Genomic DNA, 112645 nt, shown 5'->3' with positions numbered 1-112645 from the left:
CTCACGGCCGAGCTGGCGGTCGATGACTGGCCGCCAAGGGACAAGGGTGAACTCGTGCGATTTCTCGACGATGGCGAACTTGCCGCTGGTCAGTTGCACGGTGCCGGTGAACTTGCCGCTGACGGTTTCGCCATCGGCGGCGGCACGGAACGGCAGCACCTTGCTCGCTGCCATCTCCGCGCCGAAGTTGGCAACCTCGCGCTCGCGTAGCGTGGCGAGAAGATTGCGCCGGTAGAAGATTCGGCCGTCCCGGCTGCGCGTGGCGTCGCCATGCTCGACGTGATGCTCGCGGCGCTGGTCCATCGCCTCGCGCACCTGCTGGCCGAAGCCGGCCGATGCAAGGTCGGTTGCGTCGGGCGTAACCAAGCGCCGGTCGAGCCAGGTCGCGCCGTCCGCGCCGATCTGCTTTTCAAGGTCGAGCACCGAAAGGACGCGAACGCTGGCCTGCCGATTGCGGCCGGCGTCGTAGGCGGTGGCGCGGCTCTCGAAATCTTCAGGGATGCGCCATTGGTCGGCGTCGATCCGCTCGACGATCCCGGCGCGGCGCAATGCCTCCAGCCGGCGCACATGAGCATCGACATATCCCTCATAGTCGCCGCCCGGAACGCGCCCCTCGAACTTTGCCTGCTCCAGATGCCGGCTCGGCCGGTAGATGCCGTCCTCGGCGATGGCGGCAATGCTTCGGTCGGACGGACGGCTTGCCGTTTCGGCCGGGCCGATCTCGACGACGCTGCCTATCCGCGCATCCTCGACGCGGGTCGGTTCGATACCGGCGACGTGATGGGTCCGGCCGTCAATGCCGTCCACCACGACGGTCAGGTTCTCGCCCAGCTCGTCGGACAGATACTTATCGACGACGCGCCCGATGACGGGCGCCTCCGGCGGCCCGTCGTGGATATGGAAGGTCATGGGATCGCGCTCCAGACCATCGGCCTTTAGCGCCTTGTGCATGTTGCGGATGATGTCGCAGCGCTCGCCCAGCTCGCGCAAGGTCGACTCCATGTCCTTGCTCAATTCCCACACGCCTGGCGCATGTGGGGTCGCCAGTCCCATCTTTTCCAGCTTGGCGAGACGGCGCAGGCGCAGCGTTCGATTGAATTGCCGCCTCGGCTCGGCCGGTTCATGGCGAAGGTCTAGGAACCGCTCGTCGGCTTCCTCCGTCATGGCGCGGTCGATCCGGGTGAAACGGTCCTGGTCGATCTCGGCCGACAGCTTGCGAGCCTGCTCGATCTCGGTCACGGGACCAAGCTCCAGCGTCGTTAGCTCGCTGGCGCGCTCGCGGATTCCGTTGGCGAGATAGTCGCCATTGATGACAAGATTCTCGCCCAGGTGGTCCTTGCCCCGGACGATGACATGCACATGGGGATGGCCGGTGTTGTAGTGGTTGACGGCAACCCAATCGAGTTTCGTGCCAAGGTCGGCCTCGATCTGCTGCATGAGGTCGCGAGTGTGTGCGGTCAGGTCGGTCAAGTCCGCACCGTCTTCCGGCGAGACGATGAACCGGAACTGATGCCGATCCTCCTTGCCGCGCTCAACGAAGGCGTCGCCATCGGCACGGTCCTCGGTCGCGGAATAGAGCTGGCCGCGCTCGCCGTCGCGCGATGTGCCGTCGCGCTGGATATAGCGCAGATGGGCGGCGGCCCTTCCGTTCCTGCCCGCCTCCTTGACGTAGCGGGTCTTGACGACGACGCGGCGCATTCCGGGCGCGCTGTGACGCCAGCCGCCCGACAAGGTGCGAGCGCGCACGAAGGCCGCGCCGCGTCCGCGCCGGACGCCCGGTCCTCCAGTCGAGCGCGCTCCCTTGCCGCCCTTGGCGGTCGAGGTCTTGCCTGGGCGCGGCGACGATCTGGATGACGTGGTGCTGTGCTGCCGCGCGATCTTCTTCGCCTGCGTGAGAAAGCTCTTGGTCTTGCCGCCCTTCGGCGCGTCGGATCGGATGCGGCCGGGCTTCGGGCGGAAGCGGTTTTCGTCGTCGGCGCTCACGTCCGCGCCTCCGGCCAAAACCCAAGAAAATCGGGCGTTCGGCGGTCATGGTGCCGGTCGAAATCCAGCAAAGCCAAGGCTTTGCGCAATATCGCGGCACGCGGGATCAAAAAGCATGGTGCCGCTCGCGGCTCCCCTAACCAGTGTGCAGACAACAACAATTTCAGAAATCCGGCCGACCTAGTGCCGGTTTCCTTTATCTTGCCCTCCGCTCTATCGTCCTTCTCTGCCTCTCCGGCCCGGTATGCAGCCAGACGCGAACCCGCCTGACTGCACACCGGATCGTGCGCCGCCGAGCGCGGGAATGCCACCTTCATGGCGTATCTCCGACGCTCGCGCGGGCTACAAAAATGCTGCCGTCTTGCGGTTCCATAGCGGCGGGATCGCGCACCGGAACGGTCGCGCGAGCGTCGCCGGATTGCGTGTCGGACGGCTGCGCGGCGATTGCCTGGCTGTCGTTCGGCCGCACGATAAAGAGCGGTGCGTCGCGCCAGTCGGGCGGCGGTGGCGGTGCCGATGACGGCGCTTCGGATGCAGCCGCACCGCCAAGGATCGGCGCGAGCGCGGCGACATAGGCGCGTGTCTCGGCCGGCAGCGGACGGCCGGTCGAACGGTGCTCGTCGTAGCGGCCGGGGCCGGCATTGTAGGCCGCGAGCATCGCGCCGACATTGCCGTAGCGATCCCACATCTCGCGCAGATAAGCCGTGCCTGCGAGGATGTTGTCGCGGGGCTGATAGGGATCGCGGCCGAGCCGGTGACGGGCACGGAGGCCCGCCCAGGTGTCGGGCATAACCTGCATCAATCCCATCGCGCCGGCCGACGAAATCGCGCGCACGTCGCCCGCGCTCTCGGCGCGCAAGACGGCGCGAATCCAGTGCTCGGGGATGCCGAACCGCTGCGACGCCTCGGTGATGTGCGCGGCATAGGGATCGACGGCAACCGGGCGCACGACCGACGCGGATTGCGCGACCGCGACGCCCGATCCGGCGCAGACTGATAGTGCGCCGGCCAGCAACAGGACGGCATAGCGCCATGGCTTCCTGTCGCCGCTATGACGCCAGCCTGCCAGCGTGCTCGCTACGGTAAAGGGTGCGCGCAAAGCGCCGGCCGGTGGCCGCCCTTGACCTTCGCTGCGCGCGCCGGCCGTCTTGTCGCCGAGCGGGACGAAGGGATGCGAGTGCGTTCCCGCGAACAAAGGGATGATCGGAACGCGCACCAATTAGCTCCGATCCTCGCGCGCCTTCGGCCGCTTCCACGCGAGCCGAAAGGTGCGTGCCTCGTCGTCGGTCTGGAACAGCGCCGGGCGAAACAGCGCAGGGAAAAGCGGGCTGTCGATCTCCAGGGCGATGTAGTCCCCCGCGCGTTCGCCGACACGTTTCCACGCCCCGCCGATCTCGGGGCCGTCCTCGTCGTCGAGGTGGATGCGATAGGCCGGCGTGTTCTCGCCGTCGCCCGGCTCGATGGCGACGAGCGCGATTGCCTCGTCAATGCCGAACAGCCGGACGCGGCCGGCGTAACCGTTGGCGGTGGGTTCAAAGATATTGGCGGGCATTGTCAGTCTCCTTGTGATTGGTTGGGTAAGCGCGAAGTCAGTGCGTCGGCGCGCGCCACTCGAAGCGGCCGACGCCTTCCTCATCGGTCCAGAGCGGGACGGCTCGGCCGATGACGGAGCTTGCGGGGATGGGTCCGAAGTAACGGCCGTCCAGGCTGTCGCGGACATCCCAATTCATGAGGAAGATTTCGCCGGGCGCGATAACGCGGCAGCCCTGCCAGGCGGGCAGTTCACGGCCGATCCGGTCGCGCTCCAGCGCCTCGCCCATCTCGATCCCGTCAACCGTGATCGTGCGGCCGGCGCGGCAAACCCGCTGCCCTGGAAGGCCGACGACGCGCTTCAACAACGGCACGCCGCGTCCGACATAGCCGCGCTGCACCATGAAGGCGGCGAGCGGTTCGGGCGACATGACCGCGACCAGCTCGGGCACCTCGATCCGGTCGGCCGGCTCGACGGTGTAGAAGCCTACCGGCGCGCTGGCCGTGGCGTTCCAAATGAGTTTCGTCGGCGTCTCGATGGCGCTTGCGACGGCAACGCCCATCGCGGCCAGCGCCGTGACGGCGAGATAGCGGCGGCGCGTCACGGGTCGATCCTCCGACGCCCAATCCACGCCGCATGTCGTTCCGGCGTGTAGTCGCTCGGCTCCAGATTGGCGGCTAGGCGGTTGTGCGCGTGTCGCCAGTAGTCCGGCGACCCGTCGGCCGGGTCGAGGCCCAGCGCCTCCACGGCGTCGATGACGGCAAGTGCGCGCTGCACTTTCGGCCAGCCGTCCAGGCGTAACAGGATGTCGGCCCCAGGCCGGACGAAGGGCAATGTCTGGAACGGCTCGCCCCGACCGATGGCCCGCGCGATGTCGATGCGTGAAATGATCGTGCCGTGCTCGCCGGCCGCCCAGCGGACGAAGGCGAAGATGTTGTTCGGCGCGAAGCCGACGACGCTTCGGCGACGGTCGATGATCTGTTCGTAGCTCTTGCGGCCGAAGCGTATCCAGTGCTCGACCTTGCGTTTCTCGAAAGTCAATTCGACAAGCGTGGTGAAGGGCGCGGGTCCGTCCGGCAGCGGACGGCCGTGCGCGCTGCGATGGGCGCGACGGGTCATTGTTCGTCTCCGGTGATGGCTTGGGGGTTGCGCGGGCGCACCGCGTCGAGCGCGGGCGTCATGGTTCGCCTCGCTCGGCGGCACCGGCACCACGCCTCGCGTGTGCGCGCGTCAAAGAAGAAAAGTTAGATTCTCTGTTAGACTCTAAGTTAGCGGTCGGATTGCGCGTTTCAGGCCAAAGCGTTAGCTGGGGTTCGTGCGCCTGATCTGCCGATAGGGTTGCGCCTGATGTGCCGATACCCCGTGCGCCTGATGTGCCGATGGCGTTCACACCGTTATCAACAGGCACTGTGGACAGGTTTACCGGGCGGATGCGAAGCAGCTCACGGCCGTCTTCCCGCTCGATCTGGAGTCGATAGCCAGGAAGCGGCTGGCGGGCCGCGATGCGGCGCAAGTCGAGCGCGAAATCGGACGGCCGTGCGAGGCTGCCGGATTTCTGATGAAGGTGCGCAAACTCGAACAGCCAGCCATGGCGCTGGCGGCCGGCGTGCTTACGGGCGACGCGGTAAAGCCAACGCTCGATGCCGCCTGTCAGCCGGAAATAGGCCGGGTCGATGGTCAGGACCAACGAGCGGTCGATGACGCTGTTGTAGAACCATTCGGGCAGGACAAATTCCATGCCCTCGACGCGGCCGGCGCGCGTCGTCATTTCCTCCCACTCGTTGATCCATGAAAATTGCCGGCGACGCCAATGCGGGCCGTTGCGGATGGTAGTGGCGATGACGGTCGATTGCAGTCGCGCGAGCGCGGCTTTCAGGAGCAGGTATTGATGGTTGCCGGTCGGCCGCCCGATGGCGCGCAGTAGATGGTAAGGCGTGAAGCGGACGAAGCGTGACGTGGTGAGGCCGTTGTTTTCGGCCGCGACGATCTGCGAGGCCGCCCATATCAGCACGTCGGCGTCCCATATGGTCGCCATGCCGTGCTCGGGCATCCCGAACACCTGCACCTCGACATCGGCGGCTTTGTAGAAAATCGGCTTGGTGCGCGGCGTCTTCGCCAGGGAGAAGAACGGCCGCTCCATCAAATCGCGCTGGTCGCGCGGTGCGGCGTCGCCGGTCGCGACCACGAAGGGGTCGAGTCGGCTGCGTTCGCTGGCGTCGGCCGGCTGCGCGGGGCTATGGTCGTCCTCGCGCAGCATTCAGCAATCGCCCAGCTCTTTGGGCGTGAGCGGACGCGCGGGAAAAACCGTGCCGGCGTTCTTGTCGCGGGTGGATTTGCGCGTGCCGACCGCGCTCCAGGCTTCAAGGTCGCGGACGGTGTAGAGGACACGGCCGCCGATCTTGCGATAGGTCGGGCCGGTGCCGTAGGTGCGGTGCTTCTCAAGGGTGCGGACGGACAAGCCGAGAAAGCGCGCGGCTTCCTGTGTGCGAAGTAGGCGCGGCGGCAGGTCCGCATTGCGGCGGATGGCCATAAGATCACCTCTGGTTCGGTTGACGTGGCCGCCGAAAACTTCGGCGGGCTGTGGCGAACCATGGCGAGGGATCGGCGGCGCGTAGCGTGCCGCATTTGCGCCTACGCGCTGGCGGCACCCCTTGGGGAGCGGCGGCAAGCCGAAAAGACGAAGACTTTCGCGGGCGGGTCGGTTAAGACTGAACGCGGAGCAGGACGCGCTGCTTCGGGGCTTAGTAACCCCTCATGACTAGGTAGGTGTCGCCGAACTGGCACCACTCTTCGACCTATGGTCGGGGAGCCTGCGGCGTATGCAACAGGTTCTCCGAACTAAAGGCCGTGGGGCCGTGTCATGCGGTTACTAACTCCCCGATCACCAGAGTCAGAGAGCACCGTTTGCGGGGGCGCACCGCAAACAAACCCTCTCGGATACGGGGAAACGGCCATGCGAGTGCCCGTCGAACTTGATCCCGATGTGGACGACGAAGCGCCAGCGGGAAACGACATAACGCCTTATGACGAACAGCATTACGTCACCTATCTGCGCCTTCTCGACGCGAAGGCCGAAGGTGCGGACTGGAAGGAAGTCGCGCGAATCGTGCTGCATCGCGATCCGGTCGGCGATGAAGCGCGGACGCGGCGATGCTGGGAAAGCCACCTTGCCCGCGCCCAATGGCTTTCACGCGAAGGCTATCGTCGCATCTTGGAACAGGCTGTCGCGGCCGGGCGCTGATCGTTGCCGGTTTTTCACTCGACAGGCGATTTGATCGGATAGTGCAGCAATAGGCGGTAGCCGCCCCTCATCATTTTCAGGCCGTGCGCGACCAATCGGCGGGCCTGGTTCTTGCGGGGGTCGGCTTCCCAATCCTCCTTGGTCCCGCGAAAGCCAAGCAGGACTTCCGCGATGGTGCGATAGCTTTCGCCTCGCAAGCGGGCGTCGAGCGCGCGCAGGGACAGGATATGAAACTTGCGGAGCTGCGCCGGCATGGTGCGGAAGTCCGCGCCGGGCGCTCGCCCATTGAGGGACCGCCAAAGTCGGCGGGCGGCATGGGCGCGAAGCTCCATGAAAGAATCCATCGGAAGGGATACGGCATAGAAGGCCGCTGCGTCGGGCACGGCCTGGGGCAGCCAGAATTGATGCGCGACGCCATCCACATTCCAGATGCCATGCCACCCATCCGCCGCGTGCCGTAGGTCGAGGTCGGACAGGTGCGCCAGCGTCACTATAGGTTCCGTCGCCCCGTCACGGTGCTGCACCGGGGACAAGAGAACCGCTTGCGGCTGGAGACTTGGAATCCAGAACAGGGATTGCCGATCAGGCGGCGTTTCGGGATCGCACGGGAAATCGCAAACCCCAACGCTGCGAGAATCCATCAAGCTGGTCGCCGGCTGGCTCCTTCACCTGGGATATTGTTTGGAAGTCGCGATGATAGTCCTCATGGCGACGAAGATACTCCCAGGCGAAACCGGCGGGGGGAATAGCTTTCGCGTGCCCGTAAGCCGCCGGCGCACGCCAATCAATGCTAAGCATGGCGTCACCTCCCTATGCCGGGCGGCGCAGGGCAACGCCCGGATAGAGAGTTTCCGAAATCGCCAACACTGGATATAGCTGGAGTTATACGGAATGTTGTTCGTGCAGGCCGCACATTTATAGTTATTTTCTTCTTAACAACATTTCTGTGATTTTACTAGTCTGCGAGGTCGTGCGTGTTGCCCGCTGGCGCAGGCAAGGCAACCCAAGTCTCACCTGTTGGAAAAAATATGCACCTCGTCACGAGCGGTTTCTATCGTGAAGAACTCGCCGCCCATTTCGGCGTCGCGGGCCATTGCCTCCCAATCGACATAGTAGCGTAGGGCTTCGGGGATCGTGACGCTCTCGGCGGTCAGCTCCTCCATATAGTCCGCAAGGCTGGTGAACTGGCCGTGATAGCAGTCCTGCAAGGTGCTCTCGGCCTGGTCGATGTCGCCTATGAACTGCTCCAGCAATCCAGCGCCTAGCGCGCCATGCTCGGCGATGAAAGCACCCATCCGCGCCACGCTCTCGATGCCGGCATATTCCTTGATAGTGACGCCCTCAAAACCTTCATAGTCGTGGATGGCATAATCCTCCGCGCCCTTGATCGGCGAGCGCGCAAGCATCGCGGCAATCTCGTCCCTAATCTCGTCGGCGTCCTGATCCGCGTCGATCCAGGCACCATGCAGATAGCCGTTGTTGTAGGCTGCGAGGCAGGCGACATAGATGCGGGGATTGCTGTCGGTTGCGCTGGTCATGTCTCTGTTCCTTCGGGTGTTGGGTTCAGAGCAGCGAAGCGCCGCTCCTGAACCCTTGCCCGGCGGCGAGCCACGGGTAGCAAGGCGCAGGAGAAGTCTTTGGCACCGTGGAATAAATGGAGGGGACCCGCTTGCGGGGAGCGGGCCGTTTATGCCGCGAAAGGGCAAAGAGTTTTCTTGCGCCGCGCGAGGGCAACGCCCTTAGCAATCTCTCGAAAAAGAAAATCAGCAGGCCGGACTACCATGCGTCCGGTTCTCCATATTTCCAGGCGGTAGGTGTCGAACGACGCGGCGACAGCCGCGCCGACCCGGAGGCGAACGCGCTTCCAAATTGCGCCGTAGTGAGCCGGAGGGTCGCCAGTGACAAAGCCCCGGCGCTTTAGCGCCGGGTCAATTTGATATTACGCCGTTGGATTAGCGAACGGGCGTGGGTCCGCTGGCGGAAGGTGCTGCCAGTCGCAGCAAGGCCGAAATCCCGACAAAGCCGCCGCCGATGATGCAGAAGATTTGCCGCCAGATTTCGGACGGGACCGATTCCTTGGTGACGCCGTGGACCAGCGCATAACCGGCCACGGCAGCGGGTGCAGCGAAGATCAGCGCCACGGCGAGGCGCAGGATCGGGGAGCGTAGCGAGTCAAAGAGAAGCGCCAGGACGCCGAAGGCTGCGCCGGCCGCGACCAACCCGACCAAGCCCGCGCCGATCAAGCCGGAGCCGGTCTGATAGGCGAACTGCGCGGCCGTCAATCCGAGCATGAAGGGCAGCGCATAGACCGCGAGCGTATAGGCTGCGACGCAAAGCATTGCGATCAATACAACGCTCATTATCATTACGACGGCCATGGCTCTGCTCCTTTACGACTGGCGCGGTTCGCTCTTTCTTGCTCCTTCGCGTGGCGATGCGCCTATGATGACGGTCCTCGTTTATTCTGTCGACCGCGAACATGGCTTTCTCGCGCAAGCCTGCGAAACAAGCGTGATTAAACAGAAGCGGCCGGAAACCTGCTGAGATTTCAGCAGATTCCGGCCAATTTTCATGGTTCATTTTGGAGGGCTATGGAGTAAACGTAGTGCTCATCGGTATCCCGCACGTCCCGCCACCCCCTTCAAAACCGCCGGAGCGCGCGGCTTTCGCTCAGGTGGTGCGGAAGTTGCGGCCGAGCAGGGATTGCGCGGCTGTGGCGGGGTTTGGGAGCGCAAGGGACTCCTCGGCCTCCTCCAGAACGGCGGCGAGCGCGGGATCCTGTTGTGAACTGTCGCGCGATAGGCTGATCCCCTTCAGCCCGAGCGACCAGGCCAGCGTCTGGAGGTCGAGGCAGTTGGAGGCAGCAGCCTTGGCGGGCAGGCGGAGCGCACCGCCGATACCGCCGGAAACAAAGGGCTGTGCCGCGGCCATCATGTGGATCTGGCAGGTTGCATCCACTTCGCCTTCGCCAGTGGAACCTTGACCGTGGAACACGTGCAGATCCGCCGCCTTCAGGAAGGGCGCGCCCTGCAAAGTCCCCGTGCCGAAGACATAGGCATTCGCCGCAGCGATCTGGGCGGGAGCGAAGCCGAGGTGGGCCAGCAGGTCGAAAGCCGGATCCGCCAGTTGTGCCGCCGGCAGCCCCAGCACTTCCCGACAGAAGCCGAGCCCCAGCGTCCAGGGCGTCAGGGCGAAACGGATATGCGTGGCGGAAACGAGCGCCGCCTCCACCCGCGCCAGTTCCCCGGCACCCAAACCCTGCCCCAGAAGGCTGGTGTGGTTGATCCAGGGCGCGTTTTCCAGACTGCCGTGGCCGATGACATGTGCGGTGATCGCGGCGATCTCCACACGGGGATGGCCAAGCGCTGCAAGCCCGTCCTCCACCGCCGAGGCGAGCACGCGGCGCGACTGGCCGTCGGGGGAAGGCTCCCAGTGGATCAGCGCGGTTGCCGGAGCGATGCCGGTCGTCTCGCAATCCAGCAAGCGGTCCGTGACGGGATCCTGCCGGAGCGCCGTCAGCTGCGCATGGCGGAACCCGTGCCCCGCTGCGGCTGCGACCGCATCGTCCCAGCAGAGGCGGGCGCGCGCGACGATGTCCGGCTGGGGGCAACGGTCTGCATCCAGAGGGCGCGGCAGGATACCGAGCCCTTCGAAAGCGCCCACTCCCCCCGCGGCGCGGCGATGGTTCTTCACCACGCGGAGCATCGAACAGGCATTCCGCGGCCAGGCCGGGAACGCGCCCTTCTCCGCCGCAATCTCGGCAGAGGCGGCATAGGCGGCCCCTGTCATCAACGCAGTGATCGCGGCGACCATGGCGCGGCCCTCCGCCGTGGCGTAGCCGATACCCATGGCCATCAGAAGACCGCCCGCATTGACGTGCCCCAGCGCCAGCGGCCGGTAGTTCTGTGACCGGGCGGCAAGCAGCGCATCGCCCCGCCGCATCATGGAGAGCGAGAGATCGAGCGTCAGCACCCAGAGCCGCGCCGCGTGGGAAAAGGCTGCGGTCCTGAACCCGTCCTGCACCAGAAAGCCGCGGAGGTTCAGCGTCGCGGGCATCGCGGCAGTGTCGGAAAGGAACATGAAGTCCCCGTCGGGGGAGGTGCCGTCGATCCCCCCCTCCTGCGCGCAGGTGTTCCAGCCGTTGATCGTATCCCCGAACAGAGCCCCCGGCTCGGACGTGGCCCAGACGGCGCGGGCAAGGCGGTCCTGCAACCGGCGCTCCCGGCCGGCACGGGCGGCGGGCTTGGTCGCCGCGCGCATGAAGGCGTCCGACAGCCGGATGGCGGTCGCGGTGCGCGTGCCGGAGACGGTTGCGGCCGCTTTGCCGTCCCAGTCAGCCTCGAACGTGGCGATGCGCGGCGCGCGGCCCTCGACCGCCTCGGCCAACGTCCGTTGAATCACGCCCTCGGGCACCATCGCGCGTTTCGCAGCCCGTATGGCCGCCTGCAACGCGGGATTGCCGGCGATGTCCGGTCCCGCCCGGCGGAGAGCGAGGCGGATATCGCCTGTCAGCGCCGCGATCAGATGGGATCCCGCCGTCAGACTGGCGAGCTTATGCGCCTCCGCCGATTTCCATTCGATGAACTCTGCGGCCTCCGGGTGATCCGCGTCGCACAGGGCGAGCCGCGCCGGGCGGCGGACGTTCCCCTGCCCCTGCGCAAGCCCGACCAGCCGGTCACCGGCCTCAAGCTGCGCCATCATCCCTGCCGGACCGGCGGGCAGCGTCGCGACGTTCACCCCGTACCGCACGCCCGCGCGGACAAGACGTGCCTCCCGCGACCACATGTCGGGGGCATCCTCCGGCTCCGGCATGGAGAGGATGGCCAGACCCGCGGCCTCGGGCCGTGCGAGGGAATCCGTCCTGCGCAACTCGCCCGCGGCAAGGTCCACCGCGATGCCATCGCGACCCGCTTCCTCGATGCCATAGGCCCAGTGCAGGCCGGTCTGCCGACACTGGGCGGCGTCGGGTGCCGCCATCTGCCGCGCAAGCATGTGCCGCATCTCGTCGTGATAGGCCCGCGCGTCGGCCTCGGCAGTGAAATACCCGGCCTTCCATCCCCAGTAGGCCCACGCTCCCGCGAGGCGGTCGAACATCTGCCGGGCGGAGGTTTCTGCCGTGAAACGGCGGGATTCGGTCAGGTGGGACAGGGCCGCCTCATCCGCGACGGAGCGCCACAGGAACTCCGGCACACCCTCTTCCGGCACGCGGCGAAGCCGGGCGGGGACACCGCTCCGGCGGAGACAGTGCTGCGCGAGGATGTCCGCCGCGATCTGGCTCCAACCCTCCGGCACCTCCAGCTTGCGGCAGCGGAACACCACTTCGCCCGACGGATTTCGCTGCTCGGACCGGGTCACGCGAAAGGCGATGCGATCATAGACGTCGCGCCCCTCGACCGTGAACTGCCTCTCGATCCTCATGCTTGCGTCTCCGTCGCCGACCGGTTATCCCCCGCCTCCCGCGCCGCAGATATGGCTCCGCCATCTGCCCCTGCGGCAAGCCGGGGGCAGTCTCATCGCGGATCGGGGCTAGTGGAGCCTTCCATGACCACCACAAGATGTAGTGGTCCGATTCTTCTTGCCTACAAACTGCCCAAGCGGCGTCAGCCGGTCAACGGATTTCGCAGGTTTTCCACGGGTTTATGGCCTTGACCGGCTTCCGGCAAATTGCGGCCGAGTCGTCTCCGCCTTCCCCACAGAGTTATCCACAAGCGGAGTGGAGAACCGGCGGCCGTGGAGAGAGAATCAACCGCGCCGATCGAGCATCGCTTCTACCTTCCCGGCGTCCATTCCCTGGGCCGACGCCTGTGCCACGACCTTCGCCCGAAGGCCGGGCTCCCCCCTGACGAGATGGAGGAAGTGCTGCTCGCTGAGCATCATCAGCGCGCAATGCGTGATCGCCTGAACCTGCGCCGTACGGCGCGGGCGGCGGGCGAAAATCGCCAGCTCTCCGAACATGTCTCCCCTGCCCAGCCGGATCTGCTGCGGCGCCGCCCCGTCAAGCTCCACGGCTCCCGAAGCGATGAAATAGACCGCATTCGCCGGATCGCCGCGATGAACGATGACTTCCCCCGGCTCGACATAGATGTTGACCAGCGCCCGGGCGAGCCGCGCGCGTGTCTGCGGCTCCAGCCCCTGAAACATCGGGATCTGGCTGACGAATTCCTGTCGCTGAAGCAGGAGGTCGAGCTTGGGGCGCGCCTGATTGGCCTCCCGCCGGTCGGCAAGACCGCGCGTGAGCGAGCCGTAAAGCTCCGCCCCGATCAGCCCGTCGGCATAGGCGGTTTCGTATTCGCTCTCCTCGAACCGCAAGGCGGCGCGCCGGATGAAGCGGCGCTCAAACTCCTCCGAAAAGCCGGGATACTGCAGCCGCAGCCCTTCGATGTCCCGCTCCAGATCCTCCTCGCGCCGCGAAAGGACCTCGTGGAGGATATCCGTCACCCGCTGGCCGTGGATGCGCAGGATCTTGGTGTTCACGAAATCATGAAGGTCGCGCAGGAACATGCGGGTGCTGAGCAGCACCTCGAACCGGCTGCCCATCAGTCGCTCCAGAGGAAACGAAATGCCGAGCTGCCGGTGGAGCCTAAAGGCCAGAAGATAGGCCCGGCCGGGGGCGAGGTTGGCCCGCGCCTGCGTGCGGTAGGCCCCCCTGCCCCCGGCGCGGGTCGCCTCGATCAGCCGGTCCGCATCCAGCAACAGCCGCTCCACAAGGGCCGACGACACCTCCCTGTCGCGAAACGCCTCCAGAATGATCTCCTTCTCGCGGCTGGCAAGCGTGACGAGGCTCAGCGTCAGCCGGTCACGGTCGAGGATCTCATCGGCGGCCTCCGCCGTCTTGACCGCGCCGTCGATCCGCGCGCCGAAGCTCTTGGCCTCCGAGCGGACGATCTCCCGCGTCAGATGCTGCCGCTGGGTCAGGTCGGCAACCTCCTCCCGCACCGTCTGCAACGCGACCGCCACCACCTGGTCGCGGAGCGCCTCGTCTATCGGCGTCAGACGGTCCAGCCCCAGACGCCCGATCAGCCAGCGGAGCGTCGTCCCCTGAACGAGCAGGGTGAACAGCACGAACCCGGTGGCAAGCACGGCAACGGTATGCTTGGCCTCCGCCGCGACAAGCTCATGCTCCGTCACCGCGAGCGCTAGTGCAAGGGTGACCGCCCCGCGCAGCCCGCCCCAGAGCATCACCGTGCGATAGGCCGGGGCGACGGGGGGCGACAGATGCAGCCGTGTCATCAGCGGGAGCAGCCCGAACAGCACCAGCGCCCGTGCGACCGTCGCCGCAACGATCAGCACCAGAAGCAGCAGCCCATCGTGCCAGCTCACATCATGCAGAAGCCGCGGCACGAAGATCGCGGCCAGAATGAAGATCAGCGAGCCGGACCAGTGCGAGAGCAGCTCCCACGTATCGGTGAGATACCGCCACTGCCCCGGCGGCATCCGCGAGGGACCGAGAAGGTTCACCGTCATCCCGGCAGCCGCGACCGCGATCACCCCCGAAACATGCAGGGCATGTTCGGCGAGGATGTAGGTCAGATAGGGCAGCGCGAGCGAGACGGAGATCATCGCCATCGGAGTGGACCGCAGATGCTCCATCGCGACGACGGCAATCACCGCCAGCGCATAGCCCGTCAGCGCCCCCGCGACCAGAAGCACGACGAAATGGACCACCTGATGGCCCACGGTGACCTGCGGCGCCCAGGGCAGGATCTGCGTGATGAACACGCTGAACAGCGCGATGGCGGCGGCATCGTTCATTAGGCTTTCGCCTTCCGCGAGCCGCGAAAGGCGCGCCGGCGCGCCGATGTCGCGGAAGATTCCGACCACCGCCGAGGGATCGGTCGTGGCCACGATGGCGCCGATCAACAGACAGACGACCAGCGGCTGCGAGGTGAACGGGTCCAGCGACAGGCCGATCACGAACGTGGCGACGACCACGGCCACGATGGCCATGACCGTGATCGGCACCCAATCCTCCACCATCCGCCGCAGGTCGAGCGTCAGTGACACCTGAAAGATGAGCGTCGGCAGGAAGATGTACAGAAACGCCTCGGAGGTGATCGGCAGGCTCAACACGGAAAGGGCGAGCGGGTTCAGCGCGTCTGTGATGTCGGTGGACAGCAGGAAGCTCGCCCCCGCGCCGATGGCGATGCCGAGCATCGCCAGAACCACGGTATAGGAAATGCGCAGACGCGCCGCCAGCGGCTCCCCCAGCGCGATGATGACGAACAGACCCGCGAGCACGGAGAGAAAGGCGATCAGGTTCATTCGCTCGATCCGCGCGTGGGAGGGGCTGCGAACCGCCATTCGCCCGACCGGTAGGGGGGGTGTCAGGTCAGCCCGTTCAAGGCGCGATTATCACTGAGCCCGGAATAAAGACAAGCGGCGATCACGCCTGCATATCAGATGGTTGTGAGGTGCTCCGCGACGAACTGTCCCTGCGGCAAAGGAACGCCGCCCCCGCGTCGCGTTGCGCCGTGCATGTCTTGTCCTGAATTCAGGGTATTACCCTGTGTGCAGAGACCGGGCAGTCCGCCGCAAGGGATACCGCGAGGATCCCAGGGGGGATAGGTGCCAGCGGGGGCACGCCCGTTGCGCTTCATTCGCCTTTGCGGAGCCAGACAGCTTTCCCGGCCGTAAGGGGGCTGCCTGTCCCTCCGCCTTGCCGGCGCGATAAGGAGTGGCCGCTCAACGTGACATTCGCCGAAATGGGAAGCGGGCCGGGCCGGTGCCGAACGCACATGTGCCGCAACCTTTCGGCCCGCTCAGACGCGAGCGCAGGCGCCGGAGCTTGTGAAAATCAGCCTACTGCTCTGCGCCGGAAGTATCGAATGGGTTTGCCCGGCGGCACGTCCAAGCCACCTGTGGTCGGGGCGAGAGGATTCGAACCTCCGGCCTCTGGTACCCAAAACCAGCGCGCTACCAGACTGCGCCACGCCCCGCTCGCACGGTTCCTACAGAGGCGCGCGAAATTTGGAAAGGGGCGTTTTGGTAAAAAGCGGGTTCAGCTTCCGCAGGGCCAGGCGCCGCCCGGCCCGAAGGCGGGATGACGCAGCACACCGCCTTGGACAAGGCCGAGCCGTCGGGCAAGGCCGCCGTTGATCTCCAGCACCGCCAGCACGCCGGAACCGCCGTCAATGGCCGTTTCGTCATGCGGGCGGGCGTTTTCGTGGATCCGCGTGATGACCCCGCGTGCATCGAGAAAGATCATGTCCAGCGGGATCAGCGTATTGCGCATCCAGAAGGAGACATGTTGTGGATATTCATAGACGAAAAGCATCCCGCTCGACTTCGGCAGGCTTGCACGGTTCATCAACCCGTAGGCGCGGCTGTCGGGCGTGTCCGCGAGTTCAACGGAAAAGCGGGTCTCTCCCCGCGGGCCGCGAATTTCCACTGTATCGGGGCGGCAGACCGTCTCAGCTCCGGCGGAGCCGGCGGCTGCGCTCAGCGCCAGCGCGAACAGGAGTGATCTCACAGCGTGACGACCTTCTGGTGCACCGCAGCCTCCCACGAGGCGATGCGGACCGCCATGCGCCCGCGCCGACCTTCGACCACACCAAGGCAGACCGCTTCCCCTGCCTGAAGATCGGACAGCCCGGAATGGCGCAGCACCTCTATGTGAACGAACACATCCTCGGAGCGGCCGAAGACATTCGCAAAGCCGAACCCCTTTGCCTTGTCGAACCATTTGACCCGCGCAGGCTCCAATGGCCTGCTCAGCAACTCCTCCATCGGAGCGGAGGCCAGATCCTCCAGCACCGGCAGCGGCACCGGGGGGGGAGGCGACACCTCCATCACTTGCGCGGCATGCATTCCACGGGGGGTGGCGTGGCAGAGGATCTCGATCCCTGCTCCATCCGCCACGGAAGACTGACCGAAGTTTCGCAGAACATTGGCGTGCAGCAGGATATCCGGCCCGCCCTCATCAGACACGACGAAGCCGAACCCCTTGTCGGGATCGAACCACTTGACCCAGCCGCGAACGACGCGGGTGTCTTTGTCCGTTTCGGTCATGTCAGAAGTCGTCCCAAGGTCTTCTGTTTTTTGCGCAAGTTGGACGGTATTGCCTCGCAAGTTCAAGAGAATTATCGTGCGCATCGACACAATGACCGTGAAACCCTGCGTTCCAGTGCTTTCGCGGTCTGGATGTCGGGCATTTCATGGATACAACCGCTGTATTTCCCACTCGCCTTCCATCCCGGCGCGACTCCAGCGGTAGCGATCATGCAGGCGGAAGGCCCCATCGGCCCAGAATTCCATCTGTGAGGGGAATATGTCGTAACCGCCCCAGAATTCCGGGCGGGGCGGGCGCGGTCCCAGCCGTGCGGTGATCTTCGCGACCTCCGCCATCAGCGTGCCCCGGCTGTCCAGCGGACGCGACTGCTGCGACGCCCATGCGCCAAGCCGCGACTGAAGGGAGCGGGAGGCGAAGTAGGTGTCTGCCGCCGCACCGTCATTGCGGACCACACGGCCCCGCACGCGCACCTGCCGGCGCAGGCTTTTCCAGTGCAGGACGAAGGCGGCCCTGCCCGTCGCCTCGATCTCCTGTGCCTTGGCAGAGCCGTAGTTGGTATAGAAGGTGAAGCGGTCCGCACCGATTTCCTTCAGCAAAACCATGCGGACATCCGGCAGCCCCTCCGCATCCACGGTAGCGAGCGCGATGGCGTTGGGGTCGTTCGGCTCTGTCGCTTCGGCCTCCGCCAGCCACCGGCGGGCAATGGCAAAGGGGTCTTCGCCGGCGAAGATACCGTTTCTGTCTGTCATGTCCGCTTGAATCCTCGCCCTTCATCGAAGCTGCCCGCGCCGCTTCCCGATCCCGCCGAACTCGGGGGATCGTCGGGCTGCGCATCCTGCCACCCTTGATGACCAAAAGGCAATCGCCTAAAGGTCCGGGAATATCGGGCCCGGTGCCCGCTAACCTCCGGTATCGAAGCAACGCAGGGAGTATTGGGCGATGACGGGTCTTATGGCGGGCAAACGCGGGTTGATCATGGGCCTGGCCAATGACAAATCCATCGCCTGGGGTATTGCCAAGGCGCTGGCAGATCAGGGGGCGGAGATCGCGCTTTCCTATCAGGGCGAACAGCTTCTGAAGCGGGTGCAGCCGCTGGCCCAGCAGATCGGCGTGACCGAGATCATCGAATGCGACGTGGCGGACGAATCCTCCATGGATGCGCTCTTTGCCCGGCTGGAAAAGGTCTGGGGCAAGATCGACTTCCTCGTTCATGCCATCAGCTTTTCTGACAAGAACGAACTGCGCGGCCGCTACGTGGATACGAGTGCTGAGAATTTCCGCATGACGATGGACATCTCGGTGTTCTCCTTCACCTCCGCGGTCAAGCGCGCCTCCGCTCTGATGACGGAGGGCGGGAGCTGCCTGACGCTGACCTACTACGGCGCGGAAAAGGTCATGCCGCATTACAACGTCATGGGCATCGCCAAGGCCGCGCTGGAGGCGTCCGTGCTCTACATGGCGGAGGATCTGGGCAAGGACGCGATCCGCGTGAACGCGATTTCCGCCGGACCGATCAAGACGCTGGCCGCCTCCGGCATCGGCGATTTCCGCTATATCCTGAAATGGAACGAGCTGAACTCCCCCCTCCGCCGCAACGTCACGCAGGAGGAGGTGGGCAAGGCTGCGCTCTATCTTCTTTCCGACCTCGGAACCGGCACAACGGGCGAGACGCTGCACGTGGATGCAGGCTATCATGCCGTCGGCATGAAAGCGGTGGACGCGCCGGATATCGACGCGACCGCCGGTCGCAAGGAGAGCTGACATGACGCTCGCCGCGTTCCTCGCGGTCTGGTTCGTCCATCTGCTGGCCGCGATCTCTCCCGGTCCGGCGGTGCTGATGGCCGCGCGGGTCGGGCTGACGGAGGGCGCGCGGCGGGGCGCATGGCTCGCGGTCGGGCTGGGGCTGGGCGCGGTGTTCTGGGCGACTGCGGCGCTCTTCGGGCTGGCGGTGCTGTTCCGGCTGGCGCCGAGCCTGCTCTGGGCGCTGAAGATCGGGGGCGCGGCCTATCTCATCTGGCTCGCCATCAAGATGTGGCGGCATGCAGGTGATCCGGCCGACATGACGATTGCGCCGGCGACCGCAGCGGAAGGGAATGCACCCCGCTCGCCGCTGTCTGCGGTGTGGCTGGGCATCGCGACCCAGCTTGCCAATCCGAAACCCGCCGTTTTCTTCGGTGCTGTCTTTGTGAGCACGATCCCGCGCGGGGCCTCGGCCCTTTCGCTGGCTCTCGTGCTCATCGCCGTTTTCCTGAACGAGGCCCTGTGGAATGCCTTCGTCGCCCGCATCTTCTCGCTGGACCGCGTGCAACGCGGCTATGCCGGACTGAAACCCGTGATCGACCGCACCTTCGGCGCCTTCCTTGTCGCCCTCGGTATCAAGATCGCCGCCACCTGATTGGGAGCCGCCATGAACGACCGTCTGCCGCATGAAAAGGGATTTCACGTCAGCTGGGATCAGTTGCACCGCGATGCGCGCGCGCTGGCATGGCGGCTCGACGGCAAGGGGCCGGAGTCGGAGGCAGGCGGCTGGCGCGCCATCGTCGCGATCACCCGCGGCGGCATGGCGCCTGCCATGATCATCGCGCGCGAACTGAACGTGCGGGTGATCGATACCGTCTCCGTCAAATCCTACAGCGACCAGTCGCAAGGGGATGCCCATGTCATCAAGGCTCCGCAGCCCGAACTGATGGGGGACGGCACCGGCATTCTCGTCATCGACGATCTGGTGGACAGCGGCAAGACGCTGGAACTCGTCCGCAGGCTTTACCCCAAAGCGCATTTCGCCACCGTCTATGCCAAGCCGAAAGGGCGCGCGATGGTGGACAGCTACATCACCGAAGTCAGCCAGGACACCTGGATCTTCTTCCCCTGGGACATGGCCCTGCAATACGTTCAGCCCTATCGCGGCGTGGACTGACGGAAACCGCGGCCGGCCACTGGCCGGGGGCATCGCCCGCCCTACATCCTCCTCCGCCGGGGCGCGTCGGTGCGCGAAGCGTCTCGGCATCCGCACCTATCGGGCTGGAGGCCAGAATGGCGAAGCAACGCAAAACCGTCGAAGACATGTCGAGCCAGCCGTGGCTCCATCAGGAAGGCCGGATCATTCAGGAGTTCGGCACGGCACGGCAGTTTCCGCTGGGCCTGTCGCACAATGCACGGCTCTACTCCTGCGAGCGGCTGAACCAGGTTCTGGCCGACACGCAAATCCTGCACGCCTTCTACAAGAAATCCCACTGGCTGATGCGGGGCGCGACCTTTTACCAGCTCCACCTCCTGCTGGACAAGCATGCGGGTGAGCAGCTCGAACTGATCGACATGGTCGCGGAGCGGATCCAGACGCTGGGCGGCATCGCCGTCGGCGACCCGCGCCATGTGGCGGAGATCACCCGTGTTCCCCGGGCTCCCAATGGTGCGGAGGAAGTGCCCGCCATGCTGTCCCGCCTGCTCGAAGCCCATGAGATGATCCTGATCGACGCCCATGACGCGGCGGAGAAGGTGCAGGAGCAGGGCGACGACGGCTCCAACGACGTGCTCGTCTCCAACGTGATACGGACGAACGAGCTTCAGTGCTGGTTCCTTGCCGAGCATCTGGTGGACACCCCGCTCGTCCGCGTCTGACAGGGTGGCAAGGCGCGGTATCGCGGCGCGCGTTCTTGGCCGTTGGCGTATCACATGGCTCGACGCGCTGGAAAGCGCGGCGGGCGCAACGCTGGCGTGGGTCATAGCACACGGGGTCTTCGGTCACGACCGGCCTGTCTTTGCGGCGGTAAGCGCGATCGTCTGCCTGTCCCCCGCCCTGCCCAGCCACGCGCGGCAGGCCATCGGCCTGATGTCGGGCGTGGTCACGGGGACGGTGGTGGGGGAACTGGGCCTGCTGCTGGTGCCGGACACCTATCCGGTTCTCCGTCTGGCCATCGTCAGCTTTGTCGCGATGATGGTTGCGACAAGTTATGGCCAGCCCGCCGTCGTGCCTATTCAGGCCGGGGTCTCGGCGCTTCTGGTGCTGGCCATGGGGCCGCAGACCGCGGGCCTGTCGCGCCTGATCGACGTGGCGACCGGCACCGGCGTGGGCCTTCTGTTCAGTCAGGTGCTGTTCACGCGCGACCCGGTCCGCCTCGTCCAACGATCCGCCGCCGCGATGACGGCACAACTGGCGGCCGGTCTGCGGCAACTGGGCGATGCCATCGGCAAGGGCGACGTGCCCGGGGCGGAGGCCGCGCTGAAAGTCATTTCCCAAACCCACGGCCCGGTGGTCGCGCTGGGAGAAAGCACCGCCGCCGCCCGGCAGGAGGCCCGGTGGTCGCTCCGCGGCCGATTGTCCGCCGAACGGGTGAGCCATGTGACGGAGATCTACGATTCCCAGTCGATACGGCTCTACGCCTGCGCCCTCCTCATGGCGGAGGCAGGCGTTGACCTTCTGCGAAAGGAAGGCGCCGCGCCCGGTGTGGCAGACATGCTCTCCAACCTTGCCAGTGGGCTGAAAACGGGCATTTCGCCTCGGCTCCCGCAGGGCGTCGATCCGGGATGGGAGCCGATGCTGATCCATCTTCTGCGCGTCCGGTCCGCAATGCTGGCCTTTCGCGCCAGCGACCCGACCGAGGGGGTCATCCCAGCGGGCCCGGACGATGCTCCTCCGACAGCATGACATTCGCCTCCACCTGCCCCACCCCCGGCAATGTCATGATGCGCCGCCGCAGGATGCGCTCGAAATCGACGATGTCACGGGCCACGACGCGCAGGCGATAATCGAAGACGCCCAGCACATGCTGCACCGTCAGCACCTCCGGGATGGCTGTCACGGCACGCTCGAAATCGTCGAGGCTAACCCGCCCGCGCGTGGCGAGCTTGATGCCCAGAAACACCGTCACGCCGAAGCCGAGCGCCTGATGGTCCAGCAGCACCCGACGCCCCCGGATCGCACCCGCCTCCGTCAACCGCTTCAACCGCCGCCAGGCCGCGGGCTGGCTCAGGCCCAGCCTCCGGCCCGCCTCTCCCGCCGACAGCCGCGCATCTTCCGCCAGAACGCGCAGCAGGCGCCGGTCCATATCGTCAAGCTCGATCACAGCGGCAGCGTCTCCGCATCCTTTATGACGGAGACGAGCATCAGCGCCTCGATATCCGCGATATGCGGCAGCGTCAGGATGCGGTTGCGATAAATCTCCTGATAATGCGCCATGTCGCGGGCGATGACCGACAGCCGCACATCGACACGGCCCAGGAAGGTCTGGATCGCCACGACCTCCGGCACCTCGCGCGCGGCGGCGAGGAACTGGTCGAACGCGCGGGGATCGGTCTTGTCGAGCGTGAACCGCAGGCTCACCTCCACCTCCCAGCCGAGCGCGCGCCAGTCGATGATCGCCTGCTCCCCCTGCACGACCCCCTCCTCCCGCATCCGCTCCAGCCGGCGGGAAAAGGTGGCGGCCGTGACGCCGGCCCGCTCCGCCAGCCGAAGCGCGGGCGCGTCGGGATCGGCGAGGTAGTGGCGAAGAATGCGTCTGTCGGTATCGTTGAGCATGAATATATCCATATTCCTCAACATGAAGAATTGAAACATCGCTTATTTGCGAATGTTTCGCGAGTTTGCATTCGCCATGCAGCCGGCATGTCTATGATCTGCCCCATAAATCAGCAGAAGGAGGCGCCCGATGCGCGTCTATTACGATCGTGATTGCGACATCAATCTCATCAAGGACAAGAAGGTCGCCATTCTCGGCTATGGCAGCCAGGGCCACGCCCATGCGCTGAACCTGCGGGATTCCGGCGCAAAGAACGTCGTCGTCGCGCTGCGCCCCGGTTCGGCTTCCGCCAAGAAGGCCGAAGCCGAAGGGCTGAAGGTCATGGAGATCGCGGAAGCAGCGGCCTGGGCCGACCTCGTGATGTTCACCATGCCCGACGAGCTTCAGGCCGAGACCTACAAGAAATACGTTCATGACAATCTGAAGGAAGGCTCCGCCATCGCCTTCGCTCACGGCCTCAACATCCACTTCGGCCTGATCGAGCCGAAGCCGGGCGTCGATGTCATCATGATGGCGCCGAAGGGGCCGGGACATACCGTGCGCGGTGAGTTCGTGAAGGGCGGCGGCGTGCCCTGCCTTGTTGCCGTGGCGAACGATGCGTCCGGCAAGGCACTGGAGATCGGCCTGTCCTATTGCTCCGCCATCGGCGGCGGCCGCTCGGGCATCATCGAGACGACCTTCAAGGAAGAATGCGAGACCGACCTGTTCGGCGAGCAGGCCGTGCTCTGCGGCGGCCTGGTCGAGCTGATCCGCATGGGCTTCGAGACGCTGGTCGAAGCGGGTTACGAACCGGAGATGGCCTATTTCGAGTGCCTCCATGAGGTGAAGCTGATCGTGGACCTGATCTACGAAGGCGGCATCGCCAACATGAACTACTCGATCTCCAACACCGCAGAATACGGGGAATACGTCTCCGGCCCGCGCGTCCTTCCGTACGAGGAAACCAAGGCCCGCATGAAAGAAGTGCTGACCGACATCCAGAACGGCAAGTTCGTGCGCAACTTCATGCAGGAGAATGCCGTCGGCCAGCCCTACTTCAAGGCGACCCGCCGCATCAACGACGCGCACCAGATCGAGCAGGTCGGTGAGAAGCTCCGCGCCATGATGCCCTGGATCTCCAAGGGCAAGATGGTGGACAAGAGCCGCAACTGATCGCGGCCAGAGTTCGGATATGGAAGGGGCGCCATCCGGCGCCCCTTTCGCATGTAGGAAGCCGCCTCGTGAAGCCGCATGGGGCGGACACAGCGCCGTCCCGGTGGGGGCATCGCGAAATCCTGCTGGCCTTCGTAGCGGCCAGATGAAATCCTGCCGCCGAGCAGACGCCACAAGGCGTGATTCGGGTCCAACGAGACCAGCGGGCAGCATATATCATGAAACAGGCCGTCTTCTGCGTCATCGCCGCAGTCATCGCGATCCTTCTGGCGGGCATGGTCCGCGCGCAGGATGAGGAGCGCGGCGCGGTCACCAATCTGCCGGTCCCCCGCTTCGTTTCGCTCAAGACTTCCGAGGGGAACGTGCGGCGCGGGCCCTCGCTTACGCATCGGATCGACTGGGTGTTCACCCGGCGGGACATGCCGCTCCGGGTCGTGGCGGAGCACGGCAACTGGCGGCGGGTCGAGGACCGGGACGGAGTTGGCGGCTGGATCCACTTCGCGCTGTTGTCGGGGGTGCGTACCGTGCTGGTGGAGACCGATATGGTCCCGCTTCGCGCCCGACCGGAGGAAGATGGCCGCGTCGTCGCAGAAGCGCAGGCGGGCGTCATCGCACGGCTCGGCAAGTGCCTGCCCGACTGGTGCGAGATCACCGCCTCCGGCTCCGACGGCTGGGTTCCCAAGGCGACGATCTGGGGGGTCGATGCGCAGGAAACCCGCGACTGACCCTGCACCGGCCCCTGTAACTTCGGCGGTTTTGCCCTTATACATGACCTCCCACTCAGGAGTGCAGCATGGACAGACCGGCGACGCGCGAAAATATTTCCGCGGGGGTGGCCTCCGTCTCCGTCGCGCTCATCCTCGTCGCGCTGAAGCTGTGGGCGGTGGTGGAAACGCGGTCGCTTTCCATCGCGGCGAGCCTTGCTGACAGTTCGCTCGACCTGCTGGTGTCGCTCGGCGGGCTGGCCGCGATCCTCTATGCCGCGCGCCCGCCGGACGAGGATCACGCCTTCGGCCATACGTCGGTCGAGGATCTGACCGCGCTCGGCCAGTCCACCTTCATCCTGATGTCCGCCGCCCTCATCGCATGGAACGGGTTCGCGCGGCTGTTCGGCCCGAAGTCGCACGACCTGTCGGCGCAGGAGGGCGGCATCGCCGTGATGGTCCTCTCCATCGGGCTCACCATCGGCCTCGTGCTCTGGCAGCGACGCGTGGTGCGGCGGACGGGAAGCAAGGTCGTCGCGGCGGATTCGGTGCATTACATCGGCGACCTCATTCCCAACATAGGCGCCATCGTGTCGCTGTGGGTCTCCGCCCGCTATGGGCTTGGTCAGGTGGACAGCATCGTGGCCATTGCGGCGGCCGCTGTCATGGCGTTCGGGGCGATCAGGATCGGGCGGGATGCGTGGAACGCCCTGATGGACCGCCGCGCGGACCCGGCGCTGATCGAAGGCATCGCCGCGATCACGCGCGACTGGCCCGGCGTGCGCGGTTTCCACGACCTGAAAACCCGAACAAGCGGCAGCCGCGTCTTCGTGAACCTGCACATCGAGCTGGACGGCGATCAGCCGCTCCGCGATGCCCATGCCATCAGCGCGGCGCTCAAGCGGCGCATTCTCGAAGCCTATCCGCAAACAGATGTCATCATCCACAAGGACGTCGCGGACTGAGCGGAACAGCCGCGGCGACGCCCGCGTTGTTCCCCGCCCTGACACAGGAGGCGCACCATGTCCCTCACCCCCGAACGTCTGGAAGCCATGATCGTTGCGCACCGCAAGGTGCTCCGCGATCTGATGGCCAACCTGCCGCGCGACAGGCTCGACGATCTGCGCCATCGGCTGACGCGTGGAGAGACCGTTCAGGACGGCGCGGAGGACCCCGGCGTTATTCCGCAGGAGGCGTTCTCCTTCGAGGCCGCCGTGGCGGAGGAGACGCGCCTCCTCCTCCGCATGGTCAGTGATATCGTCGATCAGCCGACCCGTCGGCGGCCCAGCGACCGCTAGGCCGCGTCGTCCAGCCCTCGTCCGCGGAGCAATGCCTCCACACCGGGCATCCTGCCCCGGAAGGCCGTGTATTCCTCCGCCGGATCACGGCTTCCCCCGGCAGACAGGATGTTCTGCTCCAGCCGCCGCGCGATTTCCGGGTCGAATGGATCGCCAGCCTCGCGGAAGGCATCGAACGCATCCGCATCCATCACTTCGGACCACATGTAGCTGTAGTAGCCCGAAGCATATCCCTCCCCCGCAAAGACATGGCCGAAATGCGGTGTGGCGTGGCGCATGCGGATCGCATGGGGCATGCCGACCTCCGCCAGAACCTCGGCTTGCTTCGCCATCGGATCGGCAGGGGGCGGACCCTCGTGAAACGCCAGATCGACCAACGCAGAGGCAAGATACTCCACGGTTGCGAAGCCCTGATCGAAGTTCTGCGCGGCCAGCAGACGTTCCAGCATCTCCCGGGGCATCGGCTCGCCCGTGCGGTAGTGGCGGGCGTGGCGCTCCAGCACCTCCGGAACCTCAAGCCAGTGCTCGTAGAGCTGGCTCGGCAGTTCGACGAAATCCCGCGCGACGGAGGTGCCGGAGACGAAGCCGTAGGTCACATCAGACAGCATCTGATGCAGCGCGTGGCCGAATTCATGGAACAGCGTGCGCGCGTCATCATAGGACAGCAGCGCGGGCTGCCCCTTCGCGGGCTTGGCGAAGTTGCAGACATTGACCACGATGGGCCGCACCTCACCGCCCAGCTTGCGCTGACTGCGGAAGGCGGAACACCATGCGCCCGAGCGTTTGGAGGGCCGGGCAAAATAGTCGCCGATGAACACGGCCATATGCCTCCCGTCGCGCGTCACGTCCCACGCGCGGGCGTCGGGGTGGTAGAGCGGCACGTCGAGCGGCTCGAACTTCAGGCCGAAAAGCCGCCCGGCCGTCTCGAAGGCCGCCTCCACCATGCGGTCGAGTTGCAGGTAGGGCTTCAGCGCGGCCTCATCCAGATCGTGCTCCGCCTTGCGCCGGCGGGCCGCATAGAACCGCCAGTCCCAGGGTTCGAGCCGGCCGTTCACCCCATCCTCATGCAGCAGGTGCGTCAGGGCTTCGGCGTCTGCCTCCGCCTTGGCGCGCGCGGGTGTCCATACGCGGGAAAGCAACTCCTGCACCCGCTCCGGCGTATGGGCCATCTCGGGTTCCAGCTTGTAGGCGGCGTAAGAGGGGTAGCCCAGCAGTTCCGCACGCTCATGACGGAGCTTCAGGGTTTCGGCGACAAGCGCGCGTGTATCGTTGGCATTGCCGTTCGACCCGCGCGCGGTCCAGGCCTCGTAGGCGCGCTGACGGAGTTCTCTGCGGGGAGAGAGTTCGAGGAACGGCACGATGAGCGAGCGGTTGAGCGTGAGCGTCCAGCCCTCCCGGCCCCGCTCGGCGGCAGCGGCGGCCAGCCCCTCGACCAGAAACTCCGGCAGGCCCTCCAGATCGCCCTCCGCCAGATCCATGGACCAGTCGCGCTCCTCCGCCAGAACCTTCTGACCGAAGTCGGTGCCCAGAGAGGCCAGATGCTCCTTGATGGCGCGGAAACGGTCGGCGGGCGCGCCTTCCAGCTCGGCGCCTGCACGGACGAACATCTGATGGTAGAGGTCCAGAACACGCAGCTGCTCCGGCGTGAGAGTGAGCTGCTCGCGCTGTTCCCAGACGGTGCGCACCCTGTCATAGAGCGTGCGGTTCATCAGGACTTCGGAGGAGAACTTGGCCATCTTCGGCGCGAGATCCCGCTGCAAGGCCTCTCGCGCAGGATTGGCGTCGGAGCCAGAGAGATTGTAGAACACCCCCGCCACCCGGTCGAGCCGCTGCTCCGCCAGTTCCAGTGCCTCGATCGTATTGTCAAAGGTGGGCGCTGCGGGGTCGGCGGCAATGGCCGAGATATTGGCGCGCGCCTCCGCCAGAGCGGCGTCGAAGGCCGCGGCGAAATCGTCATCCGTGATCCGGTCGAAGGGCGGCAGGCCGAAGGGCGCGGTCCAGGATTCAAGCAGGGGATTGGTCATCTGGGCTCTCCTTAACAACGGGAAGCTAAGCCGGGTCGGAGAGGCTTTCCAGCCCCGTCGAACGGAAACGCAGGAACACGATCTCCCCGACCTTGAAACGCGGCGTTCCGGCCTTTGCAGAAACGTTCAGATGCCGCCGCAGACCGGACAGCCCGGCCGGCGATGGACCGCAATCATGCGCGTCTCGCCGTAAAGCCCGTCGTACAGCAGAAGCCGCCCGCGCAGCCCCATGCCCGCGCCCGTCAGTTCCTTCAGCGTCTCCAGCGCCATCATCGTGCCCAGAACGCCCGGCAGCGGCCCCGCGACCCCGCCCTCCGCACAGGTCGGGGCAAGACCGGCCGCTGGTTCCACCGGAAAGAGACAGGCCAGACAGGGTGCCCCCCGCGCAGGATCGAAAAGGGAGATCTGCCCCTCCCACTGACCGACCGACGCGGAGAGGAGCGGCACCCCCGCTTCCACCGCCGCACGGTTGACCAGCGCCCGCGTGGCAAAACCGTCACTGCCGTCGAGCACAAGGTCCACGCCCGGGATCAGCTCCGCGGCCAGAGTGTCGTCCAGACGCCGGTCTACCGGCGTCACCGCGACGCCCGCATTGAGCGCATGGATCGCGCGGGCGGCGGAGGCGACCTTGGACATGCCGATATCTTCCGTTCGGTGGATCACCTGCCGCTGAAGATTGGAGAGGTCCACCCTGTCGTCGTCCACAAGCGTGATCCGCCCGACTCCCGCCGCCGCCAGATAAAGAAGCGCGGGGGAGCCGATACCGCCCGCCCCCACCACGAGCACATGCGCATTCCGCAAGCGCCTTTGCCCCTGGCCGCCGACTTCCCGCAGAATGAGATGCCGGGAATAACGCTCCACCTCCGCTTCGCTCAGCGCGGCCGTTCCCGGGGCGGCGGTTCCCATCTGTGCAGGCGCCCCGGCCCCCTGCACTGCGGACCGCGCCCGCATGCGGAGCCGGCCCAGCAACTGCGCGTAACCCCAGACCGCAAGACCCGCCCCGCCCAGCACGAGCCAGGCACCGACGGACCATCCGAGCCAGCCCCGGAGCGCCGCCCCCTCCGGCAGCACCACCAGCAACGCGAGAACCGCAACGTAAAGCAGGCCGATGGCCAGCCAGCGTATCTCCCGCCGGATACCGAAGGCCGCGGCAAGACCCCAGATCGCCGCCGCGAGGAGAAGGACGACCAGCACCGCTCAACCGCGACCGGTAGAGCCGAAGCCTCCCTCTCCCCGCGCGGTGGCGGAGAGTGTCTCGGCAGGCTCGAACCGGGCCTGAACGACCGGCGCGATGACAAGCTGGGCGATCCGATCGCCATGATGCACGGTGTAGGGATCATGGCCGAGATTGACCAGCAGCACACCAAGCGGACCACGATAATCGGAATCGATCGTGCCCGGCGTATTCGGCAGGGTGATCCCGTGCTTCAGAGCAAGCCCCGAGCGCGGACGGATCTGCATCTCAAACCCCTCCGGGATCTCCACGCGAAATCCGGTCGGCATCACGACACGCCGCATGGGATCGATGATGAACCCGGTCTCCCTGTCCTCCGGTTGCAGGTTGGCGCGGACATCAGCACCTGCCGCCCCGGCGGTCTCATAGGAGGGCAGCAGGATGGAGCGGTCTGCCCAATCCTCCCACAGAATACGCAGCACGGGGGTCATCTTCATCCTTCCTGTCACTTGAGCGCTTCGGCGATCCGCCGGGCGAGACGGGCCGCGACCTCCTCCTTGGGGAGACGCGGCCAGGGTTCCTGCCCATCGGCACTGATGAGCGTTACGGCATTCTCCGTCCCGCCCATGATGCCGGTCGCCGGACTGACATCATTGGCCACGATCCAGTCGGCCCCCTTCCGGGCAAGCTTCGCCGTCGCATGGGCGATCACGTCGTTCGTCTCCGCCGCGAAACCCACAACCAGCCGGGGACGGCCCACGCCCATGCGGCCCACGGTCGCCAGAATGTCCGGGTTCTCCCGGAAGGAGAGCGCGGGAAGGCTGCCATCCGCCTGCTTCTTGATCTTCGCCTCGCCCCGGTTGGCCACCTGCCAATCCGCCACGGCTGCGGCAAAGACTGCAGCGTCGGCGGGCAGAGCACCCTGAACCGCGGCCAGCATCTCCTCTGCGGTCTCCACACGGATGACAGCGACGCCGGAGGGCGGCGGCACGCTGGCCGGACCGGTCACGAAGGTCACCCGCGCGCCCATGTCGCGGAGCGCGGCGGCAATGGCCGTCCCCTGCGCACCGGAGGAGCGGTTGGCGATATAGCGCACCGGGTCGATCGGTTCATGGGTCGGCCCGGAGGTGACAAGCACATGCCGGCCCGAGAGCGGCCCGCTGTCGAACACCGAAGCGACGGTCGCCACGATCTGCGGCACTTCCACCATCCTGCCGGGACCGTATTCGCCGCAGGCCATGGGTCCGTCCACCGGGCCTGCGAACAGGATGCCATCCGCACGGAGCTGCTCCACATTGCGGCGGGTCGCGGGGTGTTCCCACATCCGCACGTTCATCGCGGGAACGACGAGCACCTGCTTGTCCGTCGCGAGCAGCAGCGTGGAGGCCAGATCATTGGCGAGTCCGGCTGCCATCTTGGCCAGCAGATCCGCGGTCGCGGGACAGACGACGACCAGATCGGCAGCACGGGAAAGCTGGATATGTCCCATCTCCGCCTCATCCGTGAGGTCAAAGAGGTCTCGGTAGCACTTCCGTGCGGCAAGCGCGGAGGCCGAGAGCGGCGTCACGAAATGCTCCGCGGCGGGTGTGAGAACCGGTGTCACCTCCGCCCCCCGGTCCCGCAACCGCCGGATGAGGTCGAGCGCCTTGGTCGCGGCCACGCCGCCACCGATGATCATCAGGATATGTTTGCCGTCCAGCACGTCCCGCCTCCGCCGTCCCGTTTCATCTATCCCCGTTCGATGCGGCGGGAGCAAGCCGCGATCACGGTTTGCGGAGCGAAGCACAGGGATCGTCGCGCGGTTCCGGCGGCGTGACGATCCACAGGTCGTAGGGTTGCTGCGCTGCCGCGCCCTCCTCCACCTGACCGACGGAGATCACGCGCAGATCAGGGGCCGCGGTCTTCAGCATTGCCGGAACGGCCCCCGCCCGCACATGTCCCGATCCGGCGATCACCACTACGGGCGGACCATGCTCCGCCAGCGCCCTCAGCGTCGCGCGTGCCAGAGCTGCATCCCTCAGCCGCTGGGCATCCACCATCATGGGGAGCAGGTCACCCGGCAGCATGTCGCAATGTGCGAGCCGCTGCTCCTCCTCCGCCGCCTGCTGCGCCTCCGCGGGGAGCGGCCGATCAAGCGCGAAGCGGTGCGCCTCCGGCCCGAACAGCGCTGCGGCACCCTTCTCCCTCAGCCCCGCCATATCCTCCCGCGTCACGCCTGCGCCGAGGATCGCCGCCTCCGGGGCAGCCGCGAAAATGGGCCAGTAGAGCGAGAAATCCGGCCAGCCGCTTGTCGCCCAACCCGTGGCAAGCGCCAGCGCGTCTGACGACTGGCGGGCCTGCGGGGTGACGAGATCCGCCTGCGCCGGGGTCAGCATTTCAAAGACAAGCGCCTTTGGCTTCAACGCGGCGACGGCACGGGCCTGATTTTCATGATGGCGCGGATTGTCATGCACCTCGCCCAGCAGGATCACGTCTGCCGGGGGCAGGTCATCCAGCCGCGCGGGCGGAACGGCATCCGCCGCGACCGGAGCCGCGGCGATGAAAAGCACGGGGGCAAGCCACTTCATGAGAAGAAGTGGTGCACCTCCCGGTTGCGGGTTTCAAGGCTCTTGCGAAGCCGGGCGAAGGCCGCCGTCTCGATCTGCCGCACACGCTCCTTGGAAAGCCCGAGTTCCGTGCCGAGGCTGTCGAGCGTGCGAGGCTGCGGGCGCAGGCGGCGCTCCCGCACGATATACCGCTCGCGTTCCGAAAGATCGCCCATGGCCGTCATCAGCCAGTTGCGCAGGCGCAGCGTATCGTGGCGGGATTCGTAAACCTCCTCCGCGCGCGGCGTGTCATCCTCCAGCGCGTCGATCCACTCCCGGCCTTCTTCCGCGCCCTGAACCGCGTTCAGCGACTGATCCTGCCCGGACATGCGGCGCTCCATCTCCGTCACGTCCCGCAGCGAAACGCCAAGCTCGTCGGCGACGGCCTGCAGAAGTTCGTCCCCCGCAAGGTCCTCACCCCGCTGCCGGGCTTCCCGCTCCAGCCGGGCGCGGACGCGGTGGAGGTTGAAGAAAAGCGACTTCTGCACCGTCGTGGATCCGGTCCGGACCAGCGACCAGTTCCGCATCACGTGATCCTGAATGGAGGCCTTGATCCACCACACGGCGTAGGTGGAGAAGCGCACGCCGCGATCAGGGTCGAACTTCTCCGCCGCTTTCATGAGACCGACGATGGATTCCTGCAAAAGGTCTCCCATCGGCACGCCATAACGACGGAATTTCATTGCCATGGAGATCGCGAGCCGCAGATAGGCGGTGACCAAGCGATGCAGAGCCGCTTCATCGCCCCGGTCTCGCCAGGCTTCGGCGAGCGAGCGTTCTGTATCGGCGTCAAGCATCTCTGCGGTCATCGCGCGGCGCATAAGGCCGCTTTCTCTGATTTCCAGCATGGTTCACCTGTCCTTCCGGGTGGCCCCTCAGGGCTCTTGCCTTGCGGCGTTTCCGTGCTACGCAGGCTGAAAACTCGTCAGATCGGAAAAAGTTCACGACATATGCAAAAAAAACTTTTTCTGATTTTGGGCGGCGCGGATTCCGGGAAGTCGGTTTTTGCAGAGAACTTGGTCAAGCAACTGGCCGCATCGAACGCGCGCCTTTGCTATATCGCGACCGCCGCTATTGAGGATGAGGAGATGGCGGAGCGGGTGGAGCGCCACAAGGCGCGCCGAGGCCCGGAGTGGCGCATTGTGGAGGGGAGAACCGAGGCCACGCTCGCCGCATTGGCCAAGGACGAAGTTGCCCTGCTCGACTGCGCGACGCTCTGGCTCTCCGGTCAGATGTTGGCGGAGACGGCAGGAGAGGCGGACCTTCCCACGGCGTTTTCCGGGCTGGAAACCGCGCTCGCAGCGGCACGGGGAACGGTGGTGATCGTCTCCAATGAAACCGGGCTGGGCATCGTGCCCATGCACCCCCTTTCCCGTGCCTTCCGTGCGGCGCAGGGGCAATTGAACCAACGGCTCGCGGCGCTTGCGGATGTGGCGGTGCTTGTTGTCGCGGGCCTCCCGCTGGTGCTGAAGGGAGAGCTTCCGTGAGCCGCTGGTGGTGGATACGCCACGGGCCGACCCATGCCAAAGGGATGGTCGGCTGGACCGACCTACCCGCCGATCTCAGCGACAGCGGAACCATCGAGCGTCTGCTCGCCGAGCTGCCGGAGCAGGCCCTCGTAGTCTCCTCCGATCTGAAACGGGCCGTGGCGACGGCGGACCTGATCCCGGGAACCCGCCTTCCGCACGAGGCCGGCCTGCGGGAAATCGGCTTCGGAGACTGGGAGCAACTCACGGCGGACGAGATATCCGCGCGCGATGGCACGCTCGCCCGCCGCTTCTGGGAACAGCCGGGCGACATCGCACCCCCCGGCGGGGAGAGCTGGAACATGCTGTGCCGTCGCACGGCGGAGGCGGTGGACAGGCTTACCCTGCTGCATCCGGGCCGCGACATCATCTGCGTCGCGCATTTCGGGGTGATCCTCTCTGAACTTCAGCGCGCGAACGGCAAGTCAGCGGCCGAGGCATTCAGCCAACCGGTCGCGCCGCTATCCCTCTCCCGCATCGATATCGTTGACGGTCAGCGCCGCTGCCTGTTCGCCAACCGCAGATTCGATCACAAATCTTGATGAACTAGCCGACAAATATGCATTTCCATGATTGAACGCCGCCCTGCTATCTGAAGCGGCACGAAGGGAGATTGCGATGTATGAGCTGTTGATCGGAGACCGGGCCTATTCGAGCTGGTCGATGCGGGGCTGGCTGCTGTTCGACGCGTTCGGCATTCCGGTGAAGGTCAAGGCGGTGCGGATGTACAGCCCGGATTTCGCCGCCGCCATTGCCGCCTTCCCCCCTGCACGCACGGTTCCGGTGATCCGCACGGCAGAGGGCACCGTCATCTCCGACACCATCGCCATTGCCGAGGAACTGGCCTCGCGGGAGCCGGGTGTCGGCATCTGGCCCGCCGGGCCGGCCGCTCGCGCCGTCGCCCGGCGGCTGGTGGCGGAGATGCACTCGGGCTTCGCGCCCCTCCGCGATCATTCCACCATGAACCTCCGGGCCTCCTATACGAACAGCAACCCGCCGGAGGCCGTGCTGGCCGACCTCGCCCGGATCGAAACCATCTGGTCGGACGCGCGCGCGGAAACGGAAAGCAAGGGCTCGTGGCTCTGCGGTGCCTATTCGGCAGCGGATGCCTTCTATGCGCCGATTGCGGCACGTATCGCCACGTACAACCTTCCCGTGGGACCGGAGGCGCTGGCCTATATGCAGGCGCATCTCTCCCACCCCTCCTTCCGCCGCTGGCGCGCGATGTCGCTGGTCGATTTCTCCGATCAGGAGGTCTATCGCCGCGACTATCCCCGCCGGCCATGGCCCGGCCCCGCGCCGATCCCTGCCGAGGCGGTCGGTCAGGGTCCGGCAGAGAACGAGACCTGCCCCTATTCCGGTCGTCCGGTCACGCATTTCCTGAAGGCCGAGGGACGCGTCTTCGGCTTCTGCAACGCCTTCTGCCGCGACAAGACGGTGGCGGACCCGGAAGCATGGCCCGCCTTCATGGCCCTGCTTCGCGGCTGACTAGCGGCGGCGAGGCCAGGCCCAGAGGCAGATCAGCTCCGTCGCGACATGCGCTCCGGCCACCGCCGTGATTCCCGCCGTGTCATAGGGCGGCGACACTTCGACCACGTCGCCGCCAACCATGTTGATGCCCGCAAGCCGCCGCAGGATGATCGCCGCCTGCGCCGAAGACAGACCGCCCCAGACCGGCGTCCCCGTCCCCGGAGCAAAGGCGGGGTCGAGGCAGTCGATATCGAAGCTGACATAGACCGGCCGATCGTCCACGATGCTGCGGACCTTCTCCGCCACGGCGCGGGGGCTGGTCTCATGCACGTCGAACGCGTCGATGACGTGCAGGCCGAGAGTATCGGTATTTGTCGTGCGAATGCCGACCTGCACGGAATGCGCGACGTCGATCACCCCCTCCTTCACCGCCTTGTAGAACATCGTGCCGTGATCGACGCGGCCCGTATCGTCATCAGGCCATGTATCGGAATGCGCGTCGAAGTGGACAAGCGCGAGCGGCCCGAACCGCTCCGCATGGGCACGCAGAATCGGGTGGCTGATCGAATGATCGCCGCCGAGCGCGATCACCGCCGCCCCCTGATCGTGGATACCGCGGATATGCGCGGCCAGCGTCTCGGGAAAGTCCGCAGGCCGGGCATAGTCGAAGGCCAGATCGCCATAATCGGCGATGGAGAAATCCGACAGCGGATCGAACCCCCAGCCATAGGGCGGGTCGAAGGCCTGGAGCGTGGACGCCTCCCGGATCGCACGCGGGCCGAAGCGGGTGCCGGGGCGATGGGTCACGGCCTGATCGAAGGGCACGCCGGTAACGGCCAGATCGTATCCCGCCAGATCCTTCGTGTAGCGCCGCCGCAGGAAGGAGGTCGCGCCGCCGAAGGCATTTTCATACGAAAGACCCCGCGCATCCCTGCGTGTGATCGCCGTGTCCACTTCGGTCTTCGCGTCTTCGAGCGCCATCGCCGCCTCCGTCATGCTGCCGGAGTGCAGGGTAGCCTTGCCGCTGGCGAAAGCCAGGCCCGCAACGGATGCGCAACTTGTGAAAAGCCCACCCCACCCCACCGACAGATCGTTGCGCTTTTGGGTTGACGATGCCGTCCACCCATGCGATGAGAACGCCATCCGAGGGGGCGAGACATGAACGGTCTTATCGTAATCGTAGGAAGTTGGCGCATGGTCCGTTAAGGAAGCCATATTTCCGTCCCATGCGCCCCCCGAGTATCACTCCGGGGGCTTTTTCATTTGCCGAGACGAACGGCGGAGGAGCTAAGATGACAGCGGAGAAACCCGGCCAGATGGAGGGCGCACGTTACGCCCGAGGCCCCGCGAACGGTGAGGCGCTGACCGGCGCGAAGATCATCGTGCAGGCATTGCGCGATCAGGGGGTCGAGGTGATCTTCGGCTATCCCGGCGGCGCGGTGCTGCCGATCTATGACGAACTGTTCCAGCAGAACCAGATCCGCCATGTCCTCGTCCGGCACGAGCAGGCGGCGGTGCATGCCGCCGAAGGTTATGCGCGGTCCACCGGCAAGCCGGGCGTGGTGCTGGTCACTTCCGGCCCCGGCGCCACCAATGCCGTTACCGGGCTGACGGATGCGCTGCTCGATTCCATTCCGATCGTGGTGATGTCCGGTCAGGTGCCGACCTTCATGATCGGGACCGATGGCTTCCAGGAGGCCGATACCGTCGGCATCACCCGCCCCTGCACCAAGCACAACTGGCTGGTCAAGGATACCGACAAGCTGGCGGAGACGCTGCACCGCGCCTTTCACGTCGCCACCACCGGCCGCCCCGGCCCGGTGCTGATCGACATCCCGAAGGACGTGCAGTTCGCCACCGGCGCCTATCGCCGGCCGAAGCCCAAGGACAGCGACCCCTACAAGCCGCAGGTCCGGGGCGACGCCACGCAGATCCTGCGGCTGGTCGAACTGATCGAGACGGCGGAACGTCCGGTTCTCTATACCGGAGGCGGGGTCATCAACTCCGGCCGGGAGGCGAGCCGCCTGCTGCGCGAATTCGCCGATGCGACCGGCTTCCCCGTGACTTCCACCCTGATGGGGCTCGGGGCCTATCCCGCGTCCGGCAAGGGCTGGCTCGGGATGCTCGGCATGCACGGCCTCTACGAGGCCAACCTCGCCATGCATGGCTGCGACCTGATGATCAATCTGGGCGCGCGCTTCGACGACCGGATCACGGGGCGGCTGGCCGATTTCTCTCCCGGTTCGATCAAGGCGCATGTCGATATCGACCCGTCCTCGATCAACAAGACCGTCCGGGTGGATCTGCCCATCGTGGGCGACGTGGGCGCGGTGCTGTTCGATATTCTCCGCATCTGGAAGGAACGGGGATCGAAGGTGAACCGTGAGGGTCTGGCCGGCTGGTGGCGTCAGATCGCGGAGTGGAAGTCGGTCAACTGCCTCGCCTATCGCGGGTCGGAGACGACGATCAAGCCGCAGTATGCGCTCGAACGGCTGGAAGCGCTGACCCGCGGAATGGACCGCTACATCACCACCGAGGTCGGCCAGCACCAAATGTGGGCGGCGCAGTTCCTGCATTTCGACGAGCCGAACCGCTGGATGACATCCGGGGGGCTGGGCACGATGGGCTACGGTTTCCCTGCCTCCATCGGCGTGCAGATGGCCCATCCCGATGCGCTGGTCGTCAATGTCGCGGGCGAGGCGTCCTGGCTGATGAACATGCAGGAGATGGGCACGGCCATGCAGTTCCGCCTGCCGGTCAAGCAGTTCATCCTGAACAACGAGCGGCTGGGCATGGTGCGGCAGTGGCAGCAGCTTCTGCATGGCGAGCGGTATTCGCACTCCTGGTCCGAATCGCTGCCGGATTTCGTCAAGCTGGCGGAAGCCTTCGGCGCGAAGGGCATTCTGTGCACCGATCCCGCCGATCTGGACGATGCGATCCGCGAGATGATCGCCCATGACGGGCCGGTGATCTTCGACTGCATGGTCGAGAAGCATGAGAACTGCTTCCCGATGATCCCGTCGGGCAAGCCGCACAACGAAATGCTGCTCGGCGATGCCGACCCGGCGAATGCGATCGGCGCCCAGGGCGCGGTTCTGGTCTGAGGAGAACGATCATGGCGCTGAACCTTATGCAGGGCTCCTCCGGGCATTCTGCCTACGATCTTCGCGATCCCAATGCGGATGTGAGCGAGCGGCACACGCTGACCGTGCTGGTGGACAACGAATCCGGCGTTCTGGCGCGGGTCGTGGGGCTGTTTTCCGGGCGGGGATACAACATCGACAGCCTGACCGTGGCAGAGACGGACCACACCGGCCACCTGAGCCGGATCACTATCGTCACCACCGGTACGCCGCAGGTCATCGAGCAGATCAAGGCGCAGCTCGGCCGCATCGTCCCGGTGCACGAGGTGCACGACCTGACCGTGGAAGGGGCCGCGGTGGAGCGGGAACTTGCGCTCATCAAGGTGAAGAACACCGGGGAGAAGCGGGTGGAGGCGCTGCGGCTGGCCGACATCTTCCGCGCGAAGGTGGTGGATTCGACGCTGGAGAGCTTTGTCTTCGAGATCACCGGCACGCCGGAGAAGGTCGATGCCTTTGCAGACCTGATGCGTCCGCTGGGGCTGATCGAACTCGCCCGGACCGGTGTCGCTGCGCTGCGCCGCGGCAGTTGACGGAGAAAGCGGGGGAGCACGCTCCCCCGCACCCCCTGTCCGGTGGGCAGCGCCCCCCGGATCCCCCGATCCGCTGCCGGGGAGAGCTGGCAGGTTGCGGAACGGTAACGTCGGGGGTCGCGGGGGGCGTCCCCCGCGCCCGGGTTTCAGCTTTCGGCACCCTCGGACAGGCGCGCGCGGATTGCCGCATCGTCCGCGCCCAGAAGCGGTGACGCCCGGTCGAGCGCCAGATCGCTCGACGAAAAGCTGATCGGCGTCCGAAGGCCGGGAATACCCTCCGCCTCGATCCTCATGCCACGCGCCGCGACCTGCGGATCGGCGAAGACATCCGCCAGCGTGTTGATCGGTCCCGCGGGCACTGTCGCGGTTTCCAGCGCGGCCAGCAGGTCGTCCCGCAACCATTTCCGCGTCGCTGCGGAAATCGCCTCCGTCAGCTCCGCCCGCCGCTCCAGCCGGAGAGCATTCGTCGCATAGGCCGGGTCCGCGCCCAGGTCGGAGCGCCCGATCACATCGCAGAAACGCCGGAACTGTCCGTCATTGCCGACGGCAAGAATGAACCAGCCATCCGCCACGGGATAGGTCGCATAGGGCGTGATGTTCGGATGCGCATTGCCCATCCGGTGCGGCGCGACACCCGAAACGAAGTAGTTCATCGCCTGGTTGGCCAGCACCCCGGTAAGACAGTCGAAGAGCGCGAGGTCCACGTGCTGCCCCCGCCCCGTCTTCTCCCGCTCCGTCAGCGCGGCCTGAATGCCGATCACCGCATAAAGCCCGGTGAAGATGTCGGCAAAGGCCACGCCGATCTTTTGCGGCTCGCCCGCCGGATCGCCGGTCAGGTCCATGATCCCGGCCATGCCCTGGATCATGAAGTCGTAGCCCGCGCGATTGCGGTAGGGCCCGGTCTGTCCGAAACCGGTGATGGAGGCGTAGATCAGCCGCGGATTGAGCGTGGCGAGGCTTGCGTAATCCAGCCCGTATTTCGCAAGGCCGCCCACCTTGAAGTTCTCGATGACCACATCCGCCTCTGCGATCAGCCGGCGGACGAAATCCAGATCCGCAGGATTGCGGAAATCCGCGATCACGGAGTGCTTGCCCCGGTTGCAGGCGTGGAAATAGGCGGCGGACTGTTCCGACCCGCCGTCGGGCGTCTCCCGGTCGAGGAAGGGCGGGCCCCAGCGGCGCGTGTCGTCACCTTCCGGCGCTTCCACCTTCACCACCTCGGCCCCGAGATCGGCCAGCACCTGACCAGCCCAGGGGCCGGCCAGGATGCGTGCAAGCTCGACGACCTTCAGTCCTTCGAGCGGCGCCCCCATCAGAAGAACGCCTGAAGGCCCGTCTGCGCCCGGCCGAGGATCAGCGCGTGCACGTCATGCGTGCCCTCATAGGTGTTCACCGTCTCGAGGTTCACCATGTGACGGATGACGTGGAACTCCTCGGAGATGCCGTTGCCGCCGTGCATGTCGCGGGCCATCCGGGCGATGTCCAGCGCCTTGCCGCAGTTGTTGCGCTTGATGATGGAGATCATCTCCGGCGCGGCCTGCGCCTCATCCATCAGGCGGCCGACGCGGAGCGACCCTTGAAGGCCCAGCGAAATCTCGGTCATCATGTTGGCGAGCTTCAGCTGGAAGAGCTGCGTCTGCGCCAGCGGCTTGCCGAACTGCTTGCGGTCGAGGCCATATTGCCGTGCCGCGTGCCAGCAGAATTCCGCGGCCCCGAGAGCACCCCAGGAAATGCCGTAACGCGCGCGGTTGAGGCAACCGAACGGGCCCTTCAGCCCTTCGACATTGGGCAGCAGCGCATCTTCACCGACTTCCACATTGTCCATCACGATCTCGCCGGTGATGGAGGCGCGGAGCGACAGCTTGCCCTGAATTTTCGGAGCCGACAGGCCCTTCATGCCCTTTTCCAGCACGAAGCCGCGGATCTTGCCGCCATGGGCCTCCGACTTCGCCCAGACGATGAACACATCGGCGATGGGGGAGTTGGAAATCCACATCTTCGACCCGATCAGACGATAGCCGCTCTCGGTCTTGATCGCCCGCGTCTTCATGCCGCCGGGGTCGGAACCCGCATCCGGCTCCGTCAGGCCGAAGCAGCCGATCCACTCGCCGGAGGAGAGCTTCGGCAGGTATTTCTTGCGCTGTTCCTCCGACCCGTAGGCATAGATCGGATACATCACCAGCGACGACTGCACCGACATCATGGAGCGGTAGCCCGAATCCACGCGCTCCACCTCACGCGCGACCAGCCCGTAGGAGACATAGCCCGCGCCAAGCCCGCCGTATTCCTCGGGGATCGTCACGCCGAGCAGGCCCGCCTCTCCCATCTCGCGGAAGATCGCCGGGTCGGTATGCTCCTCGGCGAAGGCTTTCTGCACGCGCGGCATCAGCCGGTCCTGCGCGAAGGCATGGGCCGCATCGCGCAGCATCCGCTCCTCCTCCGTCAGCTGCGTCTCCAGCCGGAAGGGGTCATCCCAGGTGAAGGCGGTCAGGTCCGGCGCGTCCTTGGCCTTGAGCTTGGGCTTTTGCATGTCGTTCATGGCGGGTCTCCTCTGCTTGCCGCAGGATCTACTCCTCCCGCGCGAAGGATGCTAACGATGTTTTCTGGCATCCCGATGAGTTTTCCTCATACCATGCGACAATCCTACCTGCCCTCCATCCAGGAGCTCGCCACCTTCGCCGCCTGTGCGCGCACCGGCGCCACGACCCGCGCGGCGGAGGAGCTGAACCTGACGCAGAGCGCCATCAGCCGCTCTCTCAACACGCTGGAAGATCGGTTGGGCGTGCGGCTGTTTCACCGGGTGAAGGGTCGGCTCGTGCTGGCCGATGCGGGGCGGGTGTTTCTGCCGGATGCCGAGCGGCTGCTGGCGGAACTCAATCAGGCGGCCGTTACGGTGATGGCGTTCGGCGGTCATGGCGACGTGATCCGGCTGGCGGTGCTGCCCTCCTTCGGCTCGGCCTGGCTGGTGCCCCGGCTTGCGGCATTCCGGGCGCTCCGGCCGGATGTGACCTTCGACATCACCTCGCGCCTGACGCCGGTCGATTTCACCGACGATCCGTTCGATGCGGCGATCCAGCGGGCGGAGCATCGCCCGCCGGATGCCCATGTGGCGGAGCTGATGGAGGAGCAGCTCGTCGTCGTTGCCAGCCCTGCCGTCGTCGCGGGGCCGCTGCCGGATCTGGCCCTCGCCCGCTTGCCGCTTCTTCAGCAGTCCACGCGGCCGACCCTCTGGCTCGACTGGTTCCGCGATGCCGGGCTGGATGTGCGGCCGATCCTGCGGGGCGCGCGGTTCGAGCATTTCGGCATGCTGGTCACGGCGGCAGTTGCCGGCCTTGGCGTCGCGCTGGTGCCCGAGGTGGTGGCGGAGGAGGAGCTGCGCCGCGGCAGGCTGCTCCTCGCCTCGGAACGCAGGCTGCGGGTGGCAAGCCCCTACGCCATCCTCTACCCCGACAGAAGCGCCGCCAACCCGGTGTTCGCGGCGTTCCGCGACTGGCTTCTGGGTGAGGCGCGGTCCTGACAGGTTGCTGACGAGTGGAGCATTGACCCGGGCTTACGTTGAAAGCCAGGAAATGGGTCCGGTCGAGAGCTGGTCTTTCAGGCGATCTCCCGAAAAGATCTCCGCCTCAGGGTAATCCCGGAACGCTTTTTCAGCGCCTGCTAGAACAGCGCGCCGCCGATCCCCGTGCCGGGGGTGGCCTCGGCCCCGAGATCCGATACCTGCTTAGGCGCGGTGGCGGAGTTCTCATCAGGGGTCGCGCTGGTATCCACGCTGACCACGACGGAAAGGCCGGGCACGAGGTTCTGCACCAGCGGCTGACCCGGATCGAGTTCGATCCTCACGGGGAGACGCTGGGCCACCTTGGTGAAGTTGCCTGTGGCGTTATCGGTCTTGAGAAGACTGAACTCATTGCCCGTTGCCGGCGCAAAACCCGTGACACGGCCGGTCAGTTCGGCATGGTTCATCGCATCCACCGTGATCCGCGCGGGCTGCCCCACGCGCATTTCGGCAAGCTGCGTCTCCTTCATGTTCGCGACGACCCAAAGCGCCTCCGGCACCAGCGGCATGAGCTGCGTTCCCGCCGACACATACTGCCCCGGCCGCGCGCCCACCTCGCCCACACGGCCATCCTGCGGCGCGCGAATTTCGGTATTGTCGAGGTCGATACGGGCGAGTTCCACGGCAGCCTCCGATCCTGTGACAGCGGCCTCCAGCGCCTGACGCGCGACAATCGTGGACTGCACCTTCTGTTTGGCGGTCTCCAGGGCGGCCTCCGCCTGATGCTGGTTGGCGATCGCCTGATCCAGAGCAGCGCGGGTGGTGTCGCCGTCCGCCTGCGTGGCGACGCCCTTGCCCAGCAGCGGGGTGATACGCTCCCAGTTCGCAGTGGCGACCTTCACCGAGGCTTTCGCCCCCTCCAGCGTGGCCTCCGCCGCGTGGACGCTCGCCTCCGCCACGACGCGGTCCTGCGCGTTGGAGGCAAGGCTCGCGCGGGAGGACGCAAGCGCCGCCTCCGCCTGCGCAACCTTCTGGCGGAAGATGCGGTCGTCGATCTTCACCAGCGGCTGGCCGGCCTTCACGGTGTCGAAGTCATGCACGAACACCTCGGCCACATGGCCTGCGATCTGCGGCGCAAGGAACGTCACCTTGGCGCGGGTATAGGCGTTCTCCGTCGTTTCTATGGCGGTGGTGAAGGGCGGCAACTGCCACGCATAGAGCACCAGCCCAATGGCAGCGATGCCGGTGACGAGGGCAATATGCGTGGCGCGGGAACGGATGATTTCATGTGGCATGATAAGATACTCGGATAACTGGGTCAGCGGGGGGCGGCGTCAGTTCGGCAGCGCCCCGCCCGGGGGCGCCGTCGCAGCCGCACGCCGCCGAAGCCAGGCGTTCAACGCCATGTGCCCCAGCAGAAGCCCCAGTGCGATCAGCGCGATGATCCCCACGATGAGAAACACGTCGTTATAGGCCAGCACCGTCGCCTCCCGCTTGATGACGGAGGAGAGGAGCCGCGTCCCCTCCACCTGCCGTTGGAGGCTGTCGGGAATGACATTGGCGTAGCTGGCGCCGTACTGCTGGATCCGCTGGGCGACCAGAGGGTCCGAAGGCGACATCAGCTCGGACAGGCGGAGCGTGTGCAGGTTCGTCCTGATCGTCACCAGCGTGCCGAAGATGGCGGAACCGAGCAGACCGCCGATGCTCTGGGTCATGAGAAAGACGATGATGAAGCTCAGGATATAGTTCGGCCCCTTCTTCAGCGCGGACATCAGGCCGCTCGCCATCGCGGGGGGCAGGAACAGCGCCGTGGCATAGGCGATCATCGCCTGGCTCAGGATCAACTGTTCGGGCCGGGTCAGGCTCGTCGCGTGACTGTCCATCAGCGCACCGGTGGCGATCAGGATGAGGGCCACAACGTGCATCATCTCCTCCCGCCCGGGCTTCAGGATAGCCGCTGAAGTCAGCCCGCCAAGCAGCGAGCCCAGAAGAATGATGCCGTACATCACCTGCATCTGCGTATTGGACAGGCCGAGCGCGATGAAGAACTGAGGCACGCCGGAGCTTTGTTCGGCCAGCACGATGCGGAACAGAAACAGCGCACAGGCGAAATGGACGATGGCGGGGCTGGTCAGCCAGCGGATATCCAGCAGCGGCGACTTGCGGTTCAGCTCGATCACCGCGGCGGTGGTCAGGCACAGGGCGGAGAGGACCAGAACCCAGCCGATCCATGGCGCCTCCAACCACCAGTAGAGCCGGCCGGTGACCAGCACGACAGCCACGCAGCCGAAGCCGACGGCGATCAGCAGATAACTGACCACATCGCCGCGGCTGATCACATTTGCCCGCGGCATGGGGCCAAGGGGCAGCTTGTACACCAGACCCAGCGCCGCGATGGCGAGCGCCAGTTCCAGCACGGTCAGCGCATGCCACCCGCCCCAGAGTTCGATGAGATAGGGTGACACGATCCGCGCAATGGGTGCGCCGAGCGTGATGTTGGTGAGCGCAAGCGAGAGACCGACGCTCATCTTCTTCTCCGGCGGCATCGGTTCCAGCATGTAGAGGAAGGCGAGGCTCGACATCGGAGAGGCGGCCATCCCACTCATGAAGCGGACGACAAGCGCCGAATGCAGGTCGGAGATCAGGAAATTCAGCAGCGCGGCGATGACGAAACCCAGAATGGAGATCTCGGCAAAGTTCCTCAGCCCGAACTGGTTCCTGATCTTGATGAGCGCCACGGCGAGAGAGACGTTCGGCGCCATATAGGCGGCCATCAGCCATGTGGCTTCCGTCTGCGTGGCCGACAGGTCGCCCGCGATCTGGGGAATGTTGGCCGACACGAGGTTCATGCCGAAGCTCTGGGTGAGAGACAGAAGCGTCGAGGCGACCATATAGGCCGCGACGAGATGCGGCGGCTTCGGAACGAAAGGGGGCCGCGCCGGTTGCTGCGGCACATCGGAGGCGGTTTGCGGAACCACCTCGGCAGGCTGTGCCCCGGACTGGGCACTTGCGCCGCCTGTGACCGGCTCCCGTGGGGCGGCCTCCGGTTCTGCCGTTCCCTCCGCCTCATCGGGCAGGGCGCGTTTGATGATGGCGAGATCGTTCATGATCAGCCGTCCAGCTTGCCAGAGTCGATGTTCTGCATGATGACACGCAGCACGCGCGTCGCCGTTTCCAGATCGGCAGGAGAAATGCCTTCAAGCATATCTTCCCGCAGACGACGGGAGAAATCGGTCAGCCCGCGCGCCTTCATCCGCGCAGTATCGGTGAGATAGACGTTCTTGACGCGCCGGTCGCTCTCCTGCGCCTCGCGGCGGATGTAGCCCAACTTTTCCAGACCGTCGAGAATGCCCACCATGGAGGGCTGTTCCACCTCCAGCTTGCAGGCAAGCTGGCTCTGGGTCTGGCCGTCCCCCTCGCTCAGCCGCAAAAGGACGCGCGCGCGGGACAGGGTCAGATCCTGCGCCCGCACGCGGGCATCGAACAGCGTGCGGATCTTGCGACTCACCTTGGTGAGTTCGTCGATGAACCAGGCGTTGCGCTGATCGGCGGGGGTGGGTTTCGTGAGGCTCTGGGGCATGGCCATAAAGACATAGGTGGATAACGATTAGCCACCTATGTATAGGCACCTATGCTTTCCGGCAAGGCCCAGCGCAATATTTTCCGCAGCGCGGCATTCGGCAGGGAATGGTCAGCAGAAGCCTACCCGCAACTAGGCACGAACGAAGCGGCGAGCCGGGCGACCTGCTCCCGGATATCGGGAATCGCCGTGATCTCCCAAAGGGCCGCGCGGCTTGGCGGGCCGACCGCATGGATCGTCTGGGACACTGTCCCGTCCCGCGCGATGACGGCCCCCTGTGGCGTCACGTCCAGCCCCAGCCGCAGCGGGTCGATCCGCGCCAGCCCGGAGCCGAGCAGCCCCGCGACCAGCGGCGAGGCGGAACGCTCCGGGTCGCGCCTGATCCCCCGGCAGTCTATGACGGCGGCGGTCGCGATCTCCTCTACCCCGCCGCCCGGCAGGCTCAGCCGCGCTGTCCCCTCCACGAGACTCCGCAGCCGCGCGCGCTGCAGCCGCAGCAACCCTTCCGCCATCGCGGCGTCAAGGCGGGCGCGTGAACCGGGCGGCATCCGGTGGCGATGGACATCCCACCAGACCGCCCCATGGCGCAGAAAGACCCGCCGGCCAGCCTCCGGCATGGCCCGCCACAACGTCTGCACCTCCGGCCGCACCGCATCCACAACGCCCCGCCAGTCGCCCCCCGCGGCGACCTCCCGCGCGACGGTGCGGCGGAGCCAACGCGCGATGGTCGCGGGCCCCTCTCCGACAGGAACGTCATCGGGAAGTGTCGCCGCGCGCGGCGGCTCCTCAAGATGGTGCCTCGGCAAAAGACCGCGTCGCGAAATGGCCAGCATTCCGCCGCGATGGCCCGCTTCCAGCAGGCTCAACACCTCATCCACCATGGTCAGCCCCGTGCCGACCAGAAGCACCAGCCCCTCCGGCGTCCCCCCCTCCCGCCACGGCTGGCGCATCCCGGGTTCGGCCTCCGGCACCGCATGACCCGTGGCCAGCACCAGCCGATCCCCGGCCAGCACCTCACCCCCGGCGCAGTGCAGGGTGACGCCCACGCCCTCGCTCTGCACCGCCACAGCCTCCTCCCGCAGAATGCGGAGACGCGGATCGTGCTGCCAAGGCGCGAGCAGATGCTTGAGATAGCGCGCGTAATCCGCTCTCCTCTCGAAAGCCGCAGGGTCCGCCGCGCCTCGTTCGCGCAGCAGCCAGTCCACGAAATCGCCCGGCATGTCTGGGAAAGCGGACATCGCGGCACTTCGGGTGTTCAGCAGATGCGCGGGATCGCGGGTGGAATAGGCAACCCCCTCGCCCACCGTATTCCGCTCCACCAGACTCACCCGGGCGCCCCGGCGCAGAAGCTGCGCGGCGAGGATCGTACCCGTCGCACCGCCGCCTGCGATGAGGATATGCGGGATTTCCGTCATTCGGCCACGAGCTGCCCGAACCGGTCGGGCGTGCGGATGAGGTCGGCAAGCGTCAGGCTTTCCAGCAGGATGAGATAGGACCAGAACAGTTCCCCGAAGACCCGGCGAAGACGGCATGTTTCCTCATCCGTGCAATCCTCGCAGCGCTGATAGGCCTTGCGGGACAAACAGGGGAGCGGCGCAATCGGCCCGTCGATGGCGCGGAGCAATTCGCTCAACGCCACGGTTTCGGGTGGTTTGACGAGCATGTAGCCGCCCCGACGCCCGCGCAGGCTCACCACGGTGCCGGTCTTGCGCAGATCAAGCAGGATGTGTTCGAGAAACCGCTTGGGCGTGCCCGCCCGGCGGGCGATCTCCTCGATGGACAGCGGATTATGTCCTCCCTGCCATTCATCGGCGAGCACCATCAGCGCCTTGAGCGCATATTTCATCCGCTGCGTGATCATGCCCCTTGGTAGGCTGGCGCGCGCCGCCGATCAAGCGCGGCACGCGCAATACGGGAGCGGGATCAGCGTTGATCCGGTTCCTCGCGGTCAAATGCCTTCAGCCTGCGCAGGAGGGAGGAAGTGTCCCACCGTCCGCCGCCCATCGCCTGCACATCCTTGTAGAACTGATCGACCAGAGCGGTCAGGGGCAGAGGGGCGCCGATCTCGTCGCCGGTCGCGAGACAGATGCCCAGATCCTTGCGCATCCAGTCCACGGCGAAACCGAAATTGAAACGGTCGTCCAGCATCGTGTCATGCCGGTTGACCATCTGCCATGATCCCGCGGCGCCCTGACTGATGACCTCCACCACCGCGCGCCCGTCAAGGCCCGCCTTCTCCCCGAAGGACAACGCTTCGGAAAGGCCCTGCACCACACCCGCGATGCAGATCTGGTTCATCATCTTGGCAAGCTGGCCCGAGCCGGTCGGCCCGATCAGGCGGCAGATGCGGGAATAGGCGGCGATCACCGGCTCCGCCCGCGCGAAATCCTCCGGTGCACCGCCGCACATGACGGACAGGATACCGTTTTCGGCCCCCGCCTGCCCGCCTGAGACCGGTGCATCGACGAAAGCGATGGACTGCTCCGCCGCCGCCGCCGCAAGCTCCCGCGTCACCCGCGCAGAGACCGTCGTGTGATCCACAAGCACGCTGCCCGCCGCCATCCCGGCGAAGGCGCCCTCCGGCCCGAGACAGACAGACCGCAGGTCATCGTCATTGCCGACGCAGACCATCACGAATTCGGCACCTTCCGCCGCCGCGGCGGGCGTGCGCGCGGCCTGCCCGCCATTGGTTGCGACCCAGGCGGCCGCCTTGGAATACGTGCGATTATAGACGGTGACCGTATGGCCCGCCTTTGCCAGATGCCGCGCCATCGGCGCCCCCATCACACCCAGACCCAGAAATGCGACCTTCATGTCCCCTCCTCACGATTGCGCGTCTCACCGCTTTGACTTAACTACGGGCTCCATCGCCCGCGTCAACTGAAGGCCCCCATGCTCATCGCATTCCGCTGGCTTGTGCGGATTCTCACAGCGCTGATCCTGGTGACGGCTGCGACGCTCGCGGGCCTTTACTATGTCACGTCCCGCTCCCTGCCCGATTACAGCGCGTCCTACCGGCTTTCGGGCGTGCATCAGCCCATGGAAATCGTGCGCGACACCGCAAGCGTGCCGCATATCTTCGCCAAGACGGATGAGGACGCCTTCTTCGGGCTGGGCTTCGTCCACGCCCAGGACCGGTTGTGGCAGATGACGATTCTGCGCCGCACCGCACAGGGGCGGCTGTCTGAAGTCTTCGGGGCGCGCACGGTGCGGACCGACGAGTTCATCCGCCGTCTCGACCTTTACGGCCTGGCGCAAGCGTCGTTCGAGGAGCAGGACGAGCCCACGAAACGCGCGCTGGAGGCCTATTCCCGCGGCGTGAACGCCTGGATCGAAACGGTGAACGCGCAGGCTCTGGGACGCGGCGCACCGGAGTTCTTCCTGTTCCCGCCCGAGATCGCCCATTGGCAACCGGCGGATTCGCTGGCGATTCTGAAGCTCATGGCGCTGCAGCTGACCGGCCAGATGGAGCGGGAGGTGCTGCGCGCCCGCACATCGCTGCTGATGCCCGCGAACCGGGTGCAGGACATCCTGCCGGACGTTCCCGGCCCCGGCATCGCCGCCCTGCCGGACTATGCCAGCATCGTGCCGAACGTGACGCCTTCCTATGCCGCGCTGTCGGGGCCGGAGAGCGCCTTCGATCCCGTGCATCCGCAGGTTTTCGCCGGGGCCTCCAATGCCTGGGCGGCGGCGCCCTCCCGCTCCGCGTCGGGGGGCACGCTGCTGGCCAACGATCCGCACCTCAACTTTTCGGCCCCGACGGTGTGGTATCTCGCGCGGCTGGACCTTGCAGGCGGCGGGGTGATCGGCGGGACGATCCCCGGCATCCCGCTGGTGATCGTCGGGCGGAACGCCGATCTGGGCTGGGCGCTGACCTCCTCCTACCTCGACGATCAGGATCTGCATATCGAGCGGCTGAACCCCGAGAACCCGGAGGAATACCTGACGCCCTCGGGCTACAAGAGCTTCGAGACGCGCCGCGCGATCCTGTCGATCAAGGACGCGCCCCCCGTCACGCTCACCCTGCGCTGGACTGAGAACGGCCCTGTCCTGCCGGGCTCCCATTACGATCTGGGGACGGTCACGCCGCCCGGCCACGTGATGTCGCTGACCTGGACGGCGCTCACCCCGCATGACCGGACGATGACCGCGGGCCTCCGGCTGATGACCGCGCGTTCCGTTACGGAGGGGCTGGCGGCAGGGGAGTTTTACACCGCGCCTTCGCAGAACCTGATGCTGGCCGATGCCCGTGGCATCGCCATGCAGCTCGTCGGTGCCATGCCCCTGCGCGATGCGGCCCACCAGACGCAGGGCCGGATGCCCAGCCCCGGCTGGATCGCGCAGAACCGCTGGCAGGGGATATTCCCCTATGCGGAGAACCCCCGGTTCGTGGAGCCGGAGGGAGGCATCCTCGGCAATACCAACAACAAGATCATCGACGCCCCCTTCCCCCGGCACGTGAGCTTCGACTGGGGCGACAGCCAGCGCATCGAGCGGTGGAAGCGTCTGATGCAGACACGGGAGGTCCATACGCGGGAGAGCTTCATCGAAGCGCAGCTCGACACGGTGAGCCAAGGCGCGCGCACGCTTCTGCCGCTCATTGGCAAGGATCTGTGGTTCACCGGCGAGCCCGCCGCCGAAGGCACCACAGAACGGCTCCGCCAGAAGGCGCTGAACCTGCTGGCCGAGTGGAACGGGGAGATGAACGAGCATCTGCCCGAGCCGCTGATCTATGCCGCCTGGATGCGGAGCCTGCAGGAAAAGCTCATCCGGGATGAGCTCGGCCCGCTGGCGGACAGCTTCACTCATGCCGATCCGCTGTTCATGGAGCGGGTATTCCGCAACATCGACGGCGCCGGGAAATGGTGCGACATCATCCAGTCCTCCCCGGTGGAGACCTGCACGGACATCGCGCGGATGGCACTGGACGATGCGCTGCTGCGGCTCTCCGAACGCTATGGCCGCAATCTGGAAAGCTGGCGCTGGGGCGACATCCATCAGGCGGCGCATGACCATCCGGTGCTGGGGAACGTGCCGCTGCTGCGCTATCTCGTGAACATCCGGCAGTCCACTTCGGGCGGGGACGATACGCTGATGCGCGGGTTGACCAGCGGCACGGGCAGCAATCCCTATCTCAACGTCCATGGCGCGGGCTATCGCGGGGTCTATGATTTCGCCGACCCTGACAGTTCGGTCTTCATCACGGCGACCGGGCAGTCAGGGCACCCGCTGTCGCGCCACTATGACGATATGGGGGAACTGTGGCGGCGGGGAGAGTATATCCCGATGTCGCTGGACCCGGCCCTTGCCCGCGCTGCCGCCGTGGGGATTACCCGGATAACGCCCACCCCCTGAGCGGGCAACTGGCGTGGGCACATGGCCTGCCGCCGATACCCGCCTGCGCGGAGGGGTATCATCCGCCCTGCGGGCATACCGACCGCCGGCCTGAAGGAAACCTGCACGGGGAGCAGCCGCCATGCGCGCTTGCATATCCACGCGGTAGAAGACCTGGCTGTGCCCGTCGTCTCGACATCGCGATACGTGCGCGCATACCCGCGCCTCAGCCGGCTCCCGACATTCCCGCACAATCGCCGTCTACGCGCCCATACCCACACGCAGGGCCGCAAGGGCAGCCGTCGACAACAGGCCCAATGAAACACAGGATGGTTCGGAGGTTTGGTTCGGGAGCGTCCGGTCAGGCCCCTCAAGGCGAGTTCTTTCAGCGGTCGATCTGGCTCGCCAGCCTGCGGGTCCAAGGCCTGCATGGTCGTGCATAGTAACATGCCCACCAATCCGCCGCGCAGCGCGCCAGCCTTGCCCGATCGCCGCGCTCCCGGAGGCGGACTGCCGCCCGCCCGGCACCTCCGCAGTCCTTATCCCAGCGCGTAGCCCGCGCCGCGCACGGTGCGCAGGACGTCCTCTCCGCCGTGGATGCCAAGCGCCTTGCGGAGCCTGCCGATATGGACATCCACCGTCCGGGTATCGACATAGATGTCCCGCCCCCAGACCCGGTCCAGCAGCTGCTCCCGGCTCCAGACCCGCCCCGGCTTCTCCATCAGCGTCGAGAGCAGACGGAACTCCGTCGGGCCAAGTTTCAGCAGCTTTTCTTCCCGCCAGACACGGTGGCTCTCCGGGTCGAGCCGGATGCCGCCGAACTCCAGCACCTCGCCCACCGAAGCGGGACGCGTGCGGCGGAGGAGCGCGCGGGCGCGCGCCATGAGCTCCACGATGGAATACGGTTTGACGACATAGTCGTCTGCGCCGGTTTCGAGCCCGCGCACCCGGTCCACCTCCTCCGAGCGGGCGGAGAGCATGAGGATCGGCAGACTGCGCGTTCCGGGACGGCCCTTCAACTGACGGCAGACCTCGATGCCGGAGACATTCGGCAGCATCCAGTCCAGTAGCACCAGATCAGGCGCTTCCTCATCCACCAGAAGCAGTGCCTCCTCCCCATTGGATGCCGGGATCACCCGGAACCCCTCCGCCTCGAGGTTGTAGGCCAGCACCTCGCGCTGCGAAGGCTCATCCTCCACGAGAAGGACGCTCGGCTTCGTGCTCATCCCCGATCCTCCATGATCGGCTGGGCCGATGTCGCATCTGCCTTGGGCCGGCTGTCGGAGGGCATCTCGCCGGTCGCGAGATAGATCACCTGCTCCGCGATGGAGGTGACGTGATCGCCGCAGCGTTCGATGTTCTTGGCGATGAAGTGAAGGTGCATGCAGGCGGTGATGTTGCGCGGATCCTCCATCATATGGGTCAGGAACTCGCGGAACAGCGCATTGTACATCTGATCCACGTCCTGGTCGCGGTCGCGCACGTCGCGGGCCAGTTCAACATCGCGGTGGATATAGGCGTCGAGCGCATCCTTCAGCATCTGCTCCACCGCCTTGGACATCCGCCGGATGGATCCGGCAGCGCCCGAGATCTGCGGCATCTGGCCAAGCACGACGGATCGCTTGGCGAGGTTCTTCGCATAATCGCCGATCCGCTCCAGATTATTGGAGATCTTGAGCACCGTCAGCACGGTGCGCAGATCGGTGGCTATGGGGGCCCGCATGGCGATGACGCGGGCGGCCTCCAGATTGATCTGCTCCTCAAGCTGATCGACCTGCTTGTCTGTGGCGCGGACATGGGCGGCGAGCTCGTCGTCGCGTTCCTCCAGCGCCTGCACGCTGTCGAGCAACTGCGTCTCGACGATGCCGCCCATCTTCATGATCATCGCCTGGATCGCTTCGAGATCGCGGTCGAAGGCGGACTGGATATGTACCTCAGGCATGGTCGCTCCCGCTCAGCCGATGCGGCCCGAGATGTAGCTCTCGGTCCGGGGGTCTTTCGGATTGGTGAAGATATCCCCGGTCTCGCCGAATTCGACGAGATGGCCGAGATGGAAGAAGGCGGTCTTCTGGCTCACCCGTGCCGCCTGCTGCATGGAGTGGGTCACGATCACGACGGAGAAATTCGCGCGAAGTTCGTCGATCAGTTCCTCGACCTGCGCAGTCGCGATGGGGTCGAGGGCGGAGCACGGTTCGTCCATCAGCAGAACCTCGGGCGAGGTCGCCACCGCCCGCGCGATGCAGAGCCGCTGCTGCTGGCCGCCCGAAAGCCCGGTGCCGGGCGCGGCAAGCCGGTCCTTCACCTCGTTCCAGAGGGCGGCGCGGCGAAGCGACTTCTCCACGATCTCGTCCAGTTCTGCCTTGGACCGGGACAGGCCATGGATGCGGGGCCCATAGGCCACGTTGTCATAGATCGACTTCGGGAAGGGGTTCGGCTTCTGGAACACCATGCCGACCTTTGCCCGGAGCTGCACCGGATCGACGCGCTTGTCGTAGATATCCTCGCTGTCGAGCAGGATCTCCCCCTCCACCCGGCATCCCTGGATCGTGTCGTTCATCCGGTTCAGCGTCCGCAGGAAGGTGGACTTGCCACAACCGGAGGGGCCGATGAAGGCGGTCACCATCCGGTCGCGGATGTCCACGCTCACATCCTTGATCGCGTGGGTATCGCCATAGAAGACCTGGACGTTCCGGGCGGCGATCTTGTTGCTGGTGTCGTCCACCAATCTCTCCGTAATGCGCATGTCGTTCATGAGCTTACTCCGTTACCAGCGGCGTTCGAAGCGCCGACGCAGCACGACGGCCACGATATTCATCACGAGCAGGAAGGCGAGGAGCACGATGATCGCGCCCGAGGCCCGCTCGACGAAGGCGGGGTCCGCCCGTTGGGTCCAGTTGAACACCTGCACCGGCAGGGCGGAGGCAGGATCGAAAAGCCCTTCCGGCGGGGCTGCCGGGAAGTCCCGTACGAAGGCCACCATCCCGATCAGCAGAAGCGGCGCGGTCTCACCGAGCGCCTGTGCCAAACCGATGATCGTCCCCGTGAGGATCCCCGGCATGGCGAGCGGCAGGACATGGTGGAACACCGCCTGCATCCGGGACGCGCCCACCCCGAGCGCCGCATCGCGGATGGAGGGCGGCACGGCCTTCAGCGCCGCCCGGGTGGATATGATGATCGTCGGCAGCGTCATCAAGGTCAGCACCAAACCGCCCACGATGGGCGCGGATTGCGGCAGGCCGACGAAGTTGATGAAGATCGCAAGGCCAAGGATACCGAACACGATGGAGGGCACTGCGGCGAGGTTGGAGATGTTGACCTCGATCAGATCGGTCCAGCGGTTCTTCGGCGCGAACTCCTCAAGATAGATGGAGGCGGCGACACCGATGGGAAGGGCGAGCACCAGCACGATCAGCATCATGTAGAGCGAGCCCAAGATCGCGATCCCCAGTCCGGCGCTTTCGGGGCGCTGGTCGGAGGCGTCGGAGCCGGTGATGAAGGAGGGGTTGAACTTCAACTCCAGCAGCCCTGCATCGCGCAACGCGGCGGCGAGCTGCAGCTGCCCCGGTGTGACCATGCTGTCCGTCTCCGCCGTCTCGCGCGTCACGCGGCCCTTCATATAGCCGTCGATGCGCCCGTTCGCGAGAACGTCGAAGGACACGTCGGTGCCGATGACCTCCGGGTTGGCGAGCACATGGTTGCGGAGCTGCGCGGCGGCGTCTCGGGAAATGATGCCGGCGGCTTCCTTTTCCGACAGCCCGTCGATGGCGATGCCGCGAGCGGCCAGCGCCTCCCGCATCGCCCGCTCGATCAGCGGCGCATAACCGAAGGTCGTGACCTTTGCGATGGCGGCAGGGTCGCGCGCCCCCGAAGGGTCGAGCTTGTCGGCGTCAAGATGAACCGTCAGTTCGACATAGGTCTGGCGGAAGGAGGAAAGGCCATTGCCGAGCACGGATGTCAGCAGCCCGACAAGCGCCAGCACGCCCAGCAGACAGGCGATGAGGCCATAGGAGCGGAACCGCGCCTCCGCAGCGTTCCGGCGGCGCGTCCGCGCATCCTGCTTCAGAAGGGAACGCTGGGTGCTCTCGCGGCGCGGCGCGGGCGTCGATCCGGCGGTTGCGTCGGTCATTCGTATTGCTCCCGGTATTTGCGCACGATGTGGAGCGCGAGCACATTGAGCCCCAGCGTCATCACGAAGAGCGTCAGACCCAGCGCGAAGGCCACCAGCGTTTCGGGCGAGGCGAAATCGGTGTCGCCGGTCAGCTGGCTGACGATCTTGACCGTGACGGTGGTCATCGCCTCGAACGGGTTGAGCGACATCTGCGCAGCCGCCCCCGCCCCCAGAACCACGATCATCGTCTCACCGATGGCGCGGGAGGTGGCGAGCAGCACCGCCCCCACGATCCCCGGCAGCGCCGCGGGCAGCACGACCTGACGGATGGTTTCCGACTTCGTCGCGCCAAGCCCGAAGGAGCCGTCGCGCAGGCTCTGCGGCACCGCGTTCATGATGTCGTCGGAGAGCGAGGAGACAAAGGGGATCAGCATGACCCCCATCACCAGCCCGGCCGTCATCACCGAGGAGCCGGACGTGCCAAGCCCGGTCGGCTGGGCGATCCAGTCGCGCAGCAGCGGCCCGACGGTGATCAGGGCGAAAAGGCCATAAACAATGGTCGGGATGCCCGCGAGAATCTCGATCAGCGGCTTGGCCACCGACCGGAAGGGCTTGGAGGCGTATTCCGACATGTAAATCGCCGCGAACAGCCCGATCGGAACCGACACGGCCAGCGCGATGAAGGAAATGTAAAGCGTGCCCCACAGCAGCGGCAGGATGCCAAGCTGGCTCTGCCCGTGGAAGGCGGGCGCCCAGGTCAGGGAGAAGAAGAAGTCCTGCCAGGGGTACTGGCTGAAGAAGTTCATCGTCTCGAACAACATCGACAGGACGATGCCCAGCGTCGTCAGGATGGCGATCGTGGAGGCGAGGATCAGCATGAGGAGGGAGAACCGCTCCACCACGTTCCGCGCGCGGAAGTCAGGCGAGACGCGCTTCAGCGACAGGGCAAGACCGGCAAGAGAAAGCAGGACGGTGATGACCACGACGACGGTGAAACCCTGCCCCCGCGCCCCGTCGCCTGCCGCCAGCAGGGGAAGCGCCAGCAGCCCTGCGAGCAGCCACAGCAGCGCCGGAGCGGCGGTGGACAATGCGACGAACCAGCCGTGGAAGGAGGGCAGCGAATGCAGAAGCCGGGAGTCGGACGTGCTCAGCGCCCGACCGCGTCCGAGCAGAAAGCCTGCCGCCGCGAGGGCCAGCACGATGAGGATAATCCAGGGGAGGGACATGGCGCGCGTTCGAGCCTCTGAAAGGAAGGAGGGCGGCTTGCGCCGCCCTGTCCGGGTGTCAGTTCATCGCCGCCTGGGACGCGACGGCGGCCTGCGTGTCGGCCAGTTTCGGATCGGGCACAAGCCCGTATTGCGCGAGCGGACCGCCCGGACCCGCGATGTCTTCCGAGACGAAGAACTCCGCAAATTCCAGCAAGCCGGGGATCTGGCCGATGTGCTGCTTCTTCACGTAGAAGAACAGCGGGCGGGAAACCGGGTATTCGCCGGTGGAGATCGATTCCACCGAAGGAACGATCCCGTCCATCGTAGCGACCTTCAGCGTATTGGTGTTCTGCTCGTAGAAGGACAGGCCGAACACGCCGATCCCGGCCTTGTTGGACTGGATGCGGGCCAGCGTCTCGGTATAGTCGCCGTCGATGTCAACGGAGCGGCCATCGGTGCGCAGGGTGGTGCAGGCCTTCAGCGCCTCATCCTTGCCAAGGGCATCCGTCATCGCCTTCAGCGCGCCGGTGGCCTCGCAGCCCTCCTGGATGACCTTCTCGATGAAGACCTCCCGCGTGCCGTGCTTGGTGCCCGGGACATAGGCCACGATCTCCTGCTTGGCGAAGGCCGGGTTGACCTGATCCCAGCTGGAAACCGTATTGGCAACCAGCTTGCCGTCCACGAAGGTCTGCGCGGCCAGTGCCTTGTACCAGTCGGCGGGGGTGAAGGCGAAGTCCTGCGCGGAACGGTCGGAGGCGAAAACGATCCCGTCGTAACCGATGCGCACTTCCATGATCTCGGTCACGCCGTTGGCCTTGCAGGTCTCGACCTCGGCCGGACGGATCGGACGGGAGGAGTTGGCGATGTCGATGGTATTGTCAGCCACGCCCTCGCAGAACTGCTTCAGGCCTGCGGAAGAACCGCCGGATTGCACGACCGGGGTCTTGAAGTCGAAGTTCTCGCCAAAAGCCTCGGCCACGATCGACGCATAGGGGAGAACGGTGGAGGATCCGGCCACCTGAACGACATCACGTGCGGAGGCGGCACAAGCCCCGGCCGCGATTATCGCGACGACGGAGGCAGTGTTACGGACGATGGACATGGAAAACTCCTGTTAGCCCGATCAATATGGCGACCGCCGTGAAGCGACCTTCCGCAGGTCTCCTAAGACCAGGATGCGACCACTATGTGACACAAGGGTAACAGTTTCATGACATCGCCAAAAGCAGGGGGAGCGTTCTGGCGCAGGCGGGTCCCCCGCCCCACGAAATAACGGGGGAGACCTACTCCCTCTGAACCCGGTTCCGCGAGGTTTACCGGACAGGGTATTCTTCATGAAAGGCGCGGAACCAGCAGGTTTTAAACCGCTCCCCCGAGGGCACTGGTTTCCACACCAATCCGTTCGATCAGCAGTCAGGCGCAACCTTCTTGACGCCCATGAGGTCTAACCCGGAGGCGGTCTTCGGCTGCCAGGTTTTCGATTCCGGCAAAGCGCCCGCAGGCACCGTTCCGGTATTGGAGCCGCCCGTACCGCCGCTCCAACCCGTAGAACCGGCATTCCCCGGTGCGGTGCCGCTGGACGGACCCTGCGCCACACCCGTTGCCGGTTGTGCCACACCGCCCTCGCACTCTCCGGCCGTGCCGACCTTCGGTGTCTCCACGGCGGCCTGCGCCGCAAGGATCGCAGGACTGAAGATCAGGGTGGCGGCAAGCAGGCTGCTTCGGATGATGGACATGCGAACTCTCCCCAATTTGAGATAACGCCCTCTCAGCCCTCCGGTTCCATGCTGTCTGATCTGGGCAGCAGGACGGTGAAGCGGCTCCCCTCCCCCTTCCGGCTTTCGATCTTCAGGCGGCCCCGGTGACGGTTGACGATATGCTTCACGATCGCGAGGCCAAGCCCGGTCCCGCCCTTCTCGCGGGAGCGGTGACTGTCCACACGGTAGAACCGCTCTGTCAGGCGCGGCAGGTGGAGGTCATCTATCCCCTCTCCCCGGTCGATCACGTCTATCCGCGCAACCGGTCTTTTCAGCACCGGGTCGCGCGACTGGCCCGAAAGCGCCACCGTGACGCGCCCCGGGCCGCCATATTTCAGCGCGTTCTCGATGAGGTTGGTAAGCACCTGCGTCAGCTGGTCAGCGTCTCCCGGCGCGGTAAGCGGCTCGGCGGCGCCGGTCAGCTCGATCTCCGCGCCCGCCGCTTCCGCCACCGGCCGGAGGCTGGCCGCCGCGGAACGCGCGAGCGCGGCGAGATCGACCGGTGCGGTCGGCCGGACGCGCTCCTCCGATTCCACGCGCGTGAGCGACAGCAGATCCGCGACGAGCCGGTTCATCCGCTCCGCTTCCCGCGCCATGATGGACAGGAACCGCTCCCGCGCCGCCGCGTCATCCCGCGCCGCCCCGCGAAGTGTTTCGATGAAGCCGAGAAGCGCCGTCAGCGGCGTGCGCATCTCATGGCTGACATTGGCGACGAAGTCGCGCCGGATGCGGCTCGCCTGCTCCACATCCGTGATCTCCTCCAGCGAGACGAGCACCCGCCTGTCCAATACGGGCGTGGTCACCACCCGGAACGAGCGGTCGAGCGACGGGCCGGCGATGAGCATTCGGCCCTGTGTCTCCCGCCCGGTCCGGCGCGTGGCCTCGATACAACTTGTCACGGCAGGCTGCCGGATCACGGTGAGGTAATGACGCGCCTCGACCGCCAGCCCGAACAGGCGGACCGCCGCGTCGTTGGTGGCCAGGATCCGGTCCGCCTCATCGATCAGCAGGAGGGGAATCGGCACGCCCGCGACCAGCGATTTCAGGGCCTCGTCCGCCGTCGCGCTGCTCATTGTTTTAATCCTTTCGCTGCTTTAAACGACGCTCACGCCTGTGTGACGCGCGCGAATCGACATCGCAAGTCGCTCCCGAACATCTCCGCTCAGAAATTGCTTGTATCGCTCACATTATCGAGAATACTTTTGCGTGTGACCCACACAAGGGTTTAAACCTTTGGATGTGCAGTCTTTTGGCAGGGCAGATGACATGGTAACTTTCGAATGAGCTGCCTGTCCGCGGCGCCTGATTGGCTCAAGCAGCCAAAAGACGCGATCGGACCCGAATCCGATCGGCTTTTGCTGGTTGAGCCCGGCCCCTCGCTCGCACCGCTCATCCAGCAGTTCCCCGGCGGCGTTTCCATGATCTACTGCCGGTTCACGACGATCAGCCCGGAATTCGTCCGCCGCATCGCGCCGGATTGCATCCTGTCCCCCATCGTCGCCCGCCAGTTCGATATCGTCGATCTCGTTCGCCTGCTGGATCGGTGCAACTATCGGGGCTCCGTCGTCGCCGTGACTGACCCGCTGCCCGCCCCGACCATGGTGCTGAGCGAGTTGCGCCGGTTCAACCGACGCCTCGACATGAGCCTTCTGGAGCTCGCCTCCGCCGGAGGCCGCCGACTGCACACCTGAGGCTCACCGCTGGGATGTCTGCCACGCGGGATTTACCCACGGTTCCGCGTTGGAGGGCGGCAAGGGCACCCGGCCCAGCAGGTGATCCGCGGCCTTTTCCCCGACCATGATCGACGGGGCGTTGAGATTGCCGTTCGTGATGCGCGGGAAGATGGAACTGTCGGCAACGCGCAGCCCTTCCACACCGATCACCCGGCATTCCGGGTCCACCACCGCCATCGGATCCTCCGCCCGCCCCATCCGCGCCGTGCCGCACGGGTGATAGGCGCTTTCCACATGCTCGCGCAGAAAGGCGTCCAGCTCCGCGTCACTGTCCACGGCCGGGCCGGGCTGCAGCTCCGCCTTCACATGGTGGGTCATGGCGGGCTGGCCGAAGATCTCGCGGGTGAGCCGGATGGCCCTGCGGAAGTCGCGCCAGTCCTCGTCTTTCGACATGTAGTTGAAGCGGATGCGGGGCGGTTCCGCGGGGTCGGCGGAGCGCAGGGTGACCTCCCCCCGGCTGCCGGACCGCATCGGCCCCACATGGACCTGAAACCCGTGCCCCTCCGCAACCGCCTTGCCATCGTAGCGCACGGCGAGTGGCAGGAAGTGGTACTGGATGTCGGGATAATCCACCCCGGCGGCTGAACGGATGAAGCCACAGGCCTCGAACTGATTCGACGCCCCCGGCCCGGAGCGGGTGAAAAGCCAGCGCGCCCCGACATAGGCCTTGCCCAGCAGGTTCCAGTACCGGAACAGCGTGATGGGCCGGGCGGCCGCATATTGCATGTAGATCTCGAGGTGATCCTGAAGGTTCTGCCCCACCCCCCGCCGGTCCGCGACCACCGGCAGGCCGAGGGCCGAGAGCGCCGGAGCAGGCCCGATGCCGGAGAGCATCAGCAGCTTCGGCGTATTGATGGAGGAGGCGGCCAGCACCACTTCCCGCCGCGCCCGGATCACTTCCGTGCGGCCATGGCGCTGAAGCTCCACCCCCACCGCACGGCGCCCCTCGAACACCACGCGCCGGGCAAAGCCCCGCACGAGCCGGACATTGGGACGGCGCAGGGCGGGTTTCAGATAGGCATTCGCCGCCGACCAGCGCCGCCCGCGCCAGATCGTCGCCTCCATCGCGCCGAACCCCTCCTGCTGGCGGCCGTTGTAGTCGGCCGTCACGGGATATCCCGCCTCGGCACCCGCTTCGACAAAGGCATCGAACAGCGGGTTTTCCCGAGACCCGCGCGTGACATGCAGCGGGCCGGAGGCGCCCCGGAACGCGTCCGGCTCTCCGCCGTGCCATGTCTCCATGCGGCGGAAATAGGGCAGCACATCGGCATAGGCCCAACCGTCCGCGCCGGAATCGCGCCAGTGATCGAAGTCCTTCGCATGACCGCGCACAAAGACCATGCCGTTGATGGAGGACGAGCCTCCGATCACCTTGCCCCGCGGCACGGCAAGCTTGCGACCGGCCAGATGCGGCTCCGGCTCCGACTGGAACCCCCAGTCATAGCGCGACATGTTCATCGGGTAGGACAGCGCGCCGGGCATCTGGATGAACGGCCCGGCGTCGGTTCCGCCGAACTCGATCACGATGACGCTCGCCCCCGCCTCAGACAGCCGGTAAGCCATGGCGGAGCCGGCAGAACCCGCGCCCACGATGACGAAATCCGCCGTCTCGCCGCCGTCGCCGTTCTTCAGGAAACGGCCACCCACACCGCCCGGAATGCCGCCGGTCATAATGCGCTCTCCTTCAATACGGGGCTTCGACGGGTCCGAGCCCGACATAGACGGATTTGATCTGGGTATAGTGCTCCACTGCCGCGCGGCCGTTCTCCCGCCCCACGCCGGAGAGCTTCATGCCGCCGAACGGTGCCTCCACCGGGGTCAGGTTGTAGGCGTTGATCCAGCAGGTGCCTGCCTCGAACCCCGCCGCCATCCTGTGCGCCCGCGTCATGTCGGCGGTGAACACCCCCGCCGCAAGACCATAGGGCGTGGCATTGGCGCGAGTGAGCGCCTCCTCCTCCGTCTCGAAGTCCAGGACGGCCATGACGGGGCCGAAGACTTCCTCCCGCGCCAGCGTCATCCCGTCGGTGACACCGGCGAAGACGGTCGGCTCCACAAAAAGCCCCGCATTGCCCCATTGCCGCCCGCCGGTCACGAGCTGCGCGCCTTCCGCCTCCGCGCGGGCGATATAGCCCATCACCTTGTCGAACTGGGCCTGCGAGACGAGCGGCCCCATCTGCGTCGCCTCATCCAGCGGATCGCCGAGCAGGATCGCCCTGCTCCGCCGCACAAGCCGGTCGAGAAACGCCTCGCGCACGGATTTCTGCACGAAGACCCGCGTGCCGTTGGAGCAGATCTGGCCGGAGGAATAGAAATTCCCCAGCATCGCCGCGCCGACCGCGCTGTCCAGGTCGGCATCCTCGAACACCACGAGCGGGGATTTCCCGCCCAGCTCCATCGTGACGGAGCGGATACCCTCCGCCGCCGCGGCATAGACCTTGGCTCCCGTCGCGACGGAGCCGGTCAGGGAAACCTTGTCCACCCGCGGATCCGTCACCAGCGCAGCCCCCACTGCGCCCCGCCCCTGCACGACGTTGAAAAGGCCAGGCGGCAGGCCCGCCTCGATGAGGATCTCCGCCAGTTTCAGCGCGCCAAGCGGTGTCGTCTCGGAGGGCTTGAAGACCATCGCATTGCCAAGGGCCAGCGCGGGCGCGGCCTTCCAGCAGGCGATCTGCGTGGGATAGTTCCATGCGCCGATGCCGACGCAGACCCCGACCGGCTCCCGCCGGGTATAGACGAAATCCTGCCCGAGCGGGATCGTCTCGCCCGTCACGGTCGGTGCGAGGCCCGCGAAATACTCCAGCGCATCCGCCCCGCTCGTCGCATCGGCGACGAGGGTTTCCTGAATGGGCTTGCCCGTATCCAGCGTCTCCAGTTCGGAAAGCGCGCGGTTCCGCTCCCGCATGATCTGCGCGGCGCGGTGGAGGATGCGCCCCCGCTCCACCGGGCGGAGCCCGGCCCAGTCGCGCTGCGCCCGCCGCGCGGAATTCAGCGCGCGGTCGAGAATCGCGGGCGTTGCCTCATGCAGGCGGGCGATGACTTCGCCGGTTGCCGGATAGATCACATCGACCGGCGCACCCGAGGTATCCTCGACAAAGGCGCCGTCGATGAAATGGCTTGCTTGGGGCTGTGCCCTCATCCTGCGATCTCCTTCTCCAGATGCCCCATGACGGCCCGCGTCGCCTCCGCCCCGTCAGGCGTCCCTTCGCCCAGCGCCTCGCGCAGATAGACCCCGTCGATCATCGCGCCGATGGCATAGGCCGCTTCCTCCGCCCGCTCACCCACCAGCGGCCGCAGCTCACGCAGCAAGTTGGAATGCAGCCTACGACGGTAGATGTTCAGCAGGCGCCGCGCTTCCGCGCTGTTCTGTGCGAGCACGTAGAAGTTCAGCCAGGCATTCACCGTCTCACGCTGAAAGCTCGTCGGCGAAAAACCGGCCGAGACGATGGCGTCCAGCCGGGCGCGCGGCGCATCAGCCCCGGCCAGCGCCGCGCGGACCTCTGCACCATAGCTGGTCAGCACGAACCGCATGGCGGCGAGAAAGATCCGCTCCTTGCTGCCGAAGTAATGGAGCGCCAGCGCCGAGGAGACGCCCGCCCGCCGCGCGATCTGCGCCACGGTCGCGTCGAGCCCCCCTACGCCTCCGATCTCCGCTATGGTCGCTTTTACCAGCGCGGCCCTTCGAATAGGCTCCATTCCACGTTTCGGCATGTTGACACCTCTGCTCACCGGCGTACAACTACGCGCATCATGATTGAATAGTCAATCAACAACAAATCACGAAGGAATCCAATGTCCATCGTTCGCACAACGCTCCTCACGTCAGCCCTCGTCGCAGCCGCGCTGCCCGCCGCCGCCAACTGCGACAAGGTCACATTCGCCGATGTCGGCTGGACCGACATCACCGCCACGACCGCGGTTGCGACCACGGTCCTGCAGGCGCTCGGCTATGACACGGAGATCAAGCTGCTTGCCCTGCCGGTGACGTTTGCCTCGCTCGCGAACGGGCAGATCGACGCGTTTCTGGGTCTCTGGATGCCCTCGATGGAGGCGGACATCACACCCTATCGGCAGGCAGGCACGATCGATGAAATCCGAACGAACCTGACCGGGGCGAAATACACGCTCGCCACCAATGCCGCGGGCGCGGCGGCGGGGATCAGGGATTTCAAGGATATCGCGACGCATTCGGACGTGCTGGACAGCAAGATCTACGGGATCGAGCCGGGTAATGACGGCAACCGGCTGATCCTCGACATGATCGAAAAAGGTCAGTTCGGACTGAAGGATTTCGACCTTGTCGAAAGCTCCGAACAGGGCATGCTGGCGCAGGTAAGGCGCGCCGACGGCCAATCGCATCCGGTGGTCTTCCTCGGCTGGGAACCCCATCCGATGAACTCCAACTTCGACCTGACCTATCTGTCGGGCGGCGATGAGGTGTTCGGGCCCGATTTCGGCGGCGCCACGGTCGGCACGCTGGCGCGGAAGGGTTATGTGGCGGAATGCCCGAATACCGGAAAGTTCCTTGAGAACCTTTCCTTCTCGCTTGAGATGGGGAACGAGATCATGGGCGCCATCCTTGACGACGGAGCGGAACCCGCAAAGGCCGCGGAAACCTGGCTCAAGGCGCATCCCGAAGTCATGTCGCCCTGGCTGGAAGGCGTTACGACCAAGGACGGCGGTGACGCACAGGCGGCGGTCGCGACGGCTTTCAAGTGAGCAGTTCCCCCTCCTCTCCTGAGCCAGCCGAAGGACGGACAAGCTGATGGACTGGATAACCTCGACCAAGATACCGGTCGGACGCACGGCAAAGCTTGTGTTCGACTGGCTGAACCTGCACGCGGCGGCGTTCTTCAACGCGCTGTCCACCGGAATGCAGGGGTTGATCGACGGAATATTGTGGCTCCTGCTGACGCCACCCCCGCTGGTCATCGTGGCGATCTTCGTCGCCATTGCCTTTGCCATCCAACGCAACTGGAAAGCGCCGCTGATCGTGCTGGTGGGCTTTCTCTTCGTGATGAACCAGGGCTACTGGCAGGCGACGATGGAAAGCCTGACACTGGTGCTCTCCGCCTGTGTCGTCTGCATGGCGATCGGAGTGCCCGTGGGCGTCTTCCTTGCGCACCGGCCAAGGCTTTACGCCTGGGTCGCCCCGGTGCTGGACCTGATGCAGACGCTGCCGACCTTCGTCTATCTCATCCCGGCCATCGTGTTCTTCGGCATCGGCATGGTGCCCGGCCTGATCGCGACGGTGATCTTCGTGCTTCCCGCGCCGATCCGCTTGACCTACCTCGGCATATCCTCGACGCCCTCCTCGCTCACCGAGGCGGCGACGGCCTTCGGGGCCACGTCGCGTCAGAAGCTGTGGAAGGTGGAGCTTCCCTATGCCACCCCGCAGATCATGGCGGGCCTGAACCAGACGATCATGCTTTCGCTTTCCATGGTGGTGATCGCGGCGCTTGTCGGTGCCAACGGGCTTGGGGTGCCAGTGGTGCGGGCGCTGAACACGGTCAATACGTCTCTGGGCTTCGAGGCGGGATTCGTCATCGTCATCGTGGCCATCCTTCTTGACCGGATGCTCCGCGTGGAGCGCCGCAAATGAGCGCCGCACCAACGAACAGCGCCGTCGAGTTCGACAATGTCTCCATCGTCTTCGGGGACAATGCGCGCGGCGCTCTGCCGCTGATGGACGCGGGGATGGACCGTGCCGAAGTGCGCGCGAAAACCGGCCAGATCCTTGGCGTGCACAACGCCTCCCTGACGGTCAATACCGGCGAGATCGTCGTTCTGATGGGCCTTTCCGGCTCCGGCAAATCAACCCTGCTCCGCGCGGTGAACGGTCTGAACCCGGTCACACGCGGCGAGGTTCGGGTGAACGACGGCAACCGGATGGTTGCGGTGAACGGCGCGGATGCCCGAACGCTCCGCAATCTGCGGCTGCATCGCGTCTCCATGGTGTTCCAGCAGTTCGGACTGCTGCCCTGGCGGACCGTGCGGGACAACGTGGGCCTGGGGCTGGAACTCGCCGGGCTTAGCGCCACGGAACGACGGGCCAAGGTGCAGGAGCAGCTGGAGATCGTCGGCCTGGAAGGCTCGGCCGACCGGCGGGTAACGGACCTGTCCGGGGGCATGCAGCAGCGGGTGGGCCTTGCCCGCGCGCTGGTGACGGGGGCCCCGATCCTGCTGATGGACGAGCCGTTCTCGGCCCTGGACCCGCTGATCCGCACCAAGTTGCAGGATGAGCTTCTGGCCCTTCAGGAGCGGCTGAAACGCACGATCCTCTTCGTCTCCCACGATCTGGACGAGGCCTTCAAGATCGGCAACCGCATCGCCATTCTGGAAGGCGGACGGATCGTGCAGACGGGAACCCCGCGGGAGATCTACTCCAACCCCGCGTCGGACTACGTGTCGGATTTCGTTCAGAACATGAACCCGCTTGCCGTGCTCACCGCCTGTGACGCGCTGGAACCGCTGACGGAGAGCGCGATCGGCGCCCTCCCGGCTGGCCTGCCGATCCGCAAGGCGATGGCCGCGCTCGAGGCAGCCGGCCATGCGATGCGTGTCGTGGACGGGGCGGAGACGCTGGGCCAGATCAGCCCCGCCAGCATCTCACGCAGGCTGCTCACGCCGAACGATCAGGCGCTTTCGGTAATGCCCGCCGGGGTCTGACCTCGTTTCAGCCGCGCTTCGCGCAGCGTGACATAGGCGACGGCGGAGATGATCATCGCCGCGCCCACCACGACCCAGATATCCGCCGCCTCCCCAAAGGCGGCGGCGCCGATCAGCGTGGCCCAGATGAGTTGCAGAAACGTCACCGGCTGGGTGACGGAAACCGGCGCAAGGCGGAAGGCCCGCGTCATCGCATAATGCCCGAAAGTCGCGCAGCCGGCGACGATCGCCATGCCGCCGAGTTCGGCAAGGCTGGGCTGCACCCAGTTCATGAGCGCCAGCGGTGCAAGCAGAACCGTCACCGTCACCGACATCCATGCCACGACGAGAGCGGGGTTCATTTCCTCGGACAGACGCTTGGCAAACAGGAAGGAGGCGCCGAAGCAGGCGGTGGTGGTCAGCATGGCCAGATGGCCCGGCTCGACCTCGCGCACGCCCGGACGCAGGATCACCATGACGCCGACGATGGCGACGAGGATCGCAACGATCCGCCGCATCGCCAGCCGCTCGCCAAAGAATACCGCCGCCCCCAGCGTCACGTAGATCGGGGTGAGATAGTTGATCGCCGTCACTTCCTGCAGGGGGATGGAGGTCATGGCGTAGAACCAGCAGATCACCCCGACGGCATGCAGCCCGCCCCGCGCCCAGATCTGCCCCATGATCCGGCGGGTCGGTCTCTGGCGCAGGAATGCAGGGGCGAGCGGAAGCAGGAACAGAAGCCCGAAGCCGAACCGCAGGAAGGCCGATTCCGCCGCCGGCAGACCCTGCCCGAAAATCTTGACGAAGACGTTGACGCCGACGAAGGACAAGCCCGAGACGAACATCCACAGCATGCCGGTCAACGGCTGGCTGTCGGTTTCCGGGGAAATCGGGGGAACGGTGACGGTGGCCATACCCCTCTTCTGGGCCGCGCCGCCGGACTTGGCAAGTCCGGGACGGATTAGCCTCCCTGCTGTGGCAGAAGACCCTCAGCGGCGAACCAGAAACGCGCCCGACCGGAGCTGAACTCCCCCGCTCGGGCAGGTCAGCGGGGACAATGCCCCGCACCCGTGGGGTGCCGGATCAATTCGGCACCGCCAGAATTGAACGGCCCGGCCCTTCAGAGTTGAGCCATCACCTCATCCGAGATCTCGAAGTTCGCGGTGACGGTCTGCACGTCGTCGTCATCCTCCAGATTGTCGATCAGACGCATGAGCTTCTGGGCGGAGTCGAGGTCCAGTTCCGTCGTGGTGCTGGGCTTCCAGACAATCTTCGCGCTTTCCGCCTCACCGAGCGGGGCTTCCAGCGCGGCAGAGACATCCGCCAGTTCGTCGAAGGCGCACCAGATGATATGGCCATCCTCGGAGGTCTCCACATCCTCGGCGCCCGCTTCGATCGCGGCCTCCATGACGGTGTCGGCATCGCCCACACTCAACGGATAGGTGATCTCGCCCTTCCGCTCGAACATGAAGCTCACCGCGCCGGTCTCGGCCAGGTTGCCGCCCGACTTGGTAAAGAGCGAGCGGACGTTGGAGGCGGTGCGATTGCGGTTGTCGGTCATCGCCTCGACGATGACGGCGACGCCGTTCGGGCCGTAGCCCTCATACCGGATCTCCTCGAGGCTGTCGGCATCCGCGCCGCTCGCCTTGGCGATGGCCCGCTCGATCACGTCCTTCGGCATCGACTGGGTCTTGGCCTCCTTCACCGCAAGGCGGAGACGGGGGTTCTTGTCGGGATCGGGGTCACCCATCCGCGCCGCAACGGTGATCTCGCGTGCGAGCTTGGAGAAAAGCTTCGAGCGGGCCGCATCCTGCTTGCCCTTGCGATGCTGGATGTTGGCCCATTTGGAATGGCCGGCCATGGCATGCTCCGTCTGGATGTCTGAAATTTGCCGCATCTCTAGCGAACGGGGCCCAAGGGGGCAAGGGCGGCGTGGGTGCCATGACCCAGTCTGACGCAGCACGTCACCGCAGAACGCGATCAGCACGACGGATGCGAGCCTTGGGAGCGTCCGACATCGGATCGTCCCGTGACGGTTTTGCATGGGCGGCGTCGGTCCTGCCGCGATACCGAACCGCAAACGCCTCGAATACGGCCCGCTGATCCCTTTGCAGGGGAGGCCGACCGCCTCGGCCCGGACCCTCTTTTTCCCGATGAGGGAACGTTGCTTCGGATTCGTGCCCGCCTGCGCGGGCTTCTACTTCCCTGCCTCTCGCCGGAGCCAGACGCCCAGCCCACGGGAGCGGCACAAGCTCCACGGCAAGGATTGGCCGCCAATCCATATGCGGTGCTCCAAAACGGTTGCCCCCGCAGGACAAGGACAGCTTATGGACCCGCCTGATCCAGCCGCCCGCCGACCCGGACCATGGCCTGGCGCACGGCCTTTCCGGTTGCGTCATCCGTCTCCACGAAGATGCCGCAGAGGGTCGCCGGGCCGTTGCCCGGCTCGAACCGCCCGCTCGCCATCCCGGTGATGAAGCGGCGGAGCGGCTCCATCTTGTTCATGCCGATCACGCTGTCGTAGTCGCCGCACATGCCCGCGTCCGACTGGAAGGCCGTCCCGCCGGGCAGGATCTGGGCGTCCGCCGTCGGCACGTGGGTATGCGTTCCGACGACGACGGAGGCGCGCCCGTCGCACCAGTGACCCATCGCCATCTTCTCGCTCGTCGCCTCGCAATGCACGTCGAGCAGGATGGCCGTGGCGGCAGCGCCGAGCGGGTGGGCCTTGAGCACCGATTCCACCGCGGAGAATGGATCATCGAACGGGCGCTTCATGAACACCTGCCCCAGCACCTGCGCCACGAGGATGCGCCGCCCGTCGGGGAGCGGGAACAGCCGGAAGCCGCGCCCGGGCGCGATCTTCGAATAGTTCAGCGGGCGGATGATGCGCGGCTCCTGCTCGATGAAGGACATCATGTCCTTCTGGTCGAACGCATGATCGCCCAGCGTCAGGCAATCCGCGCCCGCCGCCAGCAGCGCCTTGGCGTGGTCGGGCGAAAGCCCTGCCCCGCCTGTCGCGTTTTCGCCATTCACCACGACGAAATCGAGTTTCCATTCCGCCCTGAGACCCTGCAGCCGCTCCGCAATGGCGGTGCGGCCCGTCCGGCCCACGACATCCCCGAGAAAAAGTATCCGCATGATCTGTCCCTAGACCCGCTTGGCGCGAAGGGCAAGTTCAGAGCGACCTGAGCCCGAGCGGCGTTTCGAACCATGCCGTCATGCCTGGCGCACCGGGCTGAACCGTGACACGCGCGTCCGCGAGGAAGGGGGCCAGCGCCGCCGCCAGCCCCGGCGCATCGGGATGGCGCAGCTCCAGCCGCACGAGTTCGATCCCCGTATTGCCCAGCCGCTGCACCGGATGCGCCACGCCCTGCCATTCGATCAGCGCGGGAAAGATGCCGTCGAAGGGCAGCTCGCCATCGTCCGACAGGCTGAACCGCCAGGCGAGATCACCCCGGGCCAGATCCTGCGGCGTGCCCGCGCCCGGCGGCGCATGGCGCAGCGCCGCCGTCAGATCCGGCACCGCCAGCACCCAGTTGGTCAGCCGTGCGGGCCCCGCAAGCCTGTCGAGCCCGAACCAGCGCGGACGGTCGGGGCGCGGCAGATGCGGCGCGGGAGAGATGACCTCCAGATACGCCTCGCCCGCGCCCAGCAACCGGTTGTGCGTGGCCATCAGCGCATGTTCCCCGCCGCCAGCGGGAGCGACACCGAGGTTCGCCTCAACGAAAGCCGCCCCTTCCTCCAGCGTCGCGGAGGAGACGACGAGATGGTCGATGACAGCCACCTACTCCGCCGCCTCGCTCTGCCGCGATGCGCGGATGAGATCGAGGATGTTCTTCGCCGCATCGGGAATGTTGGTGCCGGGGCCGAAGATCGCCTTCACGCCGTTGTCGTAGAGATACTGGTAGTCCTGCTGGGGAATGACGCCGCCGCAGACGACGATGATGTCACCCGCGCCCTGTGCCTTCAGCGCCTCCACCAGCTTCGGAGCCAGCGTCTTGTGCCCGGCCGCCTGGCTGGAGATGCCGACCACGTGCACGTCGTTGTCGATGGCGTCCTGCGCGGCTTCCTCCGGCGTCTGGAAGAGCGGCCCCACATCCACGTCGAAGCCGATGTCGGCGAATGCGGTGGCGATGACCTTGGCCCCGCGGTCGTGTCCGTCCTGCCCCATCTTCACCACGAGCATCCGCGGGCGCCGGCCCTCCTCCTCCGCGAAGGTTTCCACGTCGCGCTGGATGGCGGCGAAGCCTTCATCGCCCTCATAGGCAGCGCCATAGACCCCGGCGAGCGTCTTGACCTCCGCCCGGTGGCGGCCGAACACCTTCTCCATCGCCATGCTGATCTCTCCCACGCTGGCCCGCGCACGCGCAGCCTCCACCGCCGCCTCGAGCAGGTTGCCGCCTTCCGTCGCCCGGCGCGTGACCTCGGCAAGAGCGGCCTCGCAGGCGGCCTCGTTCCGGGTGGCGCGGATACGCTCCAGCCGCGCGATCTGCGACTCGCGGACCTTCTGGTTGTCGATGTCGAGGATCTCGATCGGATCCTGCTGGGCAAGGCGATACTTGTTCACCCCGACGATCACGTCCTCCCCCCGGTCGATCAGCGCCTGCCGCCGCGCGGCGGTCTCCTCTATGCGGAGCTTGGGCATGCCGGTGGCGACGGCCTTGGTCATGCCGCCCATGGCCTCCACCTCCTCGATCAGCGCCCAGGCCTTGTCGGCCAGTTCCGCCGTGAGGCTTTCGACATAATAGGACCCCGCCAAGGGATCGACGACATGGGTGATGCCGGTTTCTTCCTGCAGGATGAGCTGGGTATTCCGCGCGATTCGTGCAGAGAACTCGGTCGGCAGCGCGATCGCCTCATCCAGCGCGTTGGTGTGGAGCGACTGGGTGCCCCCCAGCGCCGCCGCCAGCGCCTCATAGGCGGTGCGGATGACGTTGTTGTAGGGGTCCTGCTCCTGCAACGACACGCCGGAGGTCTGGCAATGCGTCCGCAGCATCAGGGAGCCGGGCTTCTTCGGCGCGAACTCCTGCATGATCCGGGTCCAGAGCAGCCGCGCCGCGCGGAGCTTTGCCGCTTCCATGAAGAAATTCATGCCGATGGCGAAGAAGAACGACAGCCGTCCTGCGAAATCGTCCACGTTCATCCCGGCGGCGATGGCCGCGCGGACATATTCCCGCCCGTCCGCCAGCGTGAAGGCCAGCTCCTGCACGAGGTTCGCCCCCGCCTCCTGCATGTGATAGCCGGAGATGGAGATGGAGTTGAACTTCGGCATCTCCTTCGAGGTGTATTCGATGATGTCCGCGATGATCCGCATCGAAGGCTCGGGCGGATAGATGTAGGTGTTGCGGACCATGAACTCCTTCAGGATGTCGTTCTGGATGGTCCCGGAGAGCACGGCACGGTCATGCCCCTGCTCCTCCCCCGTGACGATGAAGTTGGCGAGGATCGGGATCACCGCGCCGTTCATCGTCATCGACACGGAGACCTTGTCCAGCGGAATGCCGTCGAACAGGATCTTCATGTCCTCGACCGAGTCGATGGCCACACCCGCCTTGCCGACATCACCCACCACGCGGGGATGGTCGCTGTCATAGCCGCGGTGGGTGGCAAGGTCGAAGGCGACAGACACGCCCTGCTGTCCCGCCGCCAGCGCCTTGCGGTAGAAGGCGTTCGATTCCTCCGCCGTGGAGAAGCCCGCATACTGCCGGATCGTCCATGGCCGGCCGGCATACATCGTCGCCCGCACCCCCCGCGTATAGGGTGCGATCCCCGGCAGGCTGCCCATATGGGGCAGGCTGGCCGTGTCCTCCTCCGTGTAGAGGGGCTTCACGGGAATGCCTTCCAGCGTCTGCCACGTCAGCGTATCGGGGTCGCGCCCCTTCAGCTCTTTCGTGGCCAGGGCGCGCCATGCATCCGTTTTGGCATCCGGCTTGTCGGTCATCTCTCTCCCTCCGCGCAGGGGCTGCGGCACAGGGCCGCAACCGGGATCATCGCGCTTTTAGCTGTGAATTGCACGCGGGCCTGCCTATATCTTGCGCGACTGGAGGCCCCATGATCCGCATCGCGACCGTTGTCCTTGCCGCATTGCTCGCGGCCCCCCTGATGGCGGAGACGCTGACGGCGCCGGTTCTCAGCACCGAACACCGGGCGCTGGCGGCGGGCACCGGCGCGGATCCGCTTCCGGCCGAAGGGGTGAAGCTGTCCGAATTCGCCTGGACCCATCGCCCGCTGGTGATCTTCGCCGACAGTCCGAACGACCCGGCCTATCTCCAGCAGCGGCAGATGCTGCTCTCCAGCCCGGAAATCCTCGCGGACCGGGAGATCGTCGTCATCGTGGACAGCGACCCCGATCAGCGGTCGGACCTGCGGATGCGGCTGCGCCCGCGCGGTTTTTCCCTCGTGCTGCTCGACAAGAACGGCTCCGTCCTGCTCACCCGACCGCTGCCCCGCACGGTGCGGGAAATCGCGGCGGCGGTGGACAAGACCCCCCTCCGCCGTCAGGAAGTGCAGGAGCGTCGGAGCACTCCGCGGAGCCAGTAGCCCGGTCACTCGAACTCCATGATGATGTCGTCCACGGCCAGGCTGGCGCCGGGTTCGGCGGCGATGTGCTTCACGACGGCCTTCTTTTCCGCGCGCAGGATGTTCTCCATCTTCATCGCCTCCACCACGGCAAGCGCCTGACCTTCCTGGACCTCCTGCCCCTCCTCCACAAAGATGCGGACGATGAGCCCCGGCATCGGGCAGAGCAGGAATTTCGACGTGTCGGGCGGCAGTTTCTCCGGCATGAGCCGGGCCAGCTCGGCCTGCCGCGGGCTGCGGACGTGAACCTTCATGTCCGCACCCTGAAAGCGGATGCGGAAGCCGGAGGTCGTATACCCCACCTTCAGCGTCAGCGGCTCTTCGTCGATGGTCACATGGGCGAGCGTTTGCCCCGGCCGCCAGTCGGAGATGACACGATGCTCCGCCCCATCCTCGAAAGTCACGGTGGAGCCGTCACGATCCGCCTCCACGTCCACGTTCAGGTCTTCGCCCTGAAGCGACACAACCCAGCTGTCACCCACCTTGCGCTCGTGATTGTCCATCCGCCCGGAGATGCGGGAGCGGCGGATCTCCGTCACGCGGAACATCGCGGCCGCGGCAGCCGCCACCTTGCGCGCCAGCGGCTCCGGCAGCGTCACGCCCTGAAACCCCTCGGGATATTCCTCCGCGATGAAGGCCGTGGTGATGTTGCCGCTGCGGAAACGCGGGTGGGCCATCACGGCGGACAGGAACGGCAGGTTGTGACCGATCCCCTCCACCTCAAAGGCGTCGAGCGCCTTTTCCATGCCCTCGATCGCCGCTTCCCGGTCAGGGGCCCAGGTGCAGAGCTTGGCGATCATCGGGTCATAGTACATGGAGATCTCGCCGCCCTCATAGACGCCGGTATCATTGCGAACCACCGCATCCGCGTGATGGAACTCCTCCGGCGGACGATAGCGGGACAGCCGCCCGATGGAGGGCAGGAAGTTGCGGTAGGGATCCTCGGCATAAAGGCGGCTTTCCATCGCCCAGCCGTTTATCTTCAGGTCTTCCTGCCGGAAGGGCAGAGGCTCGCCATCGGCCACGCGGATCATCTGTTCCACAAGGTCGATGCCGGTGATGAGTTCGGTAACGGGATGCTCTACCTGCAGACGGGTATTCATTTCGAGGAAGTAGAACTTCCGCTCCGCGTCCACGATGAATTCCACCGTGCCTGCGGAGGTGTAGCCCACCGCCTTGGCCAGCGCGACGGCCTGTTCCCCCATCGCCTTGCGGGTTTCCGGGTCAAGGAAAGGCGACGGCGCCTCTTCGATCACCTTCTGGTTGCGCCGCTGGATGGAGCATTCGCGCTCATGCAGATAGACGCAGTTGCCGTGTTTGTCGGCCAGAACCTGAATTTCGATATGGCGGGGCTGGGTGACGAACTTCTCGATGAAGATCCGATCATCCCCGAAGGAATTCGCCGCTTCGTTCTTCGACGATTCGAAGCCTTCGCGGGCTTCCTCCGCGTTCCACGCGATCCGCATCCCCTTGCCGCCGCCGCCTGCAGAGGCCTTGATCATCACGGGGAAACCCACTTCCCCGGCGATGCGCACCGCCTCATCCGCGTCGGCGATCAGCCCCATGTAACCCGGCACGGTGGAGACGCCCGCCTCCTGCGCCAGCTTCTTGGAGGTGATCTTGTCGCCCATCGCCTCGATGGCGGAGGACGGCGGGCCGATGAAGACCACGCCCTCCTTCTCCAGCGCCTCGGCGAACTTGCGGTTCTCCGACAGGAAGCCATAGCCCGGATGCACGGCCTCCGCGCCGGTCTGGCGGATGGCGTCCATGATCCTGTCGATCACGATGTAGGACTGGTTGGCGGGCGGCGGGCCGATATGCACCGCCTCGTCCGCCATCTTCACATGCAGCGCGTTGCGGTCGGCATCGGAATAGACGGCAACCGTCTTGATCCCCATCTTCCGCGCCGTCTTGATGACGCGACAGGCGATCTCTCCCCGGTTCGCGATCAGGATTTTCTTGAACATTCTCCGTCCCTTCCGTCACATCCCTCAGGCGAGCCGCGGCGACAGGCCGGACTGCCATGACATTCCTCACATGCCGGGGATCCCGCCTGAAAGGCCGACCCGCTCCGGGGGGATACGGGTCGGCAAGTCAGGAAAGGTTGACGGTCTGGATGGACCGGAGCGGCAACCCGCCCGCGATCAACATGCCTTCTCCGTCACCCGGCGCAATGGCCTTCGACAGGCGGACTTCCACAATGCGCGGGAGTCCGCCTGCCCTTTTTCAACCCTCATCCTCCCCGTCGCCCCAATCCTCCCATTCCTCCTGGACGGGGGCTTCCGGCGCCGCGAAAACCTGCGGGAAGGAGCGGCGGGCCTTCACCGGATCGATGCGCAGCAGCGCCTCGTAGCTTTCCGGGTCGAACGGGTCTTCGGCCGGAAACACCTCCTGCATGAACAGCCACGACAGCCGCCCCGCATCGAGGTTTCCCCGCTCGAACGGCTCCTCTCCGAACTGTTGCCAGAGGGCAGCCATGAAAGCCTCGTCCACGGCGCGATCGACCTTCCTTCGGTCGGCATAGCGCTTGCGGGAGATGAGTTTCGTCGCGCCCTCCTTGTTGGCGCGGCGGACGGTAAACTGAAAATCGGTGCCGGGGTATCGACCCGGAAATCCGCGGTGTTTGAGCATCAGAACGCCTCCCAGATGCAGTGGCCGTTCTCGATCCGGTAGGCCTCGAAGAACTGGACGACGCCGGGATCGGCGTCACCGAAGGCAATAGCGCGATCCGCGACGGAGATCACCACCTGCGCGGGCGATTCAGCGAGGCGGGACATGCGCGGCAGCGCGAAGGCTTCGCAGAGGGCGCGCATGTCCTGCTCCATGCCTTGCTTGCCGATCGGTCTGACCACGAAACGGAAGCGGAAGGTCAGCCCCTCCGGCCCCTCCGTGTCGCTGAGCATCTCCTGAAAGGTCACGGCCGCGCCGGAGGGAACGCGGATCGCCTCCGCGCCTCCCATCACAGGTAGTGCCACAAGTCCCGCCATGAGAACGCCCACCCCGATCCCCGCGTCAGAGCGGGATGTTGTCGTGCTTCTTCCACGGATTGGCGAGCTTCTTGCCCCGCAGGCTGGCAAAGGCGCGCGCCACGCGGCGACGGGTGGAGCGCGGCTGGATCACCTCGTCGATGAAGCCCTTCTCTGCCGCGACGAACGGATTGGCGAACCGCTCCTCATACTCCGCGGTGCGCGCCGCGATCTTCTCCGCATCGCCCAGTTCCGAACGGTAGAGGATCTCCACCGCGCCCTTCGCCCCCATCACCGCAATCTGCGCCGTGGGCCAGGCATAGTTGAAGTCGCCGCGCAGGTGCTTGGACGCCATCACGTCATAGGCGCCGCCATAGGCCTTGCGGGTGATGACCGTCACCTTCGGCACCGTCGCCTCGCCATAGGCGAAGAGCAGCTTCGCGCCATGCTTGATGACGCCGCCGTATTCTTGGCTGGTCCCCGGCAGGAAGCCCGGCACGTCCACCAGCGTCAGGATCGGGATCTCGAACGCATCGCAGAAGCGCACGAAGCGGGCCGCCTTGCGCGAGCTGTCGATATCCAGACAGCCCGCAAGCACCATCGGCTGGTTCGCCACGACGCCAACCGTCGTGCCTTCCAACCGGATGAAGCCGATCAGGATGTTCTTCGCGTAATCCGCCTGCACCTCGAAGAAATCGCCCTCGTCCGCGATCTTGAGGATCAGCTCCTTCATGTCGTAGGGCAGGTTCGGATTGTCCGGGATCAGCGTATCGAGGCTCGACTCCACCCGCGCGGGATCATCGAAGAACGGGCGGACGGGCGGCTTCTCCCGGTTGTTGAGCGGCAGGAAATCGAACAGCCGCCGGATCTCGATCAGCGCCTCCACGTCATTCTCGAACGCGCCGTCAGCCACGGAGGATTTGCGCGTATGCGTGCCGGCGCCGCCCAGTTCTTCCGCCGTCACGACCTCGTTCGTCACCGTCTTGACCACATCGGGACCGGTCACGAACATGTAGGAGGAATCGCGGACCATGTAGATGAAGTCCGTCATGGCGGGGGAATAGACCGCACCGCCCGCGCAAGGCCCCATGATGACAGAGATCTGCGGCACCACGCCGGAGGCCAGCACGTTCTTCTGGAACACGTCCGCATAGCCTGCCAGCGAGGCCACGCCCTCCTGGATCCGCGCGCCGCCGGAATCGTTCAGACCGATCACCGGCGCGCCGTTCTGCATCGCCATGTCCATGATCTTGCAGATCTTTTGTGCATGGGTTTCGGAGAGCGAGCCGCCGAACACGGTGAAATCCTGGCTGAACACATAGACCATGCGGCCGTTGATCGTGCCCCAGCCCGTGACGACTCCGTCGCCCGCGGGCCGCGACTCCTCCATGCCGAAGTCGGTCGAGCGGTGCTTGACGAACATGTCGAACTCCTCGAACGAGCCCGCGTCCAGCAGGACGTCCAGCCGTTCGCGGGCGGTGAGCTTGCCCTTGGCGTGCTGTGCGGCGATGCGCTTCTCGCCCCCGCCCAGCCGCGCCTCCGCCCGGCGTTCCTCCAGCGCTTCGAGAATGTCCTTCATCTTCCCCTCCGGCTTTTGTGGCACCCTATGCGGGGCATCGAGGGCGGGAAAGAGCTTTCAAGGATATTTGCAAATATGTTTGGCGGAAACAAATGCAAATTGCAAATTTAGCAAATATAACAATCGCAGGAGCGACACCAAATGTCGCTATTCGTCAATCATGCCGCTTTTGGAATGTACGCGCGGATGCAGGGGCTCTAGCAGCCGGATATGACCGCGACATTCCCTCCCCCTCGCAGCACGACACGCTTCCTTGACCGGAAATCGCCGCCCCATATCGGCACGCTGATCTTCATGGCAGCGCTGCCCGCGCTCACGACCAATATCTTCTTGCCATCCCTCCCGACGATGGCGCGGCATTTCAGCACCGATTACCACGTGGTGCAGCTTGGCGTGTCGCTATTTCTGGTGGCCAATGCGGTCTTGCAACTCGCGATCGGCCCGATTTCCGACAGGTTCGGCAGACGGCCGGTGCTGCTCGCCTCCGTCGCGGGTTATCTGGTCGCGACGCTCGGGGTCATGCTCGCGCCGACGGTGGAGCTGTTCCTCGCCTTCCGCATGTTGCAGGCGGTGATCGTGGCGGGGATGGTGCTCTCCCGTGCCATCATCCGGGACACGCACCCGCCGGAACGGTCGGCCGCGATGATCGGCTATGTCACGCTCGGCATGTCCATTGCCCCGATGATCGGGCCGACGCTGGGCGGCCTCCTTGACCAGACCTTCGGATGGCGGGCGAGCTTCACGCTCCTCCTTATCGCGGGCGGGGCGCTTCTCGCCCTTGCGTGGGCCGATCTGGGGGAGACGGCGCCGCTTCGGAGCCACGGCGGTTTCCGGCAGCAATTCCGCGCCTATCCCGCCCTCCTGTCCTCCCGCCGCTTCTGGGGGTTTTGTCTGGCAGCGACCTTTTCCTCCGGGGTGTGGTTCGCCTATGTCGGCGGTGCGCCCCTTGTCGCGAGCGACCTTTACGGGCTTACGCCCATGCAGCTCGGTATCGGGTTCATCTGTCCCGCCGTCGGTTATGCCTTGGGCAACTTCCTGTCGGGCCGGCTGTCGCTGCGCTTCGGGATCGAGCGGATGGTGGTATTCGGCAATGTCGTCTGCATGCTTTTCGCGCTGGCCCTTCTGGCGCTGGAGGTGTCCGGCCTGCTGAGCGTCACGCTCTTCTTCGGCATGATCGCGGGCGTCGGTGTCGGGAACGGCCTGACAATGCCCAATGCCATGGCGGGAATGCTGTCCGTGCGGCCGGAGCTGGCGGGCTCTGCCTCCGGGCTGGGGGGTGCGGTGACGCTGGGCGGGGGCGCGGCCTGCGCCGCCCTTGCCGCCTTCCTGCTGGGGGGCGGGGAGAGCGGGGCGATGCCGCTGCTGCTGTTCATGGCGGTGATCGGTCTGCTCGGCCTCCCGCCCCTGCTCTGGCTGCGCCGCTAGGGCTTGCAGCTACCTTTGCAAAGCTTATGGTGATATTTGCAAAGAGGAGGCCGCCATGGCGATGCAAAAGCTGTATGCCGGGGTGAAGCTGCGGGAGACGCGCACCCGCCTTGGCCTGACGCAGAAGGTCTTTGCCGAGAAGCTGGGCGTCTCCCTTCCCTATCTGAACCAGATGGAAAACAACCACCGGCCCGTCTCCACCGGGGTGGTGCTGTCGCTGGCACAGGAATTCGGGCTGGACGTTACGGAGCTTTCCACCGGCGAGGGGGAGCGCATCGTCTCCGACATGCGGGAGGCGCTGGCGGATCCGGTCTTCAGCGAGTCCACACCGCCGCTGGGCGATCTGCGCCTCGCCGCCTCCAATGCCCCCGTGCTGGCGCGCGCCTTTCTGGACCTGCACCGCGCCTATCGGCAAAGTCAGGAACGTCTCGCCTCGCTGGAGGATGTACTGGGGCGGGAGGGAAGCGCGCTCCGCCTGTCGCCTTGGGAGGAGGTTCGCGACTTCTTCCACTATTGCGACAATTACATCGACGCGGTGGATCGCGCAGCGGAACGCCTGACCCATGGGGTGGATGGCAGGCGGCGCGACCCGCACACCGCGGCGGAGGAAATGTTTGCCAGCCTCGGCTACCGCGTCGAAATGACCGACACGCCGGTCCTGCGCAGCGCGGATCCGGAGCGGCGGATCATCACGCTCTCCACCACGGCCCCGCCTGCGACGCGCACGTTTCAGCTGCTCCACCAGCTCGCCCTGCTGACCCAGCGCCCGCTGCTGGAGGCGACGCTCGACCTCGCCCGGTTCCCGACGGAGGAGGCCCGCGCGCTTGCCCGCACGGGAATGGCCAATTACTTCGCGGGGGCGGCGCTGCTGCCCTATCGTGCCTTTCTTTCCGCGGCGCGTGAGACGCGGCATGACCTTGAAAGACTGGCTGACCGCTTCGGCGCCTCCATAGAACAGGTCGCACATCGGCTCTCCACCCTGCAAAGGCCGGGGGAGAAGGGCGTGCCCTTCTTCTTCGTCCGCGTCGATCAGGCGGGCACGATCACCAAGCGCCACTCCGCCACGCGGTTGCAGTTCGCCCGCTACGGCGGCTCCTGCCCGCTGTGGAACGTCCATCAGGCGTTCGAGACGCCGGGCCGTTTCCTGCGCCAGTTGATGGAGACGCCGGACGGCGTTCGCTATCTGTCCATCGCGCGGGACATCTCCAAACCGGCAGGCTCCTTCGGGGCGCCGGTCCGCCGTTATGCCATCGCGCTCGGTTGCGAGATCGGCCATGCGGAAAGCATCGTCTATGCCGACGACCTGAACGTCGCGCGGCAGAAATCATATGAGGTGGTCGGCATTTCCTGCCGGATCTGCGAGCGGCGCAACTGCCACCAGCGATCCGTGCCGCCGCTGGAACGCCGACTGCGGATCGACCCCGATCACCGCGGCATCCTGCCCTATGAGATCGGCGGCTGACCGGGGGCAGGTTTTCTGCGCCCCGGTCAGCTTATATCATCCCGGTCACCTTACTCCGCCCCGGTTCGCCCCGGTTCGACGAAGGATCACCCGGCGGGCGTCACGCAGCGGCTGGCCGCGTCATCCCAGACCTGACCCGTCACGCAATTCTGCGCCGAGACATGTTTCGCCCCGCAGGCCGCGGCCGCGATCCCCGGCCCCAGCGCCGCGATAAGCGCAAGGGCGGTGGCAGGAAGCAGTTTCGTCTTCATCTCCGTCTCCCTTTCGTGGTGGAAGACGCAAGGGTCCGGCCAAAGGTGATTCGTTGCAATATGCAATCGCCCCCTGGCCGGACGGCATCACGCCTCGCCAAACACCCGGCGGAAGATCGTGTCCACGTGTTTGGTGTGATAGCCGAGGTCGAACTTCTCCTCGATCTCGGCGGGCGACAGGGCGGCGGTGACCTCCGGGTCGGCCAGCAGCTCCGTCTTGAAATCCGCGCCCTGCTCCCAGACCTTCATCGCGTTCCGCTGGACGAGACGATAGGCGTCCTCCCGGCTCACACCGGCCTGTGTCAGCGCCAGCAGCACCCGCTGCGACATGACCAGCCCTTTGAACTTGTTCATGTTCCTCAGCATGTTTTCTGGATACACAACCAGCTTTTCCACAACGCCCGCAAGCCGGTTCAAGGCGAAGTCGAGATGCACCGTCGCATCCGGCCCGATGCCCCGCTCCACGGAGGAATGCGAGATGTCGCGCTCATGCCAGAGCGCCACGTTCTCCATGGCAGGCGTCACAGCAGACCGCACGAGCCGCGCCAGCCCCGTCAGGTTCTCCGTCAGCACGGGGTTGCGCTTGTGCGGCATGGCGGAGGAGCCTTTCTGCCCGGGGGAGAAATATTCCTCCGCCTCCAGCACCTCGGTCCGCTGCATGTGCCGGATTTCGATGGCGATATTCTCCATCGACGAGGCGATCACTCCCAGCGTGGCAAAGAACATCGCGTGCCGGTCACGGGGGATGACCTGCGTGGAGATGGGTTCGGGCTTCAGCCCCATCTTCTCGCAGACATACTCCTCCACCCGCGGGTCGATATTGGCGAAGGTGCCGACCGCGCCGGAGATGGCGCCAGTGCGCACCTCCTCCCGGGCCGCCACCAGCCGGTCCCGGCCCCGCGCCATTTCCGCATAGAAGCGGGCGAAGGTCAGGCCCATCGTGGTGGGTTCCGCGTGGATGCCGTGGCTGCGGCCGATGCGCACCATGTCCTTGGTCTCGAACGCGCGTTTCTTCAGCGCGGCCAGCACCTTGTCCATATCCGCCAGCAGAATGTCCGCCGCGCGCACGAGCTGCACGTTCAGCGTCGTGTCCAGCACGTCCGAGGAGGTCATGCCCTGATGCACGAACCGCGCCTGCTCCGCGCCGATATGTTCGGCCAGATGGGTGAGGAAGGCGATGACGTCATGCTTGGTGACGGCCTCGATCTCGTCTATCCGGGCCACGTCGAACTCCACGTCCCTGGCCTTCCACACCGCTTCCGCGTTTTCCTTCGGGATCACCCCGATCTCGGCCTGCGCGTCGGAAGCATAGGCCTCGATCTCGTACCAGATGCGGAATTTCGTCTCAGGCGACCAGATGGCCACCATTTCGGGGCGGGAATAACGGGGGATCATGGCGGCTCCTCGGGCAGCTTGGAAAATGGCTCGGATCGGAACGGGGGCGCCGCGCATCCGGCACGGCTGACGGGGGCCGTTTAGGCCCTGACGGCCGGTTCGGCAAGCGCCGCCTCTGCGAAAGCCGCTTTGAGACGCCCCGATCCTGCGCCAATATGGCGCACCGTGCTCCCGCCCGGAGCCTTCAGCTTCCAGCCCTCAGCCAGGTTTGCATCGTCCATGACCGACACGCCCTCCCTGCCCCCCGTTTTCCATGATGCCCTGCCCGTCGCCGCATGGATGGATGAAAAGACTCGCCGCCTTCCCGGCATCCAGCCCCTAGCGCCCGGAGACTGGCTCCGCGTGGACGAGGCTTTCGCCGGTCAGATGGCGCTCCGCGACAGGCTGATCGCCACGCGGCGGGAGGACGTTCTGGCGCTGGCGGAAAACACCAGGCCCGCGGCGGAGGAGTTGCTGGAGCGTGTGCTATCGGAGATCGCAGTCCATCCGGGTTACGTCGTGGAGGCGGAGACTGTTCGTCGCCCTGACGGCGTCGAGGTGGCGATCGACCGGCGCGATCCGCTCGCCACGGCGGGGCGGCTCGTGCAATGCGACCTCTGCCTGCTCGACAATCCCGGCGGCGGGGAACACGCGCTGCTGGGTGCGGTGCTCTGCTTTCCGGCAAGCTGGACGCTGCGGGAGAAGTTCGGGCGCGGGTTGCTCTCCATCCACACGCCGGTACCGCGCTATGACGCGGACGTGGCCAAGCGGGTGCAGCGGCTCTTCGACGCCGTGCGGCCGGAACAGCCGCTCTGGCGGGTGAACGCGCTTTCCTACGGATCGGCGGTTCTCCATCACCCGCGCCCCGAATACGCCCCCCGGTCCGCGCCGGGGCCGGAAAGCTATGTGCGTGCGGAACGGCAATGCATTCTCCGCCTGCCCGCGACGCGCGCGGTGGTCTTTTCGATCCACACCTATCTGCTGCCGCGCGCGCGTCTGTCGGAGGAGCAGGAAGCAGGCCTGATCGCGCATCCGTTCCACCGCTTTTCGGCCTGACGTGCAGGACGCATTAACCATTTGTAAACCGCTTCGGGGCAAGGTCGGGCCGTAATCAGCAGGAAGGTTTCCCGATGACGGCCCGCGCCTATACCGTCGCTTTCGAAGGGGTGGAGGCACGGATCGTGGAGGTGCAATGCGCCCTTTCTGCCGGGCTGCCCGCCTTCTCCATCGTCGGTCTGCCGGACAAGGCCGTGTCGGAGGCGCGGGAGCGTGTGCGGGCGGCGCTGGCGGCCATGTCCATCGCCCTGCCCAGCCGCCGCATCACCATCAACCTCTCCCCCGCCGACCTGCCGAAGATCGGCTCGCATTTCGACCTGCCCATCGCCATTGCCCTGCTCGCCGCCCTCGATATCGTGCCGAAGGACGCGGTGGAGGGGGCGGTATTCATCGGCGAACTGTCGCTTGACGGCCGGTTGCAGGCGGTGAGCGGGGCGCTGCCTGCGGCCATGGCGGCGGCCACGGAAAACCTCGGTCTCGTCTGCCCGAAGGATTGCGGGCGCGAGGCCGCCTGGGTGGAGGCGGCGCAGGTGATCGCACCCCGCTCGCTCCTGGAACTCGTGCGGCATTATACCGGCCAACAGCCCCTTCCCCCCGCCGAACCGGGCGAGGTCGTGACCCCGGCGAGCAGCCGGGATCTGGCCGATGTCAAGGGACAGGAACGGGCGAAGCGGGCGCTGGAAATCGCCGCCGCGGGCCGGCATCATCTCCTGCTCATCGGCTCTCCCGGGTCGGGGAAGTCCATGCTGGCCGCACGGCTTCCCGCCCTCATGCCGCCGCTCTCGCCGGCCGAGGCGCTGGAGACCTCCATGATACACTCGCTTTCGGGCCTGATCCGGGAGGGAGGGCTGTCCAGAAGCCGCCCATTCCGCGAGCCCCATCACACCGCCTCCATGGCTGCGATCGTGGGCGGCGGGCGCACTGCCGCGCCGGGGGAGGTCTCGCTCGCCCATAACGGCGTGCTGTTTCTGGACGAGTTTCCCGAATTTCCCCGCGCCGTGCTGGAAACGCTCCGCCAGCCCCTGGAGACCGGGGAGATCGTCGTCTCACGCGCCAATGCCCACAGCCGCTACCCCTGCCGGTTCCTGCTGGTCGCCGCCGCAAACCCCTGCCGATGCGGCTTCCTCGCCGAGCCTGCGCGGGCCTGCGCCAAGGCGCCCGACTGCGGCGCGGACTACCTCGCGCGCATTTCCGGCCCGCTGATGGACAGGTTCGACCTTCGGGTGGACGTCCCGCCCGTCGCCTATGCCGACCTTGACCGGCAGGAAACGGGCGAAGGTTCCGCTCCGGTGGCCGCGCGCGTCGCAGCGGCGCGGGCGCTGCAGACCCGGCGCTACGAAGGGAAAGCAGGCATCCGCTCCAATGCCGATGCGGAGGGCCGTCTGCTGGAGGAGATCGCAACGCCCGACAGTTCCGGCAAAACGCTTCTCAATCGCGTGGCGGAGCGGTTCGGGCTTTCCGCCCGCGGCTATCACCGCGTGCTGCGCGTGGCCCGCACCATCGCCGATCTGGCGGGTTCCGAGACCGTGCGGGAGGCTCACGTGGCAGAGGCGGTGAGCTACCGCCTGAACCTTGGCAGCGGGGAAGCCAGTCCGTCGCGCATGAAGGCTTAGGGAGGCTGCTGAAGGGCCTCTGGTCTGCGCGGGGCGGAAATCGTCCGCGATCCGGGAAATCCAAGCATTGCTGGTGGGTCCGGGACTGACTTCCCGATTTCCAGAGCATGGACCGGACATTTCAGAGCTTTTTCAACGGCCTGTCAGACTGCGGATCTTCAGGCGGGCTGACCCGTGTCGGCGGCCTCCCTGCGGCATTCTTCGTGCGAGGGTTGCGCCATATGGGCTGACACCGAGCCTTGGGACTGGGAGAGAGCATCACGGTCGCCGGGCTGGGCGTCGGGGGGCCGATTGCTGCTGCGGGCGCGCCCGGCACGCGCGGCGGTGGAATGGGATCCGCATGGGCTCGAACCGCCTCGATCCTATCCGCAAGCTGGTGCAGAAACTGGCCGCGCGCGGGACATGGCAGCGGTCCTGTTACGAGACCAGTCCCGGCGGCTATGGTCTCCACCACAAGCTTGTCGAGAGGAGCATGGCTGCACCGCCGTTGTGCTCTCGCTGATGCGGTGAAGCCCGATCAACAGACCGAAGCAACCTCCGGACTAGACTTCGGTCACAGCGTCAGCCAATCCGCGTATGAGAGCCTGTCTGGCAGTCGCCTCGGCTCCCCATGCATCCACACCGGGACGCCCCCGGTCGAGCTGGAAGAAAGCGTTGCGTAACGGGTTGACGATCATCGTGAGCAGACGGACCAGAAGGCCCATCAGCCCTGCATCGGAGCGGAAATCGTTCGCAATCTGACGAAATTCAGCCGGAGACCCGCGCAGTTCGTGTCATTTCCGAGCCGCTTTCCCGGCTTGCAGAAAGGGGGCGGCCAGAAAGGGGGTTTCCAGAAAGAGGCATGGGACTTCAGGGCTTGTCAGCAGCCTTTTGGACCGGGCGGGGCCACCTGTGATGGAGCGGGCCGTTCGGCGATCCGCGTGAGGATAAGGCACCGCTGCCCTGACCGGCCCGCATCGGGACACGCCGGTGGTCCCGGCGACACCCCGGGGAACGGCTCCCGCGACCCAGCCGGAACGCCCGCTCTCCGGCCGTTCAGGTCGCCAGTCGCTCCTTGATCTCTTTGCGCAGCGCGGCGATCTCCTGCGCGGCGGGGCTGCTCCGCGCGGCTTCCAGCGCCGAAAGCCCCTGCCCCAGCGTCTCGGCATAAACCACCCGGTTGCCGAGCGTCGCGCCTGCAAGATCGGCGTTCAGGGAACGGGCGGCTTCGGCCACTTCCGCTGCGAGACGCGTACCGGGTTTCGTGCGGTTCAGCACCAGCACCGCCGTCCGCTTCACCCGCTCCGCCAGATCGAGCACCCCTTCCGTCGCCCAGAGATCGACATGCGAGGACGCCACCGGCACAAGCACCAGATCCGCCTCCCGCAGCGCGGGACGCAGGTCGGAGTCCACTTTTGGCGGGGTGTCGATGATGACGTAATCCGCCATCCTGCGCAGCTTGTCGCATTCATAGGACACGCCCCATGCGGAGGCCGTCGAGAATTCCAGCCCCGCGTCCCCGAGCCGCTCCCGCCGCGTCATGAACCAGCGGCCAAGGCTACCCTGCGGATCGGTGTCGATCAGCGCCACCGAATTCCCCTCCGCCGCCAGCGCGACGGCGAGGTTGGCTGCAATGGTGGTCTTGCCACTGCCGCCCTTCTGCTGTGCGACGGTGATGATCCTGCCAGTCATGCCTGTCCCCTTCAGCCCCTGCTCCAGCCTATCCACCATGCCGCAGCGCGGAAAGGAAAACTTGCGGACCGCCCGAGGTCAGCGCAGCCGCGGCGGCTTCAAGGGATCCATACCGGGGGGAAGCGGCGTCGTCTCCACCTGCACGGGGGTGGCTTCGGGGAGGTCGAAGCGCAGGCCCACGCGGGCAAGACGCGCCGCGATCGGGTCGGAGAGGTCGAAGAAGGCCACGTCCAGCGCCCCGGCCTCGATCCCCGAAAAGGCCAGCGCCTCATGCGTTGCGCGAACCAGGGCCTGCGTCGCACCGGGAGCTGCGGCCATGAAGGCCAGCATGTGGCTTGGCCGCCCGTCCGAGTAGCGCACCCCCACGAGATAGGCGGACCGGGCAAGCCCGGCAGCCAGCGCCAGCTTGGTATCCAGCGCCGCGACAAAGCTTTCCGGCAGGCCACGCGGCGGCAGGATTTCCTCCGGCCGGGCCTCCAGCTCCTCCGCCTCCCGCTCCAGCGTCTCCGCCAGCCAGCGGACCGCATCGGCCGGCATCAGAAAGCCGGAGGCTGCGCCAAGATTCAGCGCCATCCCCAGACCCTCCCCCGCCAGCATGCCCGCGACCACCCGCCCGGGCAGGGCGACATAGGGGGCAACACCTTCCGCAAAGGCAGCCAGCCGGTCCTCCCGGTCAAAGGCCGCGATCATCGCGCCGTCCTCAAGCGGAAAGATGCGGGGACGGACGGTATCGTCCTCCGTCTCCTCCTCGAGCAGCAGGTAAAGCTCCGAATCGGCCACCCGCTCATAGAAGGCAAGCCGAAGCGCATCGTCCTCGGGACGGGCCTCCATCGCCTCATGCGCCAGATCGATCGCCGTCTTCTGCATCGCCGCTCCTTCAGCTTCCATCCAGCACCTCCCGCACCCGCGCCCGAAGCACGGGAAGCAGCTCCGCCGCGAACCAGGGGTTCCGTTTCAGCCACCCGGTATTGCGCCAGGAGGGATGAGGCAAGGGAAAGACGCGCGGCGCATGGGCGCGCCAGCCCGCGACGGTCTCCGTCACGCCGCCTTTCGCGCCCAGATGCCAGCGATGGGCATGGCCACCGACCGGTAGCAGAAGCGGCATCTCGCCCAGCGCCTCAGTCACCTGATCGTGCCATGCGACCGCGCAACGCGGCGGGGGTGGCAGGTCAGCGCCCTTGGCGTCATAGCCGGGAAAGCAGAAGGCCATCGGCACCACGGCGACGCGGGAGAGATCGTAGAATTCCTCCTCCGACATGCCCAGCCACTCACGAAGCCGCCTGCCGGACGCATCCCAGAACGGCCGCCCCGCCTCATGCACACGCAGGCCGGGCGCCTGACCGGCGATGAGGATCCGCGCCCCCGGCCGGAACCAGACCACCGGACGCGGCTTGTGGGCCGTCGCGGTGCGTGCGAAATCCTCTGCGCACAACCGGCAGGATTCGATCTGCCGGACAAGCTTCGGCGCGGTTTCGGGTGGCAAGATCGACATGCGATACTAGGTAGGCATCGGGACGCGCGGCGACAATCGTTGCGTTTACCCGATGGTAGGAAGTTCATGACACATCGCGCGGGACGACGCGAAAGGTCGGACAAGCAGGCAAGGAGAGGGGCTGGCGCCCGGGTTGCACGAAAATGTTGCATCCAGATGGTACACAAGCCACCATACCCCTGTTCGGACAGGTGATTTCAGAAATGAGTATTCGGGTAAGACGGTTTCGCACCCGCTCGGGGGAAGCGCTCGGCCCGCTGGCGCCGCTGGGGCCCGGCAGCATCGCGGCAAATGCTGCGGAGAATGCGATGATGCAGGCCCAGCTGCCCCTCGACGGGGCAGCACCAGCGGCTGTCCTGCAGATGGGACGCGCGCCCGCAGAGGAGCGGGACGAGCGGATTGCCGCCGTGAGGCCGGTCAGCCCGGACTGGCGCTCCGCGTGATCTTACCTATTTTGGCGTCAACAGAATTCAGCGTTACGGAGACGCCGGAATGACAACGTTTCGTATTGGAGAGGTGGAGGTCGGCAACGACCTTCCCATGGTCCTCATTGGCGGTCCCTGCCAGTTGGAGACGGCGGATCACGCCCAGATGATCGCCGGCCGGCTGAAGGAGATCTGCGACGGGCTGGGCATCGGGCTGATCTTCAAGTCCAGCTTCGACAAGGCCAACCGCTCCTCCCTCACCGGCAGGCGCGGCGTGGGGATGGAAGCCGGACTGAACATTCTGGCGGGCGTGAAGCAGATCTTCGGCCTGCCGGTGCTGACCGATGTCCATGAGAGCTGGCAGTGCGAGGATGTGGCCGCGGTGGTGGACGTGATCCAGATCCCCGCCTTTCTCAGCCGCCAGACCGATCTGCTGCTTGCCGCCGGGCGGACGGGAGCGGCCGTGAACATAAAGAAGGGGCAGTTCCTTGCCCCCTGGGACATGCCGAACGTCGCCGACAAGGTCGCCTCCACCGGCAACGACCGCATCCTGCTGACGGAGCGGGGCACCACCTTCGGCTACAATACCCTGGTGACGGACATGCGATCCCTGCCCCAGATGGTGCGGACGGGATATCCGGTCATCATGGATGCCACCCATTCCATCCAGCAGCCGGGCGGCCTCGGCACCGCTTCCGGCGGCCAGCGCGAATTTGCGCCCGTCATGGCGCGGGCGGCCATCTCCCTCGGCATCGCAGGCGTGTTCATTGAGACGCACCAGGACCCCGACAACGCGCCATCCGACGGTCCGAACATGATCCGGCTTGATCGCATGCCCGCGCTTCTGGAAAGTCTCAAGGCGTTCGATATGCTTGCCAAAGCCGACCCGATCCGCATCTGACCCCCCAAACGAGAGTTCCGTATGAAACCCTTGCCCGTCTCCAAGCCCAACACGTGGGAATTCCTGCGCGATCCGATGATCGCCCCCACCGGATTCCGCGAATATGACGCGCGGTGGAAGTATCCGCAGGAAATCAACCTGCCCGGCATGACGGCACTGGGTCTGGGCCTTGGCACGCAGATGTGGAGACGCGGGATCGAGCCGGTGATCGCCGTCGGCAACGACTATCGCGACTATTCGCTCGCCATCAAGAACGCGCTGATCCTCGGCCTCATGCAGGCGGGGATCCATGTGAAGGACATCGGCCCCGCGCTGTCTCCCATGGCCTATTTCAGCCAGTTCTACCTGGATGCGCCCGCGGTGGCGATGGTCACGGCCTCTCACAACCCGAACGGCTGGACCGGCGTGAAGATGGGGTTCGAGCGCCCCCTCACCCATGGCCCGGACGAGATGGCGGAGCTGAAGAACATCGTCCTGAACGGTGAGGGCGAGGCCCGCGAGGGGGGCAGGTACGAATTCGTCGATGGTGTGAAGGAGGCGTATCTGGACGATCTGGTCGGCGATTTCCGCATCTCGCGCCCGCTGAAGATCGTCTGCGCCACCGGCAACGGCACCGCCTCCGCCTTTGCTCCCGAAGTGCTGAAGCGCATGGGGGTTGAGGTCGTGCCGCTGCACAACGAGCTCGACTACACCTTCCCGAACTACAACCCGAACCCCGAAGACATGGAGATGCTCCATGACATGGCCCATGCCGTGAAGGCGTCGGGCGCGGACATGGCGCTCGGCTTCGACGGCGACGGGGACCGCTGCGGCGTCGTGGACGATGAGGGCGACGAGATCTTCGCCGACAAGGTGGGCGTCATCATGGCGCGCGATCTGGTGAAGCTCTATCCCGGCGCAACCTTCGTGGCGGATGTGAAATCCACCGGTCTCTTTGCCTCCGACCCTGACCTGATCGCGGCGGGCGCGAAGGCCGATTACTGGAAGACCGGCCACAGCTACATGAAGCGCCGGGTCAAGGAACTGGGCGCTCTCGCGGGGTTCGAGAAGTCGGGCCACTACTTCCTCGCCGAACCGATCGGGCGTGGCTACGATGACGGGATGCGCGTTGCGGTGGAGATCTGCAAGCTCATGGACCGCAATCCGGGCGCCAAATTCTCCGACCTGAAGAAGGCACTGCCCAAGACCTTCTCTTCGCCCACGATGTCGCCCGCCTGCCCGGATACGGAGAAGTATCAGGTGCTGGGCCGGATCGTGGAGAAGCTGGTGAAACGCGGGGAGGAAGGCGGCTCCCTCGGCGGTGTGAAGATCAAGGAAATGGTGACCGTGAACGGTGCCCGCGTCATCCTTGAGAACGGCGGCTGGGGGCTGGTGCGGGCGTCCTCCAACACCCCGAACCTCGTCGTCGTGGTCGAAAGCCCGGAAAGCGATGAGCAGCTCCGCGCGATCTTCCAGGATCTGGACAGCGTGATCCGCACCGAACCCTCGGTCGGTGACTACGACCAGACGATCTGATCGGAAGGGGGCCGGCTTATCGGAAGGGGGCCGGTCGCCCGGCCCCTTTATCTACCCGCGGATCACGCGCAGCGCGACTCCGCGGAGCGCCATGACCACACCAAGGATCAAGGCATTCGCAACCAGCCCTGTCGCGAAGGCGGCCATGAACGGTTGCCCCTGATGGAGCGTCATCGGGATCAGCGCTGCAACGAAGGCGATTCCGGCAAGCGATGGCACGAGCACCCCGGTGGTCGCCCGCGTGTTTGCAATCGTGAATGTCAGCGCGATGAGCAGCCCGATCCGAAACGGATCGGCAAGCTGGCTCATGAACAAGTTCAACAAATTCAAGTCATCCTCCCCAAAAGTCTCCCGCGGAGGATACTGCACGGTCGCCCCTCAAAAAGAAACGGAAAACAGGGAGCTGCGATGTTCGTTCAGAACCGGACGGTCTTCGCGCGTTGGGGGTTAGTGCAGATCGGCGTCCGGCGACTACCTGCGACGGACTGCGACGGACTGCGACGGACTGCGACGGGCAGGATCGCATCCGTCGGAAGCCGCGATCAACGACCCTTGCGCCGGGTATCCATCCGGGAGCGTTTGCTGACGATCCGGCCCGCAGCAAGGCCCTCCCGCCGTGGTTCCCCGGCAAGGCGAAAGTGAAGAAGCGCTCTGCGCAAGCGGTCCTGAAGCCCCCGCACGGGTTGGCCCGCGGCGCAGCATGACGCCGACCAGGATCGGCCCCTGCCCCAGCAACCTCTGCCCCCGCAACCTCCGCCCCTGAAAGAACAAGCCAGAGACGGGCCCTGAACAAAGGGAACCGCCCAGCGGCAAGCACTTGCGCGCGCTCCCCTATGCAAGCAGGGGCCGCAGCGCGGCCTGCACCGCGCGCAGAGGGGGCAGGAAGCGCCCCGCCATTTCCACCGCTGGAACCTGCGCCGCCGGCGCGCCGATGTTCAGCGCGGCAACGACCTGTGACCGGTCGTTCAGAACCGGCACGGCTATGGAGCACAGGCCGATTTCCAATTCCTGATCGATCACCGCATAGCCCTGCTGACGGACACGTGCGAGTTCCTGCATCAGCAGAGCGGGATCGGTGAGCGTGCGCGCGGTATATGGAGGACGGTCGGCGGACCGGATCAAGGCCTCCGCCTGCCCTTCCGGCAGCGCGGCCAGCAGAATGCGGCCCATGGAGGAGCAGAACGCCGGCAGACGGCTGCCCGCCATCAGGTTGATCGACATGATCCGCTGCTGGGCGGAACGCGCGATGTAAACGATTTCCGCCCCGTCCAGCACGGACACGGAGGAGCTTTGCCCGACTTCCGCCGACAGCCTGTCGAGCCGGGGCTGGATCACCGTGGCAAGCGGCAACCCCTGCAACCATGCCTGGCCAAGCCGCGCGACCTTGGGGGTGAGGGCGAAGAACTTGCCGTCATGCTCCGCATAGCCGAGCGCGACGAGCGTGAGGAGACAGCGCCGCGCCGTTGCCCGGTCCAGGTCGGCCCGCTCCGCCACCTCGGTAATGGTGAGCCGCGGCACCCCGGCAAACGCTTCGATGACCCGCAGGCCCTTGGCAAAGCCGCCCATCAGGTCGCGCGCATCGGTCATTTCCGGCCCTCAAATGCGATAATCGAACAAATATCGCATAACGCACAAACCTGTTGCTGTCGAGCAAGGCTGGGCATAGGGTCGCGCGCGACGGCCCGCCCGGACCCGTTCCGACCCCGAAGCGCGCGGCCCGCAGGAAGGAGACCCGCATGGACAAGACACTCCCGAGCACGGCGGAAGCCGTGGCGGAGATCGGTGACGGCGCGACTGTGATGATCGGCGGTTTCGGCGGATCCGGCGCACCGCTGGAACTGATGGCGGCGCTGATCGCCCGCTTCAAGGAAACCGGCAGCCCGAAGAACCTGACGATCGTCAACAACAACGCCGGAAACGGCCGCGTCGGTATCGCCGCGATGATCGACCTCGGCATGGTCGGCAAGATGATCTGCTCCTTCCCGAAATCCAGCGACCCCCGCGCCTTCACGGAGCGCTACCTCACGGGCGAGATCGAACTCGAACTGGTGCCGCAGGGCACGCTGGCCGAGCGGATCCGGGCGGGCGGCGCGGGCATCCCCGCCTTCTACACGCCCACGGGCTACGGGACGGAGCTCGCCGAAGGCAAGAAGATCGAGGAATTCGACGGACGCCCCTATGTGCAGGAGCGCTGGCTGAAGGCGGATTTCGCGCTCATCAAGGCCCGCGATGCCGATAGGCTGGGCAACCTGACCTACAACATGGCCGCCCGGAACTTCTCCCCCATCATGTGCACCGCCGCGGCCACGACCATCGTGCAGGCGAGCCATATCGTGGAACCGGGCAGCATCGACCCGGAGAACGTGATCACCCCCGGCATCTTCGTGGACCGCATCGTCCATGTGGCCGAACCCGAGCAGGAAGAGGTGCTCATCCGCGCAGGAGTTTCCCAGGAATGACCGTGAACGTTCGCGACGACATCAAGCTTTCAAATGCCCAGATCGCCTGGCGCGCGGCGCAGGACATCCGGGACGGCGCCTATGTGAACCTCGGCATCGGCTTCCCGGAGATGGTGGCGCGCTACCAGCCGCCCGGACGCAAGGTGATCTTCCATACCGAGAACGGCATTCTCGACTTCGGCGCCGCCCCGCCCGAGGGGCAGGAGGACTGGGATCTCATCAACGCGGGCAAGAAGGCGATCACGCTCAACCCGGGCGCGTCCTTCTTCCATCATGCGGACAGCTTCGCCATGGTGCGCGGCGGTCATCTGGACGTAGCGATCCTCGGCGCGCTTCAGGTGGCGCAGAGCGGCGACCTTGCCAACTGGCGGGTGGGCGACAAGGGCGTTCCCGCCGTCGGCGGCGCGATGGACCTTGTCCACGGCGCGAAGCAGGTCTGTGTCATCACCGAACACGTGACCAAGAAGGGCGAGCCGAAGCTGGTGGAGAGTTGCACCTTCCCGCTGACCGGCGTGGCCTGCATCACCCGTGTTTACACCAGCCATGCGGTGGTGGACATCAAGAACGGCCATTTCGTCCTGCGGGAGAAGCTGGCCGCGATGACTTTGGATGAACTGCAAGCGATGACCGGCGCCAGGCTGGTGATCGACGGGCCGGTCGGCGACCTGACCGTTCCGGCACTGTGAGGAGGACAGAATGACCGAAGCCTATATCTGCGACTATATCCGCACCCCCATCGGCCGTTTCGGCGGGGCGCTTTCCTCGGTCCGCGCCGACGATCTGGGCGCGATCCCGATGAAAGCGCTGATGGAGCGCAATGCGGGCATCGACTGGGAAGCCATCGACGATGTGATCTACGGCTCCGCCAACCAGGCGGGCGAAGACAACCGTAACGTGGCCCGCATGTCGCTGCTGCTGGCGGGCCTGCCGGTTGCCGTGCCGGGCACTACGATCAACCGGCTCTGCGGGTCGGGCATGGATGCCGTCATCATGGCGGCGCGCAGCATCAAGGCCGGCGAGGCCGAGATCATGATCGCGGGCGGCGTGGAATCCATGTCCCGCGCGCCCTTCGTGATGCCGAAGGCGGACACGGCCTTTTCCCGCAATGCCGAGATCTATGACACGACCATCGGCTGGCGCTTCGTCAACCCGCTGATGAAGGCCCAGTATGGCGTCGAGTCCATGCCGGAGACGGGTGAGAACGTGGCGGAGGACTTCCACGTCAGCCGTGAGGATCAGGACGCCTTCGCCCTCCGCTCGCAGGCCAAGGCGGCCGCCGCGCAGGAAAACGGCCGGCTGGCCAGGGAAATCACCCCGGTGACCATTCCCCAGCGCAAGGGCGACCCGAAGGTGGTGGACAAGGACGAACATCCCCGTGCCACCACGATGGAGGCGCTGGCCAAGCTCGGCACGCCGTTCCGCAAGGGCGGCACGGTGACGGCGGGCAATGCCTCGGGCGTGAACGACGGGGCCGCGGCGCTCATCATCGCTTCCGAAGCGGCGGTGAAGAAATACGGGCTGACGCCCATAGCCCGCGTTCTGGGCGGGGCTGTCGCGGGCGTTCCGCCGCGGATCATGGGCATCGGCCCGGCGCCTGCGTCCAAGAAGCTGATGGCGCGGCTTGGCCTGACGGAGAAGGACTTCGACGTCATCGAGCTGAACGAGGCCTTCGCGAGCCAAGGCCTTGCCACGCTCCGCGATCTGGGCATCGCGGATGACGATCCGCGCGTGAACCGCAACGGCGGGGCCATCGCGCTCGGCCACCCGCTCGGCATGTCGGGGGCGCGGATCACCGGCAGCGCCGCGCTGGAACTTCGGGAGACCGGCGGCAAGCGCTCCCTCTCCACGATGTGCATCGGCGTCGGCCAGGGGATTGCCGTGGCGCTCGAACGCGTCTGAACGACGGCGGAGCGTAACGAAAAGGGGCGGCAGGATCCCCCGCCGCCCCTTTTCTCATTCGGTGATCCCGGCAAGAGGATCGTCCAGACGCCTGACACGCACCCGGTCGATGGCATGGCCGTTCATGGCCGTCACCTCGAACTCCAGCGCACCCGCGCTCACCCGCTCGCCCACGGCCGGCAAATGGCCCAGCTGCCACAGGATGTAGCCGGCGAGCGTCGAATACCGCTCGGTCGCGTCCTCCAGATCGGTTTCCAGCAGGGTGGAGGCCCGCCGGATATCCACCCAGCCGCTGACCAGATAGGAGCCGTCGTCGAGCCGCTCCATCGTGGTCTCGTCCTCGTTCTCGTCGGCGAAATCCCCAGCGATGGCTTCGAGGATGTCGGTCGGCGTGGCGATGCCTTCGATCGTGCCGAATTCGTCCACGATCACCGCCATCTGCACCGGCGTCTTGCGGAGCTGCTCCATGACGCGGAGCGCATCGACGCTCTCATGCAGCACCAGCGGCTGTTTCAACGAACGGTCAAGGTTGATCGCCCCTTCCGCCAGCACGTCGCGCATCAGATCGCGGGTGAGCGCCACGCCGACGAAGTTCTCGATGCTCCCCCGCGCGACCAGATACCGCGAATGCCCTTCGCGCAGGATCTGCTCCTGCAGCGCCGCAACGGGCATGTTCAGGTCAAGCCAGTCGATCTCCGTCCGCGGGGTCATGACGGAGGTCGCGGGGCGTTCCGCCAGCGTCAGCACGCCCCGGATCATCTCCTGCTCCTCTGCGCCGAACAGGCCCCCCTCGCTCGACTGCTGGGCGATCACCTCGGCGTCGCCCGACAGTTCGCCCGACGCCCGCGACCGCCCGCCCAGCATGCGCAGCACGGCCTCCGCCGCCCTGTCCCGCATGTCGCCGGAGGTGAGCGACCGCTCGCGGTTGCGACGGCTGATCTGGTTCAGCGCCTCCACCATCACCGAGAAACCGATGGCGGCATAGAGATACCCTTTCGGCAGGTGATAGCCGAAGCCCTCCACCACCAGCGAGAACCCGATCATCATCAGGAAGCCGAGGCACAGGATCACCACCGTTGGATGGCGCGAGACGAAGGCCATCAGCGGCTTGGCCATCAGCAGCATCACGCCTACTGCGATGATGACCGCAATCATCATGACAGAGACATGCTGCACCATGCCGACCGCCGTGATCACGCTGTCGAGCGAGAAGATGGCGTCGAGCACGATGATCTGCACGATGACCTGCCAGAACACCGCATGGGCCACGCGCTGTTCCTTGTGCGCCATGTGGCCTTCCAGCCGCTCATGCAGCTCCATCGTGCCCTTGAACAGCAGAAAGACGCCGCCGACGATCAGGATGATGTCGCGCCAGGAGAAGCTGTATCCCAGCAGCGAAAACACCGGCTGGGTCAGGGTCACGATCCACGCGATGGAAGCCAGAAGCCCCAGCCGCATGACGAGCGCAAGCGAAAGGCCGATGATCCGCGCCCTGTCCCGCTGATGCGGCGGCAACTTGTCGGCGAGAACGGCGATGAAGACGAGGTTGTCGATGCCGAGAACGATTTCCAGAACAACGAGCGTGGCAAGTCCCACCCAGGCCGACGGATCGGACATCCATTCAAAGAACATTAGGAAAATCCTGTTGGAGTGTTCGGTGCAGCATATGCCCCGGCCCGCTTCATGGCAGGCGGAACTCTCTCGCGGAAACCGGACATGTCATGACAAGCGAACAGGGGGGCAGGCCCCCTTCGTCGTGGTCCCTCTCCGGGACTGTCGTCCTCCGGGGGAGGAACCGTGTCTGAATGCGAGGGCATTCTTCCGCTCTTGATGCTGCCCGGAAGACCTAGCGCAGCCACGCGTTTGCCGCAACCGCCCTGCGGCAAATTGCTCCATCCCCTTCGCCGGGGCCACCCGCCGCCTGCCCGCGAAGCGCTCCTTTCCACCCGCCCCACCCCTTCCACCCGCCCTTGCAAAGCCCCAAGACAGCAGGGCGCAAAAAGTGCGATTTTCCGTCTTGCACCCCCCCGCGGCCTTCGCTAAACACCGCCGCAGTTGGGGCGTCGCCAAGTGGTAAGGCAGCGGTTTTTGGTACCGCCATTCCCAGGTTCGAATCCTGGCGCCCCAGCCATCTACCGGAAATCACCCATGCCCTCGTGGCGGACCCTGTGATCGCGGGGCCTGCCTCAGCCTGTCAATGAGCAATGAGGGAACATGCCGCCCCGCCTGTGTGCAGGACGGCCCCCATCCCGCTACGCCACGGCGTCATGGCCACGTGCCGCCCCGCCTGTGTGCAGGAAAGGCGGGGGTCGCTGGTTCAGACGACTTCCACGCGCACCGGACCATCCGTCACTTCGCCGACAAGGCTCGCGCGGTCATAGCCTGCGGCGCGGATGCGGGCGAGCGTTGCCTCTGCAGTCTCCGGCGCGACGGCGACCAGCAGCCCGCCGGAGGTCTGCGGATCGGTGAGAAGCTTCACCCGCCAGTCGGGCACACCCTCCGGCAACAACACATCCCCGCCATAGCTGGCCCAGTTCCGGGCAGATGCGCCGGTCGCCAGCCCGCCTTCGGCCAGCGCTTCGGCATGGGCAAGGAACGGCAGATCACCCATCCCGAGCCGCAGAGCCAGACCCGCACCCTTTGCCATCTCCAGCCCATGCCCCAGAATGCCGAAGCCGGTGACATCGGTGATCGCGTGCACCGCCGGGTCGCGGGAAAGCTCTCCCCCGATCCGGTTGAGAAGCGTCGTCGTCGCGATCATCTCCTCATAACCGCCGGGTGGAAGGACGCCCTTCTTGATGGCGGCGGAATAGATGCCGACGCCCAGCCCTTTGGTGAGGATAAGCTTGTCGCCCACCCGCGCGCCGCCGTTGCGACGGATATCCTCCAGCGTGGCCAGCCCGATCACGGCAAGGCCGTAGATCGGCTCCGGCGCGTCGATGGAGTGACCGCCCGCAACAGGGATGCCCGCCTCCGCGCAGATCTCCGCGCCCCCGGCCAGAATGGCCCGGACAGTCCCGACGGAGAGCTTGTCGATCGGCATGCCAAGAATGGCGAGCGCCATGATCGGCCGTCCGCCCATGGCATAGATGTCGGAAATCGCATTCGTCGCCGCGATACGCCCGAAGTCGCGCGGATCATCCACCATCGGCATGAAGAAATCCGTCGTGGCGATCACGCAGGTTCTGTCATCCACCTGCCAGACCGCCGCGTCGTCCGAGCCTTCGTTGCCCACCAGAAGCTGCGGGAAGGCCTGCGCCAGCGGCTGTTCGGCCAGCAGGTCGCGCAGGACGGAGGGCGCGAGCTTGCAGCCGCAGCCGCCTCCATGCGCGAGCGAGGTGAGCCGGGGTTCGGAAAGGATCTGGTCGGACATGGCGAAAGCTCCGTTCTCAACCCGCGAAGTCTCGCACGCGGCCGGGCCGGGGTCGAGGCCTGCTTTGCCTCCGGCACTCTCCCGCTATATTCCTGTCTGGAACACATGAAGGAGGGACGCCATGCGTCTTTTGTCCTGCGCAACCCTGGCCGCGGTGATCGCGGGAGGGGCCGCCTTTGCCCAGCAGCGCGACGTGACGGGAGAACTCACCTACCGGGAGCGGGTTGCCCTGTCGGACGGCGCCGTCGCAAGTCTGGAGCTGCGCGACGAGACGGGACGGGTCGTCGCGGCGCGGGATATCGGGACGGAAGGGCGGCAGGTGCCGATCCCGTTCGATATCAAGGGACCGACCGATATTCCGCTGGTGCTGCGCGGCGCCATCCAGCTCGGAGGAGAGGTGATGTGGGTTTCCGATCCCGCGCCGATCGCCACGGGAAGCGGCCCGGCGGCCGTCCCTCCTCTCATGATGCATCAGCACCTGTCGATGGGCTTTGCCTCCACCTATCGCTGTGGTGACCGGCTGGTGGAGATCGGCTTCATCAACGACGGTGCCCGCCTGCGGATCGGCGCGGATTACTACGATCTTCATGAGGCCAGAACCGCCTCCGGCGCGAAGTACGAGGCGGAGGACGATCCGGGAACCTTCGTCTGGAGCAAGGGGCCGGCCGTCACCGTGAGTATCGGCGGCGGGGCGCTTCCCGAATGCCATATCGACATAGACAGCACCGCCAATGCCGATTTCGTCGCACGGGGCAATGAACCGGGCTGGAGTCTCACGCTGACCGATGGCAGCTTCACCTTCACCCCGCAGGAGGGGGACAGCGTCTCGGGGCGCCTTTCAGCGGCGGAGGTGATGCCGCAGGGGCGCCGCTACACCGGCGGAAAGGGCGTGGTTCTGGCAATCGCCGACGCTCTCTGCCGGGACTCCATGACCGGGATGCCCTATCCCCGCCAGGTGACGCTGATGGCCGGGGAGCGGGAGTTCAAGGGCTGCGGCGGAGCGCCCGAAGATCTTCTTACCGGGCAGGACTGGGTGGTGGAGGATATCGGCGGCGGCGGCATCATCGACAGTTCGCACGTCACCCTTACCTTCGCCAACGGGCGCGTCTCGGGGCGTGCCGGTTGCAACAGCTACTTCGCGGGCTACGAACTGACGGGGGAGTCGCTGCGCTTCCAGCAGGCGGGCGCGACGATGATGGCCTGTGCGCCCGCCCTGATGGATCAGGAGCGCAAGTTCCTCGACGCGCTGGCGAGCGTCACGGGCTTCGACTTTTCCGACGATGGGGCGCTGCTGCTGAAGGCGGGGGACGAGACGGTGCTCAAGGCCCGCCACTGAACACGGGGGATTCGTCCTTCACCGCCTCCATCGCGACGAAGGTCGAGGTGGAGGCGACATGCGGCAGGGTGGACAGCTTTTCCCCCAGCACGGCGCGATAGTCGGCGATATCGCCTGTCCGCACCTTCAGCAGATAGTCGAAGGAGGCGGCCATCATGTGGCACTCCTCCACCTCCGGGATCAACTGCACCGCGCGGTTGAACGCTTGCAAGGCCGCCTCCCGCGTGTCCGAAAGCCGGACCTCGACAAAGGCGACATGGGCAAGGCCGAGCCGGATCGGATCCAGCACGGCGCGGTAGCCCTTGATGTAGCCCGCCTCCTCAAGCCGCTTCACCCTCGCCTGCACGGGCGATTTCGACAGGCCCACCTTGCGCGCCAGTTCCGTCACCGGCAACCGCCCGTCCACCGACAGGGACCGCAGGATGGCCCGGTCGAAACGGTCCAGATCGTCGCTTTCCATATCGAACCGGGGAGCGGCCACTTTTCGGTCCATCGGCCTGTCCTTGTGCTGACTGCAGGCGATCCGCCTTCTCGAAGGGGTTTATCATGGGCGGATAACGGGAGAAAGCGGATGCGCGACACGGTGATGGACCTCCAGATGAAGATCGAAGCCCTGACGCTGGCGGAGGAAGGCCCCCTCCTCTCCCGGCTGGTGGAGGAGGCGCGCCTGTCGCCCGGCGACCGCGCCCGCATCGCCGCCAGAGGGGCGGAGCTGGTCCGCCTTATCCGCCAGAGCGCGAAACCCGGCCTGATGGAAGTGTTTCTGGCCGAATACGGCCTGTCCACGGATGAGGGTATCTCGCTCATGTGTCTGGCGGAGGCGCTGCTGCGCGTGCCGGACGCCGAGACGATGGATGCGCTGATCGAGGACAAGATCGCCCCGTCCGACTGGGGCAGGCATCTGGGCAAATCCTCCTCCAGCCTCGTCAATGCCTCCACCTGGGCGTTGATGCTGACAGGGCGCGTGCTGGATGAGCGGGAGCCGGGCGTGGCGGGCCACCTCCGGGCCGCGGTGCGGCGTCTCGGAGAGCCGGTGATCCGGGGCGCCGTCTCCCGCGCGATGAAGGAGATGGGGCGCCAGTTCGTCCTTGGCGAAACGATCCAGTCCGCCATGAAACGCGCCGAGGGGATGGAGGCGAAGGGCTTCACCTATTCCTACGACATGCTGGGAGAGGCCGCGCGGACGGAGGCGGACGCGCGCCGCTATCACCTCGACTATTCCCGCGCGATCACGGCGATCGCCGCCGCAGCGAAGGGCAGCGACATCCGGTCCAATCCCGGCATCTCGGTGAAATTCTCAGCCCTGCATCCGCGCTACGAAGTGGCAAAGCGCGCGCGCGTGATGGAGGAGCTGGTGCCCCGCGTCCGGGCGCTGGCCGGTCTCGCCCGCGCGGCGAACCTCGGCTTCAACGTCGATGCGGAAGAAGCGGACCGGCTGACCCTTTCCCTCGACGTGATCGAGGCGGTTCTGTCGGACCCCGCGCTGAAAGGCTGGGGCGGGTTCGGCGTGGTCGTTCAGGCCTATGGCAAGCGGTGCGGCCCGGTGATCGACCGCCTTTACGACCTTGCGACCCGGCTCGACCGCAGGATCATGGTGCGTCTGGTGAAGGGCGCCTACTGGGACAGCGAGATCAAGCGCGCGCAGGTTCTGGGGCTGGACGGCTTCCCCGTCTTTACCCGCAAGGCCGCGACCGATGTGAGCTATATCGCCAATGCGCGCAAGCTGCTCGGCATGACCGACCGGATTTATCCCCAGTTCGCAGGCCACAACGCCCATACCGTCGCCGCCATCCTCGACATGGCGACCGACCGCGACGCCTTCGAGTTCCAGCGCCTGCACGGCATGGGAGAGCGGCTCCACGACATCGTGCACGAGCGGGAGGGCACGCGCTGCCGCATCTATGCTCCGGTCGGGGCGCATCGCGACCTCTTGGCCTATCTCGTCCGCCGTCTGCTGGAAAACGGGGCGAACTCCTCCTTCGTGAACCAGATCGTCGATGAGGACGTGCCCGCCGAAACCGTCGCCGCCGATCCGTTTGCGGAGGTGGAGGCGCATCTGGCCGATGCCCACAACCCGGTGATCCGCCGCCCTGCCGGGATATTCGAGCCCAGCCGTGGCAATTCACGCGGCTTCGATCTAACCGATGCGGGCGATCTTGCCCGGATCGAGGCCGCGCGCGCGCCGTTCCTTGCCGCCCGCTTCCCCGCTGCGCCGATCCTCGCCCGGGCGGTGGAGGGTGGCGATCCCGTCACCGTGATGAACCCCGCCGATCCGGCGGACCCGGTCGGCACCGCACTGTTCGCCACGCCCGATCAGGTGGAAGCGGCTCTCGATGCGGCCCGACCATGGAACGCCCCCGCCGAAGACCGCGCCGCCGTGCTGAAACACGCGGCCGATCTTTACGAGGCCGATTTCGGCCGCCTCTTCGCCCTGCTCGCGCGAGAGGCCGGAAAGACGCAGGCCGATGCGGTCGCCGAACTGCGGGAGGCCGCGGATTTCCTGCGCTACTATGCCGAAGGTGCGGCGGCCCTTCCCCACCCCGCCCGTGGCACTTTCGCCTGCATCTCTCCGTGGAACTTCCCGCTCGCCATCTTCACCGGCCAGATCGCCGCGGCGCTCGCCGCCGGAAACGCGGTGATCGCGAAGCCGGCAGAGCAGACCCCGCTCATCGCCGCGCTTGCGGTGGAGCTTCTGTTGAAGGCGGGGGTTCCCGCAACGGCCCTGCAACTGCTGCCGGGCGACGGCGGGGTGGGCGCGCGGCTCACCTCCGATCCACGGATCGACGGCGTGGCCTTCACCGGCTCCACGGACACCGCGCTGGCCATCCGCGGGGCAATGGCGGAACATCTCTCCCCCGGCGCGCCGCTGATCGCGGAGACCGGCGGCCTGAACGCGATGATCGTGGATTCCACCGCTCTCCCCGAGCAGGCCGTCCGCGACATCGTCGCCTCCGCCTTCCAGTCCGCCGGGCAGCGCTGCTCCGCGCTCCGCTGTCTTTACGTGCAGGAGGATGTCGCGCCCAGCGTCACGCATATGCTCTTCGGCGCGATGGATGAGCTTGCGCTCGGCAACCCCTGGACGCTTGCCACCGACGTCGGCCCGGTGATCGACGCCGAAGCCGCCGCGGGCATCGCCGCCCATGTCGCCCGGGCGCGCAGCGAAGGGCGGCTGCTGAAAGATGTCTCCGCCCCCGGAACCGGCCATTTCATCGCGCCCGCCGTCATCCGTGTCTCCTCCATCGCCGATATCGGCGAGGAGGTATTCGGCCCCGTCCTGCACCTCGCCACGTTCCGCGCGGGTGAGATCGATGGCGTGATCGATGCGATCAACGCCACCGGTTACGGGCTGACCTTCGGCCTGCACACCCGGATCGACGACCGCGTGCAGGAGGTTGTGGAGCGTATCCACGTGGGCAACATCTACGTCAACCGCAACCAGATCGGTGCAGTCGTCGGCTCGCAACCCTTTGGCGGTGAGGGTCTTTCCGGCACCGGCCCCAAGGCGGGTGGGCCGAACTACCTCGCCCGCTTCACGCGTTTCCCCGCTCCCGCGGCGGGCAGCGCCGACAGGGCGGGTGCGGATCTCGCGGATCTCCGCGCAGCACTCTCCCGCTCCTCCGCTATCGCAGAAGATACACGGCTGATGCCGGGCCCCACGGGCGAGTCGAACCGGCTCGGCCTCCGCGCGCGCGGGCCCGTCCTCTGCCTCGGCCCCGGCGATGCCGCCCGGGCGGATCAGAAGGCGGCGGTGGAGCGTCTGGGGGGGAGGGCATTTGTGGTCAGCGGGCACCTGCCGCCTGATGCGCTTACCGGGATGAACGGATTCTCCGGCGCGCTCTGGTGGGGCGATGCGGCAGGGGGGCGTGCCTATGGCAGGGCGCTCGCCGCGCGCAAGGGGCAGATCCTGCCCCTCATCACCACTGAGCCGGACGCAGGTCACGTGCTGATCGAACGCCATCTCTGCGTGGATACCACCGCTTCCGGGGGCAATGCGGCTCTCCTCGCGGACGTCGCGGAATAAGCTTCGGGAGGGTGCGGAAAAGTTGTCTTTTGCCTCTGGACAGCCCCCGCACCCCCCGCTATACCGCCCCCGTGTTCCGGCGTAGCTCAGCGGTAGAGCAGTTGACTGTTAATCAATTGGTCGTAGGTTCGATCCCTACCGCCGGAGCCATAAATACCCTACAAGATCAAAGGGTTATGTGGCAAGACACACTCTCCGCCCTATAGTGTATCGCTACGCTGTGTCAGGATTGTGCAGAGTATCATCCTTGCAGGACAGCACTGACGAAACCGGTGGTTCGCATATCTTCCTTTTCGGACTGGCCATGCAGGCGGTAGCCGGACTTATCGGAGCGGAGAGAGGCCAGTAGCAGCGGTTTGAAGGTAACGGAAGGATGGCCGGTATCTCCAACCCGTGTCGTAATTCTTGATCTGGACCGGCGTCCGGTTAGCGCCTCGTGCGGTCACCAATCCTGATTTGCGGGCTGCCCCGCCTTACTCCGGGATCAGAGATTTTGCCTGCGCTCGTTCAGAACCGCTTTGGTTTCGCCATCCCGACCGGATGTGCCCTCAAGGCCAGATCGTCCAACGTCAGCGCAGGACAGACTGTCCAGCCGCCGATCACCGGTTACTGGTAGCATCGATCCGAGATTGCAGGCGTTGATGGACCACCGAAAACGTCAGAGCTGCCATACCCTGCCCTGCAAGGCCGGGAAGGCAGCCCCGGCATGACCCGGAACATGTGTGCCGTCTGGATTTCGTCAGATTGCGAACGATTTCCACTCCAACACAGGTCAAAAAGCCGTTTTCAGCAGCCTGCTAAAAAGCTGCAAAATGCTTTTCGGTTTTGAGTGGTGCGAAATTTCGGGTTTGGGTTGGAGTGGAAATCGTTCGCAATCTGACGAAATCCAGCCGGAAATCCATATGCTTCCGGGCGTTTCCGGGCTGATTTTCCGATTCTCGGCACATAGGCATCCCATTTCAGGACTTTTTCAGCAGCTTGTTAGGGGTGTTCTTGACTCCTCTTTGAGGCTGTCACCCTTTCACGGCAATGGACGAAGACACTATGGGAAATGTTCTCGTGGGAGCGCTACGGCCCCCACGCCGTTCGAACAGATACGCCGCTATCGCAGGCGACGCTCGCGCAGCAGGGGCGTCAACCAAAAGACGTTCGCCAGCTGGCACAAGCTGGCGACGGTCGAGGGCCTGAAAGGAGCCGCCCTTGACGATGCTGACCGGAGTTGGGGGTGCGCTTGCTGTCACTTTTCGGAGCCCGACACTTCTGCCGTTTATACAGGGCCCTTGTAATTATACAGGGCCCTTGTACGGGGCGGAGTCCCCCTGAGCATTGGACAGCTTTTACCGATAGTGCTCCGGTTTTACCGATAGTGCACCGGGCGCACGGATTCACGCCAGTTCGAACAATTGCAACGATCTCACGGCAGCGCGCAAACTCCCCCGCCGGTACGCGGCTTGGCACCCAGCGTCGCTCTGGACCCCGGCGGGCCAAAGTGCTTTACCCATCGCGACTGAAGGAGCTTGCCATGGCATTCGGAACCAATATCCGCACTTACTTCAACGGCACCTGGCATGACGGCGACATTCCGGTGATGCGTGCCGCCGATCACGGCATGTGGCAGGGGTCGAGCGTGTTCGACGGCGCCCGCCTGTTCGAAGGGATCACACCCGACCTGGACACCCACTGCGCCCGGCTGAACCGCTCCGCCGAAGCGCTGATGATCACGCCGAACGTCGATGCAGGCGAGATGGTGGACATCGTGCTCGACGGGCTGAAGTCCTACGGGCCGAACGCGGCTGTCTATATCCGGCCGATGTACTGGGCGATCCACGGCAGCGAGCTGGGCGTCGCGCCGCTGAAGGGCGAAACCGGCTTCGCCATCAGCCTTGAGGAAGTGGCCATGCCGCCGATCACCTCCTCCACCACGCTGACCACGACCTCCTTCCGGCGCCCGGTGCTGGCCGACAACGTGACCAATGCCAAGGCGGGCTGCCTCTATCCGAACAACGCGCGGATGCTGGTGGAGGCGCAGGCCAAGGGCTTCGGCAATGCGCTGGTGCAGGACGCGCTCGGGAATGTCGCCGAAACGGCGACGGCCAACGTGTTCATGGTGCGGGATGGCGAACTGTTCACCCCGATCGCCAACGGCACGTTCCTTTCCGGCATCACCCGCGCCCGTCACATCGCCAATGCCCGTGCAGCGGGTCTCACGGTGCATGAGGCCATCCTGACGCTCGACGATTTCCGCAAGGCCGATGAGGTCTTCCTGTCGGGCAACTTCTCCAAGATCACCCGCGTCTCCGCCTTTGAGGACACCACCTACAAGACCGATGCGATGACCCGCCGGATGCGTGACATCTACTGGGACTGGGCCCATTCGACCGCAGCAGCGGCCTGAACCCTCCGGCCGGCGGTTTCGCCGCCGGCTTGCCGCGATGCTCTCTGCGGGCATTGCGGTGGCGACGCTCGGGAGCACGATCCTCGTGCTCCGCGACACTCCCCTTACCGCGCCTTTCGTGGAGCGTTCGACGGCGGAAATCGCCCGCGCAGCGGATCGCGCCATGGCCCGCGCCGTCACGGCGGACTGGCTTCTCCCGCGGCTCGGCGATGCAATCCGGGCGGGGGATGAGGACGCCGTTTCCTTCTATGCCGCTCTTGCGCAAGACCATCGCATCCCTCTGCCCCCGCCGCTTGGCGAGGAGCTTGCCGCCTTCCGCGCCGCGCGGGAGGGCGGTTTCGCGCGGCTCTCGGAGTGCGCGGTCTGCGCCTATGACGTGGCCCGTTGCCCGAGCATCGAACTGCTCGCGATCTGTGCCCTGCCGGTTGAAATGACCCCGCTCGGCGACCTGAACGCCCTCCGCCGGGGAGGAGCGGCTTATCTTTCCGGCCAACCGCTCGACCGGCTGGAGACGGGTCTGGCAATCGTCGGGCTTGGGGCGACGGGGGCGGCGCTGGCCACGGGCGGGGGCGGTCTTGTCGTCAAGGCGGGCGCGACGACGCTCCGCCTTGCGCAGAGGCTCGGGAGGATGACGCCCGGCCTTGCGCGCGCGTTGGCGGAGAGCACCCGCCTGCCGCTGGGCAGCGGGGCGCGGGCCGCCCGTTCCGCAGACGTGACCGCGGACCTGCTGCGGCTGGGCGGAAACGCGGGGGTGGCGCCGACGCTGCATCTTCTTCGCCATATCGACAATGCAGAGGATGCGGCACGGATCGCGCGCCTGTCCGACGCGGCCGGCCCCCGCACGCGGGGCGTGGTGGAGGTGCTGGGCAAATCCCGCGCGTTGCGGCTGACGGTCCGGCTGGCTGACAGGGTGCTGGCGGCGATGGCGCTGATATACGCGCTCATTCTGCAAGTCGCATTATGGGCGGCGGGGCGTCTGGGGCGGGCGGCCCTCCGCGCGTTGGCTTGACGGTTGCGGCGGACGCCCGGCTTTGACATCATCGAACGGCTCTCAGAAGGGATCGGGAATGCGCAAGTTTCTGGTGGTGCTGGATGACACCAAGGAATGCCTCAACGCCATGCGGTTCGCCACGCTCCGCGCGGCGCATACCGGGGGGGGCGTGCAGGTCATCTCCATCATTCCGCCGGAGGAGTTCCAGCACTGGATGGGTGTGGCTGACATCATGCGGCAGGAAGCGCGCGACCGCATAGAGGCGCATTTCGAGGTTTTCGCCAAGTGGATGCGCGACAAGCACGGCGTGGATCCCGAACTGGTCATCCGCGAGGGCGAGCCGGTAACGGAGATCCTCGCGCAGGTGAAAGCCGACCCGGAAATCGGTATCCTCGTTCTGGGCGCCGGGGCGGAGAGCGCGGATCCCGGCCCGCTCGTCACGCAGATGTCCCGCAGTTCCGGCTCCCTGCCGATCCCGATCACCATCGTTCCGGGCGGCATGTCCAAGGAGCGGCTGGAAGAGGTGGCCTGACCGCTTCGCCGTAGGACGGTTTCCGTCCCTCGGTGTTTTGTCACTCGGTGCTCCACCGCCCGGTTTCGTTCCTCGCCTCAGTGGCTTCATCACTCGGGGCTTCACCACTCGGGGCTTCGCCGCCCGGCGGCTTAATCATGTGGTGGCTTCGCCTCCCAGTGCTTCGCCATCCCGGTGGCTTCGTCCCTCGGTGGCCTCGTGCTTCGGTGACCTCGTGCTTCCGTGCTTCGTCCCTCGGTGGCCTCGTCGTCTCGCGCCAAGGCGGGTTGACGGACTTCCCACCCCTTGCGGCCCCCGCGCGGCACCCTTGCAGACCCCGCGCGGCCACGGCCACCCTGCGCTTTGGCGCTGTGTTCGCTTCCGCGAAATGGCCCCGCATCGCGGCGGTCATGGGTTATGCAATGGCCGTTGATCGGGCGGGGGCCGTCCGCCACGGCCAGCCAGCGCGGTTACCCGTTACCCATGCGAAAGCTTTCACCTGTCGCACGGTTTTCCGGACGCCGGGAGCCCAAGGGGCGGACCGGCACTGACCACGCCAACAGATGGATGAAAATGGCTTTCGGCAGGCCTTGCGAAGAACGCCCACCCAAACAGGCCGCAAATCCGGGACGTCCCGGCCCCAGGACCTGATTTTCCGGATCTGCACGGGCGCGATACCAGACTTTTCCGCAGCCTGTTCAAAGACACGGCCTTTTCCGCAGCCCGCCCTTCGGCAGCGTGGTGGGTTGGCGCCGGCCGGACCGGCGCCCCCTGCATCCGTGCCGTCAGGCGACGGCGGTCGTCGCCCGCTCCACTTCCTGCTTGCGCAGGAGGAAGCGCTGGATCTTCCCGCTCGGCGTCTTGGGGAGATCGTCCACGAACTCGATCTCCCGCGGGAAGGCATGGGCGGATAGCCGTTTGCGCACATGCTGCTGAAGTTCCTCGGCCAGCGCGCGGCTCGCCTCGAACTTCGGGCTGAGGACGACGAAAGCCTTGATGAGTTCCGTCCGCTCCGGGTCGGGCTTGCCCACCACGGCAGCTTCCACCACGGAAGGATGCTCGATCAGCGCGCTTTCCACATCGAACGGCCCCACACGGTAGCCGGAGGTGGTGATGACGTCATCCGCGCGGCCCACGAAACTGATCGTGCCGTCCTCGTTCAGTTCGACCGTATCGCCCGTCAGGTAATATTTCCCCTTGAACGCCTTGGTTTCCTGCTGGTGATAGCCGCCGAACCAGAACATCGGCGAGGCTTCGCGGTCCATCGCCAGAATCCCCGGCTGCCCGGCCCCCAGCTCCTCCAGCGTCTCGGGGTTCACCACGACGAGCCGGTGCCCCGGCATCGCGAAACCCGCCGAGCCGAGCCGCACCTCATGCGACAGCCCGTGGAAGTTGCAGAGCACCATGCCGAGTTCGGTCTGCCCGTAGTGGTCATGGATGACGGTCTCCAGCTCGCTCGCGCACCAGCGGATGACCTCGGGCGTCAGCGGCTCACCCGCGCTGGAGATGGCGCGGACCTTGCCCTTCAGCGCCGGGCCGACACGGTCCCGCGCGGCGAGCAGCATGCGGTAGGCGGTGGGCGAGCCAGCCAGCACATCCACCTCCCGCCGCTCGATCACGCCGATGGTGCTCTCCACCGTGAAACCCCCCTCATAGAAGGTCGTCGGATGGCCCATGCAGAGCGGGCCGGAGAGAGCGTAGTAAAGCCCGTAGGCCCAGCCGGGATCGGCGACGTTCCAGAAGGAATCGCTGTCTTCCAATCCGATGGCCAGCCGCATGTACTGCGTAAAGGGCACCAGCGCCTTCAGCGGCACGAAGAGCGCCTTCGCAAGCCCGGTGGTGCCGGAGGTGAACATCATCAGGAAGGGATCGTCGCCGTTCCGCATGACGGGCGCGAAGGTATCGGGCTGAAGCGCCATCTCCGCCCAGAAGCTGTAGTCGCCCCGGCGGATACCCTCTCCCCTCGGGCCGCCCACCGTCACCACGGGCGGCAGCCCTTCGACGCCCTCCAGCTTGTGGCGGTTGGTGGGATCCGTCACGATCACCTTCGCCTCGGAAGTGGCAAGCCGGTGCTCGATCGCCTTGGAGCCGAAGGCGGTGAACAGCGGCACATAGACCGCGCCCGCCCGCCAAGTTCCCAGCAGCACGACGAGCAGTTCCGGCGTGCGCGGCAGAAGGCAGGCGACCCGGTCCCCCGGCTGCACGCCCTGCGCTTTCAGAAAGCCCGCAAAGCGCGCCGCCTGCTTGCGAAGCTCTGCAAACGTATGGGTGGAGGAGGTGCCGTCCCGCCCTTCGTAGAACAGCGCGATCCGCCCGGGAAGCGCGTGCCGGTCGCAGCATTCCACGCAGGCGTTCATGGCATCGAGCGTGCCCGAAAGCGTCTCCCGCACCAACGTATCATAGTCGAAGGTGGCGGTGGCCTCCTGATGGGTCTGCATGACTTTCCTCCCTTGGCCGCCAGGGCAAGGCGGCCTTCTCCCGCGAAAATTGTAGAAGCGGCGCGGCTGGCCTGCAAGTGGCGGTCAAATTAACTTGATTTGGGGGGCCAGCCCGCCAGATGACTCGAGGTCTACCGCTTTTCAACGAGGTTGAAATCATGACACTCTCATCCGAAGCTGACGACCGCGACGCCATCCGAAAAAATTGGGGATGGTTCCTGGCTCTTGGTGTGCTGGTGCTTGTTTTCGGTATTATTGCTGCCGGTAATCTTTTTGTCGCTACTATCGCTTCCACTTACCTGATCGGGATTCTGATGATCGTCGCGGCCATCGCGCAGATCGTTCAGGCGTTTTCCGTTCCGGGATGGGGAGGCAAGATCTTTGCCGTTATCGCCGCTGCTCTCTACGGATTTGCCGGGTATTTCGCATTCTCTCAACCGCTTGCGGCAACGGCGACCCTGACGCTCGCCCTTGGCGCTCTCCTGCTGGCCTCAGGCGTGATCCGGGTCTTCATGGCCTTCAAGGAACGGCCCCTTGCCGGCTGGGGCTGGATGCTGTTCGGTGCCGTGGTAACAGCCATCGCGGGCCTGCTGATCCTCTCCGGCTGGCCGGGAAACAGTGTCTGGGTGCTGGGCATGGTACTTGCCGTGGACCTGATCGCCTCCGGGATCAGCTACATCATGCTGGCACTCGGTCTGAAGGACGTCTGACGTCACCCGCGCCGGGCGAGGAAGAACGCTTTCAGCAGCCGTTCCGCCTCGCCCGCGCCGATGCCGTCATAGACTTCGGGAACATGATGGCTCTGGGAATGCGCAAAGATGCGCGGACCCTGCGCGATACCGCCGGACTTCGGATCGCCGGCTCCATAGTAGAGCCGCGCGATCCGGGCCTGCGAGATGGCGGAGGCACACATCGGGCACGGCTCCAGCGTGACATAAAGGTCATGTCCCGGCAGCCGCTCGGACCCGAGCGCCGCACAGGCGGAGCGGATGGCGAGTATCTCCGCATGGCCCGTCGGATCGGCCAGTTCACGCGTCCGGTTGCCCGCACGGGCGACGATCCGCCCCGCCGGATCGACCAGCACCGCGCCCACGGGAACCTCCCCCCGGAGGGCTGCTGCCTCTGCTTCGGCGAGAGCTATATCCATATGGCTGCGGAACGGAGACATGCGCCTAGGTGAAACCTTTCGTGCGGCGGTGCAAGCCCGCTTCCGCTGAGGCGGCTTTGGATGTAAGGCGACGCGATGACACAGGAACAAAAGACGGGCGAGCGCATCGCCAAGGTTCTGGCGCGGGCGGGGATCGCCTCCCGCCGGGACGCAGAGCGGCTGATCGCCGCGGGAGCCGTAACGGTGAACGGGCGGGTGATAGACTCGCCCGCGCTCGACGTCACGTCCAAGGACCGGATCACGGTGGAGGGTCGCCCCCTTCCCGCCGCCGAGCCGCCGCGGCTATGGCTCTATTACAAGCCCATCGGGCTCGTCACCACCGAGCGGGACGAAAAGGGCCGCGAGACGGTTTTCGAGAACATGCCGGAGGAGCTGCCGCGTGTGCTCTCCGTCGGGCGTCTCGACCTCAACTCCGAGGGTCTGCTGCTGCTCACCAACGACGGTGAGATCAAGCGGCGGCTGGAACTGCCCTCCACCGGCTGGCTCCGCCGCTACCGCGTCCGGGTGAACGGCCGGCCGGAGGACAGCGTGCTGGACCCGCTCCGCAAGGGGATCGAGGTCGAGGGCGAGCGGTTTCAGCCGATGCAGGTCGTGCTCGACCGTCAGCAGGGGGCGAACGCCTGGCTGACCGTCGGGCTACGGGAGGGAAAGAACCGCGAAGTCCGCCGCGCGATGGAGGCGGTAGGCCTTGCCGTGAACCGGCTCATCCGGGTGAGCTACGGTCCCTTCAAGCTTGAGGATCTGGAGCCGGGGGAGGTGCGGGAGGTCCGCTCGCGCGTTCTTCGCGACCAGCTCGGCCTCAAGCCGGAGCCGGAACAGACCGTCGCCATCACCCGCAGGCTCGGCACGAAGGCGGAGAAGGACAGCCCCCCCGGCAAACCGCGCAAGCTCTCCTCCGGGCCGCGCGACATGACGGGCGCGACCGACCCCTCGCGCTCGCTCCGCGTGACGAAGCCGATGCCGCTCCGCTCGGAAAACGTCCGGCCCCAGCGGGGCGAGGGCGGCAAGCCGCGCGAGCGTAGCGGGGGCGACGCACCGCCCCGCCCCCTCCGCAGCGATGCGCCGAAACCCGCCCGTTCGGCATGGGGTGAGGACAAGCCGCGCAAGCCGCGCGCAAATGCCTCCGCGGATCGCGGCTTCGCCTCCGACACGCCGCGCAAACCGCGGTCCGAAGGCTTCCGCAGCCATGGCGGCGGTGAGGGCAAGCCTCGCTCCGAGGGTTTCCGCAGCCATCGCGATGCATCGCGCGACGATCGTGGGGCTTCCCGCGATTTTCCGCGTGATGAGGACAGGCCGCGCCGCGAAGGCGGTGACAGGCCGCGCCCGCAGGGCGACGACCGCAAACCCCGGAGCGGCGGGTTCTCCCGCGACAATGCCAAAGGCACGGGCGAACGCGGCAGCAAATTCGGCGCGAAGTCCCGTGCGGAAGGCTTCCGCAGCCACAGCCGGAATGAAGAAGGTGCAGAGCGGCCGCGGTCCGGGGAAGGTGGACGGTTCGGGTCCGGGGAAGGTGGGCGGAGCGGCAAGCCACGCTTCGAAGGGCGCCGCGAGGATTCCGACAGGCCCCGCGCCGGCGGCCCGAAACCGGCAGGCAAGGGCTTTGGCCCGCGTAGCGGCTCAGGTGAGGAGCGCGGCGAACGAGGCCCTCGGTCCGGCTTCGGCAAGACGCCTTCGCGCGCGGGCGCCGAAAGTGAACGCGGGCAGCGCTCGGGGTTCGGCAAGAGCAACTCCGAAAAGTCCGGCAACCGGAGCTTCGGCAAGGGCGACGGTGAACGCTCCGGCGGCTTCGGCGGAAGCCGAGGCAGTAGCGGCGGCGGGCGGAGTGAGGGCGGACGGAGTGGCGGTGAGCGGAGTGGCGACGGGGAGCGGGGGTTCGGCAAGGGCCGTGCCGCTTCCGGTGAAAGCCGCTTCGACAAAGGCCCCCGCCCTTCGCGCGGGGGCCCGGATCGCCCGGGTGCGGATCGCCGTGGCCCGGATCGGGGAGAGCGCGGCGGGCCT

General features: G+C 66.0%; 106 protein-coding genes and 3 tRNA genes (2 of these 109 cut by a window edge). 41 read left to right on the top strand and 68 right to left on the bottom strand.

Annotated features, from left to right (window positions below; genetic code table 11):
• From RT513_RS04990 to RT513_RS04955, 8 genes are all read right to left on the bottom strand, one after another.
• Nucleotides 1-1053 carry the 5' portion of a DUF3363 domain-containing protein gene (locus tag RT513_RS04990; RefSeq protein WP_290688352.1) on the bottom strand. It extends 69 nt beyond the left edge of the window, so only the first 1053 of its 1122 coding nucleotides appear in the window; the start codon lies at nt 1051-1053; the stop codon falls past the left edge of the window.
• 926 nt (nt 1054-1979) lie between these two features.
• Nucleotides 1980-2300, bottom strand: coding sequence for a hypothetical protein (locus tag RT513_RS04985; protein WP_290688086.1), 321 nt, complete (start codon nt 2298-2300; stop codon nt 1980-1982).
• Nucleotides 2297-3052 (bottom strand): lytic transglycosylase domain-containing protein, encoded by a 756-nt coding sequence (locus RT513_RS04980; RefSeq protein WP_409518396.1) that lies wholly within the window; start codon nt 3050-3052, stop codon nt 2297-2299. The genes RT513_RS04985 and RT513_RS04980 overlap by 4 nt, the downstream gene beginning before the upstream one ends.
• A gap of 150 nt (nt 3053-3202) precedes the next feature.
• A complete protein-coding gene (locus tag RT513_RS04975) occupies nt 3203-3535 on the bottom strand; it encodes a DUF736 domain-containing protein (protein WP_279658045.1) in 333 nt (110 codons plus the stop codon).
• A gap of 37 nt (nt 3536-3572) precedes the next feature.
• A complete protein-coding gene (locus RT513_RS04970; RefSeq protein ID WP_290688091.1) occupies nt 3573-4118 on the bottom strand; it encodes a S26 family signal peptidase in 546 nt (181 codons plus the stop codon).
• The gene (locus RT513_RS04965; protein ID WP_290688093.1) at nt 4115-4633 is read right to left on the bottom strand and encodes a DUF2840 domain-containing protein; all 519 of its coding nucleotides are present in this window, start codon (nt 4631-4633) and stop codon (nt 4115-4117) included. The genes RT513_RS04970 and RT513_RS04965 overlap by 4 nt, the downstream gene beginning before the upstream one ends.
• A 58-nt stretch (nt 4634-4691) precedes the next feature.
• Complete coding sequence (locus tag RT513_RS04960) at nt 4692-5771, bottom strand: replication initiator protein A (RefSeq protein WP_030540320.1); 1080 nt, start codon at nt 5769-5771, stop codon at nt 4692-4694.
• Nucleotides 5772-6044 (bottom strand): helix-turn-helix transcriptional regulator, encoded by a 273-nt coding sequence (locus RT513_RS04955; RefSeq protein ID WP_003052294.1) that lies wholly within the window; start codon nt 6042-6044, stop codon nt 5772-5774. It lies immediately after the preceding gene.
• A gap of 423 nt (nt 6045-6467) precedes the next feature.
• Between RT513_RS04955 and RT513_RS04950 the strand changes: the two genes are divergently transcribed.
• Nucleotides 6468-6755, top strand: coding sequence for a DNA -binding domain-containing protein (locus RT513_RS04950; protein WP_290688097.1), 288 nt, complete (start codon nt 6468-6470; stop codon nt 6753-6755).
• A gap of 14 nt (nt 6756-6769) precedes the next feature.
• Here the strand turns inward: RT513_RS04950 and RT513_RS04945 are convergent, their stop codons facing one another.
• The 10 genes from RT513_RS04945 to pdxH all read right to left on the bottom strand — a co-directional run bounded on the left by RT513_RS04945 (nt 6770) and on the right by pdxH (nt 17513).
• Complete coding sequence (locus RT513_RS04945; RefSeq protein ID WP_290688099.1) at nt 6770-7246, bottom strand: DUF2285 domain-containing protein; 477 nt, start codon at nt 7244-7246, stop codon at nt 6770-6772.
• A gap of 91 nt (nt 7247-7337) precedes the next feature.
• Nucleotides 7338-7553, bottom strand: coding sequence for a transcriptional regulator domain-containing protein (locus RT513_RS20800; protein ID WP_081856739.1), 216 nt, complete (start codon nt 7551-7553; stop codon nt 7338-7340).
• A 212-nt stretch (nt 7554-7765) separates the two neighbouring features.
• Nucleotides 7766-8293: an antirestriction protein ArdA gene (locus RT513_RS04940; RefSeq protein WP_290688101.1), complete on the bottom strand. Its 528-nt coding sequence runs from the start codon at nt 8291-8293 to the stop codon at nt 7766-7768.
• Nucleotides 8294-8707: 414 nt separating this feature from the next.
• Nucleotides 8708-9115: a hypothetical protein gene (locus RT513_RS04935; RefSeq protein ID WP_196795405.1), complete on the bottom strand. Its 408-nt coding sequence runs from the start codon at nt 9113-9115 to the stop codon at nt 8708-8710.
• 310 nt (nt 9116-9425) lie between these two features.
• Entirely contained in the window at nt 9426-12173 is a 2748-nt protein-coding gene (locus RT513_RS04930; RefSeq protein WP_290688105.1) for a vitamin B12-dependent ribonucleotide reductase, read from the bottom strand.
• 324 nt (nt 12174-12497) lie between these two features.
• The gene (locus tag RT513_RS04925; protein WP_290688107.1) at nt 12498-15017 is read right to left on the bottom strand and encodes a cation:proton antiporter; all 2520 of its coding nucleotides are present in this window, start codon (nt 15015-15017) and stop codon (nt 12498-12500) included.
• A gap of 597 nt (nt 15018-15614) precedes the next feature.
• A tRNA-Pro gene (locus RT513_RS04920) sits at nt 15615-15691 on the bottom strand.
• Between the two features lie 62 nt (nt 15692-15753).
• Nucleotides 15754-16224, bottom strand: a complete 471-nt coding sequence (locus tag RT513_RS04915; protein ID WP_290688109.1) for a DUF192 domain-containing protein — start codon at nt 16222-16224, stop codon at nt 15754-15756.
• Nucleotides 16221-16763 (bottom strand): cold-shock protein, encoded by a 543-nt coding sequence (locus RT513_RS04910; protein WP_290688111.1) that lies wholly within the window; start codon nt 16761-16763, stop codon nt 16221-16223. The genes RT513_RS04915 and RT513_RS04910 overlap by 4 nt, the downstream gene beginning before the upstream one ends.
• A gap of 144 nt (nt 16764-16907) precedes the next feature.
• On the bottom strand, nt 16908-17513 hold the full coding sequence (pdxH, locus tag RT513_RS04905; RefSeq protein ID WP_290688113.1) for a pyridoxamine 5'-phosphate oxidase: 606 nt from the start codon (nt 17511-17513) through the stop codon (nt 16908-16910).
• Between the two features lie 190 nt (nt 17514-17703).
• On the opposite strand from pdxH, the gene fabI reads away from it, so the two are divergent.
• From fabI to RT513_RS04880, 5 genes are all read left to right on the top strand, one after another.
• Nucleotides 17704-18525, top strand: a complete 822-nt coding sequence (gene fabI / locus RT513_RS04900) for an enoyl-ACP reductase FabI (protein ID WP_035744060.1) — start codon at nt 17704-17706, stop codon at nt 18523-18525.
• A 1-nt stretch (nt 18526) separates the two neighbouring features.
• Nucleotides 18527-19159 (top strand): LysE family translocator, encoded by a 633-nt coding sequence (locus RT513_RS04895; RefSeq protein WP_088215227.1) that lies wholly within the window; start codon nt 18527-18529, stop codon nt 19157-19159.
• Nucleotides 19160-19171: 12 nt separating this feature from the next.
• The gene (gene gpt / locus RT513_RS04890) at nt 19172-19681 is read left to right on the top strand and encodes a xanthine phosphoribosyltransferase (RefSeq protein ID WP_088215226.1); all 510 of its coding nucleotides are present in this window, start codon (nt 19172-19174) and stop codon (nt 19679-19681) included.
• A 116-nt stretch (nt 19682-19797) separates the two neighbouring features.
• Entirely contained in the window at nt 19798-20382 is a 585-nt protein-coding gene (locus RT513_RS04885) for a Dps family protein (protein WP_035713051.1), read from the top strand.
• Between the two features lie 4 nt (nt 20383-20386).
• Entirely contained in the window at nt 20387-21409 is a 1023-nt protein-coding gene (locus RT513_RS04880; protein ID WP_290688139.1) for an aromatic acid exporter family protein, read from the top strand.
• Here the strand turns inward: RT513_RS04880 and RT513_RS04875 are convergent.
• Complete coding sequence (locus RT513_RS04875; protein WP_035744050.1) at nt 21369-21827, bottom strand: Lrp/AsnC family transcriptional regulator; 459 nt, start codon at nt 21825-21827, stop codon at nt 21369-21371. The genes RT513_RS04880 and RT513_RS04875 overlap by 41 nt on opposite strands.
• Nucleotides 21824-22279, bottom strand: coding sequence for an Lrp/AsnC family transcriptional regulator (locus RT513_RS04870; RefSeq protein WP_035744048.1), 456 nt, complete (start codon nt 22277-22279; stop codon nt 21824-21826). The genes RT513_RS04875 and RT513_RS04870 overlap by 4 nt, the downstream gene beginning before the upstream one ends.
• A gap of 130 nt (nt 22280-22409) precedes the next feature.
• Between RT513_RS04870 and ilvC the strand changes: the two genes are divergently transcribed.
• The 4 genes from ilvC to RT513_RS04850 all read left to right on the top strand — a co-directional run bounded on the left by ilvC (nt 22410) and on the right by RT513_RS04850 (nt 25434).
• Nucleotides 22410-23432 (top strand): ketol-acid reductoisomerase, encoded by a 1023-nt coding sequence (gene ilvC, locus RT513_RS04865; protein WP_088215224.1) that lies wholly within the window; start codon nt 22410-22412, stop codon nt 23430-23432.
• Between the two features lie 218 nt (nt 23433-23650).
• Nucleotides 23651-24157: an SH3 domain-containing protein gene (locus RT513_RS04860; protein ID WP_290688142.1), complete on the top strand. Its 507-nt coding sequence runs from the start codon at nt 23651-23653 to the stop codon at nt 24155-24157.
• A 68-nt stretch (nt 24158-24225) separates the two neighbouring features.
• Nucleotides 24226-25101, top strand: coding sequence for a cation diffusion facilitator family transporter (locus RT513_RS04855; protein WP_290688144.1), 876 nt, complete (start codon nt 24226-24228; stop codon nt 25099-25101).
• Nucleotides 25102-25158: 57 nt separating this feature from the next.
• Nucleotides 25159-25434, top strand: coding sequence for a hypothetical protein (locus tag RT513_RS04850; RefSeq protein ID WP_088215221.1), 276 nt, complete (start codon nt 25159-25161; stop codon nt 25432-25434).
• Here RT513_RS04850 and RT513_RS04845 read toward each other — a convergent pair.
• The 6 genes from RT513_RS04845 to RT513_RS04820 all read right to left on the bottom strand — a co-directional run bounded on the left by RT513_RS04845 (nt 25431) and on the right by RT513_RS04820 (nt 32065).
• Nucleotides 25431-27458, bottom strand: a complete 2028-nt coding sequence (locus RT513_RS04845; RefSeq protein WP_290688147.1) for a M3 family metallopeptidase — start codon at nt 27456-27458, stop codon at nt 25431-25433. The two genes, RT513_RS04850 and RT513_RS04845, sit on opposite strands and share 4 nt — an antisense overlap.
• A 126-nt stretch (nt 27459-27584) precedes the next feature.
• A complete protein-coding gene (locus RT513_RS04840; RefSeq protein WP_290688149.1) occupies nt 27585-28652 on the bottom strand; it encodes a HesA/MoeB/ThiF family protein in 1068 nt (355 codons plus the stop codon).
• A gap of 3 nt (nt 28653-28655) precedes the next feature.
• The gene (dut, locus tag RT513_RS04835) at nt 28656-29123 is read right to left on the bottom strand and encodes a dUTP diphosphatase (RefSeq protein WP_088215256.1); all 468 of its coding nucleotides are present in this window, start codon (nt 29121-29123) and stop codon (nt 28656-28658) included.
• 14 nt (nt 29124-29137) lie between these two features.
• On the bottom strand, nt 29138-30334 hold the full coding sequence (gene coaBC / locus RT513_RS04830; protein ID WP_035744036.1) for a bifunctional phosphopantothenoylcysteine decarboxylase/phosphopantothenate--cysteine ligase CoaBC: 1197 nt from the start codon (nt 30332-30334) through the stop codon (nt 29138-29140).
• Between the two features lie 61 nt (nt 30335-30395).
• On the bottom strand, nt 30396-31199 hold the full coding sequence (locus tag RT513_RS04825) for a ChaN family lipoprotein (protein WP_290688152.1): 804 nt from the start codon (nt 31197-31199) through the stop codon (nt 30396-30398).
• Nucleotides 31196-32065 (bottom strand): RNA polymerase factor sigma-32, encoded by an 870-nt coding sequence (locus RT513_RS04820; protein WP_290688154.1) that lies wholly within the window; start codon nt 32063-32065, stop codon nt 31196-31198. Before RT513_RS04820 ends, RT513_RS04825 begins: the two co-directional genes overlap by 4 nt.
• Before the next feature lie 102 nt (nt 32066-32167).
• Here RT513_RS04820 and cobU point away from each other — a divergent pair, with 102 nt between their 5' ends.
• The 3 genes from cobU (at nt 32168) to RT513_RS04805 (ending at nt 34231) form a co-directional block, all read left to right on the top strand.
• Nucleotides 32168-32704, top strand: a complete 537-nt coding sequence (gene cobU / locus RT513_RS04815; RefSeq protein ID WP_290688156.1) for a bifunctional adenosylcobinamide kinase/adenosylcobinamide-phosphate guanylyltransferase — start codon at nt 32168-32170, stop codon at nt 32702-32704.
• Nucleotides 32701-33285 carry a histidine phosphatase family protein gene (locus RT513_RS04810; protein WP_290688158.1) on the top strand — a complete coding sequence of 195 codons (585 nt, stop codon included), beginning with the start codon at nt 32701-32703 and terminating at the stop codon, nt 33283-33285. The genes cobU and RT513_RS04810 overlap by 4 nt, the downstream gene beginning before the upstream one ends.
• A gap of 76 nt (nt 33286-33361) precedes the next feature.
• Nucleotides 33362-34231 (top strand): glutathione S-transferase, encoded by an 870-nt coding sequence (locus RT513_RS04805; RefSeq protein ID WP_290688160.1) that lies wholly within the window; start codon nt 33362-33364, stop codon nt 34229-34231.
• Here RT513_RS04805 and speB read toward each other — a convergent pair whose 3' ends face one another.
• Nucleotides 34232-35194: an agmatinase gene (gene speB / locus RT513_RS04800; protein ID WP_088215255.1), complete on the bottom strand. Its 963-nt coding sequence runs from the start codon at nt 35192-35194 to the stop codon at nt 34232-34234.
• Nucleotides 35195-35529: 335 nt separating this feature from the next.
• Here speB and RT513_RS04795 point away from each other — a divergent pair, with 335 nt between their 5' ends.
• Together RT513_RS04795 and ilvN are read left to right on the top strand one after the other, a co-directional pair.
• Entirely contained in the window at nt 35530-37317 is a 1788-nt protein-coding gene (locus tag RT513_RS04795) for an acetolactate synthase 3 large subunit (RefSeq protein WP_290688354.1), read from the top strand.
• A gap of 11 nt (nt 37318-37328) precedes the next feature.
• On the top strand, nt 37329-37886 hold the full coding sequence (gene ilvN / locus RT513_RS04790; protein WP_084695116.1) for an acetolactate synthase small subunit: 558 nt from the start codon (nt 37329-37331) through the stop codon (nt 37884-37886).
• A 146-nt stretch (nt 37887-38032) separates the two neighbouring features.
• On the opposite strand, the gene RT513_RS04785 is transcribed toward ilvN, so the two are convergent.
• On the bottom strand, nt 38033-39199 hold the full coding sequence (locus RT513_RS04785; protein WP_290688163.1) for a CaiB/BaiF CoA transferase family protein: 1167 nt from the start codon (nt 39197-39199) through the stop codon (nt 38033-38035).
• Nucleotides 39199-40416, bottom strand: a complete 1218-nt coding sequence (locus RT513_RS04780; protein WP_409518395.1) for an acyl-CoA dehydrogenase — start codon at nt 40414-40416, stop codon at nt 39199-39201. The genes RT513_RS04785 and RT513_RS04780 overlap by 1 nt, the downstream gene beginning before the upstream one ends.
• A 102-nt stretch (nt 40417-40518) precedes the next feature.
• On the opposite strand from RT513_RS04780, the gene RT513_RS04775 reads away from it, so the two are divergent.
• Complete coding sequence (locus tag RT513_RS04775) at nt 40519-41403, top strand: LysR substrate-binding domain-containing protein (RefSeq protein WP_088215253.1); 885 nt, start codon at nt 40519-40521, stop codon at nt 41401-41403.
• Between the two features lie 140 nt (nt 41404-41543).
• Here RT513_RS04775 and RT513_RS04770 read toward each other — a convergent pair whose 3' ends face one another.
• The 6 genes from RT513_RS04770 to RT513_RS04745 form a co-directional block, all read right to left on the bottom strand.
• Nucleotides 41544-42677, bottom strand: a complete 1134-nt coding sequence (locus RT513_RS04770) for an HlyD family secretion protein (RefSeq protein ID WP_290688168.1) — start codon at nt 42675-42677, stop codon at nt 41544-41546.
• A gap of 39 nt (nt 42678-42716) precedes the next feature.
• Nucleotides 42717-44489, bottom strand: a complete 1773-nt coding sequence (locus RT513_RS04765) for an MFS transporter (RefSeq protein ID WP_290688170.1) — start codon at nt 44487-44489, stop codon at nt 42717-42719.
• 2 nt (nt 44490-44491) lie between these two features.
• Entirely contained in the window at nt 44492-44962 is a 471-nt protein-coding gene (locus tag RT513_RS04760) for a MarR family winged helix-turn-helix transcriptional regulator (RefSeq protein WP_035744025.1), read from the bottom strand.
• Between the two features lie 122 nt (nt 44963-45084).
• Nucleotides 45085-46377 (bottom strand): FAD/NAD(P)-binding protein, encoded by a 1293-nt coding sequence (locus tag RT513_RS04755; RefSeq protein WP_290688173.1) that lies wholly within the window; start codon nt 46375-46377, stop codon nt 45085-45087.
• Nucleotides 46374-46823 carry an RrF2 family transcriptional regulator gene (locus RT513_RS04750; RefSeq protein ID WP_088215251.1) on the bottom strand — a complete coding sequence of 150 codons (450 nt, stop codon included), beginning with the start codon at nt 46821-46823 and terminating at the stop codon, nt 46374-46376. The genes RT513_RS04755 and RT513_RS04750 overlap by 4 nt, the downstream gene beginning before the upstream one ends.
• Nucleotides 46824-46885: 62 nt before the next feature.
• Nucleotides 46886-47776: an NAD(P)-dependent oxidoreductase gene (locus RT513_RS04745; RefSeq protein WP_290688176.1), complete on the bottom strand. Its 891-nt coding sequence runs from the start codon at nt 47774-47776 to the stop codon at nt 46886-46888.
• A 78-nt stretch (nt 47777-47854) separates the two neighbouring features.
• Between RT513_RS04745 and RT513_RS04740 the strand changes: the two genes are divergently transcribed.
• The gene (locus tag RT513_RS04740; protein ID WP_290688178.1) at nt 47855-50317 is read left to right on the top strand and encodes a penicillin acylase family protein; all 2463 of its coding nucleotides are present in this window, start codon (nt 47855-47857) and stop codon (nt 50315-50317) included.
• 518 nt (nt 50318-50835) lie between these two features.
• Here the strand turns inward: RT513_RS04740 and phoB are convergent.
• The 8 genes from phoB to RT513_RS04700 all read right to left on the bottom strand — a co-directional run bounded on the left by phoB (nt 50836) and on the right by RT513_RS04700 (nt 58442).
• A complete protein-coding gene (gene phoB / locus RT513_RS04735; RefSeq protein WP_035713014.1) occupies nt 50836-51522 on the bottom strand; it encodes a phosphate regulon transcriptional regulator PhoB in 687 nt (228 codons plus the stop codon).
• Entirely contained in the window at nt 51519-52238 is a 720-nt protein-coding gene (gene phoU / locus RT513_RS04730; protein WP_035744017.1) for a phosphate signaling complex protein PhoU, read from the bottom strand. The genes phoB and phoU overlap by 4 nt, the downstream gene beginning before the upstream one ends.
• Nucleotides 52239-52250: 12 nt before the next feature.
• The gene (gene pstB / locus RT513_RS04725) at nt 52251-53048 is read right to left on the bottom strand and encodes a phosphate ABC transporter ATP-binding protein PstB (RefSeq protein WP_088215192.1); all 798 of its coding nucleotides are present in this window, start codon (nt 53046-53048) and stop codon (nt 52251-52253) included.
• Nucleotides 53049-53060: 12 nt separating this feature from the next.
• Nucleotides 53061-54422 carry a phosphate ABC transporter permease PstA gene (gene pstA, locus RT513_RS04720; protein WP_088215191.1) on the bottom strand — a complete coding sequence of 454 codons (1362 nt, stop codon included), beginning with the start codon at nt 54420-54422 and terminating at the stop codon, nt 53061-53063.
• Entirely contained in the window at nt 54419-55630 is a 1212-nt protein-coding gene (gene pstC, locus RT513_RS04715) for a phosphate ABC transporter permease subunit PstC (protein WP_290688183.1), read from the bottom strand. Before pstC ends, pstA begins: the two co-directional genes overlap by 4 nt.
• A 58-nt stretch (nt 55631-55688) precedes the next feature.
• Entirely contained in the window at nt 55689-56714 is a 1026-nt protein-coding gene (locus tag RT513_RS04710) for a substrate-binding domain-containing protein (RefSeq protein WP_290688185.1), read from the bottom strand.
• Nucleotides 56715-57018: 304 nt separating this feature from the next.
• Nucleotides 57019-57348 carry a hypothetical protein gene (locus tag RT513_RS04705; RefSeq protein ID WP_088215188.1) on the bottom strand — a complete coding sequence of 110 codons (330 nt, stop codon included), beginning with the start codon at nt 57346-57348 and terminating at the stop codon, nt 57019-57021.
• Between the two features lie 32 nt (nt 57349-57380).
• Nucleotides 57381-58442 (bottom strand): sensor histidine kinase, encoded by a 1062-nt coding sequence (locus tag RT513_RS04700; RefSeq protein WP_313533668.1) that lies wholly within the window; start codon nt 58440-58442, stop codon nt 57381-57383.
• Nucleotides 58443-58649: 207 nt separating this feature from the next.
• On the opposite strand from RT513_RS04700, the gene RT513_RS04695 reads away from it, so the two are divergent.
• Nucleotides 58650-59060, top strand: coding sequence for a hypothetical protein (locus tag RT513_RS04695; RefSeq protein WP_088215186.1), 411 nt, complete (start codon nt 58650-58652; stop codon nt 59058-59060).
• Between the two features lie 3 nt (nt 59061-59063).
• Here the strand turns inward: RT513_RS04695 and betA are convergent, their stop codons facing one another.
• Genes betA through betI form a run of 3 tightly spaced genes read right to left on the bottom strand, consistent with a single transcriptional unit; the run spans nt 59064 to nt 62810 of the window.
• Complete coding sequence (betA, locus tag RT513_RS04690) at nt 59064-60773, bottom strand: choline dehydrogenase (RefSeq protein WP_290688191.1); 1710 nt, start codon at nt 60771-60773, stop codon at nt 59064-59066.
• A 13-nt stretch (nt 60774-60786) separates the two neighbouring features.
• The gene (gene betB, locus RT513_RS04685) at nt 60787-62238 is read right to left on the bottom strand and encodes a betaine-aldehyde dehydrogenase (protein ID WP_290688193.1); all 1452 of its coding nucleotides are present in this window, start codon (nt 62236-62238) and stop codon (nt 60787-60789) included.
• On the bottom strand, nt 62235-62810 hold the full coding sequence (gene betI, locus RT513_RS04680) for a choline-responsive transcriptional repressor BetI (RefSeq protein ID WP_290688195.1): 576 nt from the start codon (nt 62808-62810) through the stop codon (nt 62235-62237). The genes betB and betI overlap by 4 nt, the downstream gene beginning before the upstream one ends.
• An 81-nt stretch (nt 62811-62891) precedes the next feature.
• Here betI and choX point away from each other — a divergent pair, with 81 nt between their 5' ends.
• The 3 genes from choX to choV are packed head-to-tail and all read left to right on the top strand — an operon-like array spanning nt 62892 to nt 65768.
• Nucleotides 62892-63818, top strand: coding sequence for a choline ABC transporter substrate-binding protein (choX, locus tag RT513_RS04675; protein WP_290688197.1), 927 nt, complete (start codon nt 62892-62894; stop codon nt 63816-63818).
• 46 nt (nt 63819-63864) lie between these two features.
• Nucleotides 63865-64701, top strand: a complete 837-nt coding sequence (gene choW / locus RT513_RS04670) for a choline ABC transporter permease subunit (protein ID WP_088215181.1) — start codon at nt 63865-63867, stop codon at nt 64699-64701.
• Nucleotides 64698-65768, top strand: coding sequence for a choline ABC transporter ATP-binding protein (choV, locus tag RT513_RS04665; RefSeq protein ID WP_290688200.1), 1071 nt, complete (start codon nt 64698-64700; stop codon nt 65766-65768). Before choW ends, choV begins: the two co-directional genes overlap by 4 nt.
• Here choV and RT513_RS04660 read toward each other — a convergent pair.
• The 5 genes from RT513_RS04660 to scpA form a co-directional block, all read right to left on the bottom strand.
• Nucleotides 65735-66661 carry a DMT family transporter gene (locus tag RT513_RS04660; protein ID WP_290688202.1) on the bottom strand — a complete coding sequence of 309 codons (927 nt, stop codon included), beginning with the start codon at nt 66659-66661 and terminating at the stop codon, nt 65735-65737. The genes choV and RT513_RS04660 overlap by 34 nt on opposite strands.
• 206 nt (nt 66662-66867) lie before the next feature.
• Nucleotides 66868-67608, bottom strand: coding sequence for a YebC/PmpR family DNA-binding transcriptional regulator (locus RT513_RS04655; protein ID WP_290688204.1), 741 nt, complete (start codon nt 67606-67608; stop codon nt 66868-66870).
• Nucleotides 67609-68072: 464 nt separating this feature from the next.
• Entirely contained in the window at nt 68073-68885 is an 813-nt protein-coding gene (locus RT513_RS04650; RefSeq protein WP_088215177.1) for a YmdB family metallophosphoesterase, read from the bottom strand.
• A gap of 37 nt (nt 68886-68922) precedes the next feature.
• Nucleotides 68923-69531, bottom strand: a complete 609-nt coding sequence (locus RT513_RS04645) for a VOC family protein (RefSeq protein WP_290688207.1) — start codon at nt 69529-69531, stop codon at nt 68923-68925.
• On the bottom strand, nt 69532-71688 hold the full coding sequence (scpA, locus tag RT513_RS04640) for a methylmalonyl-CoA mutase (RefSeq protein WP_088215175.1): 2157 nt from the start codon (nt 71686-71688) through the stop codon (nt 69532-69534).
• Between the two features lie 110 nt (nt 71689-71798).
• Here scpA and RT513_RS04635 point away from each other — a divergent pair, with 110 nt between their 5' ends.
• Entirely contained in the window at nt 71799-72287 is a 489-nt protein-coding gene (locus tag RT513_RS04635; RefSeq protein ID WP_088215174.1) for a DUF4174 domain-containing protein, read from the top strand.
• Between the two features lie 5 nt (nt 72288-72292).
• On the opposite strand, the gene RT513_RS04630 is transcribed toward RT513_RS04635, so the two are convergent.
• The 4 genes from RT513_RS04630 to RT513_RS04615 form a co-directional block, all read right to left on the bottom strand.
• Nucleotides 72293-74293, bottom strand: a complete 2001-nt coding sequence (locus RT513_RS04630) for an acetyl/propionyl/methylcrotonyl-CoA carboxylase subunit alpha (protein WP_290688211.1) — start codon at nt 74291-74293, stop codon at nt 72293-72295.
• Between the two features lie 259 nt (nt 74294-74552).
• Nucleotides 74553-74957, bottom strand: a complete 405-nt coding sequence (locus RT513_RS04625; RefSeq protein ID WP_088215172.1) for a hypothetical protein — start codon at nt 74955-74957, stop codon at nt 74553-74555.
• On the bottom strand, nt 74957-75313 hold the full coding sequence (locus RT513_RS04620) for a DUF6497 family protein (RefSeq protein ID WP_290688214.1): 357 nt from the start codon (nt 75311-75313) through the stop codon (nt 74957-74959). Before RT513_RS04620 ends, RT513_RS04625 begins: the two co-directional genes overlap by 1 nt.
• Before the next feature lie 25 nt (nt 75314-75338).
• The gene (locus RT513_RS04615) at nt 75339-76871 is read right to left on the bottom strand and encodes an acyl-CoA carboxylase subunit beta (protein ID WP_290688216.1); all 1533 of its coding nucleotides are present in this window, start codon (nt 76869-76871) and stop codon (nt 75339-75341) included.
• A 210-nt stretch (nt 76872-77081) separates the two neighbouring features.
• Here RT513_RS04615 and RT513_RS04610 point away from each other — a divergent pair, with 210 nt between their 5' ends.
• The gene (locus RT513_RS04610; protein ID WP_290688218.1) at nt 77082-78296 is read left to right on the top strand and encodes a multidrug effflux MFS transporter; all 1215 of its coding nucleotides are present in this window, start codon (nt 77082-77084) and stop codon (nt 78294-78296) included.
• A 55-nt stretch (nt 78297-78351) separates the two neighbouring features.
• Nucleotides 78352-79758 (top strand): short-chain fatty acyl-CoA regulator family protein, encoded by a 1407-nt coding sequence (locus RT513_RS04605; protein ID WP_290688219.1) that lies wholly within the window; start codon nt 78352-78354, stop codon nt 79756-79758.
• Between the two features lie 86 nt (nt 79759-79844).
• Here the strand turns inward: RT513_RS04605 and RT513_RS04600 are convergent, their stop codons facing one another.
• From RT513_RS04600 to RT513_RS04590, 3 genes are all read right to left on the bottom strand, one after another.
• Nucleotides 79845-80009, bottom strand: a complete 165-nt coding sequence (locus RT513_RS04600; protein ID WP_156961335.1) for a hypothetical protein — start codon at nt 80007-80009, stop codon at nt 79845-79847.
• An 87-nt stretch (nt 80010-80096) separates the two neighbouring features.
• On the bottom strand, nt 80097-81404 hold the full coding sequence (gene purB, locus RT513_RS04595) for an adenylosuccinate lyase (RefSeq protein WP_290688222.1): 1308 nt from the start codon (nt 81402-81404) through the stop codon (nt 80097-80099).
• An 80-nt stretch (nt 81405-81484) separates the two neighbouring features.
• Complete coding sequence (locus RT513_RS04590) at nt 81485-81625, bottom strand: hypothetical protein (RefSeq protein ID WP_179209152.1); 141 nt, start codon at nt 81623-81625, stop codon at nt 81485-81487.
• On the opposite strand from RT513_RS04590, the gene RT513_RS04585 reads away from it, so the two are divergent.
• Complete coding sequence (locus RT513_RS04585) at nt 81624-82439, top strand: heme-dependent oxidative N-demethylase family protein (RefSeq protein ID WP_088215166.1); 816 nt, start codon at nt 81624-81626, stop codon at nt 82437-82439. The two genes, RT513_RS04590 and RT513_RS04585, sit on opposite strands and share 2 nt — an antisense overlap.
• A 74-nt stretch (nt 82440-82513) precedes the next feature.
• Entirely contained in the window at nt 82514-84052 is a 1539-nt protein-coding gene (locus RT513_RS04580) for a YifB family Mg chelatase-like AAA ATPase (protein ID WP_290688225.1), read from the top strand.
• Between the two features lie 1035 nt (nt 84053-85087).
• Here the strand turns inward: RT513_RS04580 and parA are convergent.
• From parA to RT513_RS04565, 3 genes are all read right to left on the bottom strand, one after another.
• Nucleotides 85088-85723, bottom strand: coding sequence for a ParA family partition ATPase (gene parA / locus RT513_RS04575; protein ID WP_088215250.1), 636 nt, complete (start codon nt 85721-85723; stop codon nt 85088-85090).
• A gap of 78 nt (nt 85724-85801) precedes the next feature.
• Entirely contained in the window at nt 85802-86611 is an 810-nt protein-coding gene (locus tag RT513_RS04570; protein WP_290688228.1) for an SseB family protein, read from the bottom strand.
• Nucleotides 86601-87215 carry a uracil-DNA glycosylase family protein gene (locus tag RT513_RS04565; protein WP_290688230.1) on the bottom strand — a complete coding sequence of 205 codons (615 nt, stop codon included), beginning with the start codon at nt 87213-87215 and terminating at the stop codon, nt 86601-86603. The genes RT513_RS04570 and RT513_RS04565 overlap by 11 nt, the downstream gene beginning before the upstream one ends.
• Before the next feature lie 203 nt (nt 87216-87418).
• Here RT513_RS04565 and RT513_RS04560 point away from each other — a divergent pair, with 203 nt between their 5' ends.
• Genes RT513_RS04560 through RT513_RS04550 form a run of 3 tightly spaced genes read left to right on the top strand, consistent with a single transcriptional unit; the run spans nt 87419 to nt 90056 of the window.
• On the top strand, nt 87419-87658 hold the full coding sequence (locus RT513_RS04560; protein ID WP_290688232.1) for a hypothetical protein: 240 nt from the start codon (nt 87419-87421) through the stop codon (nt 87656-87658).
• A 49-nt stretch (nt 87659-87707) separates the two neighbouring features.
• Nucleotides 87708-88541: a 3-deoxy-8-phosphooctulonate synthase gene (kdsA, locus tag RT513_RS04555; RefSeq protein WP_088215163.1), complete on the top strand. Its 834-nt coding sequence runs from the start codon at nt 87708-87710 to the stop codon at nt 88539-88541.
• Between the two features lie 21 nt (nt 88542-88562).
• The gene (locus tag RT513_RS04550) at nt 88563-90056 is read left to right on the top strand and encodes a phosphomannomutase/phosphoglucomutase (protein ID WP_290688235.1); all 1494 of its coding nucleotides are present in this window, start codon (nt 88563-88565) and stop codon (nt 90054-90056) included.
• Nucleotides 90057-90107: 51 nt separating this feature from the next.
• On the opposite strand, the gene RT513_RS04545 is transcribed toward RT513_RS04550, so the two are convergent.
• Both RT513_RS04545 and RT513_RS04540 read right to left on the bottom strand, forming a co-directional pair.
• A complete protein-coding gene (locus RT513_RS04545; protein ID WP_143413145.1) occupies nt 90108-90386 on the bottom strand; it encodes a hypothetical protein in 279 nt (92 codons plus the stop codon).
• A 501-nt stretch (nt 90387-90887) separates the two neighbouring features.
• Nucleotides 90888-91643 carry an IclR family transcriptional regulator C-terminal domain-containing protein gene (locus RT513_RS04540; protein WP_290688238.1) on the bottom strand — a complete coding sequence of 252 codons (756 nt, stop codon included), beginning with the start codon at nt 91641-91643 and terminating at the stop codon, nt 90888-90890.
• A gap of 149 nt (nt 91644-91792) precedes the next feature.
• Between RT513_RS04540 and RT513_RS04535 the strand changes: the two genes are divergently transcribed.
• Genes RT513_RS04535 through pcaF form a run of 3 tightly spaced genes read left to right on the top strand, consistent with a single transcriptional unit; the run spans nt 91793 to nt 94414 of the window.
• Nucleotides 91793-92515 (top strand): 3-oxoacid CoA-transferase subunit A, encoded by a 723-nt coding sequence (locus RT513_RS04535; protein ID WP_290688240.1) that lies wholly within the window; start codon nt 91793-91795, stop codon nt 92513-92515.
• A complete protein-coding gene (locus tag RT513_RS04530; protein ID WP_290688242.1) occupies nt 92512-93201 on the top strand; it encodes a 3-oxoacid CoA-transferase subunit B in 690 nt (229 codons plus the stop codon). Before RT513_RS04535 ends, RT513_RS04530 begins: the two co-directional genes overlap by 4 nt.
• A gap of 10 nt (nt 93202-93211) precedes the next feature.
• A complete protein-coding gene (gene pcaF, locus RT513_RS04525) occupies nt 93212-94414 on the top strand; it encodes a 3-oxoadipyl-CoA thiolase (protein WP_290688244.1) in 1203 nt (400 codons plus the stop codon).
• 54 nt (nt 94415-94468) lie between these two features.
• Here the strand turns inward: pcaF and RT513_RS04520 are convergent, their stop codons facing one another.
• Nucleotides 94469-96046 (bottom strand): TerC family protein, encoded by a 1578-nt coding sequence (locus tag RT513_RS04520; RefSeq protein WP_290688246.1) that lies wholly within the window; start codon nt 96044-96046, stop codon nt 94469-94471.
• Nucleotides 96047-96470: 424 nt separating this feature from the next.
• Here RT513_RS04520 and RT513_RS04515 point away from each other — a divergent pair.
• Nucleotides 96471-96545, top strand: a tRNA-Gln gene (locus RT513_RS04515).
• 186 nt (nt 96546-96731) lie between these two features.
• Here the strand turns inward: RT513_RS04515 and selD are convergent.
• The gene (gene selD, locus RT513_RS04510; RefSeq protein ID WP_290688248.1) at nt 96732-97787 is read right to left on the bottom strand and encodes a selenide, water dikinase SelD; all 1056 of its coding nucleotides are present in this window, start codon (nt 97785-97787) and stop codon (nt 96732-96734) included.
• A 121-nt stretch (nt 97788-97908) separates the two neighbouring features.
• On the opposite strand from selD, the gene RT513_RS04505 reads away from it, so the two are divergent.
• Nucleotides 97909-99123, top strand: a complete 1215-nt coding sequence (locus RT513_RS04505; RefSeq protein WP_290688250.1) for an META domain-containing protein — start codon at nt 97909-97911, stop codon at nt 99121-99123.
• On the opposite strand, the gene RT513_RS04500 is transcribed toward RT513_RS04505, so the two are convergent.
• Complete coding sequence (locus tag RT513_RS04500; protein ID WP_256947288.1) at nt 99107-99616, bottom strand: Lrp/AsnC family transcriptional regulator; 510 nt, start codon at nt 99614-99616, stop codon at nt 99107-99109. The two genes, RT513_RS04505 and RT513_RS04500, sit on opposite strands and share 17 nt — an antisense overlap.
• A gap of 78 nt (nt 99617-99694) precedes the next feature.
• Here RT513_RS04500 and putA point away from each other — a divergent pair, with 78 nt between their 5' ends.
• The 5 genes from putA (at nt 99695) to RT513_RS04475 (ending at nt 107062) form a co-directional block, all read left to right on the top strand.
• Complete coding sequence (gene putA / locus RT513_RS04495) at nt 99695-103144, top strand: bifunctional proline dehydrogenase/L-glutamate gamma-semialdehyde dehydrogenase PutA (RefSeq protein WP_290688256.1); 3450 nt, start codon at nt 99695-99697, stop codon at nt 103142-103144.
• A 75-nt stretch (nt 103145-103219) separates the two neighbouring features.
• Nucleotides 103220-103294 (top strand) — tRNA-Asn (locus tag RT513_RS04490).
• Between the two features lie 1372 nt (nt 103295-104666).
• Nucleotides 104667-105539 (top strand): branched-chain amino acid aminotransferase, encoded by an 873-nt coding sequence (locus tag RT513_RS04485; RefSeq protein ID WP_035743698.1) that lies wholly within the window; start codon nt 104667-104669, stop codon nt 105537-105539.
• A gap of 37 nt (nt 105540-105576) precedes the next feature.
• On the top strand, nt 105577-106548 hold the full coding sequence (locus tag RT513_RS04480) for a hypothetical protein (protein WP_088215153.1): 972 nt from the start codon (nt 105577-105579) through the stop codon (nt 106546-106548).
• Between the two features lie 58 nt (nt 106549-106606).
• A complete protein-coding gene (locus RT513_RS04475) occupies nt 106607-107062 on the top strand; it encodes a universal stress protein (RefSeq protein WP_035713720.1) in 456 nt (151 codons plus the stop codon).
• 764 nt (nt 107063-107826) lie between these two features.
• Here RT513_RS04475 and RT513_RS04470 read toward each other — a convergent pair.
• The gene (locus RT513_RS04470; RefSeq protein WP_088215152.1) at nt 107827-109479 is read right to left on the bottom strand and encodes an AMP-binding protein; all 1653 of its coding nucleotides are present in this window, start codon (nt 109477-109479) and stop codon (nt 107827-107829) included.
• A gap of 158 nt (nt 109480-109637) precedes the next feature.
• On the opposite strand from RT513_RS04470, the gene RT513_RS04465 reads away from it, so the two are divergent.
• Nucleotides 109638-110189 (top strand): HdeD family acid-resistance protein, encoded by a 552-nt coding sequence (locus RT513_RS04465; protein WP_088215151.1) that lies wholly within the window; start codon nt 109638-109640, stop codon nt 110187-110189.
• 2 nt (nt 110190-110191) lie between these two features.
• On the opposite strand, the gene RT513_RS04460 is transcribed toward RT513_RS04465, so the two are convergent.
• Nucleotides 110192-110626 (bottom strand): nucleoside deaminase, encoded by a 435-nt coding sequence (locus tag RT513_RS04460; RefSeq protein WP_290688268.1) that lies wholly within the window; start codon nt 110624-110626, stop codon nt 110192-110194.
• Between the two features lie 96 nt (nt 110627-110722).
• On the opposite strand from RT513_RS04460, the gene RT513_RS04455 reads away from it, so the two are divergent.
• Nucleotides 110723-112645, top strand: the 5' portion of a protein-coding gene (locus tag RT513_RS04455; RefSeq protein ID WP_290688270.1) for a pseudouridine synthase. Its footprint extends 60 nt past the window's final position; 1923 of the gene's 1983 nt are visible here — the first part of the coding sequence; it begins with the start codon at nt 110723-110725; its stop codon lies beyond the right edge, outside the window.

It is taken from the genome of Haematobacter sp., assembly GCF_032102465.1.
Classification (GTDB): Bacteria; Pseudomonadota; Alphaproteobacteria; order Rhodobacterales; family Rhodobacteraceae; genus Haematobacter.
The sequence above is the reverse complement of the archived record's forward strand: the minus strand, read 5'-3'. Positions and strand labels throughout refer to the sequence as shown.

Excerpts from the sequence above, each read along its gene's own strand:
- RT513_RS04985 (WP_290688086.1), bottom strand. The coding sequence starts at position 2,300 with ATGAAGGTGGCATTCCCGCGCTCGGCGGCGCACGATCCGGTGTGCAGT.
- RT513_RS04975 (WP_279658045.1), bottom strand. The coding sequence starts at position 3,535 with ATGCCCGCCAATATCTTTGAACCCACCGCCAACGGTTACGCCGGCCGC.
- RT513_RS04965 (WP_290688093.1), bottom strand. The coding sequence starts at position 4,633 with ATGACCCGTCGCGCCCATCGCAGCGCGCACGGCCGTCCGCTGCCGGAC.
- RT513_RS04960 (WP_030540320.1), bottom strand. The coding sequence starts at position 5,771 with ATGCTGCGCGAGGACGACCATAGCCCCGCGCAGCCGGCCGACGCCAGC.
- RT513_RS04955 (WP_003052294.1), bottom strand. The coding sequence starts at position 6,044 with ATGGCCATCCGCCGCAATGCGGACCTGCCGCCGCGCCTACTTCGCACA.
- RT513_RS04950 (WP_290688097.1), top strand. The coding sequence starts at position 6,468 with ATGCGAGTGCCCGTCGAACTTGATCCCGATGTGGACGACGAAGCGCCA.
- RT513_RS20800 (WP_081856739.1), bottom strand. The coding sequence starts at position 7,553 with ATGCTTAGCATTGATTGGCGTGCGCCGGCGGCTTACGGGCACGCGAAA.
- RT513_RS04940 (WP_290688101.1), bottom strand. The coding sequence starts at position 8,293 with ATGACCAGCGCAACCGACAGCAATCCCCGCATCTATGTCGCCTGCCTC.
- RT513_RS04935 (WP_196795405.1), bottom strand. The coding sequence starts at position 9,115 with ATGAGCGTTGTATTGATCGCAATGCTTTGCGTCGCAGCCTATACGCTC.
- RT513_RS04930 (WP_290688105.1), bottom strand. The coding sequence starts at position 12,173 with ATGAGGATCGAGAGGCAGTTCACGGTCGAGGGGCGCGACGTCTATGAT.
- RT513_RS04925 (WP_290688107.1), bottom strand. The coding sequence starts at position 15,017 with ATGAACCTGATCGCCTTTCTCTCCGTGCTCGCGGGTCTGTTCGTCATC.
- RT513_RS04910 (WP_290688111.1), bottom strand. The coding sequence starts at position 16,763 with ATGACCGAAACGGACAAAGACACCCGCGTCGTTCGCGGCTGGGTCAAG.
- pdxH (WP_290688113.1), bottom strand. The coding sequence starts at position 17,513 with ATGACAGACAGAAACGGTATCTTCGCCGGCGAAGACCCCTTTGCCATT.
- fabI (WP_035744060.1), top strand. The coding sequence starts at position 17,704 with ATGACGGGTCTTATGGCGGGCAAACGCGGGTTGATCATGGGCCTGGCC.
- RT513_RS04895 (WP_088215227.1), top strand. The coding sequence starts at position 18,527 with ATGACGCTCGCCGCGTTCCTCGCGGTCTGGTTCGTCCATCTGCTGGCC.
- gpt (WP_088215226.1), top strand. The coding sequence starts at position 19,172 with ATGAACGACCGTCTGCCGCATGAAAAGGGATTTCACGTCAGCTGGGAT.
- RT513_RS04885 (WP_035713051.1), top strand. The coding sequence starts at position 19,798 with ATGGCGAAGCAACGCAAAACCGTCGAAGACATGTCGAGCCAGCCGTGG.
- RT513_RS04870 (WP_035744048.1), bottom strand. The coding sequence starts at position 22,279 with ATGCTCAACGATACCGACAGACGCATTCTTCGCCACTACCTCGCCGAT.
- ilvC (WP_088215224.1), top strand. The coding sequence starts at position 22,410 with ATGCGCGTCTATTACGATCGTGATTGCGACATCAATCTCATCAAGGAC.
- RT513_RS04860 (WP_290688142.1), top strand. The coding sequence starts at position 23,651 with ATGAAACAGGCCGTCTTCTGCGTCATCGCCGCAGTCATCGCGATCCTT.
- RT513_RS04855 (WP_290688144.1), top strand. The coding sequence starts at position 24,226 with ATGGACAGACCGGCGACGCGCGAAAATATTTCCGCGGGGGTGGCCTCC.
- RT513_RS04850 (WP_088215221.1), top strand. The coding sequence starts at position 25,159 with ATGTCCCTCACCCCCGAACGTCTGGAAGCCATGATCGTTGCGCACCGC.
- RT513_RS04845 (WP_290688147.1), bottom strand. The coding sequence starts at position 27,458 with ATGACCAATCCCCTGCTTGAATCCTGGACCGCGCCCTTCGGCCTGCCG.
- dut (WP_088215256.1), bottom strand. The coding sequence starts at position 29,123 with ATGACCCCCGTGCTGCGTATTCTGTGGGAGGATTGGGCAGACCGCTCC.
- RT513_RS04825 (WP_290688152.1), bottom strand. The coding sequence starts at position 31,199 with ATGAAGTGGCTTGCCCCCGTGCTTTTCATCGCCGCGGCTCCGGTCGCG.
- RT513_RS04820 (WP_290688154.1), bottom strand. The coding sequence starts at position 32,065 with ATGCTGGAAATCAGAGAAAGCGGCCTTATGCGCCGCGCGATGACCGCA.
- cobU (WP_290688156.1), top strand. The coding sequence starts at position 32,168 with ATGCAAAAAAAACTTTTTCTGATTTTGGGCGGCGCGGATTCCGGGAAG.
- RT513_RS04805 (WP_290688160.1), top strand. The coding sequence starts at position 33,362 with ATGTATGAGCTGTTGATCGGAGACCGGGCCTATTCGAGCTGGTCGATG.
- speB (WP_088215255.1), bottom strand. The coding sequence starts at position 35,194 with ATGGCGCTCGAAGACGCGAAGACCGAAGTGGACACGGCGATCACACGC.
- RT513_RS04795 (WP_290688354.1), top strand. The coding sequence starts at position 35,530 with ATGGAGGGCGCACGTTACGCCCGAGGCCCCGCGAACGGTGAGGCGCTG.
- ilvN (WP_084695116.1), top strand. The coding sequence starts at position 37,329 with ATGGCGCTGAACCTTATGCAGGGCTCCTCCGGGCATTCTGCCTACGAT.
- RT513_RS04785 (WP_290688163.1), bottom strand. The coding sequence starts at position 39,199 with ATGGGGGCGCCGCTCGAAGGACTGAAGGTCGTCGAGCTTGCACGCATC.
- RT513_RS04780 (WP_409518395.1), bottom strand. The coding sequence starts at position 40,416 with ATGCAAAAGCCCAAGCTCAAGGCCAAGGACGCGCCGGACCTGACCGCC.
- RT513_RS04775 (WP_088215253.1), top strand. The coding sequence starts at position 40,519 with ATGCGACAATCCTACCTGCCCTCCATCCAGGAGCTCGCCACCTTCGCC.
- RT513_RS04770 (WP_290688168.1), bottom strand. The coding sequence starts at position 42,677 with ATGCCACATGAAATCATCCGTTCCCGCGCCACGCATATTGCCCTCGTC.
- RT513_RS04765 (WP_290688170.1), bottom strand. The coding sequence starts at position 44,489 with ATGAACGATCTCGCCATCATCAAACGCGCCCTGCCCGATGAGGCGGAG.
- RT513_RS04760 (WP_035744025.1), bottom strand. The coding sequence starts at position 44,962 with ATGCCCCAGAGCCTCACGAAACCCACCCCCGCCGATCAGCGCAACGCC.
- RT513_RS04755 (WP_290688173.1), bottom strand. The coding sequence starts at position 46,377 with ATGACGGAAATCCCGCATATCCTCATCGCAGGCGGCGGTGCGACGGGT.
- RT513_RS04750 (WP_088215251.1), bottom strand. The coding sequence starts at position 46,823 with ATGATCACGCAGCGGATGAAATATGCGCTCAAGGCGCTGATGGTGCTC.
- RT513_RS04745 (WP_290688176.1), bottom strand. The coding sequence starts at position 47,776 with ATGAAGGTCGCATTTCTGGGTCTGGGTGTGATGGGGGCGCCGATGGCG.
- RT513_RS04740 (WP_290688178.1), top strand. The coding sequence starts at position 47,855 with ATGCTCATCGCATTCCGCTGGCTTGTGCGGATTCTCACAGCGCTGATC.
- phoB (WP_035713014.1), bottom strand. The coding sequence starts at position 51,522 with ATGAGCACGAAGCCGAGCGTCCTTCTCGTGGAGGATGAGCCTTCGCAG.
- phoU (WP_035744017.1), bottom strand. The coding sequence starts at position 52,238 with ATGCCTGAGGTACATATCCAGTCCGCCTTCGACCGCGATCTCGAAGCG.
- pstB (WP_088215192.1), bottom strand. The coding sequence starts at position 53,048 with ATGAACGACATGCGCATTACGGAGAGATTGGTGGACGACACCAGCAAC.
- pstA (WP_088215191.1), bottom strand. The coding sequence starts at position 54,422 with ATGACCGACGCAACCGCCGGATCGACGCCCGCGCCGCGCCGCGAGAGC.
- pstC (WP_290688183.1), bottom strand. The coding sequence starts at position 55,630 with ATGTCCCTCCCCTGGATTATCCTCATCGTGCTGGCCCTCGCGGCGGCA.
- RT513_RS04710 (WP_290688185.1), bottom strand. The coding sequence starts at position 56,714 with ATGTCCATCGTCCGTAACACTGCCTCCGTCGTCGCGATAATCGCGGCC.
- RT513_RS04705 (WP_088215188.1), bottom strand. The coding sequence starts at position 57,348 with ATGTCCATCATCCGAAGCAGCCTGCTTGCCGCCACCCTGATCTTCAGT.
- RT513_RS04700 (WP_313533668.1), bottom strand. The coding sequence starts at position 58,442 with ATGAGCAGCGCGACGGCGGACGAGGCCCTGAAATCGCTGGTCGCGGGC.
- RT513_RS04695 (WP_088215186.1), top strand. The coding sequence starts at position 58,650 with ATGAGCTGCCTGTCCGCGGCGCCTGATTGGCTCAAGCAGCCAAAAGAC.
- betA (WP_290688191.1), bottom strand. The coding sequence starts at position 60,773 with ATGACCGGCGGCATTCCGGGCGGTGTGGGTGGCCGTTTCCTGAAGAAC.
- betB (WP_290688193.1), bottom strand. The coding sequence starts at position 62,238 with ATGAGGGCACAGCCCCAAGCAAGCCATTTCATCGACGGCGCCTTTGTC.
- betI (WP_290688195.1), bottom strand. The coding sequence starts at position 62,810 with ATGCCGAAACGTGGAATGGAGCCTATTCGAAGGGCCGCGCTGGTAAAA.
- choX (WP_290688197.1), top strand. The coding sequence starts at position 62,892 with ATGTCCATCGTTCGCACAACGCTCCTCACGTCAGCCCTCGTCGCAGCC.
- choW (WP_088215181.1), top strand. The coding sequence starts at position 63,865 with ATGGACTGGATAACCTCGACCAAGATACCGGTCGGACGCACGGCAAAG.
- choV (WP_290688200.1), top strand. The coding sequence starts at position 64,698 with ATGAGCGCCGCACCAACGAACAGCGCCGTCGAGTTCGACAATGTCTCC.
- RT513_RS04660 (WP_290688202.1), bottom strand. The coding sequence starts at position 66,661 with ATGGCCACCGTCACCGTTCCCCCGATTTCCCCGGAAACCGACAGCCAG.
- RT513_RS04655 (WP_290688204.1), bottom strand. The coding sequence starts at position 67,608 with ATGGCCGGCCATTCCAAATGGGCCAACATCCAGCATCGCAAGGGCAAG.
- RT513_RS04650 (WP_088215177.1), bottom strand. The coding sequence starts at position 68,885 with ATGCGGATACTTTTTCTCGGGGATGTCGTGGGCCGGACGGGCCGCACC.
- scpA (WP_088215175.1), bottom strand. The coding sequence starts at position 71,688 with ATGACCGACAAGCCGGATGCCAAAACGGATGCATGGCGCGCCCTGGCC.
- RT513_RS04635 (WP_088215174.1), top strand. The coding sequence starts at position 71,799 with ATGATCCGCATCGCGACCGTTGTCCTTGCCGCATTGCTCGCGGCCCCC.
- RT513_RS04630 (WP_290688211.1), bottom strand. The coding sequence starts at position 74,293 with ATGTTCAAGAAAATCCTGATCGCGAACCGGGGAGAGATCGCCTGTCGC.
- RT513_RS04625 (WP_088215172.1), bottom strand. The coding sequence starts at position 74,957 with ATGCTCAAACACCGCGGATTTCCGGGTCGATACCCCGGCACCGATTTT.
- RT513_RS04620 (WP_290688214.1), bottom strand. The coding sequence starts at position 75,313 with ATGGCGGGACTTGTGGCACTACCTGTGATGGGAGGCGCGGAGGCGATC.
- RT513_RS04615 (WP_290688216.1), bottom strand. The coding sequence starts at position 76,871 with ATGAAGGACATTCTCGAAGCGCTGGAGGAACGCCGGGCGGAGGCGCGG.
- RT513_RS04610 (WP_290688218.1), top strand. The coding sequence starts at position 77,082 with ATGACCGCGACATTCCCTCCCCCTCGCAGCACGACACGCTTCCTTGAC.
- RT513_RS04605 (WP_290688219.1), top strand. The coding sequence starts at position 78,352 with ATGGCGATGCAAAAGCTGTATGCCGGGGTGAAGCTGCGGGAGACGCGC.
- RT513_RS04600 (WP_156961335.1), bottom strand. The coding sequence starts at position 80,009 with ATGAAGACGAAACTGCTTCCTGCCACCGCCCTTGCGCTTATCGCGGCG.
- purB (WP_290688222.1), bottom strand. The coding sequence starts at position 81,404 with ATGATCCCCCGTTATTCCCGCCCCGAAATGGTGGCCATCTGGTCGCCT.
- RT513_RS04585 (WP_088215166.1), top strand. The coding sequence starts at position 81,624 with ATGACCGACACGCCCTCCCTGCCCCCCGTTTTCCATGATGCCCTGCCC.
- RT513_RS04590 (WP_179209152.1), bottom strand. The coding sequence starts at position 81,625 with ATGGACGATGCAAACCTGGCTGAGGGCTGGAAGCTGAAGGCTCCGGGC.
- RT513_RS04580 (WP_290688225.1), top strand. The coding sequence starts at position 82,514 with ATGACGGCCCGCGCCTATACCGTCGCTTTCGAAGGGGTGGAGGCACGG.
- parA (WP_088215250.1), bottom strand. The coding sequence starts at position 85,723 with ATGACTGGCAGGATCATCACCGTCGCACAGCAGAAGGGCGGCAGTGGC.
- RT513_RS04570 (WP_290688228.1), bottom strand. The coding sequence starts at position 86,611 with ATGGAAGCTGAAGGAGCGGCGATGCAGAAGACGGCGATCGATCTGGCG.
- RT513_RS04565 (WP_290688230.1), bottom strand. The coding sequence starts at position 87,215 with ATGTCGATCTTGCCACCCGAAACCGCGCCGAAGCTTGTCCGGCAGATC.
- RT513_RS04560 (WP_290688232.1), top strand. The coding sequence starts at position 87,419 with ATGAGTATTCGGGTAAGACGGTTTCGCACCCGCTCGGGGGAAGCGCTC.
- kdsA (WP_088215163.1), top strand. The coding sequence starts at position 87,708 with ATGACAACGTTTCGTATTGGAGAGGTGGAGGTCGGCAACGACCTTCCC.
- RT513_RS04550 (WP_290688235.1), top strand. The coding sequence starts at position 88,563 with ATGAAACCCTTGCCCGTCTCCAAGCCCAACACGTGGGAATTCCTGCGC.
- RT513_RS04540 (WP_290688238.1), bottom strand. The coding sequence starts at position 91,643 with ATGACCGATGCGCGCGACCTGATGGGCGGCTTTGCCAAGGGCCTGCGG.
- RT513_RS04535 (WP_290688240.1), top strand. The coding sequence starts at position 91,793 with ATGGACAAGACACTCCCGAGCACGGCGGAAGCCGTGGCGGAGATCGGT.
- RT513_RS04530 (WP_290688242.1), top strand. The coding sequence starts at position 92,512 with ATGACCGTGAACGTTCGCGACGACATCAAGCTTTCAAATGCCCAGATC.
- pcaF (WP_290688244.1), top strand. The coding sequence starts at position 93,212 with ATGACCGAAGCCTATATCTGCGACTATATCCGCACCCCCATCGGCCGT.
- RT513_RS04520 (WP_290688246.1), bottom strand. The coding sequence starts at position 96,046 with ATGTTCTTTGAATGGATGTCCGATCCGTCGGCCTGGGTGGGACTTGCC.
- selD (WP_290688248.1), bottom strand. The coding sequence starts at position 97,787 with ATGTCCGACCAGATCCTTTCCGAACCCCGGCTCACCTCGCTCGCGCAT.
- RT513_RS04505 (WP_290688250.1), top strand. The coding sequence starts at position 97,909 with ATGCGTCTTTTGTCCTGCGCAACCCTGGCCGCGGTGATCGCGGGAGGG.
- RT513_RS04500 (WP_256947288.1), bottom strand. The coding sequence starts at position 99,616 with ATGGACCGAAAAGTGGCCGCTCCCCGGTTCGATATGGAAAGCGACGAT.
- putA (WP_290688256.1), top strand. The coding sequence starts at position 99,695 with ATGCGCGACACGGTGATGGACCTCCAGATGAAGATCGAAGCCCTGACG.
- RT513_RS04485 (WP_035743698.1), top strand. The coding sequence starts at position 104,667 with ATGGCATTCGGAACCAATATCCGCACTTACTTCAACGGCACCTGGCAT.
- RT513_RS04480 (WP_088215153.1), top strand. The coding sequence starts at position 105,577 with ATGCTCTCTGCGGGCATTGCGGTGGCGACGCTCGGGAGCACGATCCTC.
- RT513_RS04475 (WP_035713720.1), top strand. The coding sequence starts at position 106,607 with ATGCGCAAGTTTCTGGTGGTGCTGGATGACACCAAGGAATGCCTCAAC.
- RT513_RS04470 (WP_088215152.1), bottom strand. The coding sequence starts at position 109,479 with ATGCAGACCCATCAGGAGGCCACCGCCACCTTCGACTATGATACGTTG.
- RT513_RS04465 (WP_088215151.1), top strand. The coding sequence starts at position 109,638 with ATGACACTCTCATCCGAAGCTGACGACCGCGACGCCATCCGAAAAAAT.
- RT513_RS04460 (WP_290688268.1), bottom strand. The coding sequence starts at position 110,626 with ATGGATATAGCTCTCGCCGAAGCAGAGGCAGCAGCCCTCCGGGGGGAG.